General features: G+C 59.2%; 106 protein-coding genes, 1 tRNA gene and 3 pseudogenes (1 of these 110 only partly in view). 48 read left to right on the top strand and 62 right to left on the bottom strand.

Annotated features, from left to right (window positions below):
* From ACQY47_RS22495 to ACQY47_RS22480, 4 genes and pseudogenes are all read right to left on the bottom strand, one after another.
* Positions 1 to 162 carry the 5' portion of a GGDEF domain-containing protein gene (locus ACQY47_RS22495; RefSeq protein ID WP_428551979.1) on the bottom strand. The gene continues 876 nt to the left of window position 1, outside the view, so 162 of the gene's 1,038 nt are visible here — the first part of the coding sequence; the start codon lies at positions 160 to 162; its stop codon lies off the left edge, out of view.
* Between the two features lie 182 nt (positions 163 to 344).
* Positions 345 to 722, bottom strand: a pseudogene (locus tag ACQY47_RS22490) (methyl-accepting chemotaxis protein); the annotation flags it as partial.
* Between the two features lie 174 nt (positions 723 to 896).
* Positions 897 to 1,628: pseudogene (locus ACQY47_RS22485) on the bottom strand (PAS domain-containing protein); the annotation flags it as partial.
* Positions 1,629 to 1,710: 82 nt separating this feature from the next.
* Positions 1,711 to 2,613, bottom strand: a complete 903-nt coding sequence (locus ACQY47_RS22480) for a hypothetical protein (protein WP_428551976.1) — start codon at positions 2,611 to 2,613, stop codon at positions 1,711 to 1,713.
* Positions 2,614 to 2,905: 292 nt separating this feature from the next.
* Here ACQY47_RS22480 and ACQY47_RS22475 point away from each other — a divergent pair.
* Positions 2,906 to 3,008: pseudogene (locus ACQY47_RS22475) on the top strand (VOC family protein); the annotation flags it as partial.
* Positions 3,009 to 3,162: 154 nt separating this feature from the next.
* Here the strand turns inward: ACQY47_RS22475 and ACQY47_RS22470 are convergent.
* Complete coding sequence (locus ACQY47_RS22470) at positions 3,163 to 4,059, bottom strand: serine hydrolase domain-containing protein (RefSeq protein WP_428551973.1); 897 nt, start codon at positions 4,057 to 4,059, stop codon at positions 3,163 to 3,165.
* 256 nt (positions 4,060 to 4,315) lie between these two features.
* Here ACQY47_RS22470 and ACQY47_RS22465 point away from each other — a divergent pair, with 256 nt between their 5' ends.
* Positions 4,316 to 4,876 (top strand): fasciclin domain-containing protein, encoded by a 561-nt coding sequence (locus ACQY47_RS22465; RefSeq protein ID WP_428551970.1) that lies wholly within the window; start codon positions 4,316 to 4,318, stop codon positions 4,874 to 4,876.
* A gap of 352 nt (positions 4,877 to 5,228) precedes the next feature.
* On the opposite strand, the gene ACQY47_RS22460 is transcribed toward ACQY47_RS22465, so the two are convergent.
* Positions 5,229 to 5,528, bottom strand: coding sequence for a hypothetical protein (locus tag ACQY47_RS22460; RefSeq protein WP_048401987.1), 300 nt, complete (start codon positions 5,526 to 5,528; stop codon positions 5,229 to 5,231).
* Between the two features lie 153 nt (positions 5,529 to 5,681).
* Between ACQY47_RS22460 and ACQY47_RS22455 the strand changes: the two genes are divergently transcribed.
* The gene (locus ACQY47_RS22455; RefSeq protein ID WP_428551967.1) at positions 5,682 to 5,981 is read left to right on the top strand and encodes a hypothetical protein; all 300 of its coding nucleotides are present in this window, start codon (positions 5,682 to 5,684) and stop codon (positions 5,979 to 5,981) included.
* Between the two features lie 51 nt (positions 5,982 to 6,032).
* Here the strand turns inward: ACQY47_RS22455 and ACQY47_RS22450 are convergent, their stop codons facing one another.
* The 5 genes from ACQY47_RS22450 to ACQY47_RS22430 form a co-directional block, all read right to left on the bottom strand.
* Entirely contained in the window at positions 6,033 to 6,566 is a 534-nt protein-coding gene (locus ACQY47_RS22450) for an HAD domain-containing protein (RefSeq protein WP_428551964.1), read from the bottom strand.
* 42 nt (positions 6,567 to 6,608) lie between these two features.
* A complete protein-coding gene (locus ACQY47_RS22445; RefSeq protein ID WP_428557375.1) occupies positions 6,609 to 6,761 on the bottom strand; it encodes a hypothetical protein in 153 nt (50 codons plus the stop codon).
* 101 nt (positions 6,762 to 6,862) lie between these two features.
* On the bottom strand, positions 6,863 to 7,426 hold the full coding sequence (locus ACQY47_RS22440; RefSeq protein ID WP_428551961.1) for a hypothetical protein: 564 nt from the start codon (positions 7,424 to 7,426) through the stop codon (positions 6,863 to 6,865).
* Positions 7,427 to 7,503: 77 nt separating this feature from the next.
* Positions 7,504 to 7,908 carry a DUF6957 family protein gene (locus tag ACQY47_RS22435; protein WP_428551958.1) on the bottom strand — a complete coding sequence of 135 codons (405 nt, stop codon included), beginning with the start codon at positions 7,906 to 7,908 and terminating at the stop codon, positions 7,504 to 7,506.
* Positions 7,909 to 7,930: 22 nt separating this feature from the next.
* Positions 7,931 to 8,251 (bottom strand): hypothetical protein, encoded by a 321-nt coding sequence (locus tag ACQY47_RS22430; RefSeq protein ID WP_428551955.1) that lies wholly within the window; start codon positions 8,249 to 8,251, stop codon positions 7,931 to 7,933.
* Positions 8,252 to 8,554: 303 nt separating this feature from the next.
* On the opposite strand from ACQY47_RS22430, the gene ACQY47_RS22425 reads away from it, so the two are divergent.
* The 3 genes from ACQY47_RS22425 to dacB all read left to right on the top strand — a co-directional run bounded on the left by ACQY47_RS22425 (position 8,555) and on the right by dacB (position 12,075).
* Positions 8,555 to 9,019: a helix-turn-helix domain-containing protein gene (locus ACQY47_RS22425; protein WP_428551952.1), complete on the top strand. Its 465-nt coding sequence runs from the start codon at positions 8,555 to 8,557 to the stop codon at positions 9,017 to 9,019.
* A 338-nt stretch (positions 9,020 to 9,357) separates the two neighbouring features.
* Entirely contained in the window at positions 9,358 to 9,702 is a 345-nt protein-coding gene (locus ACQY47_RS22420; RefSeq protein WP_095047735.1) for a YggL family protein, read from the top strand.
* A gap of 912 nt (positions 9,703 to 10,614) precedes the next feature.
* Positions 10,615 to 12,075 (top strand): D-alanyl-D-alanine carboxypeptidase/D-alanyl-D-alanine endopeptidase, encoded by a 1,461-nt coding sequence (gene dacB, locus ACQY47_RS22415; RefSeq protein ID WP_017134775.1) that lies wholly within the window; start codon positions 10,615 to 10,617, stop codon positions 12,073 to 12,075.
* A gap of 107 nt (positions 12,076 to 12,182) precedes the next feature.
* Here the strand turns inward: dacB and ACQY47_RS22410 are convergent, their stop codons facing one another.
* Positions 12,183 to 14,567, bottom strand: a complete 2,385-nt coding sequence (locus tag ACQY47_RS22410; protein WP_428551947.1) for a sensor domain-containing diguanylate cyclase — start codon at positions 14,565 to 14,567, stop codon at positions 12,183 to 12,185.
* A 151-nt stretch (positions 14,568 to 14,718) separates the two neighbouring features.
* Positions 14,719 to 16,983: a bifunctional 23S rRNA (guanine(2069)-N(7))-methyltransferase RlmK/23S rRNA (guanine(2445)-N(2))-methyltransferase RlmL gene (gene rlmKL / locus ACQY47_RS22405; RefSeq protein ID WP_017134773.1), complete on the bottom strand. Its 2,265-nt coding sequence runs from the start codon at positions 16,981 to 16,983 to the stop codon at positions 14,719 to 14,721.
* Positions 16,984 to 17,515: 532 nt separating this feature from the next.
* Between rlmKL and rmf the strand changes: the two genes are divergently transcribed.
* Positions 17,516 to 17,731 carry a ribosome modulation factor gene (gene rmf, locus ACQY47_RS22400; RefSeq protein ID WP_002553055.1) on the top strand — a complete coding sequence of 72 codons (216 nt, stop codon included), beginning with the start codon at positions 17,516 to 17,518 and terminating at the stop codon, positions 17,729 to 17,731.
* A gap of 266 nt (positions 17,732 to 17,997) precedes the next feature.
* Here the strand turns inward: rmf and ACQY47_RS22395 are convergent, their stop codons facing one another.
* The 4 genes from ACQY47_RS22395 to sctC form a co-directional block, all read right to left on the bottom strand.
* Positions 17,998 to 19,017, bottom strand: a complete 1,020-nt coding sequence (locus ACQY47_RS22395; protein ID WP_017134772.1) for a quinone-dependent dihydroorotate dehydrogenase — start codon at positions 19,015 to 19,017, stop codon at positions 17,998 to 18,000.
* A gap of 85 nt (positions 19,018 to 19,102) precedes the next feature.
* Positions 19,103 to 19,558, bottom strand: a complete 456-nt coding sequence (locus tag ACQY47_RS22390; protein WP_099548806.1) for a transglycosylase SLT domain-containing protein — start codon at positions 19,556 to 19,558, stop codon at positions 19,103 to 19,105.
* Positions 19,551 to 19,952, bottom strand: a complete 402-nt coding sequence (locus tag ACQY47_RS22385; RefSeq protein ID WP_017134770.1) for a winged helix-turn-helix domain-containing protein — start codon at positions 19,950 to 19,952, stop codon at positions 19,551 to 19,553. Before ACQY47_RS22385 ends, ACQY47_RS22390 begins: the two co-directional genes overlap by 8 nt.
* A 206-nt stretch (positions 19,953 to 20,158) precedes the next feature.
* Positions 20,159 to 21,616 carry a type III secretion system outer membrane ring subunit SctC gene (sctC, locus tag ACQY47_RS22380; RefSeq protein WP_428551941.1) on the bottom strand — a complete coding sequence of 486 codons (1,458 nt, stop codon included), beginning with the start codon at positions 21,614 to 21,616 and terminating at the stop codon, positions 20,159 to 20,161.
* 288 nt (positions 21,617 to 21,904) lie between these two features.
* Between sctC and ACQY47_RS22375 the strand changes: the two genes are divergently transcribed.
* The 8 genes from ACQY47_RS22375 (at position 21,905) to cobA (ending at position 33,247) form a co-directional block, all read left to right on the top strand.
* A complete protein-coding gene (locus tag ACQY47_RS22375) occupies positions 21,905 to 23,131 on the top strand; it encodes a CmpA/NrtA family ABC transporter substrate-binding protein (RefSeq protein ID WP_428551938.1) in 1,227 nt (408 codons plus the stop codon).
* A 13-nt stretch (positions 23,132 to 23,144) separates the two neighbouring features.
* On the top strand, positions 23,145 to 23,720 hold the full coding sequence (locus ACQY47_RS22370) for an ANTAR domain-containing response regulator (protein WP_053257467.1): 576 nt from the start codon (positions 23,145 to 23,147) through the stop codon (positions 23,718 to 23,720).
* 183 nt (positions 23,721 to 23,903) lie between these two features.
* Positions 23,904 to 25,115, top strand: a complete 1,212-nt coding sequence (locus ACQY47_RS22365) for a nitrate/nitrite transporter (RefSeq protein WP_058422064.1) — start codon at positions 23,904 to 23,906, stop codon at positions 25,113 to 25,115.
* Entirely contained in the window at positions 25,115 to 26,785 is a 1,671-nt protein-coding gene (locus ACQY47_RS22360; protein ID WP_428557374.1) for a protein kinase domain-containing protein, read from the top strand. The genes ACQY47_RS22365 and ACQY47_RS22360 overlap by 1 nt, the downstream gene beginning before the upstream one ends.
* Before the next feature lie 232 nt (positions 26,786 to 27,017).
* Positions 27,018 to 29,471: a nitrite reductase large subunit NirB gene (gene nirB, locus ACQY47_RS22355; RefSeq protein WP_138451662.1), complete on the top strand. Its 2,454-nt coding sequence runs from the start codon at positions 27,018 to 27,020 to the stop codon at positions 29,469 to 29,471.
* On the top strand, positions 29,468 to 29,785 hold the full coding sequence (nirD, locus tag ACQY47_RS22350; RefSeq protein WP_017134764.1) for a nitrite reductase small subunit NirD: 318 nt from the start codon (positions 29,468 to 29,470) through the stop codon (positions 29,783 to 29,785). Before nirB ends, nirD begins: the two co-directional genes overlap by 4 nt.
* Positions 29,785 to 32,493 carry a molybdopterin-dependent oxidoreductase gene (locus ACQY47_RS22345; RefSeq protein ID WP_428551932.1) on the top strand — a complete coding sequence of 903 codons (2,709 nt, stop codon included), beginning with the start codon at positions 29,785 to 29,787 and terminating at the stop codon, positions 32,491 to 32,493. Before nirD ends, ACQY47_RS22345 begins: the two co-directional genes overlap by 1 nt.
* Positions 32,494 to 32,503: 10 nt before the next feature.
* Positions 32,504 to 33,247 (top strand): uroporphyrinogen-III C-methyltransferase, encoded by a 744-nt coding sequence (cobA, locus tag ACQY47_RS22340; RefSeq protein WP_428551929.1) that lies wholly within the window; start codon positions 32,504 to 32,506, stop codon positions 33,245 to 33,247.
* 60 nt (positions 33,248 to 33,307) lie between these two features.
* Here cobA and ACQY47_RS22335 read toward each other — a convergent pair whose 3' ends face one another.
* The 8 genes from ACQY47_RS22335 to ppsA all read right to left on the bottom strand — a co-directional run bounded on the left by ACQY47_RS22335 (position 33,308) and on the right by ppsA (position 41,448).
* Entirely contained in the window at positions 33,308 to 34,288 is a 981-nt protein-coding gene (locus ACQY47_RS22335) for an OmpA family protein (RefSeq protein ID WP_017134761.1), read from the bottom strand.
* Between the two features lie 107 nt (positions 34,289 to 34,395).
* Positions 34,396 to 34,986, bottom strand: a complete 591-nt coding sequence (sigX, locus tag ACQY47_RS22330; RefSeq protein WP_017134760.1) for an RNA polymerase sigma factor SigX — start codon at positions 34,984 to 34,986, stop codon at positions 34,396 to 34,398.
* An 87-nt stretch (positions 34,987 to 35,073) separates the two neighbouring features.
* Positions 35,074 to 35,898, bottom strand: coding sequence for a mechanosensitive ion channel family protein (locus ACQY47_RS22325; protein ID WP_003193288.1), 825 nt, complete (start codon positions 35,896 to 35,898; stop codon positions 35,074 to 35,076).
* Positions 35,899 to 35,900: 2 nt separating this feature from the next.
* A complete protein-coding gene (locus tag ACQY47_RS22320; protein ID WP_005790375.1) occupies positions 35,901 to 36,146 on the bottom strand; it encodes a hypothetical protein in 246 nt (81 codons plus the stop codon).
* An 86-nt stretch (positions 36,147 to 36,232) separates the two neighbouring features.
* A complete protein-coding gene (locus ACQY47_RS22315; protein WP_428551924.1) occupies positions 36,233 to 37,228 on the bottom strand; it encodes a zinc transporter ZntB in 996 nt (331 codons plus the stop codon).
* A gap of 25 nt (positions 37,229 to 37,253) precedes the next feature.
* On the bottom strand, positions 37,254 to 37,742 hold the full coding sequence (gene rraA, locus ACQY47_RS22310; protein WP_169985266.1) for a ribonuclease E activity regulator RraA: 489 nt from the start codon (positions 37,740 to 37,742) through the stop codon (positions 37,254 to 37,256).
* A gap of 234 nt (positions 37,743 to 37,976) precedes the next feature.
* On the bottom strand, positions 37,977 to 38,966 hold the full coding sequence (locus ACQY47_RS22305; RefSeq protein ID WP_017134757.1) for an alpha/beta fold hydrolase: 990 nt from the start codon (positions 38,964 to 38,966) through the stop codon (positions 37,977 to 37,979).
* A gap of 106 nt (positions 38,967 to 39,072) precedes the next feature.
* A complete protein-coding gene (ppsA, locus tag ACQY47_RS22300; RefSeq protein WP_017134756.1) occupies positions 39,073 to 41,448 on the bottom strand; it encodes a phosphoenolpyruvate synthase in 2,376 nt (791 codons plus the stop codon).
* A gap of 178 nt (positions 41,449 to 41,626) precedes the next feature.
* On the opposite strand from ppsA, the gene ppsR reads away from it, so the two are divergent.
* Together ppsR and ACQY47_RS22290 are read left to right on the top strand one after the other, a co-directional pair.
* The gene (gene ppsR / locus ACQY47_RS22295) at positions 41,627 to 42,445 is read left to right on the top strand and encodes a posphoenolpyruvate synthetase regulatory kinase/phosphorylase PpsR (RefSeq protein WP_003193298.1); all 819 of its coding nucleotides are present in this window, start codon (positions 41,627 to 41,629) and stop codon (positions 42,443 to 42,445) included.
* A gap of 60 nt (positions 42,446 to 42,505) precedes the next feature.
* Positions 42,506 to 42,646, top strand: coding sequence for a hypothetical protein (locus ACQY47_RS22290; RefSeq protein ID WP_236445773.1), 141 nt, complete (start codon positions 42,506 to 42,508; stop codon positions 42,644 to 42,646).
* 315 nt (positions 42,647 to 42,961) lie between these two features.
* Here the strand turns inward: ACQY47_RS22290 and ACQY47_RS22285 are convergent, their stop codons facing one another.
* Positions 42,962 to 44,386 carry a PLP-dependent aminotransferase family protein gene (locus ACQY47_RS22285; RefSeq protein WP_099548997.1) on the bottom strand — a complete coding sequence of 475 codons (1,425 nt, stop codon included), beginning with the start codon at positions 44,384 to 44,386 and terminating at the stop codon, positions 42,962 to 42,964.
* Positions 44,387 to 44,546: 160 nt separating this feature from the next.
* Between ACQY47_RS22285 and ACQY47_RS22280 the strand changes: the two genes are divergently transcribed.
* Genes ACQY47_RS22280 through ACQY47_RS22260 form a run of 5 tightly spaced genes read left to right on the top strand, consistent with a single transcriptional unit; the run spans position 44,547 to position 50,032 of the window.
* Positions 44,547 to 45,440, top strand: a complete 894-nt coding sequence (locus tag ACQY47_RS22280) for a DMT family transporter (RefSeq protein ID WP_017134754.1) — start codon at positions 44,547 to 44,549, stop codon at positions 45,438 to 45,440.
* Between the two features lie 35 nt (positions 45,441 to 45,475).
* Entirely contained in the window at positions 45,476 to 47,338 is a 1,863-nt protein-coding gene (gene moeB, locus ACQY47_RS22275) for a molybdopterin-synthase adenylyltransferase MoeB (protein WP_170039295.1), read from the top strand.
* 15 nt (positions 47,339 to 47,353) lie between these two features.
* On the top strand, positions 47,354 to 48,268 hold the full coding sequence (locus ACQY47_RS22270; RefSeq protein WP_428551916.1) for a PLP-dependent cysteine synthase family protein: 915 nt from the start codon (positions 47,354 to 47,356) through the stop codon (positions 48,266 to 48,268).
* A 37-nt stretch (positions 48,269 to 48,305) separates the two neighbouring features.
* Positions 48,306 to 49,298, top strand: coding sequence for a serine O-acetyltransferase (locus ACQY47_RS22265; RefSeq protein ID WP_017134751.1), 993 nt, complete (start codon positions 48,306 to 48,308; stop codon positions 49,296 to 49,298).
* Between the two features lie 2 nt (positions 49,299 to 49,300).
* A complete protein-coding gene (locus tag ACQY47_RS22260) occupies positions 49,301 to 50,032 on the top strand; it encodes an alanyl-tRNA editing protein (protein ID WP_017134750.1) in 732 nt (243 codons plus the stop codon).
* A gap of 62 nt (positions 50,033 to 50,094) precedes the next feature.
* Here the strand turns inward: ACQY47_RS22260 and ACQY47_RS22255 are convergent, their stop codons facing one another.
* Positions 50,095 to 50,943 (bottom strand): hypothetical protein, encoded by an 849-nt coding sequence (locus tag ACQY47_RS22255; RefSeq protein ID WP_428551912.1) that lies wholly within the window; start codon positions 50,941 to 50,943, stop codon positions 50,095 to 50,097.
* Between the two features lie 390 nt (positions 50,944 to 51,333).
* Between ACQY47_RS22255 and ACQY47_RS22250 the strand changes: the two genes are divergently transcribed.
* Complete coding sequence (locus tag ACQY47_RS22250; protein WP_099548794.1) at positions 51,334 to 53,079, top strand: ABC transporter permease; 1,746 nt, start codon at positions 51,334 to 51,336, stop codon at positions 53,077 to 53,079.
* A 14-nt stretch (positions 53,080 to 53,093) separates the two neighbouring features.
* On the top strand, positions 53,094 to 54,416 hold the full coding sequence (locus ACQY47_RS22245; protein ID WP_428551908.1) for an AAA-associated domain-containing protein: 1,323 nt from the start codon (positions 53,094 to 53,096) through the stop codon (positions 54,414 to 54,416).
* 145 nt (positions 54,417 to 54,561) lie between these two features.
* Here the strand turns inward: ACQY47_RS22245 and prpD are convergent, their stop codons facing one another.
* The 6 genes from prpD to ACQY47_RS22215 all read right to left on the bottom strand — a co-directional run bounded on the left by prpD (position 54,562) and on the right by ACQY47_RS22215 (position 62,999).
* Positions 54,562 to 56,046, bottom strand: a complete 1,485-nt coding sequence (prpD, locus tag ACQY47_RS22240) for a 2-methylcitrate dehydratase (RefSeq protein WP_428551905.1) — start codon at positions 56,044 to 56,046, stop codon at positions 54,562 to 54,564.
* 200 nt (positions 56,047 to 56,246) lie between these two features.
* Positions 56,247 to 57,437, bottom strand: coding sequence for a 2-methylaconitate cis-trans isomerase PrpF (prpF, locus tag ACQY47_RS22235; protein ID WP_017134745.1), 1,191 nt, complete (start codon positions 57,435 to 57,437; stop codon positions 56,247 to 56,249).
* Positions 57,438 to 57,447: 10 nt separating this feature from the next.
* Positions 57,448 to 60,042, bottom strand: a complete 2,595-nt coding sequence (acnD, locus tag ACQY47_RS22230; protein ID WP_428551901.1) for a Fe/S-dependent 2-methylisocitrate dehydratase AcnD — start codon at positions 60,040 to 60,042, stop codon at positions 57,448 to 57,450.
* Between the two features lie 183 nt (positions 60,043 to 60,225).
* The gene (prpC, locus tag ACQY47_RS22225; RefSeq protein ID WP_017134743.1) at positions 60,226 to 61,353 is read right to left on the bottom strand and encodes a bifunctional 2-methylcitrate synthase/citrate synthase; all 1,128 of its coding nucleotides are present in this window, start codon (positions 61,351 to 61,353) and stop codon (positions 60,226 to 60,228) included.
* Positions 61,354 to 61,395: 42 nt separating this feature from the next.
* Positions 61,396 to 62,289 (bottom strand): methylisocitrate lyase, encoded by an 894-nt coding sequence (gene prpB, locus ACQY47_RS22220; RefSeq protein ID WP_017134742.1) that lies wholly within the window; start codon positions 62,287 to 62,289, stop codon positions 61,396 to 61,398.
* A complete protein-coding gene (locus tag ACQY47_RS22215) occupies positions 62,286 to 62,999 on the bottom strand; it encodes a GntR family transcriptional regulator (protein WP_428551896.1) in 714 nt (237 codons plus the stop codon). Before ACQY47_RS22215 ends, prpB begins: the two co-directional genes overlap by 4 nt.
* Before the next feature lie 272 nt (positions 63,000 to 63,271).
* Here ACQY47_RS22215 and ACQY47_RS22210 point away from each other — a divergent pair, with 272 nt between their 5' ends.
* The 6 genes from ACQY47_RS22210 (at position 63,272) to ACQY47_RS22185 (ending at position 68,744) form a co-directional block, all read left to right on the top strand.
* Entirely contained in the window at positions 63,272 to 63,805 is a 534-nt protein-coding gene (locus ACQY47_RS22210; RefSeq protein ID WP_017134740.1) for an ATP-dependent zinc protease family protein, read from the top strand.
* 5 nt (positions 63,806 to 63,810) lie between these two features.
* Complete coding sequence (locus ACQY47_RS22205; protein ID WP_017134739.1) at positions 63,811 to 65,343, top strand: inactive transglutaminase family protein; 1,533 nt, start codon at positions 63,811 to 63,813, stop codon at positions 65,341 to 65,343.
* Positions 65,343 to 66,329, top strand: a complete 987-nt coding sequence (locus ACQY47_RS22200) for an alpha-L-glutamate ligase-like protein (RefSeq protein WP_017134738.1) — start codon at positions 65,343 to 65,345, stop codon at positions 66,327 to 66,329. Before ACQY47_RS22205 ends, ACQY47_RS22200 begins: the two co-directional genes overlap by 1 nt.
* Positions 66,330 to 66,514: 185 nt before the next feature.
* Entirely contained in the window at positions 66,515 to 67,858 is a 1,344-nt protein-coding gene (gene pabB / locus ACQY47_RS22195; protein ID WP_428551891.1) for an aminodeoxychorismate synthase component I, read from the top strand.
* Between the two features lie 227 nt (positions 67,859 to 68,085).
* Entirely contained in the window at positions 68,086 to 68,388 is a 303-nt protein-coding gene (locus ACQY47_RS22190; protein ID WP_099548789.1) for a type II toxin-antitoxin system HigB family toxin, read from the top strand.
* A complete protein-coding gene (locus tag ACQY47_RS22185; protein WP_099548788.1) occupies positions 68,388 to 68,744 on the top strand; it encodes a helix-turn-helix domain-containing protein in 357 nt (118 codons plus the stop codon). The genes ACQY47_RS22190 and ACQY47_RS22185 overlap by 1 nt, the downstream gene beginning before the upstream one ends.
* A gap of 109 nt (positions 68,745 to 68,853) precedes the next feature.
* On the opposite strand, the gene thrH is transcribed toward ACQY47_RS22185, so the two are convergent.
* Positions 68,854 to 69,471 carry a bifunctional phosphoserine phosphatase/homoserine phosphotransferase ThrH gene (gene thrH / locus ACQY47_RS22180; RefSeq protein WP_017134734.1) on the bottom strand — a complete coding sequence of 206 codons (618 nt, stop codon included), beginning with the start codon at positions 69,469 to 69,471 and terminating at the stop codon, positions 68,854 to 68,856.
* 151 nt (positions 69,472 to 69,622) lie between these two features.
* Between thrH and ACQY47_RS22175 the strand changes: the two genes are divergently transcribed.
* The 3 genes from ACQY47_RS22175 (at position 69,623) to ACQY47_RS22165 (ending at position 73,089) form a co-directional block, all read left to right on the top strand.
* On the top strand, positions 69,623 to 70,357 hold the full coding sequence (locus ACQY47_RS22175) for a phosphoadenylyl-sulfate reductase (RefSeq protein WP_017134733.1): 735 nt from the start codon (positions 69,623 to 69,625) through the stop codon (positions 70,355 to 70,357).
* Between the two features lie 466 nt (positions 70,358 to 70,823).
* The gene (locus ACQY47_RS22170; RefSeq protein ID WP_428551885.1) at positions 70,824 to 72,353 is read left to right on the top strand and encodes an NCS1 family nucleobase:cation symporter-1; all 1,530 of its coding nucleotides are present in this window, start codon (positions 70,824 to 70,826) and stop codon (positions 72,351 to 72,353) included.
* 13 nt (positions 72,354 to 72,366) lie between these two features.
* Positions 72,367 to 73,089, top strand: a complete 723-nt coding sequence (locus ACQY47_RS22165) for an aspartate/glutamate racemase family protein (protein WP_428551882.1) — start codon at positions 72,367 to 72,369, stop codon at positions 73,087 to 73,089.
* A 201-nt stretch (positions 73,090 to 73,290) separates the two neighbouring features.
* Here ACQY47_RS22165 and ACQY47_RS22160 read toward each other — a convergent pair whose 3' ends face one another.
* Positions 73,291 to 74,214: a LysR family transcriptional regulator gene (locus ACQY47_RS22160; RefSeq protein ID WP_099548785.1), complete on the bottom strand. Its 924-nt coding sequence runs from the start codon at positions 74,212 to 74,214 to the stop codon at positions 73,291 to 73,293.
* A 105-nt stretch (positions 74,215 to 74,319) separates the two neighbouring features.
* Here ACQY47_RS22160 and ACQY47_RS22155 point away from each other — a divergent pair, with 105 nt between their 5' ends.
* Positions 74,320 to 75,066 carry a 3-oxoacyl-ACP reductase family protein gene (locus ACQY47_RS22155; RefSeq protein ID WP_428551879.1) on the top strand — a complete coding sequence of 249 codons (747 nt, stop codon included), beginning with the start codon at positions 74,320 to 74,322 and terminating at the stop codon, positions 75,064 to 75,066.
* 90 nt (positions 75,067 to 75,156) lie between these two features.
* Here ACQY47_RS22155 and ACQY47_RS22150 read toward each other — a convergent pair whose 3' ends face one another.
* Positions 75,157 to 75,846 carry an HAD-IA family hydrolase gene (locus tag ACQY47_RS22150; protein ID WP_428551876.1) on the bottom strand — a complete coding sequence of 230 codons (690 nt, stop codon included), beginning with the start codon at positions 75,844 to 75,846 and terminating at the stop codon, positions 75,157 to 75,159.
* A gap of 221 nt (positions 75,847 to 76,067) precedes the next feature.
* On the opposite strand from ACQY47_RS22150, the gene ACQY47_RS22145 reads away from it, so the two are divergent.
* Positions 76,068 to 76,451: a DUF2784 domain-containing protein gene (locus ACQY47_RS22145; RefSeq protein WP_017134639.1), complete on the top strand. Its 384-nt coding sequence runs from the start codon at positions 76,068 to 76,070 to the stop codon at positions 76,449 to 76,451.
* Here the strand turns inward: ACQY47_RS22145 and ACQY47_RS22140 are convergent.
* The gene (locus ACQY47_RS22140; RefSeq protein ID WP_428551873.1) at positions 76,411 to 77,379 is read right to left on the bottom strand and encodes an NAD-dependent epimerase/dehydratase family protein; all 969 of its coding nucleotides are present in this window, start codon (positions 77,377 to 77,379) and stop codon (positions 76,411 to 76,413) included. The two genes, ACQY47_RS22145 and ACQY47_RS22140, sit on opposite strands and share 41 nt — an antisense overlap.
* 93 nt (positions 77,380 to 77,472) lie before the next feature.
* Between ACQY47_RS22140 and ACQY47_RS22135 the strand changes: the two genes are divergently transcribed.
* The 7 genes from ACQY47_RS22135 (at position 77,473) to ACQY47_RS22105 (ending at position 82,368) form a co-directional block, all read left to right on the top strand.
* A complete protein-coding gene (locus ACQY47_RS22135; RefSeq protein ID WP_428551870.1) occupies positions 77,473 to 78,357 on the top strand; it encodes a LysR family transcriptional regulator in 885 nt (294 codons plus the stop codon).
* Positions 78,358 to 78,411: 54 nt separating this feature from the next.
* A complete protein-coding gene (locus ACQY47_RS22130; RefSeq protein WP_017134636.1) occupies positions 78,412 to 78,990 on the top strand; it encodes a DUF4337 domain-containing protein in 579 nt (192 codons plus the stop codon).
* Between the two features lie 192 nt (positions 78,991 to 79,182).
* Positions 79,183 to 79,842: a M24 family metallopeptidase gene (locus ACQY47_RS22125; protein WP_428551867.1), complete on the top strand. Its 660-nt coding sequence runs from the start codon at positions 79,183 to 79,185 to the stop codon at positions 79,840 to 79,842.
* A 9-nt stretch (positions 79,843 to 79,851) separates the two neighbouring features.
* Entirely contained in the window at positions 79,852 to 80,205 is a 354-nt protein-coding gene (locus tag ACQY47_RS22120; protein WP_428551864.1) for a gamma-glutamylcyclotransferase family protein, read from the top strand.
* A gap of 102 nt (positions 80,206 to 80,307) precedes the next feature.
* Positions 80,308 to 80,643, top strand: coding sequence for a hypothetical protein (locus ACQY47_RS22115; protein ID WP_056861597.1), 336 nt, complete (start codon positions 80,308 to 80,310; stop codon positions 80,641 to 80,643).
* A gap of 68 nt (positions 80,644 to 80,711) precedes the next feature.
* A complete protein-coding gene (locus ACQY47_RS22110) occupies positions 80,712 to 81,752 on the top strand; it encodes a DMT family transporter (protein ID WP_169985004.1) in 1,041 nt (346 codons plus the stop codon).
* Positions 81,753 to 82,098: 346 nt separating this feature from the next.
* Complete coding sequence (locus ACQY47_RS22105) at positions 82,099 to 82,368, top strand: short-chain dehydrogenase (protein WP_428551860.1); 270 nt, start codon at positions 82,099 to 82,101, stop codon at positions 82,366 to 82,368.
* A gap of 126 nt (positions 82,369 to 82,494) precedes the next feature.
* Here ACQY47_RS22105 and ACQY47_RS22100 read toward each other — a convergent pair whose 3' ends face one another.
* From ACQY47_RS22100 to ACQY47_RS22075, 6 genes are all read right to left on the bottom strand, one after another.
* Positions 82,495 to 83,397 carry a LysR family transcriptional regulator gene (locus ACQY47_RS22100; RefSeq protein ID WP_428551857.1) on the bottom strand — a complete coding sequence of 301 codons (903 nt, stop codon included), beginning with the start codon at positions 83,395 to 83,397 and terminating at the stop codon, positions 82,495 to 82,497.
* A 35-nt stretch (positions 83,398 to 83,432) separates the two neighbouring features.
* A complete protein-coding gene (locus ACQY47_RS22095) occupies positions 83,433 to 84,167 on the bottom strand; it encodes an isochorismatase family protein (protein WP_428551854.1) in 735 nt (244 codons plus the stop codon).
* A gap of 49 nt (positions 84,168 to 84,216) precedes the next feature.
* On the bottom strand, positions 84,217 to 84,837 hold the full coding sequence (locus tag ACQY47_RS22090) for a cysteine hydrolase family protein (RefSeq protein ID WP_428551851.1): 621 nt from the start codon (positions 84,835 to 84,837) through the stop codon (positions 84,217 to 84,219).
* A 486-nt stretch (positions 84,838 to 85,323) separates the two neighbouring features.
* Positions 85,324 to 86,190 carry a patatin-like phospholipase family protein gene (locus ACQY47_RS22085; RefSeq protein ID WP_428551848.1) on the bottom strand — a complete coding sequence of 289 codons (867 nt, stop codon included), beginning with the start codon at positions 86,188 to 86,190 and terminating at the stop codon, positions 85,324 to 85,326.
* Between the two features lie 76 nt (positions 86,191 to 86,266).
* Entirely contained in the window at positions 86,267 to 86,872 is a 606-nt protein-coding gene (locus ACQY47_RS22080) for an RNA polymerase sigma factor (protein WP_428551845.1), read from the bottom strand.
* A gap of 442 nt (positions 86,873 to 87,314) precedes the next feature.
* Positions 87,315 to 87,404 (bottom strand) — tRNA-Ser (locus ACQY47_RS22075).
* A gap of 336 nt (positions 87,405 to 87,740) precedes the next feature.
* Between ACQY47_RS22075 and ACQY47_RS22070 the strand changes: the two genes are divergently transcribed.
* The 3 genes from ACQY47_RS22070 (at position 87,741) to ACQY47_RS22060 (ending at position 90,708) form a co-directional block, all read left to right on the top strand.
* Entirely contained in the window at positions 87,741 to 88,433 is a 693-nt protein-coding gene (locus ACQY47_RS22070) for a crotonase/enoyl-CoA hydratase family protein (protein WP_017138321.1), read from the top strand.
* Between the two features lie 428 nt (positions 88,434 to 88,861).
* Positions 88,862 to 89,602 carry a lysophospholipid acyltransferase family protein gene (locus tag ACQY47_RS22065; RefSeq protein WP_428551841.1) on the top strand — a complete coding sequence of 247 codons (741 nt, stop codon included), beginning with the start codon at positions 88,862 to 88,864 and terminating at the stop codon, positions 89,600 to 89,602.
* Between the two features lie 134 nt (positions 89,603 to 89,736).
* A complete protein-coding gene (locus tag ACQY47_RS22060) occupies positions 89,737 to 90,708 on the top strand; it encodes a magnesium and cobalt transport protein CorA (RefSeq protein WP_099548771.1) in 972 nt (323 codons plus the stop codon).
* On the opposite strand, the gene ACQY47_RS22055 is transcribed toward ACQY47_RS22060, so the two are convergent.
* The 3 genes from ACQY47_RS22055 to ACQY47_RS22045 form a co-directional block, all read right to left on the bottom strand.
* Entirely contained in the window at positions 90,705 to 91,430 is a 726-nt protein-coding gene (locus ACQY47_RS22055; protein ID WP_017138323.1) for an amidotransferase, read from the bottom strand. The two genes, ACQY47_RS22060 and ACQY47_RS22055, sit on opposite strands and share 4 nt — an antisense overlap.
* A 187-nt stretch (positions 91,431 to 91,617) precedes the next feature.
* Positions 91,618 to 93,765, bottom strand: a complete 2,148-nt coding sequence (locus tag ACQY47_RS22050; protein ID WP_428551836.1) for a 3-hydroxyacyl-CoA dehydrogenase NAD-binding domain-containing protein — start codon at positions 93,763 to 93,765, stop codon at positions 91,618 to 91,620.
* Positions 93,766 to 93,781: 16 nt separating this feature from the next.
* On the bottom strand, positions 93,782 to 94,987 hold the full coding sequence (locus ACQY47_RS22045) for an acetyl-CoA C-acetyltransferase (RefSeq protein WP_428551833.1): 1,206 nt from the start codon (positions 94,985 to 94,987) through the stop codon (positions 93,782 to 93,784).
* A 648-nt stretch (positions 94,988 to 95,635) separates the two neighbouring features.
* On the opposite strand from ACQY47_RS22045, the gene ACQY47_RS22040 reads away from it, so the two are divergent.
* Entirely contained in the window at positions 95,636 to 96,442 is an 807-nt protein-coding gene (locus ACQY47_RS22040) for a c-type cytochrome (RefSeq protein ID WP_428551830.1), read from the top strand.
* Positions 96,443 to 96,563: 121 nt separating this feature from the next.
* Here the strand turns inward: ACQY47_RS22040 and ACQY47_RS22035 are convergent, their stop codons facing one another.
* The 14 genes from ACQY47_RS22035 to ACQY47_RS21970 form a co-directional block, all read right to left on the bottom strand.
* Positions 96,564 to 97,367: a transglutaminase family protein gene (locus tag ACQY47_RS22035; protein ID WP_428551827.1), complete on the bottom strand. Its 804-nt coding sequence runs from the start codon at positions 97,365 to 97,367 to the stop codon at positions 96,564 to 96,566.
* Positions 97,364 to 98,314, bottom strand: coding sequence for an alpha-E domain-containing protein (locus ACQY47_RS22030; protein ID WP_017138328.1), 951 nt, complete (start codon positions 98,312 to 98,314; stop codon positions 97,364 to 97,366). The genes ACQY47_RS22035 and ACQY47_RS22030 overlap by 4 nt, the downstream gene beginning before the upstream one ends.
* Positions 98,315 to 98,317: 3 nt before the next feature.
* A complete protein-coding gene (locus ACQY47_RS22025) occupies positions 98,318 to 99,727 on the bottom strand; it encodes a circularly permuted type 2 ATP-grasp protein (RefSeq protein ID WP_017138329.1) in 1,410 nt (469 codons plus the stop codon).
* 413 nt (positions 99,728 to 100,140) lie between these two features.
* A complete protein-coding gene (locus tag ACQY47_RS22020) occupies positions 100,141 to 100,482 on the bottom strand; it encodes a ribonuclease E inhibitor RraB (RefSeq protein WP_003193463.1) in 342 nt (113 codons plus the stop codon).
* A gap of 213 nt (positions 100,483 to 100,695) precedes the next feature.
* Positions 100,696 to 100,932 (bottom strand): hypothetical protein, encoded by a 237-nt coding sequence (locus tag ACQY47_RS22015; RefSeq protein WP_026013791.1) that lies wholly within the window; start codon positions 100,930 to 100,932, stop codon positions 100,696 to 100,698.
* A 103-nt stretch (positions 100,933 to 101,035) separates the two neighbouring features.
* Positions 101,036 to 101,641: an START domain-containing protein gene (locus ACQY47_RS22010; protein WP_017138332.1), complete on the bottom strand. Its 606-nt coding sequence runs from the start codon at positions 101,639 to 101,641 to the stop codon at positions 101,036 to 101,038.
* Positions 101,642 to 101,682: 41 nt separating this feature from the next.
* Positions 101,683 to 101,937: a YkgJ family cysteine cluster protein gene (locus tag ACQY47_RS22005; RefSeq protein WP_017138333.1), complete on the bottom strand. Its 255-nt coding sequence runs from the start codon at positions 101,935 to 101,937 to the stop codon at positions 101,683 to 101,685.
* A gap of 161 nt (positions 101,938 to 102,098) precedes the next feature.
* Positions 102,099 to 102,590, bottom strand: coding sequence for a translation initiation factor 2 (locus ACQY47_RS22000; RefSeq protein ID WP_428551820.1), 492 nt, complete (start codon positions 102,588 to 102,590; stop codon positions 102,099 to 102,101).
* Positions 102,591 to 102,705: 115 nt separating this feature from the next.
* A complete protein-coding gene (locus ACQY47_RS21995) occupies positions 102,706 to 104,145 on the bottom strand; it encodes a PLP-dependent aminotransferase family protein (RefSeq protein ID WP_017138335.1) in 1,440 nt (479 codons plus the stop codon).
* Between the two features lie 284 nt (positions 104,146 to 104,429).
* Positions 104,430 to 105,245 carry an OmpA family protein gene (locus ACQY47_RS21990; protein WP_428551817.1) on the bottom strand — a complete coding sequence of 272 codons (816 nt, stop codon included), beginning with the start codon at positions 105,243 to 105,245 and terminating at the stop codon, positions 104,430 to 104,432.
* On the bottom strand, positions 105,242 to 105,604 hold the full coding sequence (locus ACQY47_RS21985; protein WP_099548765.1) for a DUF4398 domain-containing protein: 363 nt from the start codon (positions 105,602 to 105,604) through the stop codon (positions 105,242 to 105,244). The genes ACQY47_RS21990 and ACQY47_RS21985 overlap by 4 nt, the downstream gene beginning before the upstream one ends.
* A gap of 9 nt (positions 105,605 to 105,613) precedes the next feature.
* Positions 105,614 to 106,435, bottom strand: coding sequence for a substrate-binding periplasmic protein (locus ACQY47_RS21980; protein ID WP_428551812.1), 822 nt, complete (start codon positions 106,433 to 106,435; stop codon positions 105,614 to 105,616).
* 83 nt (positions 106,436 to 106,518) lie between these two features.
* The gene (locus ACQY47_RS21975) at positions 106,519 to 107,448 is read right to left on the bottom strand and encodes an electron transfer flavoprotein subunit alpha/FixB family protein (protein ID WP_428551809.1); all 930 of its coding nucleotides are present in this window, start codon (positions 107,446 to 107,448) and stop codon (positions 106,519 to 106,521) included.
* A 2-nt stretch (positions 107,449 to 107,450) separates the two neighbouring features.
* Positions 107,451 to 108,200: an electron transfer flavoprotein subunit beta/FixA family protein gene (locus tag ACQY47_RS21970; protein ID WP_017138339.1), complete on the bottom strand. Its 750-nt coding sequence runs from the start codon at positions 108,198 to 108,200 to the stop codon at positions 107,451 to 107,453.
* Positions 108,201 to 108,707: 507 nt separating this feature from the next.
* On the opposite strand from ACQY47_RS21970, the gene ACQY47_RS21965 reads away from it, so the two are divergent.
* Positions 108,708 to 110,372, top strand: a complete 1,665-nt coding sequence (locus tag ACQY47_RS21965; RefSeq protein WP_017138340.1) for an electron transfer flavoprotein-ubiquinone oxidoreductase — start codon at positions 108,708 to 108,710, stop codon at positions 110,370 to 110,372.
* A gap of 174 nt (positions 110,373 to 110,546) precedes the next feature.
* Here the strand turns inward: ACQY47_RS21965 and ACQY47_RS21960 are convergent, their stop codons facing one another.
* The gene (locus ACQY47_RS21960) at positions 110,547 to 111,440 is read right to left on the bottom strand and encodes an AraC family transcriptional regulator N-terminal domain-containing protein (protein ID WP_428551805.1); all 894 of its coding nucleotides are present in this window, start codon (positions 111,438 to 111,440) and stop codon (positions 110,547 to 110,549) included.
* Between the two features lie 221 nt (positions 111,441 to 111,661).
* Between ACQY47_RS21960 and ACQY47_RS21955 the strand changes: the two genes are divergently transcribed.
* Entirely contained in the window at positions 111,662 to 112,714 is a 1,053-nt protein-coding gene (locus ACQY47_RS21955; protein ID WP_017138342.1) for an NAD(P)-dependent alcohol dehydrogenase, read from the top strand.
* On the opposite strand, the gene ACQY47_RS21950 is transcribed toward ACQY47_RS21955, so the two are convergent.
* Complete coding sequence (locus ACQY47_RS21950; RefSeq protein ID WP_017138343.1) at positions 112,715 to 113,518, bottom strand: IclR family transcriptional regulator; 804 nt, start codon at positions 113,516 to 113,518, stop codon at positions 112,715 to 112,717.
* Between the last annotated feature and the right edge of the window lie 93 nt (positions 113,519 to 113,611).

The following is a 113,611-nucleotide window of genomic DNA, read 5'->3' as shown; positions in this document are numbered from 1 at the left end:
CAACAACGATGCTGTAACCAACAGGTTTGGCAGATTTAACGTTGTCGCAGGCTCAATCAGCAACACACAAAGCCAGGAAACAATTCCCGCCATTTCAATCTTGGTTACCGCTGGTGACAGCAGCGTTCGCATTCTTGGTCTGATTTTGAAAATCGCCGGCATCCCTAAACTCCTTTTCCGAAACGACCTGAATGTGATGTCAACGTCTGGGCAATACCTGATCAATGAATTAAGTGTGTTTCGGCATCCAAACGCCTCTTATCAATCGGAAAACTGCACGCAAAAACTTCCATATTGCTTTCACCATAGAAGGAGGAGGCGTTACCGAGACGCAGATAGAGCGTTCAATGCAAATCGCTGGTGACTCTACCAATGGCCTTCACTACTTGCTTTGCGCCTGACTGGATAGCTGCCATCGCCATACCTGCCTGTTCGGACAATTCCAACAAAACGTCGGCTTGGTCTCTGCTGCACTGGACATGCAACGCGGCTTCGCCGGCCAATTCTCGATTTTGCCTGACCACGCCGTTAATCTCCTGCGTTGCCGCACTGGTACGGCCGGCGAGCTTGCGCACTTCATCCGCCACGACAGCGAATCCTTGCCCATGCATTCCAGCGCGTGCAGCTTCGATAGCGGCGTTAAGCGCCAAGAGATTGGTCTGGGTGGCAATGGCGCCGATCGTGTCGACGATGGAACCGATCAACTGCGACTGCGATTCCAGCGCGGTCATGCTATCGGTCACCAAGGCCATCTGTTGGGCAATATTCTGTGTGCCGAGCACGGACTCGGCGACCAGTTCCATACCTCGGTTAGCTTTGACATCGGTATCTAGCGACACGTCGTAAGCCATGGTCGCTGCTTGCTTGATTCCGTCGGCTTTTTCAACTTGCTCGGTCACTACGCTGGCGAATTTGGCAATTTTATAAACGCGACCGGAAGCGTCTCTGATGGGATTGTAAGTAGCCTCCAGCCAAACCACTTTTCCGCTTTTATCTACCCGGCGAAAGCGACCAGCGTTAAACACGCCCTTGTTCAGACTCTTCCAGAACTCGGCGTAATGCGCCGACGCCACGTCCTCCGCCAGGCAGAACAGGCGGTGATGCTTGCCCTGTATCTCCGCAAGGCTGTAACCCATGGCCTGTACGAACGATTCGTTGGCGTAGACGACCTCACCCGCGAGACTGAACTGGATCATCGCCATCGAGCGGTTCAGTGCGCTGAACATTTCGATGACCTCCTGATCGTCCCGCGCCAGCGGTGGTGCAACCAAGCCGTAGCCTTGAAACGTCCGGTTCGCTGCAGCGATCCAGGCTATATTGAATGTCACAGCACGGCCGTCGGAGGCACGATAGCGTTGCTGTTCGATGGCGCCCAGGTTGGGTGCAAAATCATTCTGCGGTTCCGCGTTGATGTTACTCATTGCCATATTTGAAACCTGTTCCAGCGAGTATCCCAGCGTTTGCGCAAACCGCTGGTTGGCCGAGATTATCCGGCCAGTTCCATCGACACGTACTGAAAGAAAAACCGCTTCGATGTCGGCGACTGTCCCGAGCGCCAAGCACAATTCCTCTTGGCAGGTAAAAAGAGCATTCTTCAACTGGCGATTAAACACGCTGAACTCCGGCATAAACAATTACAACAAAAGTGACATTGTACAGTGATTAAATCGCTCCCCAAGGGACGATCGAATAACAAGCGAACTCATCGCGCTAACGCCCCCAAACACCGCAAACACCGCAAACACCGCCAGGCTCGTTTCCTACTTCGCGCTCATCAACTCCCAACTCCATGCTGACACGGGCAACTGCAAAGTAGATTGACATGGCCCGCCGCATCAATTCGAGAAAGGCCGGACTTAACTCCACCAAACGTTTGTCGCATTTGAAATAGCCCTGTAACTGGCCTTCTTTGATCATGCGCTGCATATGCGTTTTGGACACGCCTAGACGCGATGAAAGCTCAACGTAAGAGGATACGTTGTAGCCGGTCTCTAACGAGCCGGTGCGCAGGGCATCGGCATAGAGTGCGAGCATCGGCAAATGACCGCCGTCCCGGTTGAGAATCCATTTCGCTTCAGGCAACAGCTTGTCGAGCAGGAAGTCACCCTCAAGTATCTTGGCAAACCCTCGAAAATATACGCGCAATAGATCAGCATTCTTCCCCAAACCCGATAACCAACTGTCGTATGGAGAGATCATTTGCGAAGGCAGCAAATACGATTTGATTAGCTGCACGGTATTGCTTAGCGCTTTTTCCGTAGGTCGGAAACTACGTTGACGTCCATCCTGGACATGTAAACGAACATCCATATATCCGGCGATGGACAAGAATGAACAATAAGAGTCCAGGCTGTTTCGAGACATGTAGCCACGTTCTTGGCAGAATGCCTTTACTTTGGATAAGGGAGCTTCCTCGTCTTTGTAGCTGAAGCTCAACAAAGACAGGGCCACCATGAACCGGTCATATTTCAACAAATTTTTATAAAATGAAGGCTTTTCTCGATAGCTTTCCATGACCAAATCGAAATGCAGCAGAACAGCTTCATCTATATTGCCTCGGGTCATTTCGGAACTGGTCTCTTTCAAATACTCAAGCAGATCAGTCTTGTTCATCGAAGTTACACAACCCTTAATCGATAATATCAAATAGCTACCAGTCGCAACACGCACAGTATATGCGTATTCGAACCGTTGGCAGGTTCACCCCAAAAATGTTTTATGACCGGACGCGCTTCGATCGCCGCTCATCCGGGCGATCGATGCTCACCGGCCTAAAGATGCGCTGCGTGCATGAATCCTTTCGACCAATAGCAGCCATCAACGCGTCACTATAATTCCCGCCCTTGGATCATGATGCTCGCCACGATCCCCTCGTGGCACCGAACTATAGCTGCAGGATCTAACCCATCTTCGAGTGGGCCAGCGCGAATTCATCGCGCCGCGATCCCGACGGTTATCTCATCAGGTTGGTAGAGCGGTTGGGTGAGAGGCCGATTTGCTCAATCTGAATCTGAATTTGAATCTGAGCCAAGCCGATAGTCAGATTTGGGGTTAAGCGGACGTAGTTCAACGTCCGCTAATGGCCGATTGCTGCCTGTCGTGAAGGGCTGCAATCGACCCAAAGTGGTCTCCGAAGAATCATGAGGCTGACGCAAGAAGGAATTAGACACCTTCAGCCACTTGCCGCAGGACTTGTATCAGTTGTCCAACAACGTGTGCTTCGACGGCACCTTCACTGGCGCCCGGCTTAAAAGCAGCGCAACAAGCCGATGCGTCGCCGTCGCGGATACGGTAGACGGCAATGACACTGCCAGGCCCGCAGCCTGTGTGCCCGCATAGGGAATATCCGCCGCCAATCGACCCCTGCATCACACCAAGGCCGTAGCCCGGGGTGATCCATGGGCGCCCGGGAATAGGGCCGCCCAATGTCCGTGCTGTTTGCATTTCCTGGATCAAGCCCGTGGAGAGCAGGTCTCCGCAGAGGAGTCGATCCAAAAATTGCGCTGCTTGCGAAATGGGGCCGATCAACAGGCCGTGATAAACCCAAGCGGGGTCATAATTTGAGGTGTTTCCAAGATGGGTCGTTTGTAGGTCTTCTCGCGTTTTAGCGAAGCGAACGTTCGACAGACCCAGAGGGGTTAGCGCACGTTGACCCACAGCATCATCAAGCGTCAGATCAGTTAGCCGTTCAATTAGCCTGCTGATGTGCAAGTAGCCCACATTCGAGTAACGCCAACCGGTTCCGGGACTGTATCGAAGTCGAGCGCCGTCAAGACGTTGCATCAGTTCATCTACCGACCAGGCTGACTCACTGCTCTTAACGGCGGCGTGATACTCCGCAAGTTCGCCGTAATCGGCCAGACCTGACTCATGCCGCAGTAGCTGACGTAATGTGAAAGGCTGGTCAAGAATTGGGGCGTCCAATCCGATCAGCCCGTCACGCACCAATGACAGAGCTGTCGCAGCCAAGACTGTTTTCGTAAAACTCCACCAAGGGGCCATCAGTTCTAATCGGTCAGGCGTTTGTGGCTGGCCATTTGAGATGAGTGAACTGAGCATTGGCTTCCTTGGAGTTTTGAGCGGATCGACAGTTCGACAAGATATCTCATTCACTCTACTTCGCCAGATTGAAAAGCCAGTTGTTTGTACTGTCCTGAACGACAGCTCTTGGCCGAAAACAGCCGCTCATCAACGGCCGCTTTTGCCCGGAAGCAAGCATTCAAAAAATATTTACCCTGAGTAGCATCCGTTTCAGCAGCTGCTCCGTAAATTCAGCACCCTCATTCGAAGGGTCTAAGAATCAAGGAGACGCATCATGCACACGTCCATCAAACGCCTCGCCATTACCTGCCTTACTGTGCTGTCCCTCGGCACTGGATTGGGTTTCGCTGCCGACACCGTGATGGTCGGTGGCGCCGCCATGTATCCGACCAAGACCATCGTCGAGAACGCCGTCAACTCCAAAGATCACACGACGCTCGTCGCAGCGGTCAAAGCTGCCGGACTGGTTGATACGCTAAACAGTAAAGGGCCGTTCACCGTCTTCGCCCCCACCAATGAGGCCTTCGCCAAGTTACCCGCCGGAACCGTCGATACGCTGATCAAACCAGAACACAAAGCTGACCTGACAAAAATCCTGACTTACCACGTAGTCGCCGGCACTCACACTGCCAAACAGTTGATGGCGGACGCCAAAATGAACGGAGGCAAAGTGATGCTGAAAACCGTCCAGGGCGAATCACTGAGCGTGATGCTGCACGATGGCAAGTTGTGGGTAGAGGACGCCAAAGGAGACAAGGCTACCGTTACCATCGCCGACGTCATGCAATCCAATGGCGTGATTCACGTGATCGATACGGTCATGCTGCCGAATTGATTCTGCCAGCCTCGGCAGACGCTCGTCAGAGCGTCTGCTATGGGTCGAAAGCGGCTTCTGACCGGCTGCTTCTGGCCGATCTCTGCCGGTGCCGATGCGCTGCAATGGATCGCTCCGCCCCGCTCCTGAGTGCTAACCGTACAGGTCAAGTCCAATGCAAATGGCAGTTCAGAACGGATGAAAGCGGGTGGTCAAGTGAGTACGATTGGCACGCTGATTTAGTCTCCAGTACGACTAACCGCCTGGAGTTTTTGGTTCCACTGCCTACAGTATCAATGGGTCGATGAGATGCGTTACCACCAGATCGGCCGAAAAAGGTGAGGCGCTGCATTTGTGAATGGACGCGGGGGCTTCAGTCGTCTCCCCAAGGATCGAATTTGTCCCCATACCTAGCGCGTAGGGCGCGATTGCGCTCGATCCGCCGAATCCACGGATCGTAGTCCTCTGGCAATGCGGCGAGCTTGGCGCTGATGATCATTTGCACCGATTCGTCACGCAGTAACCTACTGGTCAGTTCGCGGTATTGGCCACGCGTAACCACACCGTAAGTGGCGTGATTTTCTTTTACGTAGAAGTCGGTCAATCCCACTCGCAGATGGCCGTATTTTTTTACGTCGTCGGGGTAGACGTCCTCAAGGCTAAGGTGCCCCATATCGAACTCCAGGTTTCACTGCAGCCATCGAAAGCCTGCACCATCATTAAAATCGTTCTTTCGCGACAGCGCCTACGTAAGCCAGCCAACAGCAGGCCGTTAAATGTGCGCATGATAACCTCGGTACAGATATCACTGTTCTGAGAACCCGCTTTGAACACACCAGACGCATGTGCCGATTTCAATACCCTGATCAACGCCCCAAAGTTTTCGGACGACCTAGTCGGGCAGCACCAAAAGAAACGGTGGCGACTGCTGGCTGAAGACATTTACCACAGCACCACAATAGAGGCACTGCTCGAAGCGAGAGGCAAAGCGGAAGGCTACATCCATGGCCTTGTGGATGCCGGACACCTCTCGACCAAGGACTACGAGCGTGATTACCTAATTCTGTGCATCGCTCAAAGGCGGCGTGAATTCCTGCGCAGATTGCTGAGCGAATACGGTTACTGAAGCAATAAACTCATGTTTTGCAGCAATGCAAAGCGTCTCGGGAAGTTTTTTTTACGTCCTCATCAAGGCTCTCAGTTTGAACCGTAGCTCCTCCTGGGTCAGCACTGAGCTAAGACCCAGGTCAGGATCAGTCCGGATCAGCCGTGGATCGTGATCCGGCCAGCTTTCGAAAGGATCATCATCTAGGGCGATCCAATTCGTCAGGCCGGCCCTAGTTACCGCAGCACGGATCTGCTGATAGCGGCTGTGCATGTCGTAGCCCTCAAACGGAGCCCTGGGCATCCTTGAGTGCCATGTACTGCTCACGGTGAGAGCCTGCAACTTTGGCGGTAAAGCAGCGCGTGCACGGCGGTAACCGAGGATGCGCACCCAACTGGTCGATAAGCTGATTTTGACTTGAGGAAAGTCCTCCAGTATCTCTACCAGTATTCCTGCATGCATCATGAGTTGCCCGGATGCACGCAACTCCAAACCACTCCGGGTACGGTATACGTCGTCAGGGTGCAGCACCCCATCAAAATCGAGAAATAGAACTCGATCATTCGGCGTCAGCCGGCTGCTTGTCGGGCAGTTCGAATCAAGCACGGTAAAGAACTCTCAAAGCCGGCCTTCCTGGAAGTTAACTGCTTACAGTGGAGAGCACTGCCGTATGCTCGCAATCAACTCCGTCAGTAGCTCGTCTAGACTTACCAGGCCATCTGCATATCGCTGCAGCTCAGCAAGGTGCGTAGAGGAAGGCCTCACACCATCGAGCAGCTGACAAGCAAGAACCTCCGCCACTGCTTTGCGACGTCGTTCGCGCTCGAGATCATCGGTCTGCACGTGCCACCTCTCCTTCTCTTAGAAAGCCTCCAACAAAAGGGAAGCCTGGTATGAAGCACTTATTTGAACGCCTTGCTGAAGCGCTGTGAAAGTGTCACAGGATCAATCACTGCCCAGCTCTGCGGATCATTGCTTTTCATGATCCAATTAACCGCAATCCCCACCATGACCAACCCTGCCAAGATCCCCTCCCAGAACGCCCAAACGAAGGTCGTCCGAACCAGGTAATCAGGGTCAACGCTTCCGGAAACTAGATGAATCGGATAGGGAGAAAGGAAGCACCCTGCAATGAACGCCAAGATCATCAAGGGTACTGCGTAGACCATCAACATCACCGGTACCTTGATCTGGTACTGCCTCGCTGCTACCAGCTTGCCGTTCTCACCCTTCATGGCGTAGATGGTGGCCGTGTTTGCAGTCTTGTCTTTTTTCTTCGTGAAGATGCCGTACAGGGTCACTCGCTCTCCCGCCTCAATCTCTTCAAAGATCATTCCTGGCAACAAAACATTCGGCAACACCTGCCCATCGATAACGATGCGCGCGGTCACAGTCCCCTGCTCGGTGGCAATCACTCGTGGCTTCTCGATCACTCCAGTGACCTGCCGGCAATCAAATCGAATCAAAACGTGCTCCTGCAATTTTTAAAGGCGTAGTCAATCGCACTGCCTGAATGGCAGCGTGGGTGAAAATGTTGAGTCAGTTACGCTCGAAACGAAAAAACGGTACTAAGTGCTGCTGGCTTCCTTACACCATCACCAAGCAACAGGTAGACCGTGCTTTTGGTTTCAAACAAGCACGGGTGGTCATGCGAAATTCCGAAATTGGTGCGCACCCAGTGGCCGGGAGAAAAACGTCGGCGGCTGTCCAGGACGACCTCATGGGAGTACACAGCTTTTGGTAGCAGCCCCATTGATGCGAGTCGATCTTGCTCCACCTGAGTGAGCTGGAGATCAGCGATGATCCATTGCTTCACTAGGCAGAAAGGCTTCCCCGGAAAAGTCTGTTCGGCGAGCCCTATTAATTCTTCCTGCGTGCCATGCCAACCAGGAACGACCTCCCCACTTCCATAAAAAAACTCAGCAATCTCATCAAGGGTTACTGACATGGTGTCTCCGGTGTTGGAACCATCATTTGCGTGCACTGGTGTAGATATGGCCCGTGCCGGTTATGAACTCGTAGATCGGGTTTTCCTCGGTGCCAGCTTGAATGCGAATTTCAGAGAGAAGCTCCATTGCGTATGACCCCTGCTCGCACTTTGTAGGTGGAAGGATGAGATGAATGTTCGTCACGATCATGAACTCACCCTGCTCCGCTGCACGCATCATCTGAACGGTTTCCACATCCGTAACCAGATGCGCAACCGGGCTGAAGTCTCCATCCTCTAATCCCATTCCCTCAATCAGAAACGAGTACTCGCACCGACTGATATCCATGGATTTCCAGAGCATTCGAATACCGCCTGGAGTTCTAAATTGCCCCTGCAAATTGCTGCTATTGGTTACAAACACTGCGGATAAACCCTATTTCAAACCCTGCCAAGCTCTGAATAAGCTCAGCGTAAGGCAGCCTTCGACTGACCCTGCTCATGCTTCTGGCAACCGGATAGGGATACTGCCGAAAAGCACGCGATTCCTTGGTGCTACGCATCCTATTGAACGGCCATCATAAGCAAATATCCCACCATTAACAATTGTAGATATTTGGTGGGCCATTGCGAGTATGGCTCTATCCTTCATTTTGAGAAACTGAACGTGAAGGAAGAGCTAGCCGTCACGCTGCGCGCCATCCGGCAAATGAAAGGATTGGGTTATGAGGCCCTGGCGGGAACCATCAGCCAGAGCAACCTTAGCTTGCTCGAGCAAGGGAAAATCCAGGCGACGCTACCTACCCTCGTCAAGATCGCCGAAACGCTCGATATCAACCTTCTGACTCTGTTGGCGTTGTGCTTGGCGATCCGTGACAAAGAGGCTCCTGAACATTTGATAAAAAATGCGCAAAAAGAGCTTCAAGGCTTCATCGAGTCGGGCGGCCTTAAAATCATGGAGGATCAGATTCAAGACGGCGCATTGAAAAAGCGCTCTCGAGGAACTCGAGCGGATGCTCAGAGGGTCAGTGCCGTTGTTGAACTGAAAAAGCAGGGCCTGACACAAGCCGAAGCTGCGCGTGAACTAGGTTTGCCTACATCGACTGTTCAACGGTACTGGCAAAAGGGATAAACCTTAATAGGCAGAACCTCCACCGTGATGCGTCTTATCATCACCTCATCCGTTAAAGCTCCCATAGATCGTATGCAAAACGCTTCGGCGGCGATCGCGAGGCGAGCCTGAAGGCTCCAAGAATGCGCAGGCCATTAAGGAACTTAAAGCGGCAGGATTTAACCGGAACGACGTCAGGAGAAGCTCGGGCTATCTAGGTCTGCAATCTACGTTCATTGGCGCGCAGAGGGTGAAGGTGTTGCAAACGCACAATCCGTCGGTGCAATTTCAGTCATTCGGGCAGGCATGTCACTTAGCTGGTAAGATGCGCGCCGTAATTACTTAAGAGGATTGTTTCAATGGCCACTAACCGCTCTCAACGTCTGCGCAAAAAGCTCTGTGTAGACGAGTTCCAGGAATTGGGCTTTGAGCTGAACCTGGACTTCAAAGAAGACTTGTCCGAAGAAGCCATTGACGCTTTCCTCGAAGCCTTCATTAAAGAAGCCATGGAAGCCAATGGTCTGGGTTATGTTGGCGGCGATGACTTCGGTCTGGTATGCCTGCAGAAGCGTGGCTCGGTCAACGAAGAGCAGCGCGCAGCCGTTGAAGCCTGGCTGAAAACCCGCTCCGAGCTGACCAAGTATGAAGTCAGCCCACTGCTGGACGTCTGGTACCCGGAAAAGCCGATCAATCCGGTAGCTTGATATTCAAAGGGCCATCCATCGTGATGGCCCTTTTTGGTTCGCCCCCTAAAAACAAATCAAGCTAGCACCTTCGATACATCCCTTCTAGGTTTGCACGAAGTGCAGCTCAGCAGACCTTGACCTCCCATCTTGCGTCAAACTTCGGCTGGATCACCTAAATGATCGCAGACCATCAACATGCGCACGCCACTCGTTTTTTCAACTGCTTCCGGCTGACGCATCGGTTAAGTGCGCATCCTGCAGCATGTACTAGCTCTCTACAGAGCATAATCAAATAGCGATGTCCTACTGAATTCGTGGAGAAATCTTCGACTGCAGCATCGACGCTCAGCACATACCAGCACAGGCATGGTAGGGCTGGGACAATGACTGGGTTATTCATTTGTAACAAATGACATGTCCCGCATGAACGGGTATCGGACGGGTTGGTAGCAGTGCGTATCAAAGAATCTACGACTTTAGCTAGCCGGCATCTGCTGGGGTGAGACCGCCGCATGGAGGCAAGGGTCTGAGGAGGGAGTTTAGCTGATGAAGGGGTTCAGCTTCATTATCAGAATTAGTGAACAGGCACTCTCAAATTTTGACAATTTTTCGATTATTTCATGCTAATCGGCAAAACTTGAAATTCATCAACGCACAGTTTTTTGCGCAGACGCTGGGAACGGTTAGTCGCCATTGGAACAATCCTCTTAAGTAATAACGGCCGGCACTTTAGCAGTTTAAGCCGACCTTTGCCCGACTCTATGGGACGGGCGGCCATTGGTCTGCAAAAAAACCCGAAATACCCGCTATCGTTCAGCTACAACTGGATCCACCTTGGGGCATAATGCCGACACTTTCGTGACCAATGAGGGATTTTCTTCCATACCCCTCACCTTTTTCACCCTTCTCAGCAGTAGGGTTTTATTCCTTATGATCAACTCTTTTCGTTCAGTACTCTTTGCCGGTTTTCTTCTACCTCTGGCTTTTTCCGTCACCGCCGCGCCGATCAACAACAGCCTGCCGCCAAATGTTCAGCAGGCACTGCAGAAAGCCAAAATACCCAATACTTCGCTGTCGTTGGTGATGCTGCCCCTCACCGGGCCCGGCACGCCGACCGTGTTCAACGCTGATGTTTCGGTTAACCCGGCCTCCACCATGAAGCTGGTCACCACCTACGCAGCCCTGGAAATGCTCGGCCCCAACCACCAGTGGAAGACCGAGTTCTACACCGACGGCACCCTCAGCGGTGGCGTGTTGCGCGGCAACCTCTACCTCAAGGGCGGCGGCGACCCCAAGCTGAATATGGAAAAACTCTGGCTGTTGATGCGCGACCTGCGCGCCAATGGCGTACAGCAAGTCACTGGCGACCTGGTGCTGGACCGCAGTTTCTTCAATCAGCCGCAATTGCCTGAATTCAATGACGACGGCAACGACGAGAACAAGCCGTTCCTGGTCAAGCCGGACGCCCTGCTGGTCAACCTCAAGGCCCTGCGCTTTGTCACCCGCAATGACTCGGGCCGGGTGATCGTCTCGGTCGAGCCGCCGATTGCGAGCATCCGCATCGACAACCAGGTCAAAGTCTCCAACGCCAAGCAATGCACTGGCGATGTGCGCTACAGCCCGGTGACCGCCGCCGATGGCAGCGTGACCGTGACGGTCAGCGGCCAGTTGGGCGATGGGTGCAGCTCGCAGACCTACCTGTCGCTGCTCGACCACGCCACCTACACCGCCGGCGCCGTGCGTGCGATCTGGCAGGAGTTGGGCGGTACCATCCAGGGCCGTGATATCCAGGCACCAGTGCCCAAGGACGCTAAAGTGCTGGCTCGTGCGTTCTCGCCGGACCTGGCGGAAATCATCCGTGACATCAACAAATACAGTAACAACACCATGGCCCAGCAGTTGTTCCTGAGCCTGGGCGCGCAGTTCCGCAACGACGCAGATGGCGACGACGCCAAGGCCGCGCAACGCGTGGTGCGTCAGTGGCTGGCGAAAAAAGGCATCACCGCGCCGCACTTGGTGATGGAGAACGGCTCCGGCCTGTCCCGCGCCGAACGCGTCAGCGCCCGCGAAATGGCGGCCATGCTGCAAGCGGCATGGAAAGGCCCGTACTCGGCGGAATACATCAGTTCGCTGCCGATTGCGGGCACCGACGGCACCATGCGCAAACGCCTGAAAACCACGGCTCTGCGCGGTGAGGCTCACGTCAAGACCGGCACCTTGAACACCGTGCGCGCCATTGCCGGGTTCAGCCGCGACAACAATGGCAACACCTGGGTGGTGGTGGCAATCCTCAACGATTCGAAGCCATGGGGGGCTTCTTCGGTGCTCGATCAGGTGCTGCTGGACCTGTATCGCCAGCCGAAGCTGACAGCCGCAGCGCCCGTCTTGTAACTGATCGTTCCCACGCTCCGCGTGGGAACGCAGCCTGGGACGCTCTGCGTCCCAAAGCGTGACGCCGAGCGTCACAAGAGGCGTTCCCACGCAGAGCGTGGGAACGATCAGGCGCGCAAGCGCTCGGCCTCCACCCGGTCGCGGCCCGCCTGCTTGGCCACATACACCGCCGAGTCCGCGCGCAGCAGCAGCCCGTCAATCCCTTCATCGACCCGCCAACTGGCCACACCGAAACTGGCGGTCACCACGCCCACCACCTCCATCGGTTCGGTGCGCAGCGACTGCCACAACTCCATCGCCAGGCTATAAGCCTGCTCGGCATCGGTATGCGGGCACAGCACCACAAACTCTTCGCCGCCCAAACGACAAAACACATCCGTGCGGCGCAGGCGCCGGCCGATGCGTTTGCACACTTCCTGCAACACCCCATCGCCCACCGCATGCCCGTGCTGGTCATTGATACGTTTGAAGTGATCAATATCGAGCATGATCAACGACAATGTGCCCTTGGTTCGGTTGAGCCGGAGCATCTCGGCCTTGAGGCGATCCTGAAAATAACGGCGGTTATGAATGCCCGTCAGCGAGTCGGTAATCGACAGCGCACGCAGCTCCTCTTCGACCCGCTTCAGATCGGAGATATCCGACACGTAGCCATGCCACAACGTGCCACCACCGGTTAACTCCTCCGGCGTGGCTTCGCCGCGAATCCAGCGCAGGCCGCGTTGCGGCAACACCACCCGGTACTCTTCGCGCCAATGGCTCAACTGCAGCGCTGACAGACGAATCGACAGGCGCACACGCTCCACGTCTTGCGGATGAATGCGTTCGAACACCTTGTCCGCGTCTTGCTGCAGTACGCCCGTGTCGATTTCATAGATATCGCGCATCCCATCGCTGGCATAGATGAAACGCCCCTTCCCCTTGGGTTCGAGGGTGAACTGAAAAATCCCGCCAGGCACGTGGGCACTGAGCTTTTTGAGTAGGCGGTCGCGCGCGGCCAACGCCTCGTAGGCGCGTTTTTGTTCGGTCACATCCATGTAGATCGCCAGGTGCCCGATCCACAGGCCGTAGTCGTCCAGCAATACGGTGGTGAGCATATTCACCGTCAGGTAGCGGCCATCCTCGCGCAGTAATGTCCACTCGCGCGCCTCGTGCAGATTGTCCGGGCTTTCCACCAGCATCGCCTGGCTCGCCGGAATACGCTTGCCCAAGGCCACGCTCAAACTGGCCGCGCGCGCTTCGAGTTCCAGGGCCAGATGCAGGCTTTCCAAGGTCAGCCGCCCCACCACCGCCTCGGATTTGAACCCGAGCATTTTCTCGGCACCGGCATTGAAGGTGTTGATCACACCCCGCAGGTCAGTGGCAATGATCGCAACATGGGTGGCGGCGTTCAGCACGCTGCGCAATTGCCCGTGGGCTGCGCGAAGCTCCTGCTCACGCAGGTGCAACTGCTGCGTGCGTTGTTCCACCAGCTTGAGCGCGCGCTGGCGCTGGCTGACCAACACATACAGCAACGCACTGAGCAGCAGGCTGAGGAGCACGCCCATGGCCAGTATGGTGTGCATCGACGAGTGATTGGCCTGGTCGAACACCTGGCTGGCACGAACGCTCAAGGCATACACATGGTCGCCGAGGGTGAGACGACGCGTGGCAACAAGGCCGCTGTCGCCCACCGCGTTGCTGGACGCGTACAGCACGCGCTGCTGCGTGTCGGAAGTGTCGACGATCTGCATCACCAGGTTGTCGCGGCTGGGCTTGGGCAAACCATCGGCGACCAGTTGGCGCATGCTGATCACTGCCATCACATAACCATGGGGCTCGGTGTCGACGGGTTTGCTCACGGGCGCCACCAACAAGACGCCGGCGGCATAAGCCGGTTCTACGCCCACCAACTGCATGGGCTGGGACACCGCAGGCCGGCCGCTTTTCTGCACCCGCTCAAGCACCGAACGACGCAGTGGCTGGGCCAACAGATCGAACCCCAAGGGCGAACCCAGCAAGCTTTGGGTCTGGCTGTACAGCACCGGCACATACTCGTCGCGCTCGGGCGCCGGCGCCAGTTCACCCGAAGTGTTCAATTCTCTAATGGCGAAAGGTGTACCACGCTGACGCGAGATTTCCTGTTCAAAAGCGTGGCGCTGTTCGCGAAATATACGCGGCGCCCAGGCATAGGCGCGGGCGCGCAGAAGCAAAGGCTTGGCGAAACCATCGAACTCGGCGCGGGACACGTCACTGGAATTGACGAAGAAACGCTGCAGGCTGGCCAGGCGTTGCTCCTGGTCTTCGAACCGCTCCTGAAGGCGGGTGTAGCGCTCATTAACCAATAACTGGAAACGCTGGCGCACTTGCTGTTTGTAGAGGTCGGCGGCCGCCCAGGCGACGATGACCGTCAGCGCTCCACCTGCCAATAACACCACCAATGCCACCAGCCAAGCCGACGCCTGCTCACTGATAAAGCCTAGTATTTTCGGGCGAACGGCTTGCATCGGCATAGGCAACACTCACAACGCCAGCGTGCGGGGGGTGTCACTTTGGCTAGGCGTTAAGTTATAACCATGAGGCCGGTGTTTGACCAGTGCAAAAAAGCCGCAAGCCCGGATTATTCCGGGCTTGCGGCTTTTTGGTGCAGCTTGAGTGTGGCGATCAGCGAGCGGTGATTTTCCAGGCCCGGTGAATCTTCGCGTTACGTGCAAAGTCCGGGTCCAGGGTCTTGTCGCTGATTTCCTCGACCGCATAGCGCTCGCTGAGGTTGTCCTCCAGCACGAACTTGCGGAAGTTGTTCGAGAAGTACAGCACACCGCCCGGGGCCAGGCGCGCCATGGCCAGGTCGAGCAACTGCACGTGGTCACGCTGTACGTCGAAGATGCCTTCCATGCGCTTGGAGTTGGAGAAGGTCGGCGGGTCGATGAAGATCAGGTCGAACTCATCGCGGCTCGCCTCCAGCCAGGCCATCACATCACCTTGCTCCAGGCGGTTCTTGTCAGAGAAACCGTTGAGGGAGAAGTTGCGACGTGCCCAGTCCAGGTAAGTCTTGGACAAGTCGACGCTGGTGGTGCTGCGCGCGCCGCCCTTGGCTGCGTGCACACTCGCGGTGGCGGTGTAGCAATACAGGTTGAGGAAACGCTTGCCGGCCGCTTCCTTCTGGATGCGCATGCGCATCGGGCGATGGTCGAGGAACAGGCCGGTATCCAGATAGTCGGTGAGGTTGACCAGCAGCTTCACGCCGCCTTCGCTGACTTCGGTGAACTTGCCTTGGGCGCTTTGACGTTCGTATTGCTTGGTGCCGCTCTGACGTTCGCGACGCTTGACCACCACGCGGCTTTTGTCGACGTTCAGCGCCTGGGGAATCGCGGCCAGCGCATCGAACATACGCGCAGAGGCTTTTTCCGGGTCGATGGATTTAGGCGCGGCATATTCCTGCACATGCACCCAATCGTGGTACAGGTCGATGGCCATGGAGTATTCCGGCATATCGGCGTCGTACACACGGTAGCAGTCCACACCTTCGCGCTTGGCCCATTTGCCCAACTGCTTGAGGTTCTTTTGCAGGCGGTTGGCGAACATCTGCCCGCCTTCGCTCAGGCGCGCCTGCTCAACCACCGGGGCTGGAGCCGGCTTGATCGGGTTGCCGTTCTTGTTGTACTGGCGCTCGACCGGCTCGGTCGGGGCTTGATCGTAAGCGGCTTGCTCACGCTCGGCCTGACGCTGTTCCGGGGTGCGGCGCTCGCCAGTGACGAACTGGTCCGGGTTGACCTTGATCAGCAGCAACTTGCACGGCAACGCGCCGTTCCAGAACGAATACTGTTTGTGGCTGCGGATGCCCATGCGCTTGCCCAGGTCCGGCGCGCCGGTGAACACCGCCGCTTCCCAGCCCATGCAGGCCTGGCGCAAGCGCTCGCCGAGGTTCTGGTAGAGGTACAACAGGCTGGCTTCGTCACCGAGACGCTCGCCGTAGGGCGGGTTGCAGATCACCAGGCCTTTCTGGTTCTGGTCCGGGCGCGGCTCGAACGTGCCGACTTCGCCCTGGTACACCTTGATCCAGTGGCTTAAGCCTGCGCGTTCGATGTTGTTACGGGCGGGCTGGATCAGACGCGGGTCAGCCTCATAGCCACGCACCCACAATGGCGGCTTGTTCATGCCGATGGCAGCACGCTCGGTGGCCTCGGTGTGCAGCTTCTTCCACAGCGCCGGTACGTGACCGAGCCAGGTGGTGAAGCCCCACAGCTCACGATTGAGGTTGGGCGCCATGTCGGCGGCGATCATTGCGCCTTCCACCAGGAAGGTGCCCACGCCACACATCGGGTCCGTCAGCGCGCCGCCTTCGGCCGCAATACGCGGCCAGCCGGCGCGAATCAGGATCGCGGCTGCGAGGTTTTCCTTCAACGGTGCGGCGCCTTGCTGCAGGCGATAACCGCGCTGGTGCAGGCTGTGACCGGACAGGTCCAGGGAAAGGATGGCTTCGCCACGGTCCAGGCGCAGGTGAATGCGCAGGTCCGGGTTGATCTTGTCGATGGACGGGCGTTCGCCGGTCGGGGTGCGCAGTTTGTCGACAATCGCATCCTTGACCTTCAGCGCGCCGAAGTGGGTGTTGTCGATGCCCGAGCCGTGGCCACTGAATTCAACGGCCAGGGTGCCGTCCGGGACCATGTGGTCGGCCCATTCGATATCCAGCACGCCGTGGTAGAGGTCCTCGGCGTCCTTCATCGGGAAGCGCTTGAGCACCAGCAGCACGCGGTTGGCGAGGCGCGACCAGAGACACAGGCGGTAGGCGGTTTCCATGTCGGCCATGCCGCGCACGGCCGAGGTGTGCTCGCGGGCTTCCTCAAGGCCAAGCCCGACGGCTTCCTCGATCAGCAGGCCTTCGAGGCCCTTGGGGCAGGTGAGGAAGAGTTCAAAACGGTCCGACATGGGGCATTCCAGGCTTTTCAGCAATAAATGAACGGGCGACGCATCGCCGGCTCGGTTTTCAATCAAGCACTTTTCTTGAAGAGTGCTCGCGTGACACGAATGTGTCGTCCCACCCCGGCTGCCGGGCGTTTGAGCCTTAATTGCCGGGGCAGATAAATAAATCATCGCAACAAAAAGAAATATTCCGACCCTTCGTCGAATAATAACCGACTGCAACGGGCGGGCATTCTCACTAAAGGATTAAACCCATCCTCTATGCAGGGCACATCATAGCTGGGTTTGCCTATTAAATGGGGCGAAAAGCCATCCCAGCTTATGGCTATAGCATCGTTATCGTTACGTGCTTATGACAAAACGATCATTGAATCCATGTGACCTATTGGTTAGAACTCAACACAGGTTGGCGCCGTAACGACGCCGACACATAGGCTCGCCACGCCGGCAGCGAGCCCACCAACGGCAGGAAAACCCTGCCCGGCCCCACGCGGGGCCGAAGGATATCTAGACAGTCAACAAGTGAGGGAAACACCCTATGAGAAGACTTAAGCGTGATCCGTTGGAAAGAGCATTTTTACGCGGATATCAATATGGCGTTCATGGTAAATCCCGTGAGCTTTGCCCATTTACTCTACCGTCGGTACGCCAAGCCTGGATCAACGGCTGGCGAGAAGGACGCGGCGACAACTGGGACGGTATGACTGGCACTGCGGGAATCCACAGACTCAACGAACTTCACGCCGTCGGCTGACACGGGGCACTTAATCCGACAACCACCTTGAAGATTTTGTAACGACTTAACCACGCACGTCCTATCCGGGCGGCGGGCTTCGGCCCAGGGGGCTCCTTTTGGAGCCCTTTTTAATGCTCAGGAATTGGCTGATCGTTCCCACGCTCTGCGTGGGAACGCCTCCCAGGACGCTCCGCGTCCAACCTGAGGTCTTGCGCAACGGCGACGCAGAGCGTCACAGGATGCATTCCCACGCAGAGCGTGGGAACGATCTATTGGCTGATCTATCAGCGCAAAGCCGCGATGGCATCCACCGACTCGCGAATCAACGCCGGGCCTTTGTAGATAAAGCCGGAATAGAGTTGCACCAGGCTGGCGCCGGCAGCGATCTTCTCGGCTGCGTGCTTGCCTTCGGTGATGCCGCCCACGGCGATGATCGGCAAGCGCCCCGCCAGTTCAGCGGCCAGTACCTTGACGATATGGGTGCTCTGGTCCCGCACCGGCGCGCCCGACAGGCCGCCCGCTTCGTCACCATGCGCCAGCCCTTCAACGCCGACGCGGCTTAAGGTGGTGTTGGTAGCGATCACCGCATCCATGCCCGAATCCACCAGGGCCTGGGCGACCAGCACGGTTTCTTCATCGCTCATGTCCGGGGCAATCTTGATGGCCAACGGCACGCGCTTGCCATGGCGCACGGCCAGGTCTTCCTGGCGCTGGCGCAAGGCTTCGAGCAATTGCTTGAGGGAATCACCAAACTGCAGGCTGCGCAGGCCCGGCGTGTTGGGCGAACTGACATTGACCGTGACGTAGCTGGCGTGGGCGTAGACCTTGTCCAGGCAGGTCAGGTAATCATCCACGGCGCGCTCGACCGGCGTGTCGAAGTTCTTGCCGATATTGATGCCGAGAATGCCTTTGTACTTCGCGGCTTGAACCCGCGACAGCAAGTTATCAACGCCCAGGTTGTTGAAGCCCATGCGGTTGATGATTGCCTCGGCTTCGGGCAAACGGAAGATACGCGGCTTCGGGTTACCCGGTTGTGGTCGTGGCGTCACGGTGCCGATCTCGACAAAGCCGAAACCCAGTTGCGCAAAACCGTCGATGGCCGCGCCGTTCTTGTCCAGACCCGCAGCCAGCCCGACCGGGTTGGGAAAATCGAGCCCCATCACCGAAACCGGCATTTTTGCCGGTGCCTTGCATACCAGACCATTGAGCCCCAGGCGGCCGCCGGCACCGATCAAGTCCAGGGACAGATCGTGGGAGGTTTCCGGGGAGAGTTTGAACAACAGCTGGCGGGCCAGGGTATACATGGGCGGGCTAGACTCGGATGGCGGCGAAAGGTGGCGCGATTATAGCCGGGGTGGCACGCCGGGTGCGAGGCGTGCCGTCCATTCGTCACTGGCGATGTGCAACCAACGCTTCATACTGCGCCCAGATTTTTTCTGCATAACGCAGGCGCAATGCCTCACGCTCGGGTGCCGGCCCGGCATTATAGGACCCCACGGCTGTCCAGTTGTAACCGAAGCGCTGGATGAAGTCGGCCAGGATCGAAGCCCCCACCTCGATCGATAAACACGGCTCAGTCAGCAACCTTTCCTCGGTAATCCCCTGCTTGGCCAGACGAGGCAAGTGCATGCTGTTGATCTGCATCAGGCCAATGTCTCGCGAACCATCGCTATTACCCGGGTTCATCGCGCCCGCGCGTGCGCCCGACTCCACCACAGCAATGGCTTTCAACAGCTCCGGCTCAATGTCATACCGGCCGGCGACTTCCTCCCAACAACTGGCCCAGGCCGGGTAGCTGCCCATCAGCAGGCACAGCAGCAAGCCTTTGCGCAAACGCTTAATCATGGTTCACCTGGCCACAGGCCGAACAGATGCGAGGCACACACGCCTGCCCGGGCAGCCGTTGGGTGTGTTGCCGAACGGTGACGGCACAGGTAAAGCGATACCCCCTGCCATAGATCGTCTTGATAAAGCCTTTGTCTTCTCTCAAGTGCTTGCGCAATTCATAGATACAACGGGTGAGCGACTCTTCCGCAACCTCGCCACGGGACCAGGCCTGCTCGAGTAAACGGTCCTTGGTCATCAGCACACCACCGGATGCCAACAGCAACCGCAGCACCTGCCACTCCTTGGGTGGCAGCTGAATATCCACACCCTCACCCGTTAACCGGCCATCAACATGCAAGGTCCATCCGGCAAAAAACCACGAGGCTGCCAGTTCTTCATTAGCGAGGGTCATATTCACCTCTGTACCTGATCTACTGACATTGATTACCTTGTTTCCAGAAACGGTCGATACGCCAACCCCGCGACTATAGAAAGTCGGCCCCTGAACAACGTTAGGGAAAAGCCCATGTAATCGAGGCTTTGTGTGCGTATCGCGTAGGACTTTTCGCCATTACCGGCAACAAACACTCAGGAAAGCGTTGATAGGCGTTCAGAAAGTTATTGGATGTCAGAGGCTTCGCGGTTTTCGCGCACAAATGCGCGTTGCACACGCTCATATTGACTTTGCGTCAGCGGCGGCGGCCCGATAGCACCCGCCAGCATCCGCGGCTCTGCACCAACCGCCCGGGCCTGGATCACAAACAGCCGTACCTCGGCGCGCCGACCGGAACCCACGCCGCCCTCACGTTCAAACGCGCCCAGCCACAGTCGCTTGCCCTGAGGCACGCGCACCACCGTGTTGATTCCCACCCGCCCTACTGCCCCGACCGAGCCTGGCTCGAGTTTGCTGTCCAGTTGACGGCCATCCTCAAGGGTCAGCTGCATTTCAATCTGATTCGCTGCCGCAAAGCGTGGTAGCACGCTGGCTTCGGTGCCATACCCAACGGGCTCCCACTTGCCGCTGTCAGCACCAGGCTTGGGCAGGTAAAAAGTATGGTTGTCCTGGAAAACCGCTGGAACATTCTCTTGGGTAAGCAGCACGGGGAACGCGGTGATCCTGGCTTTGCGTCGCCGCTCAAGAACACCGAGCTGTGCCATCAAACGGCTGTCATCCAAGGGCTCCAGCACCCGCGTCACGGAGGCTCCGGTGCCGGTTTCCTGAGCCCAGGCCACGCCCATCTTGTCGAGTTCTCTACGGTCTACATCGATCTGCCACAGCGACACTTCGATTGGTCGCTTGGGCTTGTCCAACTCCGCCACCAGTTCCTCTATCACCTTGACCTGATCAGGCTTGCCCTTGATCAGCAAGCTGTTGGAGTCCGGGTAGGCCATCACCAACAGGCTCTTGTCAGCCAGCAAACCCGGAGGGCGCTGCCTGGCATTCTTCTGCTCGATAGCCAGCAGGTTCTCGATCATCGTGGCCATGCCCGGTACATTGACCTTGTCGTCACCCATGACGTACTGACGGTCTGCCACATGGGTGTTGAACACCTGCACCACACCGAAGGCCTGTTTACCGACACGCACTTCGGTGCGCGGCCTGTCCATCAGTTGGGCCAGGTGCAACACCTGGTTCACATAATTAGGTGGCCCGGACACATAGAACGTGCGCGCGCCGCTCTCTCTGAGCGGATAACGTGATTCATCAAGCCCCGAACGGCGCATGAACCCGCGCAACCTGTCGACCGGAATGTGCCGCAGCGCAACCGCCGAGCTTTTTGCTTCGCTGGCGTCATACAGGTAAAGCACCTGCCCGTCGCTGTACCAGATCAGGCCCTGCTGCTCGGCGACGGTTGCGAGGGTCTGCTGCGCAGCCTCCAGATCGAAGGTGCCGCAAATGCGTTTACGCGCCGCTTCGCGGCTGACAACGACGGGCACCCCCAAAGAATGCGACAACGCACTGAAAAAGGTATGCAGGCTTTCATCCCGGGCTTCGTAGCTTGCGCCCCAGGCGCAGGCATTGGCCCACAGCAATGCAACGCACAGCAGCCAGCGGCATAGCCAGGGAGAGCTCATCGGTGGTAGCTCATCAGGGTCGGTGAATCGATAGGCAACTTGGGTGTTCCTGGCAGTCGGGCGCAAAGAAGCGGCCATACTGAAAGGCACTCGAGTTTCAATCTTGATGGAAAGGTGACGGCAGGCTCCATCCGCCTGCCCGTGGCATGTGCCTTGCTACGGACTCTGCATCAGAGCCCGCGCCAACGTCGGAGCAGGCTTACAGACAAAGGCGTCGTTACCCGGCAATGGCTTGTACTGCCATGCGAAGGAGCGATGCTTTTTTTTTGACAGAAAAGGTAGGTGTTGATGAACGACTCGGTCGGCAACAGCCCGGTGAACACCCCACTGGCGTGGGTCAACGGCAGTGACGCCCCGGAAAAGAGCAGCCTGGACCTGGGTTTCATGGCACTCACCGACTGCGCTTCATTGGTGGTCGCCGCCACCCAGGGGTTTGCCCAACCCTACGGCCTGACGCTGAACCTCAAGCGCCAATCCTCCTGGGCCAGCCTGCGCGACAAACTGGTCAGCGGGGAACTGGACGCCGCCCACAGCCTGTACGGGTTGATCTACGCCGTACACCTGGGCATTGGCGGCGTGGCGCCCACAGACATGGCGGTACTGATGGGGCTCAACCAGAACGGCCAGAGCATCAACCTGTCCCACGGCCTGCAACAGCAGGGCGTGACCACTCCTGAGGCACTCGACCGCCACGTGCACCAAAGCCGAACAAAGCTGACGTTCGCCCAGACATTTCCCACAGGCACCCACGCCATGTGGCTGTATTACTGGCTGGCGAGCCAAGGCCTTCACCCGTTGCAAGATGTAGACAGTGTGGTGGTGCCGCCACCGCAGATGATCGCGCACCTGCAAGCCGGGCGCATCGACGGTTTTTGTGTCGGTGAGCCCTGGTGCGCCAGCGCGGTCAAGCAAAACCAGGGGTTCACCCTGGCCACTACCCAGTCGATCTGGCCAAACCACCCAGAAAAAGTGCTCGGCTGCACCCAGGCGTTCGTCGATCAATACCCAAACACCGCCCGCGTACTGGTTATGGCGATCCTCGAGGCCAGCCGTTTTATCGAACAAAGCCAGGAAAACCGCCGCTCCACCGCACAACTGCTCAGCGCTCGCGAGTACCTCGATGCCCCGCTCGACTGCATCGAACCCCGCTTGCTGGGGGCTTATGACGACGGCCTCGGCAACCAGTGGCAAGACCCGCACGCCCTGCGCTTTTTTGCTGATGGCGAGGTGAACCTGCCGTACCTCTGCGATGGCATGTGGTTCATGACCCAGTTTCGACGTTGGGGCCTGCTGCGCGAAGACCCGGACTACCTGGGCGTGGCTCGCCAGGTGCAGCAACTGGACCTGTATCGCCAGGCCGCGACTGCCGTTGGCGTCCCGGCCAACGCCCAAGACATGCGCAGCAGCCTGTTGATCGACGGCAAGATCTGGGACGGCTCCGACCCCGCCGCCTACGCCCGCAGCTTCCGCCTGCATGCCCTGGCGGACCTTACCAGCCGCCAGGCACTGCGCTGACAGGACCACGACTATGTTACGAATCCTGTTGATCAACGACACCCCGCGCAAGGTCGGGCGCCTCAAAGCCGCTTTGACCGAGGCCGGTTTCGAGGTGATCGATGAGTCGGGCTTGACCATCGATCTACCGGCGCGCGTCGAAACGGTGCGCCCGGACGTGATCCTGATCGATACCGAGTCACCCGGTCGCGATGTGATGGAGCAAGTGGTGCTGGTCAGCCGCGACCAGCCGCGCCCCATCGTGATGTTCACCGATGAGCACGACCCCAATGTGATGCGCCAGGCGATCAAGTCAGGGGTCAGCGCCTACATCGTCGAAGGCATTCAGGCCCAGCGCCTGCAGCCGATTCTCGACGTGGCCATGGCCCGCTTTGAAAGCGACCAGGCCTTGCGCGCCCAGCTCCAGGCCCGTGACCAACAGTTGGCCGAGCGCAAGCGCATCGAGTTGGCCAAGGGCATGCTGATGAAAATGAAGCACTGCAATGAGGAAGAGGCCTACACCCTGATGCGCCGCCAGGCCATGAGCCGCCAGCAGAAATTGATCCAGGTGGCCGAGCAGATCATCGCCATGAGTGAGCTGCTCGGCTGAACTGGCGCAGCTCTTGCTAAGCACTTATTACAGGTAGCCAACGGCGGTTGCCCCTTCTACGACAAAGACGTCGCCCATCCGGTTTGCACTCGCGAACTCGATGGCGGCGTTTTTTTTCGTTTTGGCCCCGGCGATTGGGGCCAACAGGCCTTCTGACAAGACCCCCAACCGTTGAGGTGCGTGATGAAATCAAGCTTCTGGAAATCCGGGCACACCCCGACCCTGTTTGCCGCGTTCCTGTATTTCGACCTGAGCTTCATGGTCTGGTACCTGCTGGGGCCACTGGCGGTGCAGATTGCCGCCGACCTGCACCTGACCACCCAGCAACGCGGCCTGGTGGTGGCCACGCCAATCCTGGCAGGCGCGGTGCTGCGCTTTTTGATGGGCATGCTGGCCGACAAGCTGTCACCCAAGACCGCCGGGCTGATCGGCCAGGTGATTGTGATCGCCGCCCTGTTCGGCGCCTGGAAACTCGGCATCCATAGCTACGAGCAAGCGCTGTTGCTGGGCGTGTTCCTGGGCATGGCCGGTGCATCCTTTGCAGTCGCCCTGCCCTTGGCTTCCCAGTGGTATCCGGCTGAGCACCAAGGCAAGGCCATGGGTATTGCCGGCGCCGGCAACTCCGGCACCGTATTTGCCGCCTTGCTGGCGCCGGTATTGGCCGCCGCATTTGGCTGGAGCAATGTCTTCGGCTTCGCGCTGATCCCGCTGGTGCTGACACTGATCGTGTTCGCGTGGCTCGCGCGCAATGCGCCCGAGCGCCCGAAAGCCAAGTCCATGGCCGACTATTTCAAAGCCTTGGGCGACCGCGACAGCTGGTGGTTCATGTTCTTCTACAGCGTGACGTTCGGCGGCTTTATCGGCCTGGCCAGCGCCCTGCCCGGCTACTTCAACGACCAGTACGGCCTGAGCCCGGTGACCGCCGGCTACTACACCGCCGCCTGTGTGTTTGGCGGCAGCTTGATGCGCCCATTGGGCGGCGCGCTGGCCGACCGCTTCGGTGGGATTCGCACCCTGCTCGGCATGTACGGCGTGGCAGCGATTTGCATCGCCGCCGTGGGTTTCAACCTGCCAAGTTCCTACGCCGCACTGGCGCTTTTCGTCTGCACCATGCTCGGCCTAGGTGCAGGTAATGGCGCGGTGTTCCAACTGGTGCCCCAGCGTTTTCGCCGCGAGATTGGTGTGATGACCGGCCTGATCGGCATGGCGGGCGGCATCGGCGGCTTCGCCCTGGCGGCAGGCATGGGCGCAATCAAACAAAGCACCGGCAGTTATCAGTTGGCCTTGTGGTTGTTTGCCAGCCTGGGCGTGTTGGCCTGGTTCGGCCTGCACGGCGTCAAGCGTCGCTGGAGAACCACGTGGGGCTCGGCCGCCGTGACTGCCGCACGCGTCTGATGAGCCTGCAACTGAGCGTCGCCCAGGCCAGCGCCATCGGCCCGCGGGCAGAAAACCAGGATGCCCTGCGGGTGGTCACGCCCATGCCGGAACTGGCCGCAAGCAAGGGTTACCTGTGCGCCATCGCCGATGGCGTCAGCCAATGCGCCGACGGTGGCCTGGCCGCCCGTTCAACCTTGCAGGCGCTGGCCCTGGACTACTACGCCACGCCGCAAACCTGGGGCGTGGCCCAGGCACTGGAGCGACTGTTACTGGCACAGAACCGCTGGTTGCAAGCCAACGGCGGTGGCCAGCCGCTGCTGACCACCCTCAGCGCCCTGGTATTTCGCGGCCAACGCTTCACCCTGGCGCATGTGGGGGATTGCCGGGTGTATCGCTGGCTGGACGGCGAGTTGCAGCGCATCACGCAAGACCATGTGTGGGAACAACCGGGCATGCAGCATGTGCTCAAGCGCGCCCTCGGCCTGGATCAGCACCTGGTGCTGGACTTTCTCGACGGTGAACTGCGCGAAGGCGAGTGCTTCCTGCTGCTCAGCGATGGCGTGTGGGCCACGTTGGGCGACCACAGCATCAGCGCGATCCTGCGCGAACAAACCAATCTCGATGTGGCGGTGAACACGCTCGTCAGTGCCGCGCACCTGGCCGCCAGCCAGGACAATGCCAGCGCGCTGCTGGTGCGTATCGACCAGCTAGGCGCCGCGACCCTGGGCGATGCGCTGGTGCAGTTGCAGCAATGGCCGCTGCCACCGCCCCTGAAGGCCGGGCAACGCTTTGAAGGCTGGCAGGTTGAAAGCCTGCTGGCGCAAAGCCGACAGTCATTGCTGTACCGCGTGCGCGATGCCCAGCAACACGCTTGGCTGTTGAAAACCTTGCCGCTCAACCGCGACGATGACAACGACGCCGGCCAAGCCTTGCTGTCGGAAGAATGGTTTCTGCGGCGAGTGGCCGGGCGTGCGTTTCCTGAAGTGCATGCGGCCAGTGGGCGTCAGCATTTGTACTACGTGATGCGTGAATATTCGGGGCAGACCCTCGCGCAGCTGTTCCAGCAACAAGGCCCGCTGCCCCTGGCGCAATGGCAGTCCATTGCCGAACGCTTGCTGCGGGCGCTGGGGCTGCTGCATCGACGGCAGATCCTGCACCGTGACATCAAGCCGGAAAACCTGCTGCTGGGCGATGACGGCGAATTACGCGTGCTGGATTTCGGCCTGGCCTACTGCCCGGGGCTTTCCGAGGACCGCGCCCATTTGCTGCCCGGCACCCCAAGTTTTATCGCGCCCGAAGCCTTCAGTGGCGAACGTCCTACGCCGCAACAGGATTTATACAGTGTCGGTGTCACGCTCTATTACCTGCTGACCGGGCATTACCCCTACGGAGAAATCGAAGCCTTCCAGCGGCCACGTTTCACCCAGCCCGTCAGCGCCAGTCGTTACCGCCCCGATTTACCGGACTGGTTGCCGTTGAGCCTGGAACGCGCTGTGGCCGCACAGCCCGCAGAACGTTATGAAACCGCCGAGGAATGGTTGCTGGTGCTGGAACAGGCCGACCGCCGTGAATTGAGCGTACGACCCAAACCGTTGCTGGAGCGCGAGCCGCTCAAGGTCTGGCAAACCCTGGCGACCGTCTCGCTGCTGGTCAATCTGGTGCTGCTGTACTGGCTGCTGCACCACTAGGGGGCGAATTCCCACGCAATATCGATGGGAATCCCAATAAAACGGGCGTCCGGCGACTTGGCACAACCGCTGCATTAGCTTCATCAACAACTCACATATAGCCGCCCCTTCAACGTCGAAGGGTCGAGCTTCCCGAGAGAACGGGACCGGACAAAGGTGTCCTCGCCAGGTAACTGGTGGGGGCGCCTTTTTTTGTTTGCGCACGATTTGTCGAGCCATTGCGGAGAACGACATGAAGAAACTCAAACTGGTGATGATCGGCAACGGCATGGCCGGGGTTCGCACCCTTGAAGAATTGCTCAAGCTGAGCAGCGACCTGTACGACATCACGGTGTTCGGCGCCGAGCCCCACACCAACTACAACCGCATCCTGCTGTCACCGGTGCTGGCCGGCGAGCAGACCTTCGAAGAGATCGTGCTCAACGACCTCGACTGGTACCTGGACAACCACATCAAGCTGTTGCTCAACCGCAAAGTGGTGCAGATCGACCGTGTAAGACGCATCGTCATCGCTGAGGACGGCAGCGAGGCCGAGTACGATCGTCTGTTGATTGCCACCGGCTCGACGCCTTTTATCCTGCCAATCCCCGGCAATACCTTGCAGGGTGTGATCGGCTACCGCGACATCGCCGACACCCAGGCCATGATCGACACCGCCAGGACCCACAAGCACGCGGTGGTCATCGGCGGCGGCCTACTCGGCCTGGAAGCCGCCAACGGCCTGATGTTGCGCGGCATGCACGTGACCGTGGTGCACATCGGCGAATGGCTGCTGGAACGCCAGCTGGACAAGACCAGCGGCCAGTTGCTGCAAACCGAACTGGAAAGCCGTGGCCTGGTGTTTCGCCTGTGCGAGCAAACCCAGGCCCTGCACGACGCCGGCAATGGTCGTGTCGGCTCGGTGCAGTTCAAGAATGGCGACATCATCCCCGCCGACTTGGTGGTGATGGCCGCCGGCATCCGCCCCAACACCGAACTGGCAGAGAAATCCGGCATCCCCTGCAACCGTGGGATTCTGGTCAATGACACTCTGCAAACCTACGACCCGCGCATCTATGCCATCGGCGAGTGCGCCAGCCACCGTGGGATCGCCTACGGCCTGGTGGCGCCGCTGTTCGAACAGGCCAAGGTCTGCGCCAATCACCTGGCCCAGTTGGGCTTTGCCACTTACAAAGGCTCGGTGACCTCGACCAAGCTGAAGGTCACCGGTATCGACCTGTTTTCCGCCGGGGATTTCATGGGTGGCGAAGGCACTGAGACCATCACCCTCTCCGACCCGATTGGCGGCGTGTACAAGAAGCTGGTGATCAAGGACGACATCCTGGTTGGCGCGTGCCTGTACGGCGATACCGCCGACGGTGGTTGGTATTTCCGCCAGATCCGTGAGAACCACGCGATTGGCGAGATTCGTGATCACCTGATGTTTGGCGAAAATGCTTTAGGCGATGTCGGCCACCAAGGCCAGGACAAAGCCATGAGCATGGCCGACAGCGCTGAAGTCTGCGGCTGCAACGGCGTGTGCAAAGGCACCATCGTCAAGGCGATTCAGGAACACGGGCTGTTCAGCGTTGACGATGTGAAGAAGCACACCAAAGCCGCCAGCTCCTGCGGATCCTGCGCCGGTCTGGTGGAACAGATCCTGATCAACACCGTGGGCGGCGCCGCCGACGTCAAACCCAAAAGCGAAAAAGCCATCTGCGGCTGCAGCGACCTCAACCATGGGCAAATCCGCCAGGCGATCCGCGACCAGCACCTGCTGACCATCGCCGGCACCATGAGCTACCTGAACTGGCGCACCCCCAACGGCTGCGCGACCTGCCGCCCGGCCCTGAACTATTACCTGATCTCCACCTGGCCCGGCGAGGCCAAGGACGACCCGCAATCGCGCCTGATCAACGAACGCGCCCACGCCAATATTCAGAAAGACGGCACCTACTCCGTAGTCCCACGGATGTGGGGCGGCGTGACCAATCCGTCGGAGTTGCGGCGCATTGCCGATGTGGCCGACAAGTACAACGTGCCAATGGTCAAGGTCACCGGTGGCCAGCGTATCGACCTGCTGGGCATCAAGAAACAGGATTTGCCCGGTGTGTGGAAGGACCTCGACATGCCCTCCGGCCACGCTTACGGAAAATCCATCCGCACCGTGAAGACTTGCGTGGGCAGCGAGTTCTGCCGCTTCGGCACGCAGAACTCCACGCAGTTGGGTATCGAGTTGGAGCACGACCTGTTCAATATGTGGTCGCCGCACAAGGTCAAGCTGGCGGTGTCCGGTTGCCCACGCAACTGCTCGGAAGCGGGCATCAAGGACGTCGGCATTATCGGCGTCGACTCCGGCTGGGAGATGTACATCGGCGGCAACGGCGGGATCAAGACCGAAGTCGCGGAGTTTTTCGTCAAGCTGAAAACTGCCGAAGAGGTGCGTGAATACAACGGCGCGTTCCTGCAGCTGTATCGCGAAGAGGCTTTCTACCTCGAGCGCACCGTGCATTACCTGCAACGGGTAGGCATGGAACACATCAAGAAAGCCGTTCTGGAAGACCCGGCCCGGCGCCAGGCCCTCAACGAGCGCCTGCAATTCTCGCTGTCATTCGAACAAGACCCGTGGAAAGAACGCCTGGAACAGCCGCTGCTGAAAAAGGAATTCGAGGTCATCCCCGTCAAACAGCTGGAGGTGTCGGCATGAACTGGCTGGATATCTGCGCCCTCGATGAAATCAACGCCCTGGGCTCGCGCATCATCAATGGGCCAAAAGGCGATATTGCGATTTTTCGTACCAGTGACGATGAGGTTTTCGCTCTTGATGACCGCTGCCCACACAAAGGCGGGCCGCTGTCCCAAGGCTTGATCTACGGCAAGCGCGTGGCCTGCCCGCTGCACAATTGGCAGATCGACCTGGCGTCGGGTGAAGCCCAGGCGCCGGACATCGGCTGCGCCCATCATCACCCCGCCCGCGTAGAAAACGGCCGGGTGATGCTGGCCCTGCGGGACGCCGGTTGATGAACCGCCAGACCACCGCGTCCACCTGCTGTTACTGCGGCGTGGGTTGCGGCGTGCTGATCGAGCATGACGGCGTGCAGATCCTGGGTGTGCAAGGCGACCCGAACCACCCGGCCAACTTCGGCAAGTTGTGCAGCAAGGGTTCGAGCCTGCACCTGACCGGCGACCTGACCGCCCGTGCCTTGTACCCGGAACTGCGCCTGGGCAAAGGCCTGTCCCGCGCCCGCACCGACTGGGACACCGCCCTGGACCACGCGGCCAACGTGTTCGCCGACACCCTTGCCGAACATGGACCGGACAGCGTGGCGTTTTACATCTCTGGCCAGTTGCTGACCGAGGACTACTACAGCTTCAACAAGCTGGCCCGCGCGCTGGTGGGCACCAACAATATCGATAGCAATTCGCGGCTGTGCATGTCTTCGGCAGTGGTCGGCTACAAGCGCAGCCTGGGCGCCGATGCGCCGCCGTGCAGCTATGAAGACCTGGAGGCAAGTGATTGCGTGATGATCGTCGGCAGCAACATGGCCTACGCCCATCCGGTATTGTTCCGACGTCTTGAGGAAGCCAAGGCGCGGCGCCCGCAAATGAAAGTGCTGGTGATCGACCCACGGCGCACAGACACTTGCGATTTGGCCGACCTGCACCTGGCGATCCTGCCGGGCACCGATGTGGCGCTGTTCCATGGGATCTTGCACCTGTTGCTGTGGGAAGACTGGATCGACCGCGACTTTATCCAGGCGCATACCGATGGGTTGCTCGAGTTGAAACGACTGGTGCATGACTACACGCCGCAGATGGTCACGCAGTTGTGCGGCATCAGCGTCGAGCAGTTGCGCGTGTGTGCAGAGTGGGTCGGCACCTCCGGCAGTTTTCTCTCGCTGTGGTGCATGGGGCTCAACCAGTCCACCGCCGGCAGCGCCAAAAACAGTGCGCTGATCAACCTGCACCTGGCCACCGGCACCATTGGTCGGCCGGGTTGCGGGCCGTTTTCCCTGACCGGCCAGCCAAATGCCATGGGCGGACGCGAAACCGGCAGTTTGTCGAACCTGCTGCCGGGGCATCGCGAGGCGGCCAACCCTGAGCACAGGGCTGAAGTCGCGGCCTATTGGGGCGTTGAATCGTTGCCGGCGCCTACCGGGCTTACGGCTATCGAACTGTTCGAACAGATCCAGGCCGGCAAGATCAAGGCCGTGTGGATTGCCTGTACCAACCCCGCGCAATCCTTGCCGGACCAGAACAGCGTGCGTGCGGCATTAGCGGCCTGCCCGTTCGTGGTGTTGCAGGAGGCTTTTCGCACCACCGAAACCGCCGCCTACGCCGACCTGCTGTTACCCGCCGCCAGTTGGGGCGAGAAAGAAGGCACGGTGACCAATTCCGAACGGCGGATTTCCCACGTACGCCGCGCCATCGACCCACCCGGGGAAGCACGGCCGGACTGGGCGATTACCGTGGATTTCGCACAGCGCCTTGAGCAACGCTTGCGTCCGGGGTTGCCGAGTTTGTTCGCCTTCGAGCAACCGGCGCAGATCTTTGATGAGTACAAGATGTTGACCCGTAACCGCGACCTTGACCTGTCGGGTATCAGCCATGCCCTGCTCGACCAGCTCGGCCCGCAGCAATGGCCATTTCCCGTGGGCGCACAAGCGGGCACGCCGCGCCTGTACACCGAGGGTGTGTTCCCGACAGACAGCGGCCGCGCGCATTTTATCGCCGATCCTTACCGCGCCGCCAAAGAACAACGTGATGCACGCTTCCCACTGACCCTGATCACCGGGCGCCTGCGCGATCAATGGCACGGCATGAGCCGCACCGGCACAGCCGCGCAGTTGTTCGGGCACGTCAATGAAGCACTGCTGAGCCTGCACCCGGATGAGCTGCGTCGGCACCGTTTCAAAGAGGGCGATCTGGTCAGCCTGAAAAGCCGTCGTGGCAGCGTGATTATCGCCGTCAGCAGCGATGACAGCGTGCGCCCGGGCCAGGCATTCCTGCCGATGCATTGGGGTGATCGCTTTCTCAAGGGCGGTGTTAATGCCCTTACCCAGCCGGCGTTCGACCCCTTGTCGAAACAGCCCGAACTCAAACACAGCGGCGTGCGCCTGGAGCCAGTGCAACTGCCGTGGCAGCTGTTCGCGCTGATCGAAGGAAATGTGCAGCAACACTTTGACGCCCTACGCCCGCTGTGTGAGGGCTTTGCCTACGTCAGCTTGAGCCTGGCCGGGCGTGAACGGCCGGCTCTTCTGGTGCGCGCAGCCCATACCGAGGCGCCCGACTTGCAACTGTTAACCCGTATCGACGAACTGCTGGGCCTCAATGACGGCCCGGTCATGGCCTATGACGATCCGCGGCGTTCGATTGGCAAGCGAGTAAAAATCGAAAAAGGCCGCATCACCGCGCTGCGCCTGGCCGGCGAAACCCTGGCACGGCATTGGTTGCAGCGTTTGTGGCTGGAAGGCCGTGCCGACGATCAACTTCGGCGCTGGTTACTTGCGCCGCTCAGTGCACCACCGGGCGGCGCGGCAGCCAGCAGTAAAATTTTGTGCAACTGCAAGAACGTCAGTGAAAGCGCGGTATGTGCCGGTATCGGCCGTGGCCTGGACCTGGCCGGGCTTAAGCAGGAACTGGGCTGCGGCACACAGTGCGGCTCTTGTGTACCGGAAATCAAACGTCTTTTGGCCAGCACGTCGCTGCCAATCGCAATCAGTGTGTGAGGGGATAAACATGAGCGCAAAAGTCTGGCTGGTAGGCGCAGGCCCCGGTGATCCGGAGTTGTTAACCCTCAAGGCGGTACGCGCCCTGCACGCAGCCGATGTGGTGCTGATCGATGATTTGGTCAACCCGAGGGTGCTGGAGCACTGCCCGGACGCTCGGGTGATAACCGTGGGCAAGCGCGGCGGCTGCCGTTCGACACCCCAGGATTTTATCCACCGCCTGATGCTGCGCTATGCGCGCCAAGGCAAATGCGTGGTGCGACTTAAGGGCGGCGACCCGTGTATTTTCGGCCGGGGCGGCGAAGAAGCGCTGTGGTTGCGTGAACGCGGGGTTGAGGTGGAATTGGTCAACGGGATTACCGCGGGCCTGGCAGGTGCAACGAACTGCGATATTCCCCTGACGCTGCGCGGGGTCAGCCGCGGTGTGACGCTGGTCACTGCGCATACCCAGGACGACAGCAGCCTGAACTGGCGCGCCTTGGCCGAGAGCGGGACGACATTGGTGGTGTATATGGGCGTGGCGAAGCTGGAGGAGATTCGTCAGCAATTGCTGGAGGGCGCAATGGCAGCGGATATGCCGGTGGCGATGATCGAGAACGCATCATTGCCTCAGCAACGCGAGTGCCGCAGCACTCTGGCGCACATGCATACCGATGCACAGGTATTTGCTCTGAAAAGCCCCGCAATCCTGGTGATCGGCAGTGTTGCTGGCGCAGGGCAAGCCGCCTCCATCACAGTGTCAGCCAGCGCCTGAGGTAAATCTCAGGCAAAAAAAAGCCCGGCCTAAGCCGGGCTTTTTTCTACCACTCAGTAATTACTGAGCTTGAGCTTCAACCGACGCTTCTACGCGACGGTTAACAGCGCGACCAGCTTCAGTTGCGTTGTCAGCAACTGGGCGGGATTCGCCGTAACCTACCGCGGTGATGCGGCTAGGAGCAACGCCGTCTTTAACCAGGACTTGCTTAACAGCGTCAGCACGACGCTGGGACAGCTTCTGGTTGTAGGCGTCTGGACCGATGGAGTCAGTGTGACCAGCAACTTCTACGTTGGTAGCTGGGTACTGAGCCATGAAGTCGGCCAGGTTTTTCACGTCGCCGTAGCTGTTAGGCTTAACAACCGACTTGTCGAAGTCGAACTTAACGTCCAGCTCAACACGAACAACCTGAGCAACTGGAGCTTCTGGCTCTGGAGTTGGCTCTGGAGCTGGTGCTGGGGTAGGAGCTGGAGCAGCTGCGCCAGCGTTACCGCCGAAGTTCACACCCAGGCCGACCAGTGCGGAGTAGTCCCACTTGCCGTTGTCCAGTGCGTAGTCAGCTTCAACACCGGCACGAGCGTACACGTTGTTGGTGAAGTAGTACTTCACGCCAGCGCCGGCGATAGCCAGGGTGGACTGGTCGCGACCGCTGTGGCCGTCAGCTTTGACGTTGCCACGGCTTTGGTGGCCGAAACCGCCTTCTACGTATGGACGCAGGCTGTCAACGCCAGCCTGGCCGAAGTGGTACTGAGCAGTCAGGCTGCTAGTGTCGCCACCGATCTTCTGGCTGCCAGTACCGTCGTTCGAACGGGTGTGGTTGGTTTTGTCGTAGGACAGGTTCAACGACAGGTCGTCGGTCAGGAAGTAACCAATGCGAGCGCCTGGGTTGAAGCCGTCTTCGATGTGCTTAACGCTATCGTTGTACTGCTTCTTGTAGAACAGCTCGCCTTCAACTGCGCCTTGGCCTTGTGCCAGTGCGCCGAAAGAAGTAGCGGCAATAATAGAACCAATGGCAAAGCCCAAGGTGTTTTTCAGTTTCATCCGTTAAATCCCCATCTGGTGATTGTAAAGCAGTCCCACAAACCGGGGGACAACTCGGCGACAAGTCTAACAGAACTTGCCTACACGTAAGAGATATTTGCCACGCACTAAGTTTCAGTCTCGCCCGCAAATTTCTCACGTAATTTATCAAGAGCACGCTTGTAACGCATTTTTGTAGCACTCAAACCCATGTGCATGATGTCAGCAATTTCCTGAAACTCCAGCTCTGCGACAAATCGTAGCACCAGAATTTCCCGGTCAATCGGATTCACATGCACCAACCAGCGATCAAGTCCGGCCTTTTCCTCGGGTACCGGCGCCTTTTCTTCAGACGCTTCCTCAAGGGGGTCCAGACTTAAAGCGTCCATCAAGCGACGCTTTCGCCGTTCCTTACGATACTGCGTGATGCACTCGTTGTACGTGATGCTATAGAGCCATGTCTTGAACTTCGATTTGCCCTCGAAGTTCTTCAGGCCGTACAGCACCTTGAGCATCACTTCCTGACAGACATCATCCGCATCTCTATCGTTCCCTAAATACCTTGAACAAACGTTGAACAGAGTGCGTTGATACCTGCGCATCAATTCTTCGTACGCGCGTGTTACGTGAAACAGCTCCGTGTGCGAGCGCGCGACCAACTCCTCATCAGAGAGCTCACGGGGGTCATAGCGCGTGGACAGCGTTTGGGCTTTATTCAAAACAAGTCGTGCCGACAGTCAGGTCAATGTCCGCTACAGCCCGGTCTCCCGGGTTTGCGGCGGCGTACATTAGCAGGATTTGCCGGGTTAGCGGCTACTGACCTGCTGCTCGAGGAGAATCCGATTGGACAGCGATACCAGCTCACCGTCATCGGTCAGCACCGTCGTCTTGACCGTGCCGATCTCCTCGATTTGCCCTTCGACCTCGCCCACACGCACCTGTTGCCCAACCTGATACAGCTCACGCACATAGATTCCCGCAAGAATCTGACCGGCAATTTCCCGGCTTCCCAAACCCATGGCCAGCGCAACTGCCAGACCAACGGTAATCAAAACAATCACAATCACGTGGTTTAGAAGGTCAGTTTTGACCTCCAGCTGGCTGATCGCGACGGAAATACTGATGATGATCACCAGCCCCTGGGCAATTCGCCCCAGGCCCGCAGCATAGTCCAACCCCACGCCTTCAGCAGCACCGCGCACCAGCCCGTTGGCCAGTTGCGCCAGTAAAACACCTACCAGCAACACCAGCGCGCCGCCGAAAACCTTCGGCAAATACAGCGCCAGCATGTCGAGCGTAGCTGAAACTCGCTCAAGTCCAAGGGATTGAGCCGCAGAAACCAGAAAAATAAGCAGAACGAACCAATAAACGATCTTACCGATGAGGGTTGAGATCGGCACTTGCAGCCCTGCACGGCCTAGCAGCTTGGTCAGGCCGGTGCCCGCCATCAAGCGATCCAGCCCCAATTTTGCGAGCAATTTGGACAGCAGGGTGTCGAGCAACTTGGCCACGACAAAGCCCAGCAACACCAAAACCAGAGCACCAAACAGGTTGGGAATGAAATTCGCCACCTTGGTCCACAATGCGGTCATCGCGGTGACCAGGCTCTGGGTCCAGAGATCAAGTTCCATATTCAATCAGCCTTATCAGCAGTGCGAGCAAGAGGTTTACGGCGCGAAACCGGCGATACGTGGGCCGAACCATTGTTCAGGGCCATCATCAACGCCGGCAACCAACGACCCAGCAGACCGAACAGGTCACCCGCCCCCACCTGACGGTTGGCGGTTTTCAACACGCGGCCCAGGCATGCATCGTCATCACGGTTGGATGGCGACGCATTGAGCATGTCACGCAAAGACTGTTCGAACGGATCGTGCATAAAGACCTCTCGCAAGTGAGTTAAAAGACGAGGGTTAAATTCTTTGGGTCACATGTGCCCCTGCCTGTGTTCAGGTCATATTCAGGTCAAACCCAGCGCAATCGTCGAAATAGCCACCATTGCCCCAGTGCTACCGAGACCATCAACAAGCAGGCAATCACGAATCCATAGGGGCTGCCAGAGAACGGAATCCCGCCCACATTTATACCCAGCAAACCGGTCAGAAAACTCATCGGCAGGAAGATCCCGGTGATGATCCCGAAGCGGTACATGGTGCGATTCATGCGTACGCTCAAGCGCCGGTCTTCGGCCTCAAGTACCAGCCCCACGCGCTCCCGGGTCAGTTCGAGCTCTTCCAGGTAGCGGGTCAGGCTGTTGTTCAATTCGTTCCAGTAGTCAGCATCGTCATCACAAAACCACGGCAATTTGATCCGCGTCAGCTGCGCAAAAATATCCCGCTGCGGCGCCAGGAAACGCTTCAATCCGGCAGCCCGTCGACGGATCTGCAAGACGTTGCCGTGCTCCGGGGTATACCGTTCGTCGGCGTCGAGTTTTTCTTCCTCTAAATCGACGACTTCGGACAGGTCGGTGACCAGATCCTGCACTTTATGGGTCAGGTACTGCGCCATATAAAGGATGAGTTCAGAAGCGGTTTTTGGCCCTTTGCCCTCAGCCAGTTGCACCAGTAGCTCATCGGTAGCCCGCAATGGGCGCAAGCGCAGGGAAATCACGCGACTGGCTGCCGCGAAAATACGCACCGAGACCATGTCTTCCGGCTCGGCGCCAGGGTTGAGGTTGACTCCGCGCAGAAACAACAGCAATTCGCTGTCCGGCAGCGGCAACAGGCGCGGTCGGGTGTTTTCCTCCAGCAACAAGTCGCAGGCAAATTCGCTCAAACCGCTGGATTTACGCAACCAGGTCTGGGTCTGTGGATGGCTGCGATCCCAATGCAGCCACAGGCTTTCCTGGGGCTGCAGCTGCAAATCATCGAGCTCAGTCCGGGCAATCGAACGCGCACCGCCTTTACCGTCCAGCACCAGGGCATGCACCAGCCCCCATTGCGCGTTTTCTTCCTCGAACATCCTCACCCCTTTCGGCTACTGCGGTTTATTCAGGCATTTTCAGCGGGCTTGGCGAAACGATCACGCCATTATTGTCGGCGTAGACGTACTCACCAGGGCGGAATGTCACGCCGGCAAACGTCACCACCACGTTCAGGTCGCCAATGCCGCGCTTGTCGGTCTTCATGGGGTGAGGCGCCAGCGCCTGCACACCCAGGTCTGTCTGGGCGAGGACGTCGACATCACGCACGCAACCGTAGATCACCAACCCTTCCCAACCATTTTTTGCAGCTTTCTCGGCGATCATGTCGCCCAGCAGCGCGCGACGCAGGGAACCGCCGCCGTCGACCACCAGCACTTTGCCGGCGCCTGGTTGGTCGGCCTGTTCCTTGACCAGCGAATTGTCTTCGAAGCACTTGATGGTGACGATTTCACCGCCAAAGGAGTCTCGGCCACCGAAATTACTGAACATCGGCTCAACTACCTGCACCAGCTCCGGGTAGGCGTCGCACAGATCGGGCGTCACGTAATGAATCATCGGGAAACTCCTGTCATCAAAGAAGAGGTCGAACATCCCACGGTGTACATCAGAAAAACGCGTCACAACGGCTGAAGTTTAAGCGCTCACCCCTCAGCGGCGGCCATGATCAGACCCACGCCATCGCAACGCAATAGCGACTGCGCGACTGAATATGACCAGAAGCGTTTGACGCGTCATATCTTAGCCGCAACCTCTCTGGAGTGAAACGCCCTTGGCAGAGCGGTTATGCTAAACCGTTGCAGCTACCTGGGGCTCTGCTGCGAATAAAGGTGTCAGTGGATCTTTCAGCCATTGCGCCATCAACGGCCACACTTCGGCCTGCGCGGCCTTGCTGACCAGCATCTCGACGTGCCCGAAATCCCCGCTGAAGCCTTGCTTGCGCCCCAGGCACAGGTATTGGCGGTGTTCAGAGCCAACCTGTTCGAACAGCTTGCGACAAGCCCAGTCCGGGTCCTGTTGATCGCCAGCAGCGCTGACCGCCAGCAGCGGCACGTCGACATCGGCCAGGCCTTTCCACCAGTCCTGCTTGCCATCGCCAAAACGACCGAACAGGCCGTTCCAGCGCATGGCTTCGATCATCACGCCCGCCGGCTCGTCCTCGGGGCCGCGTTTGAGCCGTACACCGGATACTTCACCAAAGCGTTTCAAGAGCAAACGGCCGGTCCACTCCAGCGGCGGAATCTTCAACGGCCAGTGGGTGCGGCTGACCTGGCAGCCAAACAGGGCTACCGACGCCACGGCTGGCGCGCCAAGGTGCTGACCGCCCAAAGCCGCTGCCAAGGCAGTGCCGCCCAGGGAGTGGCCGATCCAGTGCGGGATTTGTGCGCTTTGCTCACGGACAAACGCGCCGATCGCCGGCAAATCGTAACGCGCGTAATCGGCGACGCGGTTTCTGGCGTAATCCTGATTGCGCTTGGACAGGCCATGGCCGCGCATTTCCGGGATCCACACATCAAACCCCTGACGCGCCAGGTAAGCGCCCAGGCCGATACCTTTGGGCGAATACCAGAAGCGCCGATTGGAAAAACTGCCGTGCAATAAAATTACCGGCGTGCCCCGGTTTTCCGGGACATCTGCCAGGCCCAAACGGGTCACAGCCAGCTCAACGGTGCCGTCGGGGCTGTTGCCGGGTTTGAGGCGGTACACATCTTCACTCAGGTCGCCACGACGTTCAGCGCTGATCAAGGCGACGGGAAATAGGTTGCTGCTGCTTTGCATAATGCTCTTGCACAAAAAAGGGCGGCGTCCGGATGGAATTCCGCCCTGTACAGATAAGAATGCCGGTCACCCAGGCTGGGTGACCGGCACTTTTGACGTCACGCCCTTAAGCGGACGCTTGGCCTTCCGCCAGGAAGAACCAGGTTTCCAGCACGGAGTCGGGGTTCAGCGAGACGCTCTCGATACCCTGTTCCATCAGCCATTTGGCCAGGTCCGGGTGGTCGGAAGGGCCTTGGCCGCAGATACCGATGTACTTGCCGGCCTTGTTGCAGGCCTGAATGGCGTTGGCCAGCAGCTTCTTGACCGCAGGGTTACGCTCATCAAACAGGTGCGCGATGATCCCCGAGTCACGGTCCAGGCCCAGGGTCAACTGGGTCAGGTCGTTGGACCCGATGGAGAAGCCGTCGAAGAACTCCAGGAACTCCTCGGCCAGGATGGCGTTGGACGGCAGTTCGCACATCATGATCACGCGCAGGCCATTCTCGCCGCGGGACAAGCCGTTTTCAGCCAGCAGGTCGACGACTTGGCTCGCTTCGCCCAGGGTCCGTACAAACGGCACCATGATCTCGACGTTGGTCAGGCCCATCTCGTTGCGCACGCGCTTGAGGGCACGGCATTCGAGTTCGAAGCAGTCACGGAAGGCTTCGCTGATGTAACGCGAAGCGCCACGAAAGCCCAGCATCGGGTTTTCTTCTTCGGGCTCGTAGAGCTTGCCGCCGATCAGGTTGGCGTACTCGTTGGACTTGAAGTCCGACAGGCGCACGATGACCTTTTTCGGGTAGAACGCCGCCGCCAGGGTGCTGATGCCTTCCACCAGCTTCTCGACGTAGAAACCCACTGGATCGTTGTAGCCGGCGATGCGCTTGTCGACGCTTTCCTTGATTTCCAGCGGCAGGCCGTCGTAATTCAACAGCGCCTTAGGGTGTACGCCGATCATGCGGTTGATGATGAACTCGAGGCGGGCCAAGCCCACACCGGCGTTCGGCAACTGCGCGAAATCGAACGCACGGTCGGGGTTGCCGACGTTCATCATGATCTTGAACGGCAGGTCCGGCATCGCATCGATGGAGTTTTGCTTGATATCGAAGCCCAGTTCACCTTCAAAGATGAAGCCAGTGTCGCCTTCGGCACAGGACACGGTCACACCCTGGCCGTCTTTCAACAGTTGGGTGGCGTTGCCGCAACCGACGACTGCGGGAATCCCCAACTCACGGGCAATGATCGCCGCGTGGCAGGTACGCCCGCCACGGTTGGTGACGATGGCGCTGGCGCGCTTCATCACTGGTTCCCAGTCCGGGTCGGTCATGTCGGAGACCAGCACGTCACCGGGCTGGACCTTGTCCATTTCAGACACGTCCTTGATGATCCGCACTTTGCCGGCGCCGATGCGCTGGCCGATGGCACGACCTTCCACCAGCACAGTGCCGGTTTCTTTCAACAGGTAGCGTTCCATCACGTTGGCCGAAGTGCGGCTTTTCACGGTTTCCGGACGCGCTTGCACGATGTACAGCTTGCCGTCGTCACCGTCCTTGGCCCACTCGATGTCCATCGGGCACTTGTAGTGCTTTTCGATGATCATCGCTTGTTTGGCCAGTTCGCTGACTTCAGCGTCGGTCAGGCAGAAACGCGCGCGTTCGGCCTTGTCGACTTCAACGGTTTTCACCGAGCGACCGGCCTTGGCCTCGTCGCCGTAGATCATCTTGATGGCCTTGCTGCCCAGGTTGCGGCGCAAGATGGCCGGGCGGCCGGCCTCAAGGGTGTGTTTGTGGACGTAGAACTCGTCCGGGTTAACCGCGCCTTGTACGACGGTTTCGCCCAGGCCGTAGGCGCCGGTGATAAACACCACATCACGGAAACCGGATTCGGTGTCCAGGGTGAACATCACGCCGGCGGTGCCGGTTTCCGAACGCACCATGCGCTGCACACCGGCAGACAAGGCCACCAGCTTGTGGTCGAAACCCTGGTGTACGCGGTAGGAAATAGCGCGGTCATTGAACAGCGAGGCAAACACTTCCTTGGCGGCGCGGATCACGTTTTCAACGCCGCGGATGTTCAGGAAAGTTTCCTGCTGGCCAGCAAAAGAGGCGTCCGGCAAGTCTTCGGCGGTGGCCGAGGAGCGCACGGCAACTGCCATGTCCGGGTTGCCGGCCGACAGTACTGCGAAGGCGGTACGGATTTCTTCGTTGAGCTTCTCGGGGAACTCGGCGTCCATGATCCATTGGCGGATCTGGCTGCCGGTTTTCGCCAGGGCATTGACGTCATCGACGTCCAGGGCGTCCAGCGCGGCGTGGATCTGGGCGTTGAGGCCGCTCAGCTCGAGGAAATCGCGGTAAGCCTGGGCCGTGGTGGCGAAACCACCGGGCACCGACACACCAGCGCCTGCAAGATTACTGATCATCTCGCCGAGGGATGCGTTCTTGCCCCCCACATGCTCTACATCATGGACGCCGAGCTTATCGAGGGAAACTACGTACTCTACCAAGGTGATCTCTCCACTTTCTGTGTTGGAAAAGCTCAGGACGCCGGCGGCTCAGTAGGAGCAAACGCCAGCGCTTGTGGCCTGGACCTGGAAAATAAGTGAGAATGCGGCCCACTGCGGGACGGCAAAATCGCGCCTATCATATCCAAGATTCGCCATCAGCTTAAGGCCCAGGGCTCAAATGAAACGATCTGCTTTCTTTATCTCCGACGGCACCGGCATCACAGCCGAAACATTGGGTCAGAGCCTGCTCGCGCAGTTCGAAAACATTACCTTCGCCAAATTCACGCGGCCGTATATAGACAGCGTGGATAAAGCGCGGGCCATGGTACAACAAATCAATCTGGCGGCTGAAAAAGACGGTTTTCGCCCGATCATTTTCGACACCATCGTCAATCAAGACATTCGTGAGATCCTGGCAACCTCCAATGGTTTCATGATCGACATCTTCTCTACGTTCCTGGCGCCATTGGAACAGGAGCTGAGTGAACATTCCTCCTACTCCGTGGGCAAGTCCCATTCCATTGGCCACAACTCCAACTATATGGAGCGTATCGAGGCGGTGAACTTCGCCCTCGACAACGATGACGGCGCCCGCACCCACTACTATGACAAGGCTGACCTGATCCTGGTGGGCGTGTCTCGCTGCGGCAAGACCCCGACCTGCCTGTACATGGCCATGCAATTCGGTATCCGCGCAGCCAACTACCCGCTCACCGAAGACGACATGGAGCACCTGACGCTGCCTGCCGCCCTGCGTGCGCATTCGCACAAGCTGTTCGGCCTCACCATCGACCCGGACCGTCTTACCGCCATCCGCAACGAGCGCAAGCCCAACAGCCGCTACTCCAGCTATGCCCAGTGCGAGTTCGAGGTGCGCGAAGTGGAAAATCTGTTCCGTCGCGAGAATATTGCGCACATCAATTCCACGCATTTTTCGGTGGAAGAGATTTCGGCGAAGATTCTGGTGGAAAAAGGTGTGGAGCGCCGCTTCAAATAGTGGGTGCCTGCACGGGCGCCATCGCAGGCAAGCCAGCTCCCACAAGGGAATGCATTCTAAATGGGGGAGATTCTGGTGGAGAAAGGTGTGGAGCGCAGATTCAAGGAGTGGATGCCTGAACTGGCCCCAGCAAGCCAGCTCCCACAGGGGAATGCATTCCAAATGGGGGAGATTCTGGTGGAGAAAGATGTGGAGCGCTGATTCAAGGAGTGGATGCCTGAACTGGCCCCAGCAAGCCAGCTCCCACAGGGGAGTGCATTCCAAATGGGGGAGATTCTGGTAGAGAAAGGTGTGGAGCGCAGATTCAAGGAGTGGATGCCTGAACTGGCCCCAGCAAGCCAGCTCCCACAGGGGAATGCATTCCAAATGGGGGAGATTCTGGTGGAGAAAGATGTGGAGCGCTGATTCAAGGAGTGGATGCCTGAACTGGCCCCAGCAAGCCAGCTCCCACAGGGGAGTGCATTCCAAATGTGGGAGCTGGCTTGCCTGCGATGAACGATAACGCGGTAAACCTGCCTACAGCTGAAACCTGTCACCGCCCTGCCCCAGCGCGGTGGCCAGCGCATCAAAGCCCTCACGCAGCAACTGATCATCGCCTGACGTATTACAAATACTCGCCCGAATAAACTGCGGCACCGCCGTCTGCCCTACGGCAAATGCCTCAGCGGTGGCGATCAGGTAATTATTCTGCTTGAGCTCCGCCTCGATTTCCGACGCACGCCAGGGCTCCGGCACTTCAATCCAGAAGTGCGGGCTGTTGAGGTGAGTGCGGTATTCCAAACCGACCAAAAGGTCGCGCACCAGTGCTTTACGCCGGCTGATCTCGTTGATTTGCTGGCGCAGCAGGTATTCCGCCGTGCCGTTTTCGATCCATTGCGTCGCCAGCTCCAGCGTCACCGGCGTAGCCATCCAGCAGGTCGAGCGCAAGGCCGCCGAAATCCGGCTGACCAATGCCGGTGGCGCATGCACATACCCCACCCGCAGCCCGGCAGACACCGCCTTGCTCAGGCTGCTGATCAAAATCGTACGCTCGGGCGCGAAAAAGCTCAGCGGTGGCGGGCGATCTTCCACCAACACGCCGTGGGCTTCGTCTTCCAGAATCAACAGATTATGCTCGCGGCACACCTTGGCCAGCGCTTCCCGGCGTGCGACCGACAGCACGGCCGTGGTCGGGTTCTGGATCGTCGGGGTGCAGTACAGCGCCGAAACCCGGTGATTACGACAGACTTCATCCAGCGCACCCGGCAGCACGCCTTCGTCATCCATCTCCAGGCCGATCAGCCGTACACCGAGCATACGTGCGGCGGTGATAAGCCCTGGGTAAGTCAGTTGCTCAGTGACCACCGTATCCCCCGCCCGCAGCAACGCCATCATGGCGCAGAGCAGGCCATGCTGGCCGCCGTTGACGCAGATGACCTGCTCGGGAATCGGATGAAAATCGCGCTGCACCAGCCATTGCGCACCGGCCTCGCGGTAGCGCGGCAAACCGGCATCCGGCGTGTAGGCGCTGATGTCCTGGAGGAATTTGGCGTTGGTCGACAAGGTTTGGAAGCTCTGGGCCAGAAACACCGTCTCTTGCCCGGGAATGTGCATGTTGCGGCTCATATCGAAGTACTGGCGTGGCTCTTCGCTGACGTTGCGAAAGCCTTCATCACGCTGGCGCTCCATCCCACGCTTGCGCACGAAAGTGCCGTCACCGACACGCGCCACCACTAACCCCAGGCGTTCCAGCTCGCCGTAGGCTCGGCTGATGGTGCCGATGGTCACGCCGAGGTTATCGGAAAGAACCCGATGGGGCGGCAGTTTGCGCCCCGGCTCAATCAAGCCTTCAAGGATGCCCCGCTCCATCACATCGGACAGGCGTTTGTACTTGACGCCCTGACCGCTGGACAACCCCTCACGCATAATTGACACCATGTCAATATTTGTTTTGACAGCCATCATTCGCCCTAATAGTGTGCTTTTACGGGTTCAATCACCGAATGAAACAACTTAATACACTGTCAATATAGAGTTCAATTCCGGCTCAGGGAAGCAATAAACGATGCCAATGTCCGCCGTTCTTGAAAACACTACAAAAACAAAAAATCAGAAACAGTGGTTGGCCGGTCTGGTCACCAGCGTGATGTTTCTCATCGTGTGCCTGAGTTGGGGCACCACCTGGCTGGGCATCAAGATCGCCGTCGAAAGCGTGCCGCCGCTGACGTCCGCCGGGTTGCGCTTTCTGATCGCGTTCCCGCTGTTCCTGTGTTTTGCCCTGGTGCGCCGCGAGCCGATCCTGTTCCCGCGCGAAAGCCGCTGGTTCTTCGTATTTGTGACCCTGTCGTACTTCAGCGTTCCCTATTACTTGCTCAACTACGGCGAGATGCATGTGTCGTCCGGCCTCACCGCGCTGCTGTTCAGCTGCATGCCGGTGTTCATCCTGATTTTTTCCGCGCTGTTTTTGCGCGAGCGCATCTACTTTTCCCAGGTGGTCGGCATCGGCATCGGTTTCGGCAGCCTCTACATGATCATCAAGAGCCAGGGCCTGCACCTGGACCACGCCGAATTCTTCGGCGTGCTGGCAATTCTGACCGCCGCGATCATGCATGCCTTGTGCTACGTCATCACCAAGCAAAAAGGCAGCGCCATCAGCGTGATTACCTACAACACATTGCCCATCGGCATCGCCGGGTTGATGCTGTTCGTGGCCGGCCTGTGGTTTGAAACACCGACGTTCGAAAACATCACCCTGCGTTCATGGAGTGCCTTGTTCTACTTGGGATTGGTCGCGTCGGTGGGCGGGTTTATCGTGTACTTCATGTTGCTCAAACGTTTGAGCCCGATCATTTTGTCATTCGTGTTCATCATCTTCCCGGTGTTCGCGGTGATCATCGGCGCCTGGTACGAGGGCGTGGAAATTTCCCGTGACCTGATGCTGTACTCGGCGATCCTGCTGGCCGGCTTTGCGATCACCAAGTTGCCAGTTGAAAAACTCCTGGCCAAGAAAAATTGACCCTTAAACCACAACTACAACAACGCGAGAGAAACATGGAAGTCCTCCGCCCCACCGCTCTGGAACAGATCTATGCCCATGCCAGCCGCAGCTACCCGGAAGAATGCTGCGGTTTTGTCTTCGCCGATGGCAGTGTGTACCTGGGCAACAATATCCAGAATGAGCTGCACCACAAGAACCCCGAGATGTACCCGCGCAGCGCGGCCAATGGCTATACCTTTTCGGTGGCCGACACCCTGCTGATGAACAAGGCGTTTCGCAGCGACAACCCGGTGGTGGTGATCTACCACTCCCACCCGGACGTCGGCGCCTATTTCAGTGATGAAGACCAGGACAAGGCACTGTTCCTGGGTGAGCCGATCCACCCCGTCAGCTACCTGGTGGTGGACGTGCGCCAGGGCCAGGCCCTGGGCTCAAAGCTGTTTGCCTGGGATGGCAAGCAATTCGCCCTTAAACCCTTCAACGACCTGCACACGGAGTTGTCCATGAACGCTGTCTCTTTCCCCGATATTCTGGTTCGCGTGGCCAAGCTGCCGGAATCGACCCTTGAGGGCACTGGATCGACATTGCGCGAAGTCATTGAAAGCCTCTGCAGCAGCCACCCACAGCTGCGCACGCACCTGTTTCATGAAAAGAACAACCAGCTCAAGGAACACTTCCTGTTCACCGCCGAGGAAGAACTGATCGGCGCCGATGAGCAGTTGCCGGAAAAAGCCAAAATCGAAGTGCTGCTGGCCACCTCCGGTGGCATGGACGTCGACCAACTGAGCAACGAAGAAGTGCAGCGCTACGTACGCCACATCACCCTGCCCGGCGTCGGCCGGGAAGGCCAGTTGAACCTGAAAAAAGCCAAGGTACTGATCATCGGCACCGGCGGCCTGGGTTCGCCCATCAGCCTGTACCTCGCGGCAGCCGGCATCGGCACCCTGGGCCTGGTGGATTTCGACGTGGTCGAGAGCAGCAACCTGCAACGCCAGATCGTGCACGGCAACAGCACCTTGGGCATGCCCAAGGTCGAGTCGGCCAAGCGGCGGCTGCAAGACCTCAACAGCCATATCCAGATCAATGCCCACGACACCGCTCTCAACGCCGACAATGCGTTGGAGCTGGTCGGCGCTTATGACCTGGTGATCGACGGCACTGACAACTTCGACACCCGCTACCTGGTCAACGATGCCTGTGTGCAGCTGAGCAAGCCACTGGTGTACGGCGCCATCTACCGCTTCGATGGGCAGATCAGCGTGCTCAACTACAAAGGCGGGCCGTGCTACCGCTGCCTGTTTCCTTCAGCACCGCCGGCCGAGTTGGCACCCAATTGCAGCGCCGGGGGCGTGATCGGTGTGCTGCCGGGTGTGGTCGGGATGATCCAGGCCACCGAAGCGATTAAATTACTCATCGGCATCGGCGAACCGCTGTCGGGCCGCCTGATGCGCTTCGACGCGCTGGCCATGAAGTTCAGCGAGATCCGCTTCAAACGCCGTGCCGACTGCCCATGCTGCTCAGACCTGCGCCACAGCGAAAGCGTCGCGCCAGCCGTTTGCGCGGATGCCCTCCCGAGCCAGCCCGCGTTGGCCGAGGAGCGCTACATCAAACCACGCGTGCTCAAGCAACTGCTCGAACACCCACGCAGCGCCGACGTGCTGCTGGATGTGCGCGACGCCAGCGAGCTGGAGGTGTGCAAATTGCCGGGCGTGGTGCATATCCCCCTGGCCGAACTGGATGGGCAGTTGGACAGCCTCAGCCGCGACAATACCCATTACCTGATCTGCTACGCCGGAACCCGCGCCGAGCAAGCGGCCGGCACCCTGCTGGCCGCCGGCTTCGCCAATACCAAAGTCCTGCAGGGCGGCATGAAACATTGGGTTCGCGACGTCGAACCCGACATGCCTTTGTACTGATCCGGGGGCTGAGCGATGTTGCATAACTCCATTCTCGACGTGATCGGCCATACGCCGATCGTGCGCCTGGCGCAGTTTTCCGAAGACCTCGGCATCGAGGTCTACGCCAAGCTCGAATCCCTCAACCCTGGCGGCAGCCACAAGGCGCGTATTGCCCTGGGCATGATCCTCGACGCAGAACGCCGAGGCGTGCTGATTCGCAACTGCGGGCAAACCATCATCGAGCCCAGCGGCGGCAATACCGGCATTGGCCTGGTGATGGCCGGCAATGTGCTGGGCTACAAAGTGGTGCTGGTGATCCCTGACAACTACAGCCCCGAAAAACAGAAACTGCTGCGTTTATACGGCGCCAAGGTGGTGCTGTCGGACAGCCGTCTGGGCAACAACTCCCACGGCGAAAAGTGCATGGAACTGCAGTTGGAAAACCCCAACTTCGTGATGCTCAACCAGCAGCGTAATGGCGCCAACCCGCAGACTCACCGCGACACCACCGCACCGGAAATCCTCCGCGCGTTCGGCGAGCAGCGGGTGGACTACTTCGTCAGCGGCATCGGCACCGGTGGCCATATCACCGGCATCGGCGAAACCCTCAAGGCATCCTGGCCTGCGATGCGCATCATGGGTGTGGAACCGGAAGAGTGCGACCTGCTCAAGGACCAGCACGCGCCGCACCATATTCAGGGCCTGTCGATCGGCTTGATCCCGAGCATTCTTAACGTGGGTGTACTGGACGGCATGCTCAAGGTCTCACGCCTGGCGTGCCTCGACATGATGAAACGCATCATGCGCACCGACGCCATCAGCTTGGGTTTGTCTTCGGCCGCCAACATGGTTGCCATTGCCCAACTCGCTCCCGAACTCCCGCCTGAAACGGTGGTGTTGACCATGGTCTACGACAATGCCGATAGCTACCTGCCCAATTTCGAATAATCGGTTTTTCAACCATCCAGACTGTGGGGGTGCCTCCATGGGGGGCTTTATCGACATGCAACAGCTGCACGATGAGTTGCTCACTCACCTCATCCAGACCCTGACGCCTGCGCAGATGAAGCAGTTGGAGCCGCATTTGGCGCCATTGATCCAGAATGCCGCCCAGGCCGTGGCAGAGGACTTGATTGCCTATGCCTATCGCGACCCGGCGTCCCGTGGGCGTGGCGAACTGATCCTGGAATCCTACGCGTCGTTCAAGGCGGTGCTGTTCTACCGGTTGGCACACTTGGTGTGGAATTTTCCCGACCCGGCCAACGGCGTGTTTTCACGCATGGCTCTCAAGCTCAGCAACCAGGGCAAAATCCTCTCCGGCGCCGAAATCCACCCCGCAGCCCGCATTGGCCGGCGCTTTGTGCTGGATCACGGCTTCGGCACCGTGATCGGCGAAACCTGCGAGATCGGTAACGATTGCTACATCCTCTGCGGCGTGACCCTCGGCGCCCGAGGCATTGCCAATAATCCGGACGGCAAACGCCACCCGCGCCTGGGCAATAACGTCGAGGTCGGCTCCGGCGCCCGTGTGCTGGGCTATGTGTTGATTGGCGACAACGTGTTTATCAGCCCTTCGTGTGTGATCACCCAGGATGTGCCGGCGGGCACCAAGGTCAAGGTGGTCAACCAGATCCAGTTACAAAAGAATGCCGAATCGGATCACAGCAATTACCTGGGGGCTTTCGCGCTGGATGAGCGTTTGCACGTGGTTGGCGAAGTCAGCGCCAGCCACAAGGTCACGGTGCTGGATGCCGACTTTCACCCTTTGCAGGGGCTGCTGCTGGAGCCCACGGTGAAGGAGCGCCATCATTTGCAGTTTCGTCTGCGTCGCCTGGATACCGGCGACCATCTGCCACGCTTGCCGCTGAACCTGAAAGTCTGTGGCCCCGAATTTGAGATCACCCTGCTCTCCCCGCCTGGCTTGAGCGCAATGGTGCGTCACCTGCTGCAAGCCAGCCCACTGATCGTCGGAGGTTGAACATGTCCGTGCATACCATGGAAACCCTGGCGCTGTTTGACAGCGCGCCCTACCAGAACGCCTTCAGCGCCCGGGTGATTGCCGTCAGTGAACAGGGCATTGCCCTGGAACACACGCTGTTCTACCCCACCGGCGGTGGGCAACCGGGCGACACCGGGCACCTGACCCTGGCCGACGGCACGCGGGTCAACGTGACCGGCACCGTGCGCGACCCGGTGTTGCGCTCGATCATCTGGCACCAGGTTGAACACTGCCCCGAGCAATTGACGGCGGGCGTGCAGGTGGATGCCGGCCTGGATTGGGAACGGCGCTACCAGCACATGAAGATGCACACCTGCCTGCACCTGCTGTGCTCGATCATTGATGCGCCCGTCACCGGCTGCAGCATCAGCGCAGACAAAGGCCGCCTGGATTTCGATTTACCGGAAATGACCCTCGACAAGGACAGCATCACCCGTGACCTTAATGCCTTGATCGAACAAGCCCATGCCGTGAAGACCCTGTCGATGCCCGCCTCGGAATACTCGACCCTGCTGCAGATCACCCGCACCCAGGCGGTGGCGCCACCGGTCATCCAGGGCTCGGTGCGGGTAATAGAAATCGCCGGGATCGATATCCAGCCGTGCGGTGGCACCCACGTGATCAATACCGAAGAAATCGGCCGGGTGTTTTGCGAAAAAATCGAGAAGAAGAGCAAGCATAACCGCCGGGTGATCCTGCGGTTTGAGGGATAAAGTACGCGAGTCGGCCAAGCGTGGGCGCTGGAGACCCACGCTTGCCGAAGTGAAGCCAAGCCTTACCGCTTCGCCTCATCAAGGTGCTTTTTCAACACTTGAACCTGTTCCTCAAGCAATGAAATTTGTGTGCTGTAGTAGGACTTCATCTCAGCAATACCCGCTTCGATATTAGCGTTGTCCACCCTGAATTGATCAGCGGTGGGCAGTGCCTGCGTGTGTGACTCGTTGGTCGGATCTGCCGGCTCATCGCTGGTGGTCATAATGGACTTATCCGCTGGCGCCGTTGGCGCCTGGGTTTCAGGTTTGGTCATCGTCTTGACCTGCTCAGTCATACTTTTAAGCTCCTTGCCCAACGCTTCAAAGGCCTCTTTCATCTGCTGCATGAGCTCGCCGATATCATCGCGCAACTGCGTATTTAGCTTGAGCGCCTCCTCAAGCTCTTGATCCTGGGCAACTTCAGTTGTCTGAGTGTCTTGAACAACCTGCTTAACCGACTCTTGAGGTGTTTGAGGCAGTTCTACGGGGGCCTCGTCGGTGTCTTTGCATGGAGCACTCAGTTGCTCACGCAGTTCGACAATATCGTTTTTAAGATTGACGATTTTCTCCTGGCACTCGGTGATAAACGCCTTGAAGTCGATCAGGAGCTGGTTATTTTTACCCAACAACTCCAGGGTCTCAGCCTGTGGGCCGACCTTATGCAATTGCGGCTGGTTAACGAGGGTGTTGTGGCTCGAAAACTGACCGCGTTGCTCTGCCGTCACGGGCGGCCGAGGAGCCGCAGCATCGCCCTGTGTGTCGACACCCGTTGAGGTATCGACCATGTTTTTCTGACGAAGGGGCTGCGAATATTGCGACGCCTCGTGGCCCGTTGGGTAGTTCGTTTGTGGCCGGGTATTTACGCTATTCATAGGGTGCTTTCTCAAATCCAGACAGTGCTGAGTTGTGGGTTGGCAGAGACTTGCTGCGACAAGTGATCTGACCCATTGATTGGCATTTATCTGAAAGCGGTTCCCGGGATACAGGATGTGTGGGTAGCTAATTATGTCGGCAGCACCATCAGTCTTTTCCTGAAGGTTGATCAACGCAGGCAAAACCGGTGCCCAAGCCGCAGTTCGTACAGGAAACTGACAGCAAATTTATGTGCTTGTAACATTCAGAAACGTACAATCCCGCCAGCAATGCATCGTTGCCCCTGACTCACGAAAACAGCGCCCGTCCTTCCCGGTGGGTCATTCGTGCAGCAGCTAAGCTCACTCCCATTACGCCCCTGAACCTGAACGCTGCAGGACTGAATGCCTATGAACAAAGTGTTCCGCGATTACCTGCCGGCATCCACCCTGCGCTTGCTGCCCAACCGCTGGGACCTGGTCGCGCTGCCGCTGGTGATCGGCTTTCTGCTGTTTTTCTCCCTTACCGCGCGGGAAACCTGGGCGCCCATTGCGACGTTGCAAAGTGAAGTCATCTCCCTCGACCCGGCCAACCTGCCGGAATACGCGATGCGCACCACAATGCGCATGCTCGCGGCCATGGTCGCGGCGCTGGTTTTTACCCTGCTGTACGGCACCCTGGCCGCCAAAAGCCGGCGCGCTGAAAAGCTGCTGGTGCCGGTGCTCGATATCCTGCAATCGGTGCCAGTGCTCGGCTACATCTCATTCACGGTGACGTTCTTTCTGCTGCTGTTCCCTGGGCGCGTGCTCGGCGCCGAGCTCGCGGCGATCTTTGCGATCTTCACCAGCCAGGCCTGGAACATGACGTTCAGCTTCTATCAGTCGCTGCGCATGCTGCCCCACGATTTGGTAGAGGTGTCGACCAACCTGCGGCTTTCCGGCTGGCAGAAATTCTGGAAGCTCGATGTGCCGTTCGCCATGCCGGGGCTGGTGTGGAACATGATGATGAGCATGTCCGGCGGCTGGTTCTTCGTGGTTGCCTCCGAAGCCATCACCGTCGGCGACAAGACCATCACCCTGCCGGGCGTAGGTTCGTACCTGGCCTTGGCGATCGCCCAGAAAGACCTGCACGCCGTGGGTTACGTGATTTTGGCGATGATTGTGGTGATCCTGCTGTACGACCAGTTGCTGTTCCGCCCGTTGGTGGCCTGGGCTGACAAGTTCCGCATGGAAACCACCGCGTCCCAGGGCGCTGCGCCACAATCCTGGCTGCTGAACCTGATCCAGCGCACGCGCATCGTGCAACGCAGTCTGCGCCCTATTACCCGCACCTTCAGCCGGATCGGCAACAAACGCTTCAGCCTGGCGGGCGGTGCGCTCAAGGCGTTGCCGGCAGAAACACCGGCGGCGTCAAAAGTGATCGACTGGGTGTGGGGCACGTTGATTGCGTTGCTGGCCGCGTATGCGCTGTACCACATCGTGCAATACGTCGGCACCGAAGTGACCTTCGCCGAAGTCGGCCACGTGTTTGTACTGGGCCTGATCACCTTGCTACGCGTGGCCGGGCTGATTCTGATCGCCTCGCTGATCTGGGTGCCTTTAGGCGTAATGATCGGCTTGCGCCCTGCACTGGCGGAAAAAATCCAGCCGCTGGCACAGTTTCTCGCGGCTTTCCCGGCGAACCTGCTGTTCCCGGTGTTTGTGATCGTGATCCTGCACTACAACCTCAACCCGGATATCTGGCTGAGCCCGCTGATCGTGCTGGGCACCCAGTGGTACATCCTGTTCAACGTGATTGCCGGCGCCAGTGCCTTCCCCAATGACTTCAAGGAAGCCGCCGCCAACTTCCGCATCCGTGGCTGGCTGTGGTGGCGCAAAGTGATGCTGCCGGGGATCTTCCCCTATTACGTCACTGGCGCCATTACCGCCTCGGGCGGTGCCTGGAACGCCAGCATCGTGTCCGAGTACGTGTCCTGGGGCCAGGACAATGTGGTCGCCCACGGCCTGGGCGCCTACATCGCGCAAACCACCGCTGCCGGTGACTTCCCGAAAATTGCCCTGGGCGTGGTGGTGATGTCGATCTTTGTGGTGGCGTTCAACCGTGCGGTCTGGCGACCGATGTACGCCATCGCTGAAAACAAACTTCGTCTGAATTGATGGGATTCGCTGTGATGACTACCTACACCGAAAACACTGCCGATACCCCGGAAATCTACTCGCTGAAAAACGTCAACCGAGTGTTCGGCAAAGGTAAAGACGAGCTGCAAGTGCTCAGCGGCGTCGACCTGAGCCTGCACGAAGGCGAGATCGTCGGCATGCTTGGCCGTTCCGGCTCGGGTAAATCCACCTTGCTGCGCATCATCGCCGGGCTGATCCAGCCATCCTCCGGCGAAGTCCGCTACAACGGCGCGCCGCTCAACGGCCCGGCCGAAGGTGTGGCCATGGTGTTCCAGACCTTTGCCCTGTTCCCCTGGCTCACCGTGCTGGAAAACGTCGAAGCCGGCCTGCAAGCCTTGCAAGTCGAGCGCAAGGAAACCCGCCGGCGCGCCTTGGCCGCCATCGACTTGATCGGCCTCGACGGGTTTGAAAACGCTTACCCGCGCGAACTCTCCGGCGGCATGCGCCAGCGCGTGGGGTTTGCCCGTGGCCTGGTGGTCAACCCGACGCTGTTGCTGATGGACGAGCCCTTCTCGGCCCTTGACGTGCTCACCGCCGAGACGTTGCGCACTGACTTGCTGGACCTGTGGAGCGGCAAACAGCTGCCGATCAAGTCGATCCTGATCGTGACCCACAACATCGAAGAAGCGGTGCTGATGTGCGACCGTATTCTGGTGCTGTCATCCAACCCCGGCCGCGTGGTCGCCGAGATCAAGGTGCCGTTCGCGCACCCGCGCAACCGCCTGGACCCGACGTTCCGGCAAATGGTCGACGACATCTACGCACTGATGACCGACCGACGCAGCGCCGATGCCAGCCGTGGCATACCCGAGCTGAAAATGGGCAGCCTGCTGCCGGAGGTATCCACCAACCTGATGGCCGGCCTGATCGAAACCCTGGCCGCCGAGCCTTACAACGGCCACGCCGGCTTGCCGACCGTGGCCGAACGGCGCTTGCTGGAAGTCGATGACCTGTTCCCGGTGGCCGAGATGCTCGAGCATTTGGGTTTCGCTGAACTCAAGGGCGCGGACATCACCCTCACCGACGCCGGCAAACTGTTCGCCGACTACGGCACGCAAGAGCGCAAAACCCTGTTCGCCGAGCACTTGATCAAACACGTGCCCCTGGCCGCGCGGATTCATCAAGTGTTGCTTGAACGCAGCGGGCACCGTGCGCCACGGGTGCGTTTTGAGCAGGAGCTGGAAGACTCGATGACCGAAGCCTTTGTGGAGAAAACCCTGGAAAGCGTGGTGGCGTGGGGGCGTTATGCGGAGATTTTCTCCTATGACGACCATACCGAGACATTCAGCCTGGATGATGTGGAAGGCAGTATGTAATGGACCAAGTGGGAGCGGGCTTTTTGTGGGAGCTGGCTTGCCTGCGATGCAGGCGACTCGGTGTTTCTGAAGTACCGAGGTGATGCTATCGCAGGCAAGCCAGCTCCCACACAAGCTAGCTCCCCCGTTAGTTTTTTGGTGTTTGTCAGATCACAAACAGGTCCACAAACCGATTCACCGGCGTAGCCTCAAGCCGCGCCTGATCCTTGCACAACGCAAAAATCTCGCCACTGCGCTGCGCGGTAAACCGCGTCGCCAGGTTGGTCTTGAACTTGTCCTCCAGCAACGGAATGCCATCCACCCGACGGCGGCGATGCCCAATCGGGTATTCCACCGCGACCTGCTCGGTGTGGGTGCCGTCCTTGAAAAACACCTGCACGGCATTAGCAATGGAGCGCTTGTCGGCCTCCAGGTATTCGCGGCTGTAGCGCAAGTCCTCAACAATCTCCATTTTTTCGCGCAGCTCATCGATGATCGGGTGCGCCGCGTGGAATTCATCCTCGTACTGCTCGGCCACCAGATTACCGAACGCCAACGGCACCGCAGTCATGTACTGCAGGCAGTGGTCGCGGTCGGCAGCGTTGGCCAGTTTCCCGACCTTGGAAATGATGCGAATCGCCGACTCGTGGGTGGTGATCACAATGCGTTCGATTTCATGCAGACGATCCTTGACCAACGGGTGCAAGGTCACCGCCGCTTCACAGGCTGTTTGCGCATGAAACTCGGCCGGGAAGCTGATTTTGAACAGCACGTTTTCCATCACATAGGTGCCATACGGCTGGGACAGGCTGAACGCGCGCTTGTCCTCAGGCTTGAGCGCCAGGTCTTTATTGGTGTGGCTGAACAGCACGTCATAAAAACCCCATTGCGGCGCGCTCAGCACACCGGGGATGCCCATCTCGCCGCGCAGCGCGATATCCGCCAGGCGTACGCCACGGCTCGATGCATCCCCGGCCGCCCAGGATTTGCGCGAGCCGGCATTCGGCGCATGGCGATAGGTGCGCAGCGCCTGTCCATCGACAAACGCGTGGGACAACGCCGACAGCAGCTGTTCACGGTTGGCGCCCATCAGCTTGGCGGTGACCGCCGTGGAGGCGACTTTCACCAGTAACACATGGTCGAGGCCGACGCGGTTGAAGGAATTTTCCAGGGCAATCACGCCCTGGATTTCGTGGGCCATGATCATCGCTTCCAGCACCGCACGCACGGTCAGTGGCGCATCGCCGTTGGCCACGCGTTTTTGCGACAGGTGATCGGCCACGGCGAGGATGCCGCCGAGGTTATCCGAAGGGTGGCCCCATTCGGCGGCGAGCCAAGTGTCGTTGTAGTCGAGCCAGCGCACGATGCAGCCGATGTCCCAGGCGGCTTTGACCGGGTCCAGACGCAATGAAGTGCCCGGCACACGCGCGCCGAACGGCACGACGGTGCCTTCCACCAGCGGCCCCAGGTGCTTGGTGCACTCGGGGAAGCGCAGGGCCAGCAGGCCGCAGCCGAGGGTGTCCATCAGGCAATTGCGTGCAGTGTCCAACGCGTCGCGGGAATCGATGCGGTAATTGAGGACGTAGTCGGCAATGTCCTGCAGGACCTGGTCGTAGTCGGGGCGGTTATTCTGGTCGACGTTGGCGCTCATGGCAGTACTCCAAAGTGGGTTGGGGTTAGTCCTCGGGCTTACGGTTATTGGAAAGCAGATCTTGGGTGTCTGCCTTGAAATAGAGAATCAGCTGTGGGAGCCGGGCTTGCCCGCGATGGCATCACCTCGGTTCATCTGAAACACAGAGGTGATGCCATCGCAGGCAAGCCAGCTCCCACACAAGCCAGCTCCCGCAAGGGTTAGAACGCGTCGCCGGGCACGCGCACGAAGCCTTCCATCAACACCCGTGCGCTGCGGCTCATGATGGCTTTTTTCACCACCCATTCGCCGTTCACCTGGGTGGCTTCGGCACCGACACGCAAGGTGCCGGACGGGTGCCCGAACCGCACCGCGTTGCGCTCGACACCACCGGCCGCGAGGTTGACCAGGGTGCCGGAAATCGCCGCCGCCGTGCCAATCGCCACCGCCGCCGTGCCCATCATCGCGTGGTGCAACTTGCCCATGGACAGTGCGCGCACCAGCAAATCCACATCACCGGCCTTGATTGCCTTGCCACTGGAGGCCACGTAATCCAAAGGTTTGGCCACAAACGCGACCTTCGGCGTGTGCTGGCGCTGGGCGGCTTCGTCCAAGTGTTTGATCAGGCCCATGCGCAACGCGCCATAGGCCCGCACGGTCTCGAACATTGCCAGGGCCTTCGGGTCGCTGTTGATCGCGCCTTGCAGCTCGGTGCCGGTGTAGCCGAGGTCTTGGGCGTTGATGAAAATCGTCGGGATACCGGCGTTGATCAGCGTCGCCTTGAAGGTGCCGACACCCGGTACTTCTAGGTCGTCGATCAGGTTGCCGGTGGGAAACATCGAGCCACCGCCGCCCTCTTCTTCCGCTGCCGGGTCCATGAACTCCAGCTGCACTTCGGCAGCCGGGAAGGTCACGCCGTCGAGCTCAAAGTCGCCGGTTTCCTGCACCGCGCCGTCGGTGATCGGCACGTGAGCGATGATGGTCTTGCCGATATTGGCCTGCCACACCCGCACCACCGCCACACCGTTATGCGGCACGCGGGCCGGGTCAACCAGGCCGGCGCTGATGGCAAACGAACCCACCGCCGCCGACAGGTTGCCGCAGTTGCCGCTCCAGTCGACAAACGGCTTGTCGATGGAGACCTGGCCAAACAGGTAATCCACGTCGTGATCGGCCCGGGTACTTTTGGCCAGGATCACGGTTTTGCTGGTGCTGGAGGTTGCACCACCCATGCCGTCGATTTGCTTGTCGTAGGGATCGGGGCTGCCGATGACCCGCAACAGCAAGGCGTCACGGGCGGCACCCGGCACCTGCGCCGACTCGGGCAGGTCCTTGAGGCTGAAAAACACGCCCTTGCTGGTGCCGCCACGCATGTAGGTGGCGGGGATCTTGATTTGCGCTGCGTGTGCCATGGTTATCCCCTTAAGCCGTCGCCGCCGATTCCAGGAAGTCCTGGGCAAACCGTTGCAACACGCCGCCCGCCTCGTAGATCGACACTTCTTCGGCGGTGTCCAGGCGGCACGTCACCGGCACTTCGACACGTTCGCCATTCTTGCGGTTGATCACCAGCGTCAGTTGCGCACGCGGGGTGCGTTGGCCGACCACGTCATAGGTTTCGCTGCCGTCGATCTTCAGTGTGTGGCGGTCGGTGCCCGGCAAAAATTCCAGCGGCAACACGCCCATGCCTACCAGGTTGGTGCGGTGGATGCGCTCAAACCCTTCGGCGGCAATCGCCTCCACACCGGCCAGGCGCACGCCTTTGGCCGCCCAGTCGCGGGACGAGCCCTGGCCGTAGTCGGCGCCGGCGATGATGATCAGCGGCTGCTTGCGCTCCATGTAGGTTTCGATGGCTTCCCACATTCGCGTGACCTGGCCTTCGGGCTCGATACGCGCCAGGGAACCCTGCTTGACCTTGCCGTTTTCCACGACCATTTCGTTGAACAGCTTCGGGTTGGCGAAGGTTGCGCGCTGCGCGGTCAAGTGGTCGCCGCGGTGAGTCGCATAGGAGTTGAAGTCGACTTCCGGCAGGCCCATTTTCGCCAGGTATTCACCCGCGGCGCTGTCGAGCATGATCGCGTTGGACGGCGACAGGTGGTCGGTGGTGATGTTGTCCGGCAGTACCGCCAGCGGGCGCATGCCCTTGAGCGGCCGCGCACCGGCCAGCGCACCTTCCCAGTACGGTGGGCGACGGATATAGGTACTCTGCGGGCGCCAGTCGTACAGCGGCGCGACTTTGGGGCCGGTGTCTTCGTGGATCGCGAACATCGGGATGTAGACGGCGCGGAACTGCTCCGGTTTGACCGACGCCTTGACCACAGCGTCGATTTCTTCGTCGCTTGGCCAGATGTCTTTCAGGCGGATTTCCTTGCCGTCGGCATCCAGGCCCAGCACATCCTTTTCGATGTCGAAGCGGATGGTACCGGCAATCGCATAGGCCACCACCAACGGCGGCGAAGCCAGGAACGCTTGCTTGGCATACGGGTGAATACGGCCGTCGAAGTTGCGGTTACCCGACAGCACGGCAGTGGCGTACAGGTCGCGGTCGATGATTTCTTGTTGGATCACCGGGTCGAGCGCGCCGGACATGCCGTTGCAGGTGGTGCAGGCAAACGCCACCACACCGAAGCCGAGTTTTTCCAGCTCATGGCCAAGGCCGGCTTCTTCCAGGTACATGGCCACGGTTTTCGAGCCCGGCGCCAGCGAGGATTTGACCCACGGTTTGCGCGTCAGCCCCAGCTGGTTGGCGTTACGTGCCAGCAAGCCTGCGGCAATCACGTTGCGCGGGTTGCTGGTGTTGGTGCAACTGGTAATGGCGGCGATGATCACCGCGCCGTCGGGCATTTGCCCCGGCACATCATCCCACTGACCGGAGATGCCTTGGGACGCCAGATCGCTGGTGGCAACACGCGCATGCGGGTTGCTCGGGCCGGCCATGTTACGCACGACGCTGGACAGGTCGAAGGTCAAGCCGCGCTCGTATTGCGCGCCCTTGAGGTCATCGGCCCACAGGCCGGTGTGGCGGGCGTATTGCTCGACCAACGTGACTTGTTCGTCTTCGCGGCCAGTGAGTTTCAGGTAGGCGATGGTCTGCTGGTCGATGTAGAACATCGCGGCGGTAGCGCCGTATTCCGGGGCCATGTTGGAGATGGTCGCGCGGTCGCCCAGTGTGAGTGCCGAAGCACCCTCGCCGAAGAACTCCAGCCACGCACCCACGACTTTCTGTTTACGCAGGAACTCGGTCAGCGCCAGCACCATGTCGGTGGCGGTGATGCCCGGTTGCAGCTTGCCCGTCAGCTCCACGCCGACACTTTCCGGCAGGCGCATCCACGAGGCGCGCCCCAGCATCACGCTCTCGGCTTCAAGGCCACCGACGCCGATGGCGATCACGCCCAGGGCATCCACGTGCGGGGTGTGGCTGTCGGTGCCGACGCAGGTATCGGGGAAGGCCACACCGTCACGCACCTGAATCACCGGGGACATTTTCTCCAGGTTGATCTGGTGCATGATGCCGTTGCCCGGCGGGATCACGTCGACGTTCTTGAAGGCCTTTTTGGTCCACTCGATAAAGTGAAAACGGTCTTCGTTGCGACGGTCTTCGATGGCGCGGTTTTTCTCGAATGCGTCCGGGTCAAAACCACCGGCTTCCACGGCCAGGGAGTGGTCGACGATCAGTTGGGTCGGCACCACCGGGTTGACCTGCGCCGGGTCACCGCCTTGCAGGGCGATCGCATCACGCAGGCCGGCAAGGTCGACCAACGCGGTCTGGCCGAGGATGTCATGGCACACCACACGCGCCGGGAACCATGGGAAGTCGAGGTCGCGTTTGCGTTCGATCAGTTGGCTCAGGGAAGCGTTGAGGGTGGCCGGGTCGCAGCGGCGTACCAGGTTTTCGGCGAGCACGCGCGAGGTGTACGGCAAGGTGGAATAGGCGCCGGGCGTGATTGCCTCGACAGCCGCGCGGGCGTCGAAGAAATCCAGGCGGCTGCCGGGCAGCGGTTTGCGAAATTCAGTGTTCATCGTCAGGACTCGGTCACGGTAGGTTCACAAGGCGAACTGTCGACACTGGCCTGGCTCTCTGTGGGAGCTGGCTTGCCTGCGATGGTATCACTGCGGTGTGACAGGTACACCAGGGTGATGCGATCGCAGGCAAGCCAGCTCCCACAGAAAAGCACATTGGCCAATGTGCCGGGTTCAGCCCACTCAGCGACGTTCGATTGGCACGAACTTGCGCTGTTCTACGCCGATGTATTCGGCGCTTGGGCGGATGATGCGGTTATTGGCGCGCTGCTCGAACACATGCGCAGCCCAGCCGGTCAGCCGTGAGCACACGAAGATCGGCGTGAACAGCTTGGTCGGGATGCCCATGAAGTGGTACGCCGAGGCATGGTAGAAGTCAGCATTGGGGAACAGCTTTTTCTGTTCCCACATGGTCTTGTCGATGGCTTCCGAAACCGGGAACAACACTTTGTCGCCGACCTCATCCGCGAGTTTTTTCGCCCAGCCCTTGATCACTTCATTACGCGGGTCGCTGTCTTTGTAGATCGCGTGGCCAAAGCCCATGATCTTGTCTTTGCGCGCCAGCATGCCAAGGGTGCCTTCGACGGCTTCTTCGGCCGAACCGAAACGCTCGATCATCTCCATCGCCGCTTCGTTGGCGCCGCCATGCAACGGGCCGCGCAGCGAGCCGATGGCGGCGGTCACGCAGGAATACAGGTCGGACAGGGTTGAAGCACACACACGGGCGGTGAAGGTCGAGGCGTTGAATTCGTGCTCGGCGTAGAGGATCAGCGACACGTTCATGACTTTTTCATGCAACGCGCTTGGCTTCTTGCCATGCAGCAGGTGCAGGAAGTGGCCGCCGATGCTGGGTTCGTCGGTCACGCAGTCAATCTTCTTGCCGTCGTGGCTGAAGCGATACCAGTAGCACATGATTGCCGGGAAAGCGGCGAGCAGGCGGTCGGTGACATCGTGCTGCGCGCTGAAGTCTTTCTCGGGTTCGATATTGCCCAGGAACGAGCAACCGGTGCGCATCACGTCCATCGGGTGGGCGTCGGCAGGAATGCGTTCCAGCACTTCTTTAAGCGCTTGCGGCAGGTCGCGCAGTTTGCTGAGTTTGGCGCTGTAAGCGGCCAATTCGGTTTTGCTCGGCAACTCGCCGTAGAGCAGCAGGTAGGCGACCTCTTCAAATTGCGCATCGGCGGCCAGTTCACGCACGTCATAACCGCGATAGGTCAAGCCGGCACCGGCCTGGCCGACGGTGGACAGTGCAGTCTGCCCGGCCACCTGGCCACGCAGGCCGGCACCACTCAGTACTTTTGCTTCAGCCATGGTTCTTCTCCAATTTTGTAGTTATTCAGGGAGGCGCGTTCGTTACTTTTTCGCGGCGAACAGCGCGTCGAGCTTCTGCTCGAAGGTGTGGTAGTCGATGCGATCGTAAAGCTCCATGCGGGTTTGCATGGTGTCGATGACGTTCTGTTGGGTACCGTCGCGACGAATCGCGGTGTAGACGTTCTCGGCGGCCTTGTTCATGGCGCGGAAAGCCGAGAGCGGGTACAGCACGATGGAAACATCGGCAGATTTCAGTTGATCGACTGTGTAGAGAGGGGTTGCACCGAACTCGGTGATGTTGGCCAGGATCGGGGCCTTTACCTTTGAGGCGAAGAGCTTGTACATCTCCAGCTCAGTGATGGCTTCCGGGAACACCATGTCGGCACCGGCTTCGATGCAGGCGGCGGCACGCTCCAGCGCCGACTCCAAACCTTCAACCGCCAGCGCGTCGGTGCGCGCCATGATCACGAAGCTGTCATCGGTGCGCGCGTCTACGGCGGCCTTGATGCGGTCGACCATTTCCTGCTGGGACACGATTTCTTTGTTCGGGCGATGCCCGCAACGCTTGGCGCCGACCTGGTCTTCGATATGGATGGCGGCGGCGCCGAACTTGATCATCGACTTGACGGTGCGCGCCACGTTAAAGGCCGAGGAGCCGAAACCGGTGTCGACGTCGACCAGCAACGGCAGGTCGCACACGTCGGTGATGCGACGTACGTCGGTGAGTACGTCGTCCAGGCCGGTGATGCCCAAGTCCGGCACGCCCAGGGAGCCGGCAGCTACGCCGCCGCCTGACAGATAAATCGCCTTGAAACCGGCACGCTTGGCCAGCAGCGCGTGGTTGGCATTGATTGCGCCAACCACCTGCAAGGGCTGTTCGCTGGCAACGGCGTCACGAAAACGCTGGCCTGGAGTGGTTTTATTGTTGGAACTCATGACTCACCTCGTGATGAAGGAGCGCCGTCCGGGAAATGACGGGCAATATTGCGTTTGGAAGCACCGATATGGCGGCGCATCAACAACTCGGCCAGTTCACCGTCGCGATCGGCAATCGCGTCAAGAATGCGGTGATGCTCGGCAAAAGCCTGGCGTGGACGATTCGGGGTGGCGGAGAACTGGATGCGGTACATGCGCACCAATTGGTACAGCTCGCCGCAGAGCATTTGGGTAAGGGTGCGGTTACCGGCGCCTTGAATTATCCGGTAATGAAAATCGAAGTCGCCCTCCTGCTGGTAGTAGCCCAGGCCCGCCTGGAACGCTTCGTCGCGCTCATGGGTGTGCAACACCTGGCGCAGCTCTTCGATTTCGGCGTCGGTCATGCGCTCGGCGGCCAGGCGACAGGCCATGCCTTCCAGGGACTCGCGGATTTCATACAGTTCGATCAGCTCGGCATGGCTCAAGGACACCACTCTTGCGCCCACATGAGGCACACGCACCAGCAGGCGCTGGCCTTCGAGGCGGTGGATAGCCTCACGCAACGGGCCACGGCTGATGCCATAGGTGCGCGCCAGTTCCGGTTCGGAGATCTTGCTGCCGGGAGCGATTTCACCCTTGACGATGGCGGCCTGGATACGCCGGAAGACGTTCTCTGACATGGTCTGGGAATCGTCTTGCGACACCACCGGTGTTTCCAGCTGACCCAGCATATTGTCGACACCTTTAAAAGCAATGTCGCAAAAACTAGCCAATCAAGCCTTATTAGTCAAAGAATAAATCCACATTGTCGACAATCGTCTAATAACCCTTGCCGCACCTTCGCTGGGCATGGCCGCCTGCCAGCGCTGGCGCCAGAAAAGCATCATGTTAGAATGCCCGCCGCTTTTGCCTGACATCACTTGATGAAACGGCGCACGAGGGAGTTTGCGCAGCAATGCCAGTCGCCTTGAATTGAACATCGCACTGCACCGCGTCAGGATCTATGAGACTCAAGCCCTTCCTTCTTATTTGCCTACTGTGCATACCTGGCCTTGGCGTTGCCGCCGAGAAGACCGTGTATGGCCTGAATGAATACGCCAAATTGGCCGGCATCGACCTGGAAGTCGCCGCCAAACTCGACACCGGCGCCAAGACTGCCTCGTTGAGCGCCCGCGATATCAAGCGTTTCAAGCGCGACGGCGAATCCTGGGTACGCTTTTATCTCGCCATCGACACCGCCCATTCCCACCCCATCGAACGCCCCCTGGCCCGCGTCAGCAAGATCAAGCGCCGCGCCGGTGACTACGACCCCGATGAGGACAAGAACTACACCGCCCGCCCAGTGATCTCCCTGGATATCTGCATGGGCACCGCTTTACGCAGCATCGAAGTGAACTTGACTGACCGCAGCGCCTTCCAATACCCGCTGCTGATCGGCTCCGAAGCGTTGAAACGCTTTGATGCGCTGGTCGACCCCAGTCTTAAATACGCAGCGGGCAAACCCGCCTGCGCCGCCGACGCTCATACCGCCGAGTAAACCGAATGCGCTCTCTGACCCTGCACCTGAGAATCCTCATCACCATCCTGGTGGTGTTGGGTATTTCGGTCACCGCCTATCAGATTTTCGTGCTGGGAATTCCCGTCACCGAAGACGCCACCGACGACCTGTGGAACATCGACGCCAAGGTCGAGTTCGTCGCCAACCCCAAGGACCCGGTGAAGATCTCGATGTTCGTGCCGCCCCTGAGCCGCGACTTCGTCAGTCTCAATGAAAGCTTTATTTCCAATAACTACGGCGTGAGCGTCAACCGCACCGACGGCAACCGCAAGGTCACCTGGTCGGCGCGCCGGGCCAAAGGCAAGCAGACCCTGTATTACCGCCTGGTGCTGACCAAGCGTTACAGCGGTGAAAAGGTCAAGGTCAAAGGCCCGACCTTCCGTGACAGCATCGCTGTGGAAGGCCCGGAAAAAATCGCCGCCGAAGCCCTGCTGGCGCCGATCCGCCAGCATTCGGCCGACGTCGAGACCTTTATCACCGAGGCGATCAAGCGCACCAACAACCTCAACGACGACAATGTAAAGCTATTGCTGGCGGGCGACCCGTCCACGCCACACAAAGCCAAGATCGTCGAACTGTTGCTGTCCATCGCCCATGTGCCGGTGGAAAAAGTCCACACCATCCGGCTAGTCGCCGACCAGCCGCAAACTCCGGAACTGTGGCTGCGCAGCTTCAACGGCAATGACTGGCTGTACTTCAACCCGGAAACCGGCGAGCAAGGCCTGCCGTCCGACCGGCTGCTGTGGTGGACTGGCGATGAAAACCTGATCACGGTGGATGGCGGCAAGAAGGCCGCAGTGACCTTCAGCCTCAACAACAGCGAGATGAACGCGATTCGCCTGGCCAAGCTGACGGACGAAAACACCGACGCCAATTTCCTCGAATACTCGTTGTACGGCCTGCCGCTGCAAACCCAGCAAACCTTCATGATCATGGTAATGATCCCCATCGGCGTGCTGGTGATTCTGATCCTGCGCAACCTGATCGGCCTGCAAACCCTGGGCACCTTCACCCCGGTACTGATCGCCCTGGCGTTTCGCGAGACGCAATTGGGCTTCGGCATTGCGCTGTTTACTATCATCACCGCGCTGGGCCTGTCGCTCAGATCGTACCTGGAACACTTGAAGCTGCAGATGCTGCCGAGGCTCTCGGTGGTGCTGACCTTTGTGGTGGTGCTGATTGCGGCCATCAGCCTGTTCAGCCACAAGCTGGGCCTGGAACGCGGGTTGTCGGTAGCACTGTTCCCGATGGTGATTCTGACCATGACCATCGAGCGCCTGTCGATCACCTGGGAAGAACGTGGTGCCAACCATGCGTTGAAAGTGGCCGTGGGCACACTGTTCGCCGCCGCCCTGGCGCACATCATCATGAGCGTGCCGGAGCTGGTCTACTTTGTGTTCACCTTCCCGGCCATCCTGTTGATCCTGGTGGGTTTCATGCTGGCCATGGGTCGCTATCGCGGCTATCGCCTGACCGAGCTGGTGCGTTTCAAGGCCTTCCTCAAGGCTGATTCGTAATGTTCGGCTTCTGGAAAACCTGGAAGGCCCTCGAAGCACGAGGGATCATGGGCATCAACCGGCGTAACGCCGACTACGTGCTCAAGTACAACAAGCGCAGCCTGTACCCGATCGTGGATGACAAGATCATCACCAAGGAACGGGCGATTGCGGCGGGCATCCATGTGCCCGAGATGTACGGGATCATTTCCACCGAGAAGGAAATCGACAAGCTCGACGAGATCATCGGCGGGCGCAGCGACTTCGTGATCAAACCGGCCCAGGGTGCCGGCGGTGATGGCATCCTGGTGGTAGCCGACCGGTTTGAAGGGCGATACCGCACGGTGTCCGGTAAGATCATCAGCCATGAAGAAATCGAGCACCAGATCTCCAGCATCCTCACCGGTTTGTACTCCCTGGGCGGCCACCGCGACCGCGCACTGATCGAATACCGCGTGGTGCCCGACCAGATCTTCAAGAGCATCAGCTACGAAGGCGTGCCGGATATCCGCATTATCGTGCTGATGGGCTACCCGGTGATGGCCATGCTGCGTCTGCCGACCCGCCAGTCCGGCGGCAAGGCCAACCTGCACCAGGGCGCGATTGGCGTGGGCGTGGACCTCGCCACCGGCCTGACCCTGCGCGGCACCTGGCTGAACAACATCATCACCAAACACCCCGACACCACCAACGCGGTGGATGGCGTGCAGCTGCCCAACTGGGACGGGTTCATGAAGCTCGCGGCCGGCTGCTATGAGCTGTGCGGGCTGGGCTATATCGGCGTGGACATGGTGCTGGACCAGGAAAAAGGTCCGTTGATCCTGGAGCTGAATGCGCGACCGGGGCTGAATATCCAGATCGCTAACGACTGCGGTTTGACGTTGCGTACCCATGCGGTTGAAGCGCGACTGGACGAACTCAAAGCGGCTGGCGTGACCGAAACTGCGGAAGAACGGGTGAAGTTTGTGCAGGAAATGTTTGGGCATATTCCTGCGGTAGAAGGCTGATGGCCTCATCGCAGGCAAGCCAGCTCCCACATGAGAACGCGATCAACCAGTGGGCGCTGGCTTGCCTGCGATAGCTTTCTGACAAGCAACACCTCTATCCAGCTATCACCGACATCCCCTCTAGGACCAAACCCTTCAGGGGACTACAATCGCCACCCCCACGCCAACAGCTGATCCACCCTGCAATGTCGACCTGCTCCGTACACCCGCTGCCCTACCGGGCCAACCCTGCCGACTACTTTGCGGCGATTCGTCATGCCCCTGGCGCAGTGCTGCTCGACAGTGGCCGCCCGGCTGCCGAACGCGGGCGTTATGACTTGCTCAGCGCCTGGCCGCGAGCGACATTGACGGTTGCGCCTGACGAAAGTGGCGGTGATTTCCTGCAACGCTTGCGGACCAACCTGACGCAGTTGGGCGAAGCGGATCTGCCTGCAGGTTATGCGCTGCCGTTTGCTGGCGGCTTGATTGGCTACTTGAGTTACGACTTTGGCCGGCACCTGGAGCAACTGCCTGATTGGGCCGTGGATGACCTGCACCTGCCGGATGCGCGCTTCGGGCTGTATGCCTGGGCGCTGATCAGCGATCACCAGGCACAGACCAGCCAGTTGGTCTTTCACCCCACGTTGGCCGACAGCGAACGGCTGCGGTTGGTCAACCTGTTCGGGCAACCTGCTGCTGAATCATCTGACACCTTCAAGCTCAACGGTCCCATGGCACCGGAGCTCACGCCCGAGGCCTACCGACAGGCCATCGCGCGTATTCAGGACTACATCCAGGCGGGCGACTGCTACCAGGTCAACTTTGCGCAACGTTTTCGCGCGCCCTGTAGCGGCGATCCCTGGGTGGCGTATTGCGCGTTGCGCGAGGCCTGCCCTACACCGTTTTCCGGGTTTCAGAGCCTGCCCGATGACGGCGCGGTACTCAGTCTGTCGCCGGAACGCTTCGTGCGGATCAGCAAACGCGAGGTCGAAACCCGCCCAATCAAAGGCACCCGCCCGCGGGGTTTGACGCCAGAAGAAGACGCCGCCAACGCCGCCGAACTTCTGGCCAGCCCCAAGGATCGCGCCGAAAACCTGATGATCGTCGACCTGCTGCGCAACGATCTCGGCCGCACTTGCCGCACCGGCTCGGTGAAAGTGCCAGAGTTGTTCAGCCTGGAAAGTTATCCCAATGTGCACCACTTGGTGAGCAGCGTGACGGGGGTTCTGGCCGACGACAAAGACGCCCTCGACCTGATCGCCGGCAGCTTCCCTGGCGGCTCCATCACCGGCGCGCCGAAGATTCGCGCGATGCAGATCATCGATGAGCTGGAGCCGACCCGACGCGGGTTGTACTGCGGCTCGCTGGTGTATCTGGATGTACGCGGCGAGATGGACAGCTCCATCGCCATCCGCAGTTTGCTGGTCAAGGATGGGCACGTGAACTGCTGGGGCGGTGGCGGGATCGTGGCGGATTCGGAGTGGGAGGCGGAGTATCAAGAGTCGCTGACCAAGGTGCGGGTCTTGTTACACACTTTGGAAAACCTGTAGCACCCCGCCTTTCCTGGCGCTCGTACGCGGCGCCCAGCGACAGAAAAAACCTGAATCAGAACGGCTGTGGACGCAGTATGAGCGGGCGGATAGCGTCCGGCTCAGACCGTCCACCCGCCACCTGTGAAGGATCACATGAAGCGAATGCCTACTCGTCAGAAATTATTTCCGGGATTGCATCTCACACGAACCCCACCTAATATCTCCCAAATTGGGAGGGAGCAGCGATGCGGATAATCGCCCTCTCTACCTTAAGGACATTCTGGGAAAGCCATCGCGCTTATACCGATGCCAAAACACCGCTGGTCGAACTGTATCGCCATATGGAGAGGACCACTTACACAACGCCACAGGCACTCAAGGCAGAGCTTGGAACGGCGAGCATTCTCAAGGGCGGCAGAGTTGTTTTCAACGTGGGCGGCAACAAGTATCGAGTGATCATGGCGATCGACTATCAACGACAGCTGGGGTTCGTGCGTTTCGTGGGAACCCATATGCAGTACGACCAGATCAACGCGGAGACCGTGTGATGAACATCAAACCTATTCATTCCCAGGAAGACCTGACCGCTGCGCTTGCGCGTGTGGAGCAGCTCTGGGGCGCGGACATTGGCTCGCCAGAGGGTGACGAGCTGGAAATTCTTGCCGTGCTTATTGAGAAATACGAGGCGGAACACTTTCCCATGCCGCCTTCGGACCCAGTGGAGGCGATCAGATTTCGCATGGAGCAATTAGGCATGACTGCCCGTGATCTGGAGCCCTTTATCGGCACCAGTGGGCGGGTGTCAGAGGTGCTGAACCACAAGCGCAAGCTGAGCCTGTCGATGATCAAGCGGCTGCATGAAGGCTTGAGCATTCCATATGAGCGGTTACTGGCCGGGGTTTAGGCAGTGGCCGCACGGGCCTCATCGCGGGCAAGCCAGCTCCCACAGGTTGACCGCATTCAGTGTGGGAGCTGGCTTGCCTGCGATGGGGCCATCAACAGCGCTGAGTCACTTACAGGCTCAACTGCCGATTCGACGCCTTGATGAACGCTTTCTTCAAGTCCTCAAAGGTATGCACTGCCGGGAACTGCGGGAACTCGCGAATCACGTTTTCTGGCGCATGGAACAGAATCCCACGGTCAGCTTCACCCAGCATCGTGGTGTCGTTGTAGGAATCGCCAGCGGCGATCACGCGGTAGTAAAGGGTCTTGAACGCCAGCACGGATTGGCGCTTAGGGTCTTTCTGACGCAGTTGATAGCTCACCACTCGATCATTTTCATCAGTGATCAGGCGGTGGCACAACAAGGTCGGGAAACCCAGCTGGCGCATCAACGGCTGGGAGAATTCGTAGAAGGTGTCCGACAGAATCACCACCTGGAAGCGTTCGCGCAACCAGTTGACGAACTCGATGGCGCCGTCCAGCGGCTTGAGGGTCGCGATTACTTCCTGGATATCGGCGAGTTTGAGGCCATGCTCGTCAAGAATGCGCAGACGCTGCTTCATCAACACGTCGTAATCGGGAATGTCACGGGTGGTGGCCCGCAGGGATTCAATACCGGTTTTTTCGGCGAAGGCGATCCAGATTTCCGGAACCAGCACCCCTTCCAGGTCGAGACAGGCAATTTCCACAAGACACTCCTATTGGATGTTGTTAGTTGAGCGAGCAAAAGGACTGCCGAACTCTAGCGATTCAAGCGCGGCGCCGCAACGCAGAGCGGATTTTGATACCATCACTCCCCTATAGAGCGCTCAGCGCCACTGACCTGTAGGAACCGTCCTGATGAACCAAGCCTTCGACGTCGCTGAACTCGCCGCGACTTATGCCAACAAATCCGCTCAGGACATTCTCAAGCTGGCATTCAGCCAGTTTGGTGATGACCTGTGGATTTCCTTCAGCGGTGCCGAGGATGTGGTGCTGGTCGATATGGCTTGGAAGCTGAACAAGAACGTCAAGGTGTTCAGCCTCGACACCGGCCGTCTGCACCCGGAGACCTACCGGTTTATCGAGCAGGTGCGCGACTTCTACAAAATCGACATCGAGCTGATCTCGCCGGACCAGAGCAAGCTGGAACCCTTCGTCAAGGAAAAGGGCCTGTTCAGCTTCTATAAAGACGGCCATGGTGAATGCTGCGGCGTGCGCAAGATCGAACCGCTGCGGCGCAAACTGTCCGGCGTAAACGCCTGGGCCACCGGCCAACGGCGCGACCAGAGCCCCGGCACCCGCAGCCAGGTGGCGGCGCTGGAGATCGATACAGCGTTCTCCACCCCGGAGCGCACCCTGTACAAATTCAACCCGCTGGCGCAGATGACCAGCGAGGAAGTCTGGGGCTATATCCGCATGCTGGAGCTGCCCTACAACAGCCTGCATGAGCGCGGTTTTATCAGCATCGGCTGCGAGCCCTGCACCCGCCCGGTATTGCCTAACCAGCATGAGCGCGAAGGCCGCTGGTGGTGGGAAGAAGCCACGCAGAAGGAATGCGGGCTGCATGCTGGGAATATCATCAGCAAGGCTTGAGGGCTGACGCGGTAAAAATGTGGGAGCGGGCTTGCCCGCGATTGCGGTGGATCAGTCACTTATAAGTCGGCTGAGAGGCCGCCTTCGCGGGCAAGCCCGCTCCCACATTTTGTTTTGGGCAGCCCATAAAAATGTACACACTAATGTAACCATAAGTGCCATTTATGTGTGCAATCCGTATTCTCCCGCACCAAAACGTAACACTCATTTCCTAACGCTGCTTCCCTCTTAAATAAAGCGCCTCCCACAAAAAATAAATACCTGTTCAATCGGTCAATTTATATTGCTTTTAATTCAGCAATTTATTCAACAGACCTATAAAAACGAAATTAACCCTGATTTTCATAGACCCAAAACTGGCACGCATGTGGCTTAAGGTGAATTGCTCTTTGTATACAATAAATACAAAACATACATACACTTTGCCATCTGCAGCGTTCCTGCAGATGCGCCGGAGCCTGCCGGAATGCGTACAAGCCTCTCGAATGACATCGCACTGGATCTGCCCTCCTCCGCCCTGAACCTCGAGGCCGCAAGCCCCGGCCCATTGGTGCTCAGCCCGCGCCTGCACAACAAGGACCTGGCCCCCACCAAAGCCGAAGGCCGACGCTGGGGGCGCTACAGCATCTTCGCGTTGTGGACCAACGACGTGCACAACATCGCCAACTATTCGTTTGCCATCGGCCTGTATGCGCTGGGCCTCGGCGGCTGGCAGATTCTGCTGTCCCTGGGGATCAGCGCAGCGCTGGTGTATTTCTTCATGAACTTGTCGGGGTTTATGGGCCAGAAAACCGGCGTGCCGTTTCCGGTGATCAGCCGTATCAGTTTCGGCATCCATGGTGCGCAGATCCCGGCGCTGATCCGTGCGGTGATTGCGATCGCCTGGTTTGGTATCCAGACCTACCTGGCCTCGGTGGTTTTCCGTGTGTTGCTGTCGGCAATTCATCCAGGATTTGCCGACTATGACCACAACTCCATTCTCGGCCTGTCGACCTTGGGTTGGGCGTGTTTCATCACGATCTGGTTTGTGCAACTGGCGATCCTGGCGTACGGCATGGAAATGGTGCGCCGCTATGAAGCCTTCGCCGGGCCGGTGATTCTGGTGACCGTGGCTTCGCTGGCCGGTTGGATGTACTTCCAGGTCGGCGGCAATATTGCCTGGTCGATCCGCGAGCCTTTGAGCGGCGGCGAGATGTGGCGCAACATCTTTGCCGGTGGCGCGCTGTGGCTGAGCATCTATGGCACGCTGATCCTCAACTTCTGTGACTTCGCGCGCTCCTCGCCGTGCCGCAAGACCATCCTGGTCGGCAACTTCTGGGGCTTGCCGGTGAATATCCTGGTGTTTGCCGTGATCACCGTGTTGCTCTGCGGCGGGCAATTCCAGCTCAATGGCCGGGTGATCGAAAGCCCGACCGAAATCATTGCGGCCATCCCCAATACCTTCTTTCTCGTGCTCGGCTGCCTGGCGTTCCTGATCGTTACCGTGGCGGTGAACATCATGGCCAACTTTGTCGCGCCAGCCTTTGTGCTCAGCAACCTGACGCCCAAGTACCTGAACTTCCGGCGGGCCGGGCTGATCAGCGCCACCGTGGCGGTGCTGATCCTGCCGTGGAACCTCTACAACAGCCCGCTGGTGATCGTGTATTTCCTCTCCGGGCTGGGTGCGCTGCTGGGGCCGTTGTATGGGGTGATCATGGTCGATTATTGGCTGATCCGTAAAAGCCAGGTGGATGTACTGCAGCTGTATAGCGAAGACCCGAATGGCGTTTATTACTACAGCCGTGGGGTCAATTTACGCGCGGTCGCGGCGTTTATTCCTGCGGCAATCATCGCCATTCTGCTGGCACTGTTGCCCGGTTTTGCCAGCGTCGCACCGTTTTCCTGGCTGTTTGGCGCCGGTATTGCAGGGCTGTTGTACTTGCTGATCGCCAAGCGCCAAACGTTCTACGCCGATGTCAGCGGCGAAAGCATTGCAGTCGATAACGCCAGTCATTAATCAAGGACATTCCATGCGCATCCTCGTGGTCAACGTCAACACCACCGCGTCAATCACCGACACCATCGCCCAGCAGGCGCGGGCCGTGGCTTCACCGGGCACCGAAATTGTCGGGCTCACCCCGTACTTTGGCGCCGAATCGGTGGAAGGCAACTTTGAAAGCTACCTGGCCGCCATCGCCGTGATGGACCGGGTGATGGCCTACGACCAACCGTTTGATGCGGTGATCCAGGCCGGCTACGGCGAACATGGCCGTGAAGGCTTGCAGGAATTGCTCAACGTGCCGGTGGTAGACATCACCGAAGCGGCGGCCAGCACGGCGATGTTTCTGGGCCATGCCTATTCGGTGGTCACCACCCTGGACCGCACCGTGCCGTTGATCGAAGACCGCCTGAAACTCGCGGGTCTCTATCAACGCTGCGCCTCGGTCCGCGCCAGCGGCATGGCGGTGCTGGAGCTGGAAGAAGACCCGCAGGCCGCCATGGAAGCCATCGTGCGCGAGGCGGAGCTGGCCATTCGCGACGACAAGGCCGAAGTGATCTGCCTGGGCTGCGGCGGCATGGCCGGGCTGGATGAGCAGATTCGCCAGCGTACCGGCGTGCCGGTGGTGGATGGCGTCACGGCGGCGGTCACCATTGCCGAATCGCTGGTGCGCCTGGGGTTGTCGACGTCGAAGATCAGGACTTACGCAACGCCAAGGCCGAAGAAAGTGATCGGCTGGCCAGGCCACCGCTGAAGGCATCCATATTCTCCTGTGGCGAGCAGGCTTGCCCTGCGTTGGGCTGCGCAGCGGCCCCAGTAAACACACTGAAGTTCCTTCTGAAAGTACTCAGCGCCTGGATTTGGGGCTGCTTCGCAGCCCAACGCAGGGCAAGCCTGCTCGCCACAACGGGCGCCTTACTACAGACGATGGCCGCGACTCGGTAGATGGTAGTGATCAAATCGCGCTGAATGCTTGCCCCAGTTTCTGCTCGGTAAACTGCTCGATGATGAAGTCCACAAATGCTCGGGTCTTGCCGGGCAGCAGTTTGTGTTCGGCGTAATAGATAGAGATGTTGCCGTCGTCGACATACCAATCGGGCAGTACGCGTACCAACTTACCGCTCGCCAGCCAAGGCACGGCAAACGGCATGCTCACCAGCGCAATGCCCAACCCCTGGTCTGCCGCGACGCAGGCCGCCTGGGAATCGCTCATGGTCATGCGCGCCTTGAGGTTCAACGGGCCGTGCTCGCCGTGGCGACCGGTCAGTTGCCAGGAACGCACACGGCCGGTTTGTGGCGAACGAATCAGGATGCCATCGCAGTGCTCAAGGTCTGCCGGCTGCACAACCTCCGCATGTGCCGTCAGGTAATCGGGCGAGGCCACCAGCACTCGATGCGCCGGCGCGAGCTTGCGTGCGACCACCCCCTGAGGCAGTTCAAACCCACCGCCCAGTGCGGCGTCAAAGCCCTGCCCAATCAGATCGACCTGACGGTTATCAAAATGCCAGTCGGGGCTGATACCCGGGAAGCGCTTCAGAAACTCGCCCAGCAACGGCACGATGTACAAACACCCCACCACCGTGCCCATGCTCACTTTCAAGGTGCCCACCGGCCGCCCTTCGGCGCTGGCCAAGTTAGCCACGGCATTCTGGATGGTGGTGAGGCTGGCGCTGACTTCTTCGAGAAACAGCTTGCCGGCTTCCGTCAGCGTCAGCCGCCGGGTGCTACGCTGAAACAGCCGAACACCCAGGCGTGCTTCCAGCTTCGCGACGCTTTTACCGACCGCCGCCGGGGTCAAACTCAGATGCCGGGCGGCTTCGGCAAAGCTGCCACCTTCGGCGCTGCGCACAAAACATTCGATACTGCCAAAGCTCTCCATATCGACCACTCTAAACTTTTGGTTTACACAGACTATAGCAATCACGGTCTACCGGCTTGGGTGGGTGAGGCCGATACTCGGTCCATCAACTACTTGGAGAACGACATGACCACACACAATCTCAGCGGCAAAGTTGCATTGATCCAGGGCGGTTCCCGCGGTATCGGCGCCGCCATCGTCAAACGTCTGGCAGCGCAAGGTGCAGCCGTTGCTTTTACCTACGTCAGCTCTGCCGCCAAGGCCGAGGCACTGCGAAACAGCGTGATCAGCGCAGGCGGCAAAGCCTTGGCCATTCAGGCCGACAGTGCCGATGCCACGGCGATTCGCAACGCCGTCAACGCCACCGTCGAAGCCTTTGGGCGCCTGGATATCCTGGTGAACAACGCCGGCGTGCTGGCCATCGCGCCACTGGAAGATTTCAAGCTGGAAGACTTCGACCAGACCCTGACGATCAATGTGCGCAGTGTATTTATCGCCACTCAGGAAGCGGCCAAACACATGGGTGAAGGCGGCCGCGTGATCAATATCGGCAGCACCAATGCCGAGCGCATGCCCTTTGGCGGTGGCGGGCCGTATGCGATGAGCAAGGCGGCGCTGGTGGGGTTGACCAAGGGCCTGGCACGGGATCTGGGACCGCGTGGCATCACCATAAACAATGTGCAGCCTGGGCCGGTGGATACCGATATGAACCCGGCAGACAGTGAGTTTGCAGCGAGTTTGATGGGGTTGATGGCGGTTGGGCGGTATGGGCATGTGGAGGAGATTGCCAGCTTCGTGGCGTACCTGGCCGGTCCGGAGGCGGGCTACATCACGGGTGCGAGCTTGACCATTGATGGTGGTTTCAGCGCATAACCAAATGTGGGAGCTGGCTTGCCTGCGATGGCGATCTTGAGGACGCTATCGCAGGCAAGCCAGCTCCCACATTTTTTTGACCGTGTTGGGTCAGGACATTGGCGGCAAGCCGTAGGCCGCCAGGTCGAAGTCCGCCAGCTGGCGGATGATCTGGTCGGCATGCTGGTACTTGCTGTCGGCCATGGCTTCATCGGGCACGGCGATGGCGGTCATGTGGGCAGCCTTGGCGGCGGTCACGCCGAACGGCGAGTCTTCGAACACCAGGCAATCCTCGGGCGCAACACCCAGCCTGCGGGCGGCAGTGAGGAAGATATCCGGCGCGGGTTTGGCGGCACCCACTTCAGGGTCATCCGCCGTGACGATCGTGCCGAACAAGCCAAACCACTCACGGTGCAAGGTGGTCTTGTGGCCAAACGAATTGCGCGACGAACTGGTGCCCACGGCAATCGGGATATTGTGCGCCTTCAGGTGCCGCACCAGCGCTTCGGCACCCGGCATGCCCAGGGCTTTGGGGAAACGCTCGCTCATCAGCGGTTCGCGAATCAGCAGAAACTCTGCCGGGGTGATCGGCAAGTCCAGCGCCTTCACCACATATTCAGCCAGGTCCTGAGCGCCCCGGCCGATGATGTGCTGCTTGATGCCCCAGTCGTAGGTGCGGCCGTAGCGTTCGGCGATAATCTGTGTGACTTCGGTGTAGATACCTTCAGTGTCCAGCAACAACCCGTCCATATCGAAAATCACGGCCTTGATCGGACCGACTGGAGTACGCGGTACATTCATCGCAACAGCACCTTGGGGAAGGACTAAAAGGTTTCAGCACAATAGCGGCCTACAGCGTAGGTAAGCAACCTTGGCGGCCCTCCACCCTGCGGCGCTATTCAAGGTGCCCACAATGCGCTGTACTTGTATGACTTCAACCGCAGCAACACACCGAAAAAGCTGCGCGTGTTTATCGACTACCTGCAAACTCAACGCCAGCCCTGATAAAAGCGAACCTCTTCATGCTCTATCGCATTGCCGCCGACAGCCTGGTGCTGTTCCACCTGTGTTTTATCCTGTTCGTGCTGTTTGGCGGGTTGCTGGCCCTCAAGTGGCGGCCGGTGATGTGGCTGCACCTGCCCGCCGCGGCCTGGGGTGTGGCGGTGGAAGTGTTCCACCTGCCCTGCCCGCTGACCCGCTGGGAGAACCTGCTGCGCCACCTCGCCGGGCAGGACGGTTATGGCGGCGGTTTTATCGAGCATTACATTCTTACGCTGATCTACCCGGCCGGGCTGACCCCACAGATTCAACTGGGGCTGGGCGCCGTGGTGTTGCTGATCAACAGTGCGGTGTATGTACGCTTGATCAGACAGCGTCAGGCAAACACCCCAGACCGAGCAACGTAGCTTCCACCGCCTGCTCCAGCGGCGTTTGCGGCTCGCGCCCCAAAGCCGCGACCAAGCGCGTGTTATCCAGACGCAATGGGGTTTGCCACAGGTAACGCATCTCCTGCATTTCGCGAAGGGTGACGACAAAGGGCGCGGCCACTTTCAGCAACCACCATGGGAAACGACCTACGCGTGGTTGCTGGCCCGTCCTGCGCAACACCACCTGCTGGATCGCCTGGGTCATCTGCGTGCCATCCGTGTCCATATGCCCGGCCATATGAAAGCGCGCAAAAGCCTCCAGGGTTGACCGGCGTTCAAGCAACTCGACCATGGTGCGCGCCACATCCGGCAAATAAGCCCATTGATGCGCCACACCCGGTGCGCCCGGATAACTGATGGCGTGTACCGGTTTACCGGGTTTGATCAAGCCTTGGGCAAACCAGTTGTTGGCCACCCGAGCGCCGAAAAAATCCCCGGCGCGCACAATCAACACACGGGCGCCACGGCGGGACGCCTGTTCCAGACGCTGCTCGAGTTGTACGCGGATAGCCCCCTTGCGCGTTTGCGGGTGCTGCGGCGAATCTTCATACAGCACCGGAAACACATCCGACCCGAAGTTGTAGACCGTGCCCGGCAACACAATCGTCGCGCCCTCGGCGATGGCCGCCGCAATGCTGTTGTCGATCATCGGCATGACCAGCTCAGCCCAATTGCGGTAACCCGGTGGGTTGACGGCATGTACGATCACCGCACAACCACGGGCCGCGGCGCGTACCTCATCACGGTTGAGCGCGTCGCCCTCGATCCAGGAAAAGTCGGCATTCGCGCGGCGCGCCTTGCCCACATCCCGCGTCAGTGCACACACCTCCCAGCCTGCCGCGTGCAGTTGCCGCGCCACTTCACCGCCGATCCCGCCGGTTGCCCCCAGCACCAGAACCTTGCTCATGACCTTCTCCTACATTAGTTGGTGAGGCCATTGTGTGTGCAGCCTTGCTATAGATAAATTGCCGAAGACCATCCTGCCGCTATACATTTATGCATGGCATCGACTGTTGGATGGGAGCTTTACCGGTCGTTCCTTGGCGTACTCAAGGAGGGATCGTTATCGGGTGCCGCGCGGCAGCTCGGTATCACACAGCCTACGGTGGGCCGGCACATTGCTGCGCTCGAAGCCGAACTGGGCGTGGTGCTGTTTACCCGTTCGCCTGCCGGGCTGTTGCCGACGGCGGTGGCCCACACCTTGCGCGCCCATGCCGAAACCATGGAACGCACCGCCGCCGCCCTGGAGCGCGCCGCGTCTGCCCACGGCGATGAAGTGCGCGGGGTGGTGCGGGTGTCGGCCAGCGAGGTGGTCGGCGTGGAAGTACTGCCGCCGATCATCACCCAATTGCGCCGCGAGCACCCGCACTTGCGGGTTGAACTGGTGCTGACCAACCGCCTCAGCGACCTGCTGCAATTGGAGGCCGACATCGCCGTGCGCATGGTCCGCCCCAGCCAGGAGCAACTGCTGGCGCAGCGCGTCGGCCTGATCGAAGTGGGACTGCACGCCCGCGACGATTACCTGCAACTGCAGGGCGTCCCTTTGCAGATGCAAGACCTGGCTGGCCATTCAGTGATCGGCTTCGACCAGGAAAACGCGTTTATCCGCAGCCTGGCGATCAAGGGCTTTGAACGCAGCGCCTTCGCCATCAGCAGCGACAGCGACCTGGCGCAATTGGCGCTGATCCGCGCCGGTGCCGGTATCGGTGGCTGCCAGGTGCAACTGGCCAAGCGCGACCCGCGTTTGCGCCGGGTACTGCCCGATGGCTTTGCGCTCAAATTGGACACCTGGGTGACCATGCACGAAGACCTGCGCAACAGCCCGCGCTGCCGGGTGACATTCGACGCGCTGGTGCAAGGTTTGCAGCGTTACGTACAGGATTGAGACAGCTTCACTGGTAAAGAATCAGTCTCCCTCAGTCCCTTCATAGACGCCCCCATGTCCGAAGCCTTCGAAGTCCCCAGCCCCCACGAAAAACACATTGAACACACCACCGAACATGCGCACGGGCGCGGTGATAATTTCGCCAGCCGCATCGCCGTAATGACCGCGTTGATGGCCACCCTGGGCGCCATGCTCAGCTACCAGGCCGGCTCCACCGAAAGCGAAGCGGCCATGGACAAGAACAACGCCGCCATCATCAAGACCGAAGCCGCCAACCAGTGGAACTACTACCAGGCCAAATCCAGCCGCCAGAACCTGGCGGAACTGGCCACGCATATTCCGGGTGTGGATGCCGCGCATTACAAGGACGAAATCGAGCGCTACAAGGGCCAGAAGGAAGAGGTGCGCAAACAGGCCGAGAAGCTTGAGGCGACATCCAAGGAATGGGACCAGAAATCCGAAGAGGCGCTGCACCAGCATCACCGCTGGGCACAGGCAATGACCGCGATTCAGATCGCGATTTCGTTGGCGGCGATTACGTTGTTGACGCGTAAAGAGTGGCTCAAGCGCCTGTCCTACACCGCAGGTGGAGTGGCGATGGTGCTGGGTAGCCTGGCCTGGCTGCACCTCTGACAGCATGTGGGAGCTGGCTTGCCTGCGATGGCGGTGGGTCAGGCAACATCACTGTTTGCTGAACCACCGCCATCGCAGGCAAGCCAGCTCCCACATTTGATCTGTGGTGTTTTAAGGGTTGGGTTCCATCTCGGCATCGCTATATAGTAAAACGCATAACGACCAGCACAGCCTGACTGCGAGGGAACACCGGTGACTGCACAACCCAAAGAAGCCGTGGGCGCCGCCTACAGCATCGACGCCATGCGCTACGCCCAAGCAATGACCTGGCAAGCCATCGAACACCTCACCCAACGCATCCGCCCCGGCATGCTTGAATCCGAGGCTCGCGAGCTGGGCAAACAGGTACTCACTGAGCTCGACATGCAACGCATCTGGCACCCGCTGCTGGTGCGTTTCGGCGCCAACACCCTCAAGGCTTTCAACCAACGCTCCGAAGGCGACCCGGTGCTGGCTGAAAACGATATCTTCTTCATCGACATGAGCGCCGTGTGGCAAGGCCATGAAGGCGACGCCGGTGCCACCTTCACCGTTGGCGACGACGCGGACATGATCGCCTGCGCCAACGCCGCCAAGGCGCTGTTCGACCGCGTACAATCACGCTGGAACAATGACCACGTGGCAGGCCTTGAGCTTTACCGCTACGCCCAAGAGCAAGCCCAAGCCATGGGCTGGCGCTTGAACCTCGACATCAAAGGCCACCGCGTCAGCGACTTCCCCCATGCCATCCATCGCGGCGGCGACCTGGGCGATTTCGAGCATTACCCGAATGCCGGGCTGTGGATTCTGGAAATCCAGATCGCCCACCCGAGCAAGCCCTACGGCGCTTTTTACGAAGACCTACTCGCTTAAGGAACATCCATGGAACGCTCCACCCAATTTCCCGTGCTGCTGTTTTCCTACGGCACCTTGCAGGACAAAGCCGTGCAACTCGCCAACTTCGGCCGGGAACTGGTCGGCCAGCACGACGCCATGCTCGGCTATGCGCAAAGCTGGGTAGCAATCACCGACCCGCAAGTGCTCGCCACCAGCGGCAAGACCCATCACCCGATTGTCGCGCCAAGCGAAGAAAAGGCTGCCAGCGTAGAAGGCATGGTCTTTCAGATTAACGCGCAGGAATTGGCGGCAGCGGACGCCTATGAGGTGTCGGACTACAAGCGCGTGTCCGTGGCGCTGGCTTCGGGTCTTACAGCGTGGGTGTACGTGCAGGCCTGAAAATGAAACATCCCGGTAATTGATTTCAATCTGCCAATGTAGGATTTAAAGTAGCGCCCCCTCGAGAATTGAATCCCGAGGGTCAGTCCATGGAGTTTCACAGTGAAGTACGTCAGTAAAGTAGTTGCAGCAGCTGTTCTCGGTTTCACCCTCGCAGGCTGCACCGGCACCGCCATCAAATCCCCGCAGTACGACAGCAGCCAATACACCGTTTTGGGCCACAGTGAAGGCAGCGCCACCGGCGTGATGTTGCTCGGCATCATCCCGATCGGCCAGAACAGCCGCTTCGTGCGCGCCCAGGATGCCGCCATCAAGGCCAAAGGCGGCGACGCGCTGATCAACACTCAAGTGCAGGAAAAATGGTTCTGGGCCTGGGTACTGAACGGTTACACCACCAAGATTTCGGGTGATGTGATCAAGCTGAAAACCGCGCAGTAAATATAAAGTTGTCAGGGCGCTGACCCTGGCAAGCGACGTATCATGGGTCAACCTTTCGAGGATGGCCCATGAACCTCAGCATCGTTTACGCACTCGCCGCCGCCGCCCTGTTCGGCGCCAGCACCCCGCTCGCCAAAAGCCTCGGCCTGAACCTTTCGCCCGTACTGCTCGCCGGCCTGCTCTACCTCGGCAGCGGTCTCGGCCTGGCCTGCGTGCGCCTTATCCGTGATCGCGGCTGGAAACCCAGCGGGCTGACCCGTGCTGAATGGCCCTGGCTGCTCGGCGCCATCGCCTTCGGTGGCATCCTCGGCCCGGTTGCCTTGATGTTCGGCCTCACGCGCACCGCCGGCGCGACCGCCTCCCTGATGCTCAACCTTGAATCGGTGCTGACTGCCGTGATCGCCTGGCTGGTGTTCAGAGAAAACGCCGACCGCCGCATCGTCCTCGGCATGCTCGCGATCGTGCTGGGCGGCGTGGTGTTGTCATGGTCCGACGGCGGCGGCGCCAGCCACGACTGGACCGGGCCGCTCGCCGTGGCGGTAGCTTGTTTGTGCTGGGGGATTGATAACAACCTGACGCGCAAGGTCTCGGCCTCGGACGCGCTGTTTATCGCCGGAGCCAAAGGGTTGATTGCCGGGCTGGTGAATAGCAGCCTGGCGCTTTACCTCGGCGCGCAGATACCGGGTGTGGCACAGCTGGCGCCCATCTTGTTGGTTGGGTTTTTGGGGTATGGCATCAGCCTCGTCATGTTTGTGCTGGCGTTACGCGGGTTGGGCAGTGCACGCACGGGCGCTTACTTCTCGACGGCGCCGTTCCTCGGCGCGGCTGTTGCCCTGCTGATGTTTGGGGAATCGGTAACGGTGGCGTTCTGGATTGCATCCGCGCTGATGGCCGTGGGCGTGTGGTTGCACCTGACGGAGCGGCATGCCCATGAGCATCTGCATGAAGCGACGGAACATGGGCATCGGCATGTGCATGATGAACATCATCAGCATGAGCACGGGTTTGAGTGGGACCCGGCGCAGCCGCACAGTCATGTGCATGTTCACAGTGTGATGCGGCATAGCCATGCGCATTTTCCGGATGTGCATCATCGGCATCGGCATTGAGGATGGCGTCTTTGGCAGCCATATAAATGGGTTTGGGCAACGTCCTACAGCTCATTCGGAAGCGTCGGCCTGCCGCTTCAAAATTGCAAAGCCTATAGTCACTCGGTCGCCCACAGGGCGAACGGGTTTGGCGACTCGACTATTAAGACGGCAGAAGTCTCCCGGCAGATTTGCGGGATGCGCCTGCACGCAATAAGCTGCTCAACGGCTGCTGTGCGTGGGAGACCTTCGGGTCTGCCGGTCTTTGTCCGTTCTTATACCGGTTCGCCAACCTGCGTACAGCGGCCACCTTTTGTTTGGCGACAAATGCGTGGCTCATATTCCTCTAAGTGAACGGACTTAACGCATGAACCAATACATAGCCCTCACCAGCAACGACAGCGCCACCCCTGCCCTTTTTGTCGATACCACCGTCCCCCTGGAAATTCTCCTCGACGCCGCGAGTTTTCGGCTGCGTGCCGTCACCCAAGTCCTTGAGAACCTTGCACTGCGCAACGAGATCAGCAGTGATGCCGTTGTTCTCAGTGATTTTGCCCTGCTGTGCTCAATCCCGTTACGCGACGGCTGCGATTTGCTGGACGTGATAGGCCGGCGCATGGATATGCCCGGCGCGTGATCTAGAAACGGCAGTTTTCAAACTCCAGAGATCACAAAACCCCTGGTTTCTCCCGAAATCAGGGGTTTAATTGCCTCGCATGGAGCCCGTGACAAGACTCAAATAAAAATCTGTTCTTTTCCTTTCTCAGACGGCGGCTTTAGCATCCACCTGGTAAAAATCCGCCATGTAATCCACAAACGCCCTGACCTTGGGCGCCAAGTGCCGGGATTGCGGGTACAGCGCGTAATAACGCCACTCGCCCATCGAGTAGTTGGGCAGGATGGGCACCAGTTGCCCTTGAGCCAGGTTGTTGCGCACCGTGGCATGCGTAAAGCAGCCGATGCCGGCGCCGGCCAGTGTGGCGGCGTGCAAGGCAGTGATGGTGTTGGTCTTGAATTGGCCTTTGGGCGTGACGCTCACGGTTGCACCACGGGCCGAGGTGAGTTGCCAGTCTGATGCCTCCCCGACAAACCTCAACAAGCGGTGCTCGTCGAGTTCCTGGGCGGTGCGCGGTAAACCGTGGGTGTGGATGTAGGCAGGCGACGCCACCAGCACGCGTTTTGAAACGGTGAGGGTGCGAGCGATCAGGGTGGTATCGCCCAGGGCGCTGGCGATGCGGATGGCGACATCAAAGCCCTCAGCCACCAGGTCAACGAATTTGTCGTCGCAGCACAGCTCAAGTTCGATATCGGGATAACGCTTCTGAAACCCCGGCAGCCAGTGCGGCAAATCCAGCGTGCCCACCACCAGCGGCACACTGACCCGCAACAGGCCTTCGGGGCGCTGATGCCCCTGTGCCATGGCCTGGGTAGCTGCATCGAGGCGGTCAAGAATATCGACACAGGCTGCGAAGTACTGCTCCCCAGGGCCGGTCAGGCTGAAGCGGCGGGTGTTGCGGTTGATCAACTGAACGCCCAGTTCAAGTTCCAGCTGCTGCAACTGCCGTGAAATCGTCGAGTGGGTAGTGTCCAGCCGCTCTGCCGCAGCAGAGAAGCCCCTGGCCTCGACAATGCACCGAAAGGCGCGCATGGCAGATAGCTGGTTCATGAAGCGGGCGTTACTCCAATGAGTGATCAGGCTGATCAGTGAACCGGCAAGGCGACGATTTGCGCGGTGGTCAGCACTGAACCGAAGGTGTCTTCGATCTCGGCCAGCGCCGATTCATGCAGCTCGTCCTTGGTCACCGAACGCCCATTAGCGCGAGTGATGGCGCGGGTTGCCGTAGCGTCGGATGCTACCACAACGTCGTAGCCCAACGGCGTGGCGTCGCGGGCTGCAGCGGCGACACAGGCGTGGGTCATCAGGCCGGAAATGATCAGCGTCTTGATCCCGGCTTTCTTCAGCTGGGCATCAATATCGGTGCTGGCGAACACGCTGACGGTGGTTTTCTGAATAACCTTGTCCTGCGGGCGTGGCTGCATCAGCGGATGGAAATCCACGGTCTTGCCATCTTTGGCAAATACTGCGGCGCCATTTGGAGCGATGTGCTGCACGTGGATCACCTGGATGTGTTCCTTGTCTGCGAAGGCAATCAGGCGCTGAGTGTTTTCCAGGGCTTTCATGCCATCCGGGATCGGCATGCGGCCGGTGTAGTACTCATTCTGGAAGTCGATCACCAACAGTGCGGTGGTCTTGGCGTCCAGTTTGTCAGTTGGCTTGGCACCGAACATGGCGCGAATGGTTGGGTGTGGGTTAGCCGGTGCCTCGGCGGCGGCAGCAAACTGGCCGAGGCCCATCATCAAGCCCAGGCCGATGACGGCAGATTTGAACAGCTTGGGCAGAAGGCGGCTCGATGGAGTGGCGAATGTGCGAGTCATGATGCAGTCCTGTTTGACGAGTTGAATTAGGGTGCTGAAAGGCCGACCGTTAGCGCACAGACAAGCCGATGACTTGGGACGTGGTCAGCACGTCACCAAAGGTGTCTTCAATTTCAGCGAGTGCCGAGGCATGCAGTTGGTCCTGGGTCACCGACTCACCGTTGGCACGGGTGATTGCCCTGGTTGCCGAGGCATCGCTAGCAACCACAATGGCGTAGCCCAATGCCGCACCATCACGGGCCGCACCCGCGACACAGGCGTGAGTCATCAGGCCGCAGATGATCAGGGTACGGATGCCCTGGTGCTGAAGTTGGTTGTGCAGGTCAGTGCTGGCGAACACGCTGACGCTGGTCTTCTGCACCAGTGTGTCTTGAGCGCGCGGCTGCATCAGTGGGTGGAAATCGACGGTGTTGCCGTCCTGGGCAAACACTGCAGAACCGGCTGGCGCGATGTGCTGGATGTGAATGACCGGGATCTTGTGCTGGTCGGCGAATTCGACCAGGCACTGGGCGTTATGCAGCGCGGCCGCACCTTCGGGGATCGGCATCTTGCCGTTGAAATATTCGTTCTGGAAATCGATGACCAGCAGTGCGGTGGTGGCTGGGTCAAGCTGGGTGACGGGTGTTGCGCCAGACATTGCGCGGATGGTCGGTTGAGAGGGGTTGGTCATTTGTGCGTTTCCTTAAACCGTGACGGGGTGAGTGGCGTCGAGTTTAAGGGGGGCTTTCATGTTTGAAATACACACAGGAATGAACAATATCTGTGCAAAAACTGCACATTTATTGCGAAATAAACCGGTCGTGTCCAGCTAATATCAGGCAGTTAAGAGGTCACTTTATTGTGGCGAGCAGGCCACCCCTGTGTTGATCCACGAAGCGGTGTAAGCACTTTCTTACTGGCCCACCAAGAGAAGTGAGCGATTGAATAAATCCGTCCCGTTTTTCAGTGTTAGCCAGTTGAGGTGGGATTGGTATACCAGCCATACCGGATCTGGTATCCACGCTCACAAAAAAGCCCCCCACACTTGGCTTCGATGTGGGGGCCTGTTTTATATAAGTGGCGTTATTCGAATTTCGCTTTCAATCTAACTTTCGTGAACCGTCGCAATCGGCCAATCGAAACCGACCGATCGCTTCTAGAAACCCGGGCTATTTACCTATATCTGGGTGTGGGTGTGAGCCTGTAACGAATCCGGCACACCAGTGCGAATTAACCCACCTTCCTCAATCCACGTTTGGGTCGACTGGTAAGCGCGCTTTAGGAGCTGATCTGTTTGGCTGAAATCGAATACCGAAGCATTTAATGGGCACAAGGGCGCAACAACGTGAATAGACGCCCGCGGAGCGTACAACTCAATATCACGTACCAGTTGACGCATGCTCATTAAATTGAGTGTGTGCAAGGCTAATGCAACGAGCCCGATCGGCGGATTAGGGCAGGCACAACCGAAACCAGTTGGTACCACAACAACACGATTGGCCCCTAGTGAGATCGCACTGGCAATAGGTGTGTTGCTAGCCACGCCACCGTCAATTAAGAGTTTGTTACTTATTCGGACGGGTGGAAACACCAGCGGGATCGCTGCGCTGGCGAGTAATGCCTGCTCAGCACTGCCACTGGAAAGTAACTCTTCAGCACCGCTGAGCAGATTGGTGGTGACGATATACAAAGGCAACTCAGTATCTTCGATCAATTTCACCGGCAGCGACCGGCGCACCAGGTTTTGTAACGCTGAAGCGCGTAGAAGATATCCACGACGTCGCAATATTGCCGTCAGGGTGTCGATTACAGAAAATGGAAACACATCCGCCTTTCGCAAACCCCGCCAGAAGTCAGCGAGCTCAGCGATCCCCTGCGCATTCGGCCTGGCTGCGAAATACGCACCATTGATGGCCCCGACAGATGCGCCGACCACCAGATCGAATCTAATGCCGTCTTCCACAAGAGCTTGCAACATTCCAACCTGAACCGCACCGAGGCTACCGCCACCTGCGAGAACGAGTGCAGTTTTTACAGTCGCCATGGCAGACCTCCAGTGGAAATCTCAGTACCATTTTTCGAGTGCCAACATCCAGGCAGTTGGGAAATCACCATGATGCTCACATACCAAAAACAGACTGGTACTCCGCAATTGCCGAAAAAACCTTTAAACGCGCTCGGTGCAAAAGCACTCTTACGTTAGTCAGCGATATTCCGAGGAGCGTAGAAATTTCATCCAGCTCCAATCCAGAGCGTTCCCTCAGTATCAACACGCTTCTTTGCAGATCCGGTAGCGCCTCAAGAGCAACGTTAATTCGAGCATATAGCTCGGATTCGCTCAGAAGTGCTTCGGGGCTATCTTCATGCAACGCCCCAGGCGAAGTGTAGGAAAGATCATCTACAAATAAAACGCTTCTTCCTTCAACCCAAGAGGTACATGGGATACAGTTCGATTCACTGCGCCGAGCTTTGTATCTACATTTCGCCGTATTCGACGTGATCCTTAGCATCCAGGTTTTTAAGCTGGATCGTCTCTGAAATTTCCCCATGCCTCTCACAATCGCAAGCCATGCATCTTGCACTACATCGTCCGCATAGCGCGGCCCCACGATTCCATAAGCTATGGCCCTCATTGCGCCCTGATGCGTGCACACCAAATCACGATATGCGTCTTGTTCTCCGCGCAATAGGCGGTCTAAAAAATGAGCGTCATCCGTGGCGTTCATGGCAGTACCTGACTGTGGTCCTATCATGATCGTAGCTGTCCTTGGCAGGAATGATGGTTCGGATCAAGAAATGCCTGAACCGCTCATCGCACTGCATCGCTTGATGATCTCGGATACTCATCGCACTCGAGCCCTCAAGAGGACATACGGATCAATCCCTCCGCTGGATGCACAGCACAGAGAATCAAATAAGGGAGGAGATTAGGTATGGCAATGAATCGCCTTTGCTTTGATTGACACCATTGAGTTGCAGCTACCTGCCAAAGTTAGCCAACCGCATACCCAATCAACGGCGCAGAGATGCGATGCATCTCGCGAACAAAAAACGCACCAAAAATGCGCACTAGTCCCATGACGGCCCCATGGGGCTATTTTTTGGACGCCAAAAACCACAAACCCCCGACTTTCACTAGGAAAATCAGGGGTTTGTGTTTGTAGAATGTGGCGGTGAAGGAGAGATTCGAACTCTCGATACAATTTCTTGTATACACACTTTCCAGGCGTGCTCCTTAAGCCACTCGGACACTTCACCGTATCTCGTCAAACCAGTTCAGTCTGTCGAGGCGCGCTAATGTAGTCGAAAGCCTTTCTGATGGCAAAGGTTTTTTTCAGAATTTTCATGCGCTTAGACGGATATGCCGTGACTCGCTCGGTGAGGGGCGGTGAATCTGCCATTCTTGGGCATCGGTTGCGGGCGTCTGGCGCGGCGGCTGTGCCCTGCTGCGGGCCGTCTACCCTTGGGAATGCGGGAAAAGTCTGACTGTGTAGTCAGTCACGGCGCTTTACCGGGGCGGGCGTGGTGGGTAACGTCTGCGCATGCGCTTCTATTAACAGCCTATCTATAACAATTCCTACAAGGAACCGCGTCATGAGTGAGTTGATTGCCTACCACCTCGAAGACGGTATCGCGACCCTGACCTTGAGCAACGGCAAGGTAAACGCCATTTCTCCGGCAGTGGTTGCTGAGTTCAACGCTGCGCTGGATCAGGCCGAGAAGGATCGGGCGGTGGTGATCATCACCGGCACGCCGGGGATTCTGTCGGGTGGTTATGATTTGAAGGTGATGACCGCCGGGCCTAAAGAAGCCATTGGCTTGGTGACATCGGGTTCGACGTTGGCGCGGCGCCTGTTGTCGCACCCGTTCCCGGTGATTGTGGCGTGCCCTGGGCATGCGGTGGCCAAGGGTGCGTTCCTGCTGTTGTCGGCGGATTACCGGATCGGCGTGGAAGGCCCGTTCAGCATTGGCCTGAACGAAGTGGCGATCGGCATGACCATGCACCACGCCGGTATCGAGTTGGCGCGGGATCGTCTGCGTAAATCTGCGTTTCATCGTTCGGTGATCAATGCCGAGATGTTTGATCCGCAGGGCGCGTTGGGCGCTGGCTTCCTGGATAAGGTGGTGGCGCCGGAGGAGTTGCACGCAGCGGCCCTGGAAGCGGCGCGGCAGCTGAAGAAGATCAATATGAATGCCCACAAACACACCAAGTTGAAGGTGCGTAAGGCACTGTTGGAAGCCTTGGATGATGCAATCATTCAGGATCAGGGCCACAACCTGGGCTAATGCCCTATAGCTGAGTAGCTATAAGCAACATCTGTTCTGAGCGGGCTGTTGTGGCGAGCGGGCTTGCCCCGCGTTGGGCCGCGCAGCGGCCCCAGTAAAGGCACTGAGGTTTCGCCTGAAAGAACGCGGGGCCTGGTTTTGGGGCTGCTTCGCAGCCCAACGCGGGGCAAGCCCGCTCGCCACAGAATAGGTGGCCACCGTTAATAATTGTGAAGATACCTAAAGCTGATGTGCCAAAGCCCGACCTTGAGTCGGGCTTTTTCTTACAAATAAATCCGAAACGTCTTTAGCCGCTCTAGTCGGGCTATGTCGGCATACGTTGAAACATGTGCTTAAACATCGCCCATCTCCTACGTCTGTAGGGGCAATTGCCGAATACAGTGCACATCCGTACACTGCGCCACCTTTTGTCCCGATGGGCTGTGTCGATGCTTTTTCTGTTACGTATGTTGTTGATGGGCCTGCACTTTATGGTCGCCGGGGTATTGGGCGTGCTGTTGGGTGTGTGCCGGCCGTTCAACCCGGACAACAGCCGCCTGTGCGCTCGCCTGTATGCGCTGCCTGCCATGCGTATCCTGGGCTTGCGCCTTAAGGCCGATGTCGACTCGTTGCGTAACAAGCCCGGCACCTGTGTGGTCATCGCCAACCATCAGTCCAACTATGACCTGTTTATATTCGGCAATGTGGTGCCCCATCGCACGGTGTGTATCGCTAAAAAGAGTCTGAAGTGGGTGCCGTTGTTCGGCCAGTTGTTCTGGCTGGCGGGCAATGTGTTGATTGACCGTGGCAATGCACACAAAGCGCGCCGGGCGATGCTCACCACCACACAGACCTTGCAGCACAAGGACACCTCGATTTGGGTGTTCGCCGAAGGCACACGCAACCTGGGTAACGGCTTGCTGCCGTTCAAGAAGGGCGCGTTCCATATGGCGATTGCGGCTGGCGTACCGATTGTGCAGGTGTGCGCCAGCACTTACGTCAAGCATATGCAGCTCAATCGCTGGAACAGCGGTGAGGTGCTCATACGCTCGTTGCCGCCGATTCCTACCGTCGGGCTGACTTCGGATGACATCCCGGCGTTGATGCAGACGTGTCAGGCGCAGATGGAGGCATGTATTGCCGAGATGGACCATGAGCTGCAAACCGCTTGGGCACCTGCGCCTTTGTGATTGATGGGGGGCTTCGCCCCCAGCGCAAGCAAGCTTGCTCGCCACAAAAAGCTGACCTCTGCACCGCAACAAGGGAACGCCATTCAGGCTAAGCTGCCCAACACCTGTCCTCCTAATAAGAAGCGATCAGCACCATGGGTAGAGTTGTTGCGGCAGCCGTTTACAGCGCCGGTAAGAAAGTCACGGATATCACCCTCGACGAAGGCGCCGCCTGGGCCGCCAAACCCGACCATTTTGTGTGGATCGGCCTGGAAGAACCCAGCGCCCAGGAGCTGGCCAACCTGCAACGCCAGTTCAACCTGCATGAACTGGCCATCGAAGACGCCCTGGAAAAACACAGCCGCCCCAAGCTTGAAACCTTCGGCGATGCGCTGTTTATCGTCACCTACTCACCGGTGCGCGAGAACGGCAAGCTGGAGTTTATCGAAACCCATATCTTCGCCGGCAACGGCTACATCATCACTGCGCGCAACGGTCACTCGGCGTCCTACGGTTTTGTGCGCCAGCGCTGTGAGGCGCGGCCGTTGTTGCTGGAGCATGGGGAAGATTTCGTACTCTATGCGCTGCTGGATTTCGTCACCGAAAACTACCAGCCGGTGAGCGAAGCGATCCACGCCGAGATTGATGAGTTGGAGCGCAACGTGCTGTGCAGTTCCCTGAGCGAGCACGATATCCAAAACCTGCACGGCCTGCGCCGCGATGTGCTGCGGCTCAAACGGTATGTGGCGCCGATGGTGGAGATCAGCCAGGAGCTGCAGAAGCTCAGCTTCCCGTTTATCGACAAGAATATGCGCCCGTATTTTCGCGATGTGCAGATCCACGTGACGCGGCAGATGGAGGACCTCACCACCCTGCGCGATATCGCCAGCCAGACCATCGAAATCGGTGTGTTACTGGAGGCTTCGCGGCAAAGCGTGGTGCAGCGCAAGTTCGCCGCCTGGGCGGCGATTCTGGCATTCCCCACGGCGGTGGCGGGGATTTATGGGATGAACTTCCAGAACATGCCCGAGCTGCAATGGCACTACGGCTATTTTGCGGTGCTCGGGTTTATTGCGGTGGGCTGCACCAGTTTGTGGGCCAGCTTTAAACGCTCGGGCTGGCTTTAAGCCGCAGCCTCTGGCTTGTGGGCGACAAAGCGCATCATCCATTCCGCCACGGTGGCACCGTGGTGGTCACGCGCAAGGCTGGCCACGCCGTGGGTGTAGACCTTTTCGCCCAAGGTTGTCTGAAGAATCTCCAGTAACTCGCGGGAATAGTCGTGGATAAACTCCGGGTGGCCCTGGAAGCACAGCACCTGGTCTTCGATGTGGTACGCGGCATACGGGCAAAAATCGCTGGAGGCGATCACCGTGGCGTTGTCCGGCAGCGCGGTGACCTGGTCCTGGTGGCTGATCAGCAAGGTCAATTCTTCCACCACCGGGCTCATCCACGGCGCTTTGGCGTTGAGCTTGTAGTCGTGGATGCCCATGCCCCAGCCTTGGCTGGCGCGCTCGGTCTTGCCGCCCAGCAGCAGCGCGAGTAACTGGTGACCGAAACACACGCCCAGCAGCTTGTCGCCACGCTCATAGCGCTCAAGCACGTAGGTTTTGAGGGTCTGGATCCACGGGTCGGTGCCGAAGGAATCGGCCTTGCTGCCGGTGATCAGGTAGGCATCAAATACCTCGTCAGCTGGCGGGTATTCGCCCTGCACCACGTTGTAGATGACGAATTCGGCGGCAATCGGTTGCTTGGAGAACAGGCGCTTGAACATCTGCCCGTACCCTTGGTATTGATCGATCAAGCCTGGACGCAGGATATCGGTTTCCAGGATACAGACGCGTAGCGACATAAAAAATACCTGACACGGTGATGGGAATAATGCACAGCCCAGAGCCTGCCTTGAAACACCCCAGCAAAGCAAGTCCCGCCGCGTGACTACCTGTGGGAGCGGGCTTGCCCGCGATGGCGTCATATCAGCCGATATTTGCAGTGGCTGGCATACCGCTATCGCGGGCAAGCCCGCTCCCACATTTTGATCACCGGAAGGCTTCGCCCCGTGCAGCCTTCTCAAGCAACAATGCTGGCGGCGAGAACCGTTCGCCATATTGCTCGGCCAGGTAACGCGCCCGGGCAACGAAGTCGTTCAGGCCGTACTGGTTGATAAACTGCAGCGCGCCGCCACTCCACGCGGCAAAGCCAATGCCGAAGATCGAGCCGACGTTGGCATCTGCCGTGGACATCAACACGCCCTCCTCCACGCACCGCACGGTTTCAATTGCCTGAATAAACAGTAAACGGTCGCGCACATCCTGCGCTGAGATCTGTTTGCCGGGTTGTTCAAAGCGGGTTTTCAGCTCGGGCCACAGATGCTTGTGCCCGCCTGCGGGGTAGTCGTAAAAACCGCCGCCTGCCGCCTTGCCCGTGCGTTTGTATTCATTCACCAACAGGTCGATCACAGCCGTCGCCGGGTGAGCCGGCACTTGCTTGCCTTCGGCTTGCAGATCCTTCGCCGTCTGCTGTCGGATATGGCTCATCAAGCTGAGGGACACTTCATCCGACACCGCCAACGGCCCCACCGGCATACCGGCCTTGCGCGCTTCGATTTCGATCATCGGCGCTGCCACACCTTCGCCGAGCATGGCGATGCCTTCGTTGGTGAAGGTGCCGAACACCCGCGAGGTGAAGAAGCCGCGGCTGTCGTTGACCACTATCGGGGTTTTCTTGATTTGCAGTACGAAATCAAAACCTCGGGCCAGGGTTTCGTCGCGGGTGTGAGCGCCCTTGATGATTTCTACCAGCGGCATCTTGTCGACGGGGCTGAAGAAATGCAGGCCAATGAATTGGCCTTGATCGGGCACCGCTGTTGCCAGGCCAGTGATGGGCAAGGTGGAGGTGTTGGAAGCGATCACGGCATCGCTGCCGACCACGCTTTGCGCCGCCGCCGTGACCCTGGCTTTGAGTTCACGGTCCTCATACACGGCTTCGATGATCAGGTCGCAACCGGCCAGGTCGGCATCGGAGGCCGTAGGATGAATCCGCGCCAAGGTGCTTTCGCGCTGTTCGGCGGTCAATTGCCCACGACTGACTTTCTTGTCCAGCAGCGCGGCAGAATGCGCCTTGCCCTTCTCGGCCGCCGCCAGGTTGATGTCCTTGAGCACCACCTCAACGCCCGCACAGGCACTCACATACGCAATGCCCGCGCCCATCATCCCGGCGCCCAGCACGCCCACCTTACGCGTGACATAAGGGGCAAAACCTTTGGGCCGTGAGCTGCCGGCGTTGATCTCATTGAGCTGAAACCAGAAGGTGCCAATCATGTTTTTCGCCACTTGCCCGGTGACCAGCTCGGTGAAGTAGCGGGTTTCGATCAGGTGCGCGGTGTCGAAATCCACTTGGGCGCCTTCTACAGCCGCACAGAGAATTTTCTCCGGCGCGGGGAAGCAGCCATTGGTTTTACTGCGCAAAATCGACGGCGCGATGGCCAGCATCTGCGCAACTTTTGGGTTTGACGGCGTGCCGCCGGGGATCTGGTATCCCTTGGTGTCCCACGGTTGTTTGGCCTCGGGATTGGCCAAAATCCAGGCGCGGGACTTGGCCAGCAGCTCATCGCGATCCGCCGCCAGCTCATTGATCAAACCCGCCTGCAATGCCTGCTGCGGCCGCACTTTTTTACCTTCCAGCAAATACGGCAAGGCCTTCTCCAGCCCCAGCATGCGCACCATGCGCACTACCCCGCCACCGCCCGGCAACAGGCCCAGGGTGACCTCCGGCAGGCCAAGCTGAGTGGATTTGTCATCCAGCGCCACGCGGTAATGACACGCCAGGCAAATCTCCCAGCCGCCGCCCAGCGCTGCGCCATTGATCGCGGCCACCACCGGTTTACCGAGAGTTTCCAGGCGCCGCAGTTGCGCCTTCAACACCAGCACGCTGTCGTAGAAAGCCTTGGCGTGGGCTTTGTCGACTTTGATCAGTTCATTGAGGTCGCCACCGGCGAAAAAAGTCTTCTTCGCCGAGGTGATAACCACGCCGGCGATGTTGGCCTTTTCCGCCTCAAGGCGTGTGACGATGGCCGCCATGGCCTCCCGGTACACGCCGTTCATGGTGTTGGCGCTCTGGCCGGGCATGTCGAGGGTCAGCACCACAATCTGGTCCTGGCCTTTTTCGTAACGAATGGCTTCGGTCATGACAAATTCCTTGGGCTCAGAGGCGTTCGATGATGGTGGCGATGCCCATGCCACCGCCGACACACAGGGTGGCCAGGCCGTAGCGCTGCTGACGCACCTCCAGCTCGTCGAGCAGGGTGCCGAGGATCGCGCAGCCGGTGGCGCCCAGCGGGTGGCCCATGGCGATGGAGCCGCCGTTGACGTTGACTCGGGCGGCGTCGATGCCCATGTCTTTGATGAACTTGAGAACCACAGAAGCAAACGCTTCGTTGACTTCGAACAGGTCGATGTCTTCAACGCGCAGACCGGCTTTGGCCAACGCCTTGCGCGTCGCCGGTGCGGGGCCGGTGAGCATGATGGTCGGGTCGGTGCTGGTGACTGCCGTAGCGACGATGCGCGCCCGTGGTTGCAGGCCCAATTCACGGCCCTTGGCCTCGGAGCCGATCAGCATCAACGCAGCGCCGTCGACAATGCCGGAGCTGTTGCCGGGCGTGTGTACATGGTGGATACGCTCCACATGGCTGTAGACCCGCAGCGCGGTGGCGTCGAACCCCATCTGCCCCATCATTTCGAAGCTTGGCTTGAGCTTGCCGAGGCCTTCGAGGGTGGAGTCACCACGGATAAATTCATCATGGTCCAACAGCACGATGCCGTTCTGATCCTGCACCGCAATCAGCGACTTGTTGAAGGAACCGTCTGCACGCGCCCTGGCCGCTTTCTGCTGGGACTGTAGGGCGAAGGTGTCGATGTCCTGGCGGGTGAAGCCTTCGAGTGTAGCGATCAGGTCCGCACCAATGCCTTGTGGCGTGAAGTGGCTGTGCAGATTGGTCTGCGGGTCGAGCACCCAGGCGCCGCCGTCGCTGCCCATGGGCACGCGGGACATGGACTCGACACCGCCGACCACCACCAGGTCTTCGAACCTCGAGCGCACTTTCATTGCGCCAAGGTTCACCGCTTCGAGGCCCGAGGCGCAGAAGCGGTTGATCTGCACGCCAGCAACGCTGACGTCCCAGTCGGCCACCAGTGCAGCGGTCTTGGCAATGTCGGCGCCCTGGTCACCCACCGGGGTGACGCAGCCAAGGACGATGTCATCTACCTGGCGCGTGTCGAGGTCGCTGCGTTGCGCCAGCGCCGTCAGCAGGCCCGCCACCAGGTTGACCGGTTTGACGCTGTGCAGGGCACCATCGGCCTTGCCTTTGCCACGGGGCGTACGTATCGCATCAAAGATCAAAGCTTGGGTCATGACATCCTCGAGCAGCCAGTGCGTGTGTGCCTACCTTCAGGCCCGATTGACACGGTTTCAATGACCGATGCGCTCATTGCTTTTGACCCCCTCGCTCGGACGAACGGTAGGCAGCTATGGGAAACCGCTGATTAATCGTTTTAGCTGTCTAGCCCTAGGGCTGGCGCCAAGATGGCACTAAGCCTCATGCCGTTTTTAGCGCAAATACTGATTAGCTGATATGAAATGGATCTAAGCCGCGAAGAACGAGGGCTCTAAGGTTGAATCAGTAGGAAGCTGCTGCCAGGTTTTGCTGGGGCAGTTGTAAGAAAAGTGCAACGTCACATCGCGATACTGAAATTTATCGGCACGCATTTGACGCTCAGGAATAACAACAAAAGGCAGTCAGCCATGTTTAAACATTCGAAAGTACGTCAGGCGGGACTTATTCTGTTCGCCACCACACTGATTCTGATCCTGCCCAATTTAACCAAGGTTATCGGGTGACGATTCAGCCTCCAGATTCCGTGCACACACAGCACCAGGACTGCAGCTTTTGGCAGCACCTGCCAGGACATTGCGCATAGCGGTCCTGTTGCAGGGGCTGTCTTTTTGCGCGCAGCTTTCCGGTATTGTGGGCGTCACCGCCACTTCGAACCGGGCTCACTCTTGAAACCGATCATTGCCTTCCTCGCTTTGCTGTTGGCCCTGCCGGCAACGGCCGCGCAATTGACCATCGAACTCGACCACACCCGCAAGACCTGGCAGACCGCTGAGCTGCTCAAGCACCCGGATGCGCAGACGGTGCAGATCGTCGATGACGTTTCCTACAAGCGCACTATGACCTATCGCGCCGTGCCGCTGGCCTCTCTGCTACCGGGTCTGAAGCCTGCGAACCATCTGCAAGCCGTGGCCCTGGATGGGTTCGCCGCAGAACTGACAGCCGCGCCGCTTCTGGAGAAACACGGTGCCCGCGCCTGGCTGGCAGTGGAAGACCCGGCCCAGCCGTGGCCTGCACTGGCAGACGGTAAACCGAGTGCCGGGCCGTTTTATCTGGTATGGACCGACCCGCAAGCCGGGCATATCAGCCCTGAACAGTGGCCGTTCCAGGTGTCCGCGATCAAGCAATTGAAGACGGTGGCTGAGCGTTTTCCGGCCTTGTTGCCTGACCCGAAGCTGGCGGCGAATGACCCGGTCAACCAGGGCTTTGCGCTGTTTCAGAAGAATTGCCTGGCGTGTCATCGGCTCAATGGCGGCGGCGATGCGCAGGTGGGGCCGGACTTGAATATTCCCTACAACCCCACCGAGTATTTCAGCGGGGATTTCCTCAAGCGTTACATCCGCGACCCGCAGAGCTTGCGGCATTGGCCACAGGCGAAGATGCCGGCGTTTAACGCCAGTGTGCTGCCCGATGGCGAGTTGGATTTGCTGGTGGGGTACTTGAAGCATATGGCGGGGCGTAAGCAACAACCCTAAGCCCATCACAAATCCAATGTGGGAGCTGGCTTGCCTGCGATAGCGGCCTGCCAGCCCGCACAGGTGTAGCTGACCCACTGCTATCGCAGGCAAGCCAGCTCCCACACTTAAAGTGCTGTGCCTATTGCTGCTGCACCGAAATCACCGGCGTCGGCGCAACGAACACCTTGGCATGCATTTGCTCATGCCCACCGCCTCTGCGCATACCGCGCACCGGGCAGGCGTCGAGGTAATCCAAACCTACGGCCAGCTTCAAATGCCGCTCCGGTCGGGCCAGTTGGTTGGTCACGTCAAAGCTGTACCAGGCGTCATCCAGCCAGGCTTCGGCCCAGGCGTGGCTGGCCAGGTGCGTGCTGTCTTCGGTGTACAAATACCCCGACACATACCGCGCAGGTATCCCCAGGCTGCGCGCGCAGGCCAGGAACGCGTGGGTGTGGTCCTGACACACGCCTGCACGCCCGGCAAAGGCCTGGGCCGCGCAGGTGTCGACTTCGGTGGCGCCAGGCGTGTAGACCATTGATTGGTTGAGCGCGTGCATCAGGTCGATCAACGCGTTGCGATCGCGACGTTGCTGGCAGTGCTGTTGCGCAAAACCCAGCAATGCTTCATCGGGTTCTGTCAGGCGCGTGCTGCGCAGGAACGGAAACGCTGACTGGTTCTCGTGTTCCGCCTCACGCAACTCGTCGATATCCACCTGGCCTCGGGCGCCAATAATGATCGCATCGTGGGGCTCATCCAGGGTCAACACGTGCAGGATATTGCCGAACGGGTCGACTTGCGCGCGCACCGGGCGCGGCAAATCCAGCTGCCAGCTGATCACATGCTGGCGCTCGCTGTCGTGGGGCGTAAGGCGCAGGTACTGAATGCTGGCGCGCACCTGGTCTTCGTAGCGGTAGGTGGTTTCGTGGCTGATGGAGAGTCTCATGCGGCCTCCAGGTAGGAACTGTAAATGGCGTCGCCCAACTGGCGCACCAAGGGGATGAAGTCGGTCAGCCAGGCGTGCAGGCCTTCCTCGATGATTTCGTCAATGGCGGTAAAGCGCAGGCGCGCGTCCATCTCGGCGGCCAGGCGCTGGGCCGGACGGCCGTTGATGCCGGGCAGGCTGGCGAGGATCTGGTCGATCTCTTCGCTGCACGCCCTTAATGAGCGCGGGACGTCGGCGCGTAGCAACAGTAATTCAGCCACTTGCCGGGCGCCGGGCGCGTCGCGGTAGATCTCGGTGTAGGCCTCGAACGACGACAAGGCGCGCAGCAGGGCGCTCCACTGATAGTAGGCGTGGGCCGTGCCGTCGGTGACGACGGCTGCTTGGTCACCGGCCATTTCGTAGCGAGCGTCAAGCAGCCGCAGGGTGTTGTCGGCGCGTTCGATAAAGGTGCCCAGGCGAATAAAGCGAAACGCATCGTTACGCATGATGGTGCCGTAGGTGGCGCCCCGGAACAGGTGCGAGCGCTCCTTGACCCATTCACAAAAACGGCTCATGCCATAACGGCTAAGCCCTTGCCGGGCGATATCGCGAATATCCAGCCAGGTGGTGTTGATGTTTTCCCACATGTCAGCGGTAATTCGCCCGCGCACCGCATGGGCGCTGGCCCGCGCGGCGCCGAGGCAGCTGTAGATGCTCGCCGGGTTGGCCGCGTCCAGTGCGAAAAAGTGCAGCAGGCGCTCGGCATGCAACTCACCGTGACGCGCGTGGTAATCATCGAGGGTGCCGGTGATCAGCAGCGGCATGGCCAGTTCGTGCAGGCCATCGCCGCGTCCATCCTGGGGCATCAGCGACAGCGAATAGCTGACATCAAGCATGCGCGCGAGGTTTTCCGCGCGCTCCAGGTAGCGAGACATCCAGTACAAATCCGAGGCAGTTCTACTCAACATGGTTCAATCCTCGACCACCCAGGTGTCTTTGGTGCCGCCGCCCTGGGACGAGTTGACCACCAGCGAACCTTCACGCAGCGCCACGCGGGTCAGGCCGCCGGGGACCACGCGGGTTTCCTTGCCGGACAAGACGAACGGGCGCAGGTCGATATGCCGTGGCGCGATACCGTTTTCAACAAAGGTCGGGCAGGTGGATAAACACAGGGTCGGCTGGGCGATATAGGCGTGGGGTTTGGCCTTGATACGGGCGCGGAAGGCTTCGATTTCCGCCGCAGTGGAGGCTGGGCCGACCAGCATGCCGTAGCCGCCGGAGCCTTGGGTTTCCTTGACCACCAGATCCGGCAGGTTGGCCAGCACGTGGGACAATTCATCAGGCTTGCGGCATTGAAAGGTCGGCACGTTCTGCAGAATAGGCTCTTCATCCAGGTAAAAACGGATCATCTCGGTGACAAACGGGTACACCGATTTGTCATCCGCCACCCCGGTGCCGATCGCATTGGCCAGCACCACATTGCCCGAGCGGTATGCGGCCAGCAGGCCGGGCACGCCGAGCATTGAGTCGGGGTTGAAGGCCAGCGGGTCGAGGAACGCATCGTCGAGGCGACGGTAGATCACGTCCACGGCCTTGGGACCGTCGGTGGTGCGCATGAACACACGGTCATCACGCACGAACAGGTCGGCGCCCTCCACCAGTTCCACGCCCATCTCACGAGCCAAAAAGGCATGCTCGAAAAACGCACTGTTGAAACGCCCTGGTGTCAGCACCACCACGCTTGGGTTATCCAGTGGGCTTGAGCTTTTCAGGGTGTCGAGCAGCAGGTTGGGATAGTGGTCGATGGGCGCAATGCGCTGGGCCGCAAACAGTTCCGGGAACAGGCGCATCATCATCTTGCGGTCTTCGAGCATGTAGCTCACACCGCTTGGCGTGCGCAAATTGTCTTCCAGCACGTAGTACGTGCCGTCACCGTCGCGCACGAGGTCGACGCCGGAGATGTGGGAATACAGATCACGGTGCAGGTTCAGGCCCTGCATGGCCAGTTGGTATTGGTCATTGGCCAGCACTTGTTCGGCGGGGATGATGCCGGCCTTGATGATGCGTTGCCCGTGGTACAGGTCGGCCAGGAACAGGTTCAGCGCCTTGACCCGTTGAATGCAGCCACGCTCGACCATCCGCCATTCACTGGCGGGAATGCTGCGCGGGATGGTGTCAAACGGGATCAGGCGCTCGGTGCCCTGCTCGTCCCCGTAAAGGGTGAAGGTGATGCCGGCACGGTGGAACAGCAAATCGGCTTCACGCCGACGTTGCGCGAGCAGTTCGGCGGGCGTATCAGCCAACCAGCGGGCGAACTCGCGGTAATGGGGCCGGACCTGCCCTGCCCCGTCGTACATTTCATCGTAATAAGTGCGGGTCATGCCGTACTCCTTGTCACTCGGACGCAAGCAGTGTTGCAAGGCCCGCGCCATCGGCATAAACACTTAAAAATCAGTGAGTTGAATAAACAACGGAATCCACTCGCACCTTCCTGGTGCGTAGAATGCCCGCCGTCACGCCCCGCGCTTCATCGTAATGCGGGTTTTGACTATCAACAGCATAGCCAGAGTTGATTTCACTGCCCGCCCCGCCTTGCGGATAATCACCCCCATCGGCTGAACAGGACACGTCCTACAGTTTCAGCGAACCGCTCTTCCCTTTGGGCCACCCTGTTTGGGTGGCTTTTTTTTGGTGCAAGAAAAGTGAGGTGGCGGTTAGGAGATTTCATACAGCACACACAAAAACGGCCGACCCGAAGGTCAGCCGATACGCTGCTTTACTCATACAAATCGCACTACATGGGTAACCCACGCACCTCCTGCTTGACGCCCCATCCCTCGATGATGCCGCCCAGCGGTTCCACCACCGCCTCAAAGTCTTGCTCGAAGTCTCCTATGCCGTCGTAGGTTGCGAACATGATTTTGCTCAACTCCAGGTACCAGGCGCCATCGTCGCGCGCGCTGACCTGGGCATTCAGGGATTCCCCGCGAAAGCGACCCGCAGCCCTGCGCGCACGTTCCTCATCCGGGAAAATGGCGTAGAACTCGATGGGGTGAAAACGCGAGAAGTCGAACCCGCCTTCTTTCATCCGGCGCAGTACGTTGGTGCTGATGTCTTCTTGATAGGCTGTGCTCATGAAACGTCCTCCTCAAACCGATGGATAGACTTTCCGTGCTTCCCGAAGCCCGCGCCCTACTGGCGCGGGAGCTACGACAAATACAACACCGTTGGAAAACAAGCCTGTAGCTGACAAGACCAGACCTTAGCGATTCATTCGCTGATCTCAATTGCAGAGTAGCGCGAAGCTATCACCTCCACCAGAGGGGTTTCGTGGTCCTACAGGAAATGTTCAGGCGGCGGGTGAGATGTCGAGGATTTGAATGCTGTTCTGATCTTTGAGGATCTTGACCGTCGGCTCGGGCTTGCGGCCCTCCAGGTCATTGAGATCAAGTTCGGCGGCCACGGGCACGAGCTTGTTGCGGATCATGTGCGCCGCATCTTCGAGGCTGGGCTTTTGCGCGCAGGCGAACTGCTCCACGGTCTTTACACCGTGATCATCTACGAAGGTAATCTGCCACGTTTGCATCGGTGCCTCCTCGATAAAGCCCATGTGTGGGCTCACATCTATCTGGACCTTGAGCGGTCGGCAAACGTTCCACTCAAGGCCTGAGGCACCGGATCAACTGCGCTTATTTTTCAGCGTGTTCTTTCAAGGCTTTCAAGGTGTTAAACGGTGCGTCCACCACGAACTTGTTGGCCAGCCACGATGGCACGCTGCCGCCTGGCTCGGTGTGCACCTGGTAAGTGACTTCGGTCTGGTTATCGCCCTTTGGCACCAGTTTCCAGTAACCGTCCACTTGGGCTACGCGCACGTAACCTTTGACTTCGGGCTGATAAGTCGGCACTTCCAGCAGTTTGCGGGTCACGGTGCCGTCGGCGGCCTTGGAGGTGGTGATCTCCAGGATCGAGTCGCGGTCGGTCACCGGAAACGGCGCCTTGAACTGAGTGTAGGTCCAGCTCTTGTCACCTTCGGTCTTGAGCAGTTTTTGCGATTTGCATTCGTGGATCCAGGCGCAGGCACCGGCCACGTCTTCCTGCAGGGCCTGGATCTTGGCGACGGGGGCTTTGATCAGGGTGACACCGCGATAAGCCTTGTACTTGGAGCCGGCAATTTCGCTCAAGGACACTTTGATACCGTCTTCGTCCTTGGCGACTTGCCAATCTTCAGCCTGGGCAGTGGCAGCAAACAACACCGTAAAACCGCACAAGACAGCCAATCGTTTCAACGAACCCATTGTTGTATTCCTTATTTTTGAAGTTCCGATAGTAAAGCCCATCAAGCCGCCGTCATCTGCTCCCACCAGCCGATCAAACGGATCGCATCGGCCTGATCATTGCCGCACACCTCAAGGTCTGCCTTGAAATCACTGCACACCGCCGGCCGCTCCGGTTGCCCGAACAGCTGGCATAGCTGTTCGACCGACAGGTGCAGGCAACGTTCTCCCGCAGGTTTGCCATTGGGCATTCCCGGTAACGGTGAACTGATGGAGGGGGCAATGCAGCATGCGCCACAGCCTTCACGGCATTTCATGACCAGCAGGTCCTCGACGACTCAATATGGATGGCCGGGCTAGAGTACGCCCTTAAACAGCCGTTTTAAAATGGTCTAACAGGGGTTTTTCGCACAAAACAAAAGTGACCGACCAGTCTGCGACAGATGGTCGAGGGCGTGCGTCACCTAAGCGCGCAATTTTATTGCTTGAATTCGAAATCCAGCGCAGCGCCTTCAATGTCGCGGCGCTCTTCGTTACGCAGCTGCAACTGCATCTGGTTGCTCAGTAGGCGGCCATTGATCTGGAACGCGCTGTTGTCGGTGGGTTTTTCCGCAAACATCGGCGGCAACAGCGGCACACTCTTGGGCTTAGGCATAGTGCCGAGGGGCTGCAAGTGCCTGACCATTTCGGTTGGCAAGGACAGGTCCAACTGTGCCGGTGGCAGTTTGGTCTGGGCTACTTCGTGGGCAGATTTGGATTTACTCGCCACCGGTGCACGTTTTTTCACGACGCCGGTTTTTTTCTTGGCCGCCGGGGCTTTTTTAACCGGCGCCGGTTTCTTCGCCGAAGTCTCCTGCTGGGTATTGGCTGCGGGCTTGCTTTCAGTCACGGGGGCTGCCGCCAGGACGGTGCCGACGTTACACAGACTTAACAGGCCAATTACCACAACAGCACGAAAAATAGAGGTCATATTGCCTACAGCATTAACGGCAGAGGGCCATATGCTCGCTTGTTGAACGCGGCATGACAAGCCTGCTGATCAGTCGGTCAACATGAGTGTCCCCTTTACGCGCCTCAGCCCTGGTTCAAAACCCGGCCGCAGTTTCCTGGCACAACTGGCTGGCCAACATCCCCAGCGTCATCAGCGCCCGCTCTGCCTCACGGTTCCACGGCGTGCCGCAGTTAAGGCGAATACAGTGGTTAAACTGTTCCGTATTACTGAAGATGACTCCCGGTGCAATGCTGATGCCCTGCTGCAGCGCACGCACGTGCAGTTCCTGGGTATTGACCCTGCCGGGCAAACTGACCCACAGGATAAAGCCGCCGGTCGGCCGGGTCATCTGCGTGCCTTCGGGGAAATACTGCTGCACCGCCAGCTGGAATGCGCTGAGGTTCTTGCGGTATTCCTGGCGGATGTAGCGCAGGTGCCGGTCGTAGCCACCGTTCTCCAGGTACGCCGCCACACCCATCTGGGTGACGCTGCACGCCGAGTGGGTGCTGAACATTTGCAGCCGCTGGATTTCCTGCTGGTACTTGCCGGCAATCATCCAGCCGATGCGCACGCCGGGGGACAGGGTTTTGGAGAAACTCGAGCAGTAGATCACCCGATCCAGGCGGTCATAGGCTTTGAGCGCCTTGGTGCGGCCCAGTTCGAACATCAGCTCGCCGTAGATATCGTCCTCGACGATCTGGATATCGAAATCCGAGGCCAGGCGCAGCAACTGTTTCTGCCGTTCCTCGGGCATGGTCGCGCCCAGCGGATTGCTCAGGCGCGTGGTCAGCACCAAGGCCTTGATCGACCATTGGTTGGCCGCCAGTTGCAGCGCCTCAAGGCTCATGCCCGTAGCCGGGTCGCTGGGGATCTCGATGACTTTGAGGCCCAGCAGGTCGGCCAGTTGCAGCAAGCCGTAATAGGTCGGTGATTCAGCCGCGATGAGGTCGCCCGGACGGGTCAGTACGCGCAACGACATCTGCAACGCATCAACGCACCCGTGGGTGATCACCACTTCGGAGGGGTCCACTACCACGCCAGCATCGCGCATGCGAATCGCCACCTGGCGGCGCAATGGTTCAAAACCCGGGCTGAACATGTAGCTGAAGGCCCGCGGGCTTTGGAAGCGCGTGACCTTGGCCAGTTGCTGGTGCAACGCGCGCACCGGCAAATAATCGACACTCGGCACGGCCGCACCCAACGGGAACACGCCTTCGCGGCGCGACTCGACCAATACCTGCTGGATAATGCTGCTGCGCGTGACCAACCCCGGACGCTCAACCCGGGCGATATCCGGCGTCGGCGCAGTGAGCGCAGGCGTCTGGTGCACGTAATAACCCGACTGCGGCCGCGCGCGGATCAGCCCCTGGTCTTCCAGGTTCGCATACGCCTGCAACACCGTGGCGTGGCTGACGTTGAGCTGTGAGCTCATCTTGCGCACCGAAGGCACGCGCTCGCCGGGTTGATAGACACCGCGCCGGATGTCCTCAGCCAGTTGCTGGGCGATACGTTGGTAAAGCAACAGATTGGTCATGACGCAGCACTCGATTTCACGGGTATTTTATTTTTGTGTGAAACATACCGGCACAGTTTAGAAGTGTACGGGGACAGTTGCCACAATAGTCGAGCGCGGGCGGCAGTGATAGAGAAAACTGTAGGGGTAAGGTGCATAAAAAAACCGATCAATGATCGGTTCTGTGTGTACACGGCAACCTGTGGGAGCTGGCTTGCCTGCGATAGTATCGCCTCGGTTTGCCTGACATACCGAGGCGCCTGCATCGCAGGCAAGCCAGCTCCCACATTGATCGATGCAGGTTTTTAGCGGGCGGCGCCCAGTTGGCCTTTTTCGTCGGAGAACACAATTTCCACCCGGCGGTTCTGCGCGCGGCCGCGCTCTGAGGCGTTGGCCTCTACCGGGTACTGGTCACCGTAACCCTCGACCTGGATACGTTTTTCATCAATGCCCAGGTCCATCAGCACATCGGCCACCGATTGCGCACGGTCGCGCGACAGCTTGAGGTTTTCCTGCTCGCCACCGGTGTTGTCGGTATAACCCTCGATGCGCACCACGCGCTTGGGGTTCAACTGCAAGAACTGCACAATTTTCAGCACGGTGCGGTTGGCCGAGTTTTGCAGCTCGGCGTCACCGGTGTCGAACAACACATCGCCCAACGTCATGACCAGGCCGCGATTGGTCTGGGTGGTGGTCAGGCTGGCGATTTGCTCTTCGAGCCATTTGCCTTGCTGCTGCACGCTCGCCAACTTGCTCTCACGCAGGGCCAATTGCAGGCGCTGGCGTTCCAGCTCCAGCTTGGTGCCGCGCTCGGCGTTGAGCCCCTGCTCGGTGTGTTCGCGGGCGATCTCACTGTAGCGCTGGCTCAGGTAGGCGTAATGCACCACGTCGGGGCCGCTGCCCCAGTAGCTGGACAAGCGATCGGCGCGGGCCAGGGATTCGCCGGCACGAATCACATCCTTGGGCGCAAAACGCAGCACATTCGCGTCTTCCTTGACCTTCTGGAAGTCGCTGCCGGCCTGCTGCAACGCCTGCTCGCTGTTGGGATGGCTGGCGCAACCGCCCAACGTCGCGCTGCCCAGCAGCAGCACACAGCTCAAACCACGGATCAGCGGGCTCATTGGGCTTCTCCCAGCTGCAATTGTTTGCGCAGTCGGGCGATGCGGGTGTTAAGCACGTTCAACTGTTCCTGGCTTTTGCGCGTCAATACCCGCGCTTCAGCCAGACGCGCGTCCAGCTCGGCCTGTTCGGCCTGCATGCGCGCATCTTTGTAGGATTGGTCGGCCATGTCGGCCCGGGCCTTGGCGAACTTGTCTTCAGCCAGTTTCAGTTCAGGCGATTCATCGGTGCTGGCGCCCACGGCGTTGGCCTGTTCCAAGGCCTGCTGGGTGAGGCGTATTTGTTCGTTCGGCGCAGGATCAGCTGCACATCCCGCCAGAGCGACAACGGCGAGGGCCGCGAGAAGAGGTCGAAGAGTCACTGAAAATCCTTACTTTGCTGGGGTGCCGACGGGTTGCTGCAATTGCGCTTTCCAGCGTTCGAGGTTGCGCTGCAAAGCGGCTTGCGCGACACCAGACGCGGGTAATTCTGTCATCTTTTTCGCCAGCTGTCCGCGCAGCCACGGATCGTTGCAGGCGGAGTTGTGGGAAATCGCCAGGTACAGGCCGGGCTGGTCGACGGGTATTTCACGGGCGACAAGGTCGTTGCTCATGCCCAGCGTCTGGGCCATGGCCATGCCCGAGTAGCGCCCGGCCAGCACGTAGTCGACTTCACCCAGCAGCAGTTTCTGGAACGCCGGGGTCAAGTTGGGCAGGCGTTGCAAGCTGAGCTGCTGGCCGGCGAAGGTGTCGAAACCAGCGCTCAAGCGCGCACGCTCGGAGACCGCGCCTTTATGCCCGTGCAAGTCGTCAGCAGTGGTGTAAACCAGCGGTGAATCCTTGCGCGTCCACACCAGGTAGTCGATCTGCACCAGTGCCGGATGGATGTAGTCGAGGGTTTCCAGCTCGCCCAGGTTCAGCGGCGCATCGGCGAGGATGTCCATGCGCCCGCTGCGCACTTCATCCAGGGCCAGGGAGCGTTTGCCGCCGTAAAGCAGGTCGATTTTAAGGCCCAGGTCCTTGCCGATTTGTTGCAGTACATCAGCCGTGGCGCCGATCAGGTGCGTTGGGTCTTGAGGGTCACGCCACAGCAACGGCGGCGCGTCCGGGCTGCCGGTGATCACCAGGCGCTCACACTTGCCGGCAGCCAGCGCGAGGCCAGGCAGTAGCGCCAATCCAAGTGTCAGTGCCAGCAATACGGGACGCAGATCCATGGCGGTTTCTCCGATGTTCAAAAAAGCCGGGCAAAAAAAAGCCCGGTCACAAGACCGGGCTCTTTATAAGTGAAGCAACTGGATTAGACCAGCTTCTCCAACTCGGGTACGGCTTCGAACAAGTCCGCAACCAGGCCGTAATCAGCCACCTGGAAGATTGGCGCTTCTTCGTCCTTGTTGATCGCAACGATCACCTTGGAGTCTTTCATACCGGCCAAGTGCTGGATCGCGCCGGAGATACCGACGGCGATGTACAGCTGTGGCGCAACGATTTTGCCGGTCTGGCCGACCTGCATGTCGTTGGGTACGAAACCTGCGTCGACGGCCGCGCGGGAAGCGCCGACCGCAGCGCCCAGCTTGTCGGCAAGGGCGTACAGGTGTTTGAAGTTGTCACCGTTCTGCATGCCGCGGCCGCCGGAAACGACGATTTTGGCAGCGGTCAGCTCAGGGCGATCCGACTTGGCCAGCTCTTCGCCAACAAAGCTGGAAGTGCCAGCGTCGTGGGCAGCAGCCACAGCTTCAACGGCAGCCGAACCACCTTCAGCGGCAACCGGGTCGAAACCGGTGGCACGCACGGTGATGACTTTGACCGAAGCGTTGGACTGTACGGTGGCGATGGCATTACCGGCGTAGATCGGGCGCTTGAAGGTGTCAGCGCTTTCTACCGAGATGATCTCGGAGATCTGGTCAACGTCCAGCTGCGCGGCAACGCGTGGCAGGATGTTTTTGCCGTTGGAGGTAGCAGCAGCCAGGATGTGGCTGTAGCCAGCGCCCAGCTCAGCTACCAGCGGAGCAACGTTTTCTGGCAACTGATGCGCGTAGGCGGCGTTGTCAGCATTCAGGACTTTGCTCACGCCCGCGATTTTCGCAGCGGCTTCAGCCACGGCGCCAGCGCCAAGACCAGCTACCAGCACGTGGATGTCGCCGCCGATTTTAGCGGCAGCGGCCACGGTGTTCAGCGTGGCCGGGGCCAGCACCTTGTTGTCGTGTTCGGCGATTACGAGGATAGCCATGATCAGATCACCTTCGCTTCGTTTTTCAGTTTCTCGACCAATTCAGCCACCGACTTGACCTTGATGCCCGCGCTGCGTGCAGCCGGTGCTTCAACCTTGACGGTCTTGTTGGTAGAGGCGGTGGAAACGCCCAAAGCTTCTGGAGTCACCGACTCGAGCGGCTTCTTCTTGGCTTTCATGATGTTTGGCAGGGACGCGTAGCGCGGCTCGTTCAAACGCAGGTCGGTGGTGACGATGGCCGGCAGTTTCAACGAAACGGTCTGTGCGCCGCCGTCGATTTCACGGGTCACAGCGACGCTGTCGCCGCTCACTTCGACTTTGGAAGCGAAGGTGCCCTGGCCGTAACCGGTCAGCGCAGCCAGCATCTGGCCAGTCTGGTTGTTGTCGCTGTCGATGGCTTGTTTGCCGAGGATCACCAGCTGAGGCTGTTCCTTGTCGACAACGGCCTTGAGCAACTTGGCCACGGCCAGGGAGGTCAGGTCTTCAGCCGACTCAACCAGAATGGCGCGGTCGGCGCCCAGGGCCAGGGCGGTACGCAGCTGCTCTTGAGCAGTGGTAGGGCCGATGGAAACCACCACGATTTCAGTCGCCACGCCTTTCTCTTTCAGGCGTACAGCTTCTTCCACAGCGATTTCGCAGAAAGGGTTCATCGACATTTTGACGTTAGCAAGGTCGACGCCGGAATTGTCCGCCTTGACGCGAACTTTCACGTTGTAATCGACAACGCGTTTGACAGCTACAAGAACCTTCATGGATTCCTCGTTACTCTCCGGTGAAAAGAAAGTCGCCTAGGCGAACCTGGCGGTTGATGCTCATCGGCACACAAGGGCACCTCCAAAAACTTCGGCGGATGACTTAGCGATGGGGAAATGATGACCGTTCGTCAGGGGTGACTGAGAGGTCATTCTTTATCGCAGTGTGTAAACTGCGCACCATTGTTTAGGCACGCGTCACCTGTCTTGCTTTTGGACGTGCTCTTGAAACCTGCTGTCTGCCTACGGTAAGCGCAAAACCGACCGTATATTGACCGGAACGCCTATTCTGGTCAATACGCCAAAATAGCCAGTCATAAGCCGCGTTGCTTTGATTTACCTAGCCTGCGAGCAATTCAAACAAACGTTTGTATTGGACGCTGCCAGTGGTGTAGATATAATGCGCCACCTAGAGAGAAAGGTGGGTCTTGCCGTTGTTGCAAGACGACACCGAACCTCCATCCATTAGAAAAAAAAGCCTGTTGAGCCTTGAGTAGGAGATAGCCTGTGGAACGCGAATACATGGAATTCGACGTGGTCATCGTCGGCGCTGGCCCGGCAGGCCTGTCTGCCGCCTGCCGACTGAAGCAGAAGGCCGCCGAAGCCGGTAAAGAAATCAGCGTCTGCGTGGTCGAGAAAGGCTCCGAAGTCGGCGCTCACATCCTCTCCGGTGCCGTGTTCGAACCACGCGCCCTGAACGAACTGTTCCCGGACTGGAAGGAACTCGGCGCTCCGCTCAATACCCCGGTTGTGCGCGACGACATCTATGTACTGCGCAGCCCTGAAGCCTCCACCAAGGTGCCTGACTTCTTCGTGCCCAAGACCATGCACAACGAAGGCAACTACATTATCTCCCTGGGCAACCTGTGCCGCTGGCTGGCCCAGCAGGCCGAGAACCTGGGCGTAGAAGTCTACCCAGGCTTCGCCGCCCAGGAAGCGCTGTTCGACGAGAACGGCGTGGTGCGCGGGATCATCACCGGCGACCTCGGCGTCGACCGCGAAGGCCATCCAAAAGAAGGCGTGTACACCCCAGGCATGGAGCTGCGTGGCAAGTACACGCTGTTCGCCGAAGGTTGCCGTGGCCACATCGGCAAGCAACTGATCCAGCGTTTTAACCTGGACAGCGACGCCGACGCCCAGCACTACGGCATCGGCCTAAAGGAAATCTGGGAAATCGACCCCGCCAAGCATCAGCCTGGCCTGGTGGTTCATACCGCCGGCTGGCCGCTGGACATCATGAGCAACGAGAACACCGGCGGCTCGTTCCTTTATCACCTGGAAAACAACCAGGTGGTTGTCGGCCTGATCGTCGACCTGTCCTACAGCAACACCTTCCTGTCGCCGTTCGATGAGTTCCAGCGCCTCAAGCACCACCCGGTGCTGGCGCAATACCTGGAAGGCGGCAAACGCGTCAGCTACGGCGCGCGTGCCCTGGCCAAAGGCGGCATCAACTCGTTGCCGAAGATGGTCTTCAAAGGCGGCGCCTTGATCGGCTGCGACCTGGGCACCATGAACGTGGCCAAGATCAAAGGCAGCCACACCGCGATGAAGTCCGGCATGCTCGCTGCCGACGCCGTGGCCGAGCGCCTGTTCGCGGACTCCGAAGGCGGTGACGAACTGACCAACTACGTCGACGGTTTCAAGGCCAGCTGGCTCTACGAAGAGCTGTTCGCCAGCCGCAACTTCGGCCCGGCGATGCACAAGTTCGGCCCGATCATCGGCGCCGGCTTCAACTGGTTCGACCAGAACATCCTCGGCGGCAAAATGCCGTTTACCTTGCACGACACCAAGCCGGACTACGCCTGCCTGAAGCTCGCCAAGGACAGCAAGAAGATCGACTACCCAAAACCCGACGGCAAACTGAGCTTCGACAAGCTGAGCTCGGTGTTCATCTCCGGTACCAACCACGAAGAAGAGCAGCCGTGCCACTTGAAACTCAAAGACCCGAGCATCCCGATCGGCACCAACCTGCCGCTCTACGATGAACCGGCGCAGCGCTACTGCCCGGCTGGCGTGTATGAAGTGATCACCAAGGAAGACGGTGAGAAGCGCTTCCAGATCAACGCCCAGAACTGCGTGCACTGCAAGACCTGTGACATCAAGGACCCTTCGCAGAACATCACGTGGGTTACGCCGGAAGGCGCGGGTGGGCCGACTTACCCGAATATGTAAGGCAGTTGCTTGAACAAAAAAGGCTCCCAAACGGGAGCCTTTTTTATGCCCGGCACAGATCCAATGTGGGAGCTGGCTTGCCTGCGATAGCGGTGTGTCAGCCACCTATTCATTACTGACCCACCGCTATCGCAGGCAAGCCAGCTCCCACATTTAGAGAGTGTGTTGCCTGACCTACGCCGCCCGTTCTTCACCCGGGTTACGCAAGAAGTAACGCTTATATTCCCGACTGAACTGCGATGTACTCTGATACCCCACGTTATGCGCCGCCTGCGCCACGCCCAAGCCTTCCACCAGCAGCAGCTGCTGAGCCTTCAACAACCGCAAGCGCTTCAAATACTGCACCGGCGACAGCAGCGTGCAACGCTTGAAGTGCTCATGAAAGGTCGACGCACTCATATGCGCATACCCGGCCAACGTCTCAATGTTCAGAGGCTCGGCGTAATGGGCATGCAGGTGATTCAACGAGGTGGCAATACGTGAGAATTGCCCTTGTTGTTCCACCAAGGCACGCAGCACATCCGCCTGTGGCCCGCGCAATGCGGTAAACAACACTTCCCGGACCCGCGCCGGGCCCATGATCCGGCTTTCCAGCGGATCGTGCAGGCACTGCAATAGCCGTTCGACGCTGCCGCGCATTGCATCATCGAGCATCACCGAGCTCATGGATTCCAATGTCTGCGCCGTCGGCGGCGGCCCGGCCTGCATGCCCATGGCCATGACCAGTTCGCCGAGCACCACGCGATCAATCCCCACGGTAACCCCGTACAGCGGCGCGTCGGGCGCCATGGCAAAGGTTTCGCATTCGAACGGCACCGGCATCGCCTGGATCAGGTAGTGCCCGGCGCCATACTCCAGTGTGCGTGGGCCTAAATAGGCGACCTTGCTGCCTTGGGCCACGAACATCAGGCTCGGTTCGTAGATCTGCGGGCCGCGTGCCACGTCGCAACTGGCGCGCAATACCTTCACACCGGGCAGGTGCGTCGGGGAGAAACCGTCACAGGGCGTCAGGTCCTCAATCAAGGCAACCAGCGTGGCGTTGGCATCGAGATGGCGGGTCAACAACATAAAAGCAGTTCTCAGAAGTTTTCAGATCGGCGCATCTGCAAGCTTCAAGTCTAAAGCTGCAAGAGAGTGTGCAGTTTATAGCTTGCGGCTTGAGGCTTGACGCTTTTAGCTGCTCCTCCGGAGCTTTAGGCATGAGGTTCGGAGCAATCGCCATGGCCGCATCCCGGCCCTGCGCGGAAAATACGCCGCCTCCCTAGTCAATCCTTTTGCGAGGTTTCTGTATGTACACCGCCATCGGTTATGCCGCCCAGTCGGCCACCACTCCCCTCGCCCCCATGTCCTTCGAACGCCGCAGCCCGCGCGCCGACGATGTAGCCATCGAGATTCTGTACTGCGGCGTATGCCACTCCGACATCCACCAGGCACGCAACGAGTGGGGCATCGCCGTGTACCCGCTGATGCCGGGCCACGAGATCGTCGGCAAAGTCACCGCCGTCGGCGCCAGCGTGACCGCGCACAAAGTCGGCGACCTGGTGGGCGTGGGCTGCATGGTTGATTCGTGCCGCCACTGCGACGCTTGCCATGCGGACCTTGAGCAGTACTGCCTCGAAGGCCCGACCATGACCTACGCCACCCCGGACCGGGTGGATGGCAGCAACACCATGGGCGGTTACTCCGACAGCATCGTGGTCAGCGAGCACTTTGTGGTGAAGATCCCGGCCAAGCTCGACCTGGCCAGCGCCGCGCCGATTCTGTGCGCAGGCATCACCACCTACTCGCCACTCAAGCACTACGGCGTGAAGGCTGGCGACAAAGTCGGCGTGCTGGGCATGGGCGGCCTGGGCCACATGGGCATCAAGTTCGCCAAGGCCATGGGCGCAGAAGTTACGCTGTTCACCCGCTCCGCGAGCAAGGCTGAAGAAGGCCGTCGCCAGGGTGCCGACCATGTCATCGTGTCCACCGATGCCGAGCAGATGAAAGCCGCCGCCGGCAGCTTCGATTTCCTGCTGGACACCATTCCGGTGCAACACGACCTGAACCCCTACCTCGACGTGCTGCGCTTTGACGGCGTGCATATCCTGGTTGGCTTGATCGAACCGGTCGACCCACCGGTGAACGCTGCCAAGCTGGTGCTGGGCCGTAAAGTGCTGGCCGGTTCGTTGATCGGCGGCATTGCCGAAACCCAGGAAGTGCTGGATTTCTGCGCCGAGCACAACATCACCTGCGATATCGAAATGCTCGATATCCGCCAGATCAACGAGGCTTACACCCGCATGATCGCCGGCGATGTGAAGTACCGCTTTGTCATCGACATGGCGACCTTGAAGGCCTGATCAGGCCTTAGCGCCCAACTCCGCTGACAGCCGCGCTGCGACCTGTTTGATCACAGGGATCAGCTCGGCCATCTTTTCCAGCGGCATGTAGGGCACGGTACTGGCGATGCTGATGCCGGCGACGATTCGCCGGCTGGCATCGCGCACCGGTGCCGCCACACAACGGATCGACGGTTCGTTGTCTTCCAGGTCGAACGCATACCCACCCTCCACGTATTCGCGCATGCGCTGCTCGAACTGCGCCCAGGATTGCTCCGGGTGCGCTGGCCATTGCTGGCTCTTGCCCTCGGCGGGCAGGCTGGCTTCATACAGGCGCTGCCACTCCTGCACAGAGTCATCCAGCAACATTGCCTTGCCCACACCGGTGCGCGCCAGCGGCATGCGATGGCCGACTCGCGAGCGCATTTCCGGGCCGTAGCGGCCGGGGTTCTTGTGCAGGTAGAGCACGTCGTCGTATTCACGAATCGCCAAGTGGATGGTGTCGCCAGTCAGCGCCGACAGTTCATCCAGGTACGGCACCGCCAGGGTCACCAGCGGCAGTTCGTCACGGGCCTGAAAACCCAGTTCGATCAGTTTCGGCCCGAGCAAATAACCTACTTGCGGCACCACGCGCAGGTAACGCTCCTCAACCAGGCAACTGGCCAGCCGGTGAGTGGTACTGCGGGTGGTGCCGATGCGCCTGGCGATCTCTTTCAAGTCGCGCGCACCCGCCGCCACCGCTTGCACCACGCCCAGGCCACGCAGCAGGGTCTGGGTGCCGGTGGGGGCGGCGTCTTTGACGGGGATGTGGGCGTTTTCCTGCATATCGGGCCTATTGGGAAGTACGAAAACGGCGCCATTATGGCAAATGCAGCCCTGCTGAACAGAGGAGATCCATTGTGGGAGCTGGCTTGCCTG

Source organism: Pseudomonas edaphica (assembly GCF_965277385.1).
GTDB classification, from domain to species: Bacteria; Pseudomonadota; Gammaproteobacteria; order Pseudomonadales; family Pseudomonadaceae; genus Aquipseudomonas; species Aquipseudomonas edaphica.
Note: the sequence above shows the minus strand (reverse complement) of the source record. Positions and strands in the feature narration are given on the sequence as shown.

Bases quoted from the DNA above. Each gene is read 5' to 3' on its own strand.
- ACQY47_RS22030 (WP_017138328.1), bottom strand. From the start codon at position 98,314: ATGTTGAGTAGAACTGCCTCGGATTTGTACTGGATGTCTCGCTACCTG.
- ACQY47_RS21975 (WP_428551809.1), bottom strand. From the start codon at position 107,448: ATGGCTATCCTCGTAATCGCCGAACACGACAACAAGGTGCTGGCCCCG.
- ACQY47_RS22260 (WP_017134750.1), top strand. From the start codon at position 49,301: ATGTCCGTGCATACCATGGAAACCCTGGCGCTGTTTGACAGCGCGCCC.
- ACQY47_RS22120 (WP_428551864.1), top strand. From the start codon at position 79,852: ATGGAACGCTCCACCCAATTTCCCGTGCTGCTGTTTTCCTACGGCACC.
- ACQY47_RS22145 (WP_017134639.1), top strand. From the start codon at position 76,068: ATGCTCTATCGCATTGCCGCCGACAGCCTGGTGCTGTTCCACCTGTGT.
- ACQY47_RS22270 (WP_428551916.1), top strand. From the start codon at position 47,354: ATGTTGCATAACTCCATTCTCGACGTGATCGGCCATACGCCGATCGTG.
- ACQY47_RS22015 (WP_026013791.1), bottom strand. From the start codon at position 100,932: ATGCAAACGTGGCAGATTACCTTCGTAGATGATCACGGTGTAAAGACC.
- ACQY47_RS22020 (WP_003193463.1), bottom strand. From the start codon at position 100,482: ATGAGCACAGCCTATCAAGAAGACATCAGCACCAACGTACTGCGCCGG.
- prpC (WP_017134743.1), bottom strand. From the start codon at position 61,353: ATGGCTGAAGCAAAAGTACTGAGTGGTGCCGGCCTGCGTGGCCAGGTG.
- ACQY47_RS22190 (WP_099548789.1), top strand. From the start codon at position 68,086: ATGCGGATAATCGCCCTCTCTACCTTAAGGACATTCTGGGAAAGCCAT.
- ACQY47_RS22325 (WP_003193288.1), bottom strand. From the start codon at position 35,898: ATGGAACTTGATCTCTGGACCCAGAGCCTGGTCACCGCGATGACCGCA.
- ACQY47_RS22410 (WP_428551947.1), bottom strand. From the start codon at position 14,567: ATGCCGATGCAAGCCGTTCGCCCGAAAATACTAGGCTTTATCAGTGAG.
- dacB (WP_017134775.1), top strand. From the start codon at position 10,615: ATGATCAACTCTTTTCGTTCAGTACTCTTTGCCGGTTTTCTTCTACCT.
- prpB (WP_017134742.1), bottom strand. From the start codon at position 62,289: ATGAGTTCCAACAATAAAACCACTCCAGGCCAGCGTTTTCGTGACGCC.
- nirD (WP_017134764.1), top strand. From the start codon at position 29,468: ATGAACTGGCTGGATATCTGCGCCCTCGATGAAATCAACGCCCTGGGC.
- ACQY47_RS22345 (WP_428551932.1), top strand. From the start codon at position 29,785: ATGAACCGCCAGACCACCGCGTCCACCTGCTGTTACTGCGGCGTGGGT.
- ppsR (WP_003193298.1), top strand. From the start codon at position 41,627: ATGAAACGATCTGCTTTCTTTATCTCCGACGGCACCGGCATCACAGCC.
- ACQY47_RS22060 (WP_099548771.1), top strand. From the start codon at position 89,737: ATGGGTAGAGTTGTTGCGGCAGCCGTTTACAGCGCCGGTAAGAAAGTC.
- ACQY47_RS22215 (WP_428551896.1), bottom strand. From the start codon at position 62,999: ATGCTGGGTCAGCTGGAAACACCGGTGGTGTCGCAAGACGATTCCCAG.
- ACQY47_RS22465 (WP_428551970.1), top strand. From the start codon at position 4,316: ATGCACACGTCCATCAAACGCCTCGCCATTACCTGCCTTACTGTGCTG.
- acnD (WP_428551901.1), bottom strand. From the start codon at position 60,042: ATGAACACTGAATTTCGCAAACCGCTGCCCGGCAGCCGCCTGGATTTC.
- rlmKL (WP_017134773.1), bottom strand. From the start codon at position 16,983: ATGTCGGACCGTTTTGAACTCTTCCTCACCTGCCCCAAGGGCCTCGAA.
- ACQY47_RS22460 (WP_048401987.1), bottom strand. From the start codon at position 5,528: ATGGGGCACCTTAGCCTTGAGGACGTCTACCCCGACGACGTAAAAAAA.
- ACQY47_RS22265 (WP_017134751.1), top strand. From the start codon at position 48,306: ATGGGGGGCTTTATCGACATGCAACAGCTGCACGATGAGTTGCTCACT.
- ACQY47_RS21995 (WP_017138335.1), bottom strand. From the start codon at position 104,145: ATGACCAATCTGTTGCTTTACCAACGTATCGCCCAGCAACTGGCTGAG.
- prpF (WP_017134745.1), bottom strand. From the start codon at position 57,437: ATGGCACACGCAGCGCAAATCAAGATCCCCGCCACCTACATGCGTGGC.
- ACQY47_RS22090 (WP_428551851.1), bottom strand. From the start codon at position 84,837: ATGACCAACCCCTCTCAACCGACCATCCGCGCAATGTCTGGCGCAACA.
- ACQY47_RS22185 (WP_099548788.1), top strand. From the start codon at position 68,388: ATGAACATCAAACCTATTCATTCCCAGGAAGACCTGACCGCTGCGCTT.
- ACQY47_RS22315 (WP_428551924.1), bottom strand. From the start codon at position 37,228: ATGTTCGAGGAAGAAAACGCGCAATGGGGGCTGGTGCATGCCCTGGTG.
- ACQY47_RS22155 (WP_428551879.1), top strand. From the start codon at position 74,320: ATGACCACACACAATCTCAGCGGCAAAGTTGCATTGATCCAGGGCGGT.
- ACQY47_RS22065 (WP_428551841.1), top strand. From the start codon at position 88,862: ATGCTTTTTCTGTTACGTATGTTGTTGATGGGCCTGCACTTTATGGTC.
- ACQY47_RS22335 (WP_017134761.1), bottom strand. From the start codon at position 34,288: ATGAAACTGAAAAACACCTTGGGCTTTGCCATTGGTTCTATTATTGCC.
- ACQY47_RS22210 (WP_017134740.1), top strand. From the start codon at position 63,272: ATGAGACTCAAGCCCTTCCTTCTTATTTGCCTACTGTGCATACCTGGC.
- prpD (WP_428551905.1), bottom strand. From the start codon at position 56,046: ATGAGCGCCAACGTCGACCAGAATAACCGCCCCGACTACGACCAGGTC.
- ACQY47_RS22050 (WP_428551836.1), bottom strand. From the start codon at position 93,765: ATGACCGAAGCCATTCGTTACGAAAAAGGCCAGGACCAGATTGTGGTG.
- ACQY47_RS22100 (WP_428551857.1), bottom strand. From the start codon at position 83,397: ATGAACCAGCTATCTGCCATGCGCGCCTTTCGGTGCATTGTCGAGGCC.
- cobA (WP_428551929.1), top strand. From the start codon at position 32,504: ATGAGCGCAAAAGTCTGGCTGGTAGGCGCAGGCCCCGGTGATCCGGAG.
- ACQY47_RS22480 (WP_428551976.1), bottom strand. From the start codon at position 2,613: ATGAACAAGACTGATCTGCTTGAGTATTTGAAAGAGACCAGTTCCGAA.
- ACQY47_RS22140 (WP_428551873.1), bottom strand. From the start codon at position 77,379: ATGAGCAAGGTTCTGGTGCTGGGGGCAACCGGCGGGATCGGCGGTGAA.
- ACQY47_RS22375 (WP_428551938.1), top strand. From the start codon at position 21,905: ATGAACGACTCGGTCGGCAACAGCCCGGTGAACACCCCACTGGCGTGG.
- ACQY47_RS22390 (WP_099548806.1), bottom strand. From the start codon at position 19,558: ATGATTAAGCGTTTGCGCAAAGGCTTGCTGCTGTGCCTGCTGATGGGC.
- ACQY47_RS22200 (WP_017134738.1), top strand. From the start codon at position 65,343: ATGTTCGGCTTCTGGAAAACCTGGAAGGCCCTCGAAGCACGAGGGATC.
- ACQY47_RS22045 (WP_428551833.1), bottom strand. From the start codon at position 94,987: ATGACCCAAGCTTTGATCTTTGATGCGATACGTACGCCCCGTGGCAAA.
- ACQY47_RS21970 (WP_017138339.1), bottom strand. From the start codon at position 108,200: ATGAAGGTTCTTGTAGCTGTCAAACGCGTTGTCGATTACAACGTGAAA.
- ACQY47_RS22000 (WP_428551820.1), bottom strand. From the start codon at position 102,590: ATGACCTCTATTTTTCGTGCTGTTGTGGTAATTGGCCTGTTAAGTCTG.
- ACQY47_RS21955 (WP_017138342.1), top strand. From the start codon at position 111,662: ATGTACACCGCCATCGGTTATGCCGCCCAGTCGGCCACCACTCCCCTC.
- ACQY47_RS22150 (WP_428551876.1), bottom strand. From the start codon at position 75,846: ATGAATGTACCGCGTACTCCAGTCGGTCCGATCAAGGCCGTGATTTTC.
- ACQY47_RS22010 (WP_017138332.1), bottom strand. From the start codon at position 101,641: ATGGGTTCGTTGAAACGATTGGCTGTCTTGTGCGGTTTTACGGTGTTG.
- moeB (WP_170039295.1), top strand. From the start codon at position 45,476: ATGGAAGTCCTCCGCCCCACCGCTCTGGAACAGATCTATGCCCATGCC.
- nirB (WP_138451662.1), top strand. From the start codon at position 27,018: ATGAAGAAACTCAAACTGGTGATGATCGGCAACGGCATGGCCGGGGTT.
- ACQY47_RS22170 (WP_428551885.1), top strand. From the start codon at position 70,824: ATGCGTACAAGCCTCTCGAATGACATCGCACTGGATCTGCCCTCCTCC.
- ACQY47_RS22255 (WP_428551912.1), bottom strand. From the start codon at position 50,943: ATGAATAGCGTAAATACCCGGCCACAAACGAACTACCCAACGGGCCAC.
- ACQY47_RS22055 (WP_017138323.1), bottom strand. From the start codon at position 91,430: ATGTCGCTACGCGTCTGTATCCTGGAAACCGATATCCTGCGTCCAGGC.
- pabB (WP_428551891.1), top strand. From the start codon at position 66,515: ATGTCGACCTGCTCCGTACACCCGCTGCCCTACCGGGCCAACCCTGCC.
- ACQY47_RS22370 (WP_053257467.1), top strand. From the start codon at position 23,145: ATGTTACGAATCCTGTTGATCAACGACACCCCGCGCAAGGTCGGGCGC.
- ACQY47_RS22085 (WP_428551848.1), bottom strand. From the start codon at position 86,190: ATGGCGACTGTAAAAACTGCACTCGTTCTCGCAGGTGGCGGTAGCCTC.
- ACQY47_RS22160 (WP_099548785.1), bottom strand. From the start codon at position 74,214: ATGGAGAGCTTTGGCAGTATCGAATGTTTTGTGCGCAGCGCCGAAGGT.
- ACQY47_RS22070 (WP_017138321.1), top strand. From the start codon at position 87,741: ATGAGTGAGTTGATTGCCTACCACCTCGAAGACGGTATCGCGACCCTG.
- ACQY47_RS21960 (WP_428551805.1), bottom strand. From the start codon at position 111,440: ATGTTGTTGACCCGCCATCTCGATGCCAACGCCACGCTGGTTGCCTTG.
- ACQY47_RS22385 (WP_017134770.1), bottom strand. From the start codon at position 19,952: ATGACCCTCGCTAATGAAGAACTGGCAGCCTCGTGGTTTTTTGCCGGA.
- ACQY47_RS22470 (WP_428551973.1), bottom strand. From the start codon at position 4,059: ATGCTCAGTTCACTCATCTCAAATGGCCAGCCACAAACGCCTGACCGA.
- ACQY47_RS22105 (WP_428551860.1), top strand. From the start codon at position 82,099: ATGAACCAATACATAGCCCTCACCAGCAACGACAGCGCCACCCCTGCC.
- ACQY47_RS22420 (WP_095047735.1), top strand. From the start codon at position 9,358: ATGGCCACTAACCGCTCTCAACGTCTGCGCAAAAAGCTCTGTGTAGAC.
- ACQY47_RS22175 (WP_017134733.1), top strand. From the start codon at position 69,623: ATGAACCAAGCCTTCGACGTCGCTGAACTCGCCGCGACTTATGCCAAC.
- ACQY47_RS22165 (WP_428551882.1), top strand. From the start codon at position 72,367: ATGCGCATCCTCGTGGTCAACGTCAACACCACCGCGTCAATCACCGAC.
- ACQY47_RS22035 (WP_428551827.1), bottom strand. From the start codon at position 97,367: ATGAGACTCTCCATCAGCCACGAAACCACCTACCGCTACGAAGACCAG.
- ACQY47_RS21950 (WP_017138343.1), bottom strand. From the start codon at position 113,518: ATGCAGGAAAACGCCCACATCCCCGTCAAAGACGCCGCCCCCACCGGC.
- ACQY47_RS22360 (WP_428557374.1), top strand. From the start codon at position 25,115: ATGAGCCTGCAACTGAGCGTCGCCCAGGCCAGCGCCATCGGCCCGCGG.
- rmf (WP_002553055.1), top strand. From the start codon at position 17,516: ATGAGAAGACTTAAGCGTGATCCGTTGGAAAGAGCATTTTTACGCGGA.
- ACQY47_RS22205 (WP_017134739.1), top strand. From the start codon at position 63,811: ATGCGCTCTCTGACCCTGCACCTGAGAATCCTCATCACCATCCTGGTG.
- ACQY47_RS22005 (WP_017138333.1), bottom strand. From the start codon at position 101,937: ATGAAATGCCGTGAAGGCTGTGGCGCATGCTGCATTGCCCCCTCCATC.
- ACQY47_RS21980 (WP_428551812.1), bottom strand. From the start codon at position 106,435: ATGGATCTGCGTCCCGTATTGCTGGCACTGACACTTGGATTGGCGCTA.
- ACQY47_RS22135 (WP_428551870.1), top strand. From the start codon at position 77,473: ATGGCATCGACTGTTGGATGGGAGCTTTACCGGTCGTTCCTTGGCGTA.
- ACQY47_RS22250 (WP_099548794.1), top strand. From the start codon at position 51,334: ATGAACAAAGTGTTCCGCGATTACCTGCCGGCATCCACCCTGCGCTTG.
- ACQY47_RS22395 (WP_017134772.1), bottom strand. From the start codon at position 19,017: ATGTATACCCTGGCCCGCCAGCTGTTGTTCAAACTCTCCCCGGAAACC.
- ACQY47_RS22285 (WP_099548997.1), bottom strand. From the start codon at position 44,386: ATGGCTGTCAAAACAAATATTGACATGGTGTCAATTATGCGTGAGGGG.
- ACQY47_RS22095 (WP_428551854.1), bottom strand. From the start codon at position 84,167: ATGACTCGCACATTCGCCACTCCATCGAGCCGCCTTCTGCCCAAGCTG.
- ACQY47_RS22080 (WP_428551845.1), bottom strand. From the start codon at position 86,872: ATGAACGCCACGGATGACGCTCATTTTTTAGACCGCCTATTGCGCGGA.
- ACQY47_RS22290 (WP_236445773.1), top strand. From the start codon at position 42,506: ATGGGGGAGATTCTGGTGGAGAAAGGTGTGGAGCGCAGATTCAAGGAG.
- ACQY47_RS22365 (WP_058422064.1), top strand. From the start codon at position 23,904: ATGAAATCAAGCTTCTGGAAATCCGGGCACACCCCGACCCTGTTTGCC.
- ACQY47_RS22430 (WP_428551955.1), bottom strand. From the start codon at position 8,251: ATGCTCTGGAAATCCATGGATATCAGTCGGTGCGAGTACTCGTTTCTG.
- ACQY47_RS22305 (WP_017134757.1), bottom strand. From the start codon at position 38,966: ATGCAAAGCAGCAGCAACCTATTTCCCGTCGCCTTGATCAGCGCTGAA.
- sctC (WP_428551941.1), bottom strand. From the start codon at position 21,616: ATGAGCTCTCCCTGGCTATGCCGCTGGCTGCTGTGCGTTGCATTGCTG.
- ACQY47_RS22110 (WP_169985004.1), top strand. From the start codon at position 80,712: ATGAACCTCAGCATCGTTTACGCACTCGCCGCCGCCGCCCTGTTCGGC.
- ACQY47_RS22130 (WP_017134636.1), top strand. From the start codon at position 78,412: ATGTCCGAAGCCTTCGAAGTCCCCAGCCCCCACGAAAAACACATTGAA.
- ACQY47_RS22435 (WP_428551958.1), bottom strand. From the start codon at position 7,908: ATGTCAGTAACCCTTGATGAGATTGCTGAGTTTTTTTATGGAAGTGGG.
- ACQY47_RS22320 (WP_005790375.1), bottom strand. From the start codon at position 36,146: ATGCACGATCCGTTCGAACAGTCTTTGCGTGACATGCTCAATGCGTCG.
- ACQY47_RS22245 (WP_428551908.1), top strand. From the start codon at position 53,094: ATGACTACCTACACCGAAAACACTGCCGATACCCCGGAAATCTACTCG.
- ACQY47_RS21990 (WP_428551817.1), bottom strand. From the start codon at position 105,245: ATGAGCCCGCTGATCCGTGGTTTGAGCTGTGTGCTGCTGCTGGGCAGC.
- ACQY47_RS22025 (WP_017138329.1), bottom strand. From the start codon at position 99,727: ATGACCCGCACTTATTACGATGAAATGTACGACGGGGCAGGGCAGGTC.